The following is a 115343-nucleotide window of genomic DNA, read 5'->3' as shown; positions in this document are numbered from 1 at the left end:
TCACGCCGATCCCGCTCCAACGGCTGGCCTATCGGATGGCGGAGGCGAGCGGGCTCGATCCGAACAGCCGGCAGCACCTCAAGGCGGACGAGACGCGCTTCACGGTCAGCCGCATGCTGACCCGGCGATCGCTGATCGGCACGGGGCAATAGGGAAGGCCATGCCGAAGGTCGTCCTCTACGGCTATCTGTCCATCGACGGCATCGTCGCCCCGGGCGTTCGTTCCGATGCCGTCGCCGGCGGCGCCGCGCTCTACGGGGCGCTCGGTGCCAGGATGGCCGGCGCGGAGGCCGCGATCGTCGCGTGCCGGGGCGAGGACTATCCGGCCGCGTGGATCGCCGCCCTGGCCGGCCTCGGCATCGATGTCTCATGGATCCGGCCGGCCGCCGGCCCGACCCGGCGCGCCCGCATCCGGCACGCCTCCGGCGGCGACCGGGCGTCGAGCCACTACGGCGAGGCCTTGTGGTGGGAACGCACGGCCGCCTTGCGTCCGCCCGTCGTGGGGCCGGCCGCCGACATCGCCGTGCTGTGCCCGATGCCGCCGGTGCATGCGGCCGCAATCCTGGCCGGGCTCGACTGCCCGGCGGTCGCCGACACCAGCGAAGCCTTCGCGGCGGCCGGGCCGGCCGAATGGCCGGCCGGCGGGCTCGAGCTTCTGCCCCGCCTCCGCCTCTTCGCGCCGAGCCGCGAGGAGACCGCGCTCCTGCTGCCGGATGTGGCGGACGACGCGGCCGTGGTCGCGCTGGCGTCGCGCGGCTGCGACATCGTCCAGAAGCGCGGCAGCGCCGGGCTCGCCTATTGCCGGGCCGGCGACACGCGCGTGGTCACCGTCGCACCGCCGCCCGCAACCGTGCTCGACCCGACCGGGGCCGGCGACGCGACCGTCGGAGCCCTCGCCGCGCGCATCGCGGCGGGCGACACGCTCGATGCGGCCTGCCGCGTCGCCGTGCGCGTCGGGGCCGCGGCGGTCGCCGGCATCGGTCCCTCCGCTCTGGGGCTCGCCACGCCCCCCTTCCCTTCACCCGCTACAACCCATTGAGCCCGACAATGCCGCACATCGTCATGGAGTCGATCATCAAGAGCTACGGCGACGTGCGCGTGCTCGACGGATGCTCGCTGTCCGTCGAGAAGGGCCAGGTGATGACCCTGCTCGGACCGTCCGGCTGCGGCAAGACGACCTTGCTCAGAACGCTGGCGGGCTTCGTCGAGCCCGATGCCGGCCGTGTCCTGGTCGGCGGCATCGACATCACCGCCCTGCCCCCGAACCGGCGCAGCGTCGGCTACGTGTTCCAGAACTACGCCCTGTTTCCGCATCTGACCGTGGCCGAGAACGTCGCCTACGGGCTCAAGGTCCGCCGCAGGCCGGGACCCGAAATCAAGGACCGCGTCGCGCGGGCGCTCGACATCGTCTCGCTCGGTCCGCTCGGCGACCGCTATCCGGCCCAATTGTCCGGCGGGCAGCAGCAGCGGGTCGCCATCGCCCGCGTGCTCGTGCTGGAGCCGGACGTGCTGCTCCTCGACGAGCCCTTCAATGCGCTCGACGCCAAGCTCCGGCTGTCGATGCAGACCGAACTGCGCAAGCTGATCGAGCGGCTCGGCATCACCTCGATCTTCGTGACCCACGACCAGAGCGAGGCGATGATGCTGTCCGATCAGGTCGCGGTCATGCGTGCGGGCACCTTCGAGCAGGTCGCGCCGCCGCTCGCGATCTACGACCGCCCCGCCAACCCCTTCGTCGCGACCTTCATCGGCCGCGCCAACATCCTTCCGGTCGGATTGCGCGCCGGGGCCGTGGTCGACTTTCCGGCGGTGGTCGCCGAACGGCCCGACGGCCCGGCGGACCTGATCGTGCGGCCCGAGAATCTGACGCTCGCAGCAGGCAGGATCGACCCGGGCACCGGACAATCCGGACCACCCGGCACGGTTCTGTTCGCCATCGCCCAGGGTCCGACGATCGAATACGAAGTCGATGCCGGCTTCCCCGAGCCGTTGCGCGTCACGGTCAACCGTCGCTCCGGCGAAGTCCCGCTCGCGGCGGGAAGTCCGGTCTCGATCGGCGTCATCGATCCGGCCGCCTGCCGGGTCATCGAGCGGGGGACCCCATGACCGCCGCCGCGATCTCGCCCGGCCGGCGCCCCGGCCGCCTCGTCCGACGCATGCTGCACGGCGGCGGCTTCTGGCCCGCCCTGCCGGCGGTGCTGTTCCTGATCGTCTTCCTGGTCCTGCCCATGCTGACGCTGCTCGCCTTCGGCTTCGTCACCATCGACCGGGGCCGGATCGTGGGCGACAGCTTCACGCTCCAGCCCCTGTGGGCGGCTCTCAACGACACCCTGGTCTGGCGCCTGACATGGCGAAGCTTCTATGTGGCCGTGATCTCGACGGTCATGACGCTGCTGCTCGCCTATCCGGTGGCCTATCTCTACAGCCAGACCAAGGGCATCTGGCGCACCCTGATGCTGGTCGCGGTCATCTCCCCGCTCCTGACCAGCGCGCTCGTCCGCGCCTATGCCTGGCTGGTGATCCTCGGCGGCCGGCGGGGCATCGTGAACCACACGCTGATCCAGCTCGGGGTCATCGACGAGCCCCTGCGCATTCTCAACACCGACTATGCGGTGATCATCGGCATGACCCAGATCCACCTGCCGTTCATGATCCTGCCGCTGCTCGCCGTGCTGGCCGAGCGCGACCGGCGCCTGGAAGAGGCGTCGTTCAATCTCGGCGCCAGCCGGGCCGAGACCTTCTTCAAGGTGGTGGTGCCGATGAGCGTCCCGGCGATCTTCGCGGGCCTTGCCCTGGTGTTTGCGATCTCCTACACGAACTTCATCGTGCCTCAGCTTCTCGGCGGCGGAAACTACGCCACGCTCGCCGTGCAGGTCTACGAACAGACCGTCGTGGTGCTGGACTGGACGCGCGGCGCCGTGCTGGCCGCGATCCTGCTGTCGAGCTCCTTCGCGTTCGTCTTCCTGATCGTCTGGGTCGGCAGCCGCATCAATCGGTGGAGCGAGGCGCGCGCATGAAAGCCATGACCTGGTCCGACCGCCTGTGGACGGCGCTGTTCGTCCTGCTAGCCGGCTTCGCGTTGCTGCTCCTGGTCGCGCCCAGCCTGGTCGTGATCGCCATATCGTTCGAGCCGCGCGCCTACATCTCGTTTCCGCCGTCGGGCTTCAGCCTGAAATGGTATCAGTCGCTCCTGCAGAACCGGCAGCTGACCGACTCGATCTGGGTCAGCCTGACGATCTCGGTCTATGTCGCGCTGATCGGCCTGGTGCTCGGCGTGCCGGCGGCCTTCGCGGCGGTGCGGGGCACGTTCCCCGGAAAAGCCTCCCTCAACGCGTTCCTGCTGTCGCCCCAGATGATGCCCGGCATGGTCATCGGCATCGCTAGCCTGTTTTTCGGCGCCTATTTCGCCTTCCGCGCCTCGAACGCCATGCTGGTCGCCGCGCTGTCCGTCTTCTGCCTGCCTTTCGTCATCCGCATCACCATGGCGCGGCTCGCCGGGCTCGATCCGCGGCTCGACGAGGCTTCGGCCAATCTCGGCGCCGGCAAGCTCGAAACCTTCGCGCGCGTGACCTTGCCCCAGCTCGGTCCGGCACTGCTCGCCGCGGGGGCGTTCACCTTCATCGAAGCCTTCGACAACGTCACGGTCGCGCTGTTCACGTCGGACGTGCGCGGTCGTCCGCTGCCGGTGGAACTCTACTATCTGGTCCAGAACGACTCGACGCCGGCCATCGCGGCGATTTCGGCGATCGAGATCGGCCTGTCCTTCCTGGTGATGCTGGTCGTCGCCCGGACCGTCGGCCTCGAGCGGCTGGGCCGCTGACCTTCCGCAACATGCAAGAGTGACCATGACCGAACCGACCACGGACTGGACGCAACGACTGGCCCGATTGCGGGCCGAACCGTCCACCGACGCCCCCCGCGACCCGGCCCGGCTGGCCCGCGTCGGCCGGACGCGCACCGAGATGCTGGCGCAGGGCGCGGCCATCGCCGAGACCCTGGCGGGTGCCGGCCCCGATTTCGAGCGGGTCCGCAGCGCATTGCGCGGCCGCCCCGAGCGGATCGTCGTGGTCGGCTGCGGCGATTCCTGGTTCGTCGGCCTGGCCGCCGCGCCGATCCTGGAGCGCGCCCTCGGCGTGCCCTGCTTCGCGGTCGAGGCCTTCGAGCACGCCGCCTTCGCGGGCGCCGCGATCAACCGGGGGGCTTTGGTGATCGGGCTGACCTCCGGCGGCAACACGCCGGCGGTGATCAACGCCCTGGCCCGGGCCAAGGCCGAAGGCGCGATCGCGGTCGGCATGTCCAACACCCCGGGCAGCCCTGCGATGACCGGCTTCGACGCCGGCCTCCTCGTGCAGGCGTCGCGAAAGGGATGGCCGACCCAGTCGTCGATGGCCTCGATCGCGCTCCTCGCCGGGCTCGCGGCGCATCTCGCCGCAGCGTTCCCGCCCGCCCCGGGCGTCGCGACGACCGATGACCTCGCGACCGCGCTCGCGGCGCTCCCGGCCTCCATCGACGCCCTCGTCGCGCGGATCGACGATCCGGTCGCCCGGGTTGCGTCCGCCCTCGCCGATGCTCCGATGACGATCTTCACGGGCGCCGGCCCGGATTTCGCGGCCGCCTCCTTCGGGGCCGCGAAGCTCCGCGAACTGACCCCGGCGCACGCTTTCGCCCTGCCGTTGGAGGAGATGCACCACTACCGCCTGCCGAAGCGGGGCGACCGGCTGGTGATCGTCGCGACCGCGCCGGAAGCGCGCGAACGGGCCCTCGACACGGCCCTCGTCGCCCAGGCCGAGGGCGCCACCAGCTTCGCGATCCTGCGGGAACCGGACGCGGAGATCGTCGAACGGGTCGCCCATCACCTCGTCGTTCCCGAGGCGGCGGGCCCGCTCGCCGCCATCATGGCCACCGTGCCCCTGCACGCGCTGGCCTTTCATGCGGCGATGGCCCGCGCGGAGCTCGGGCTCGGCGGGCCCTGGTCGTGACACCCCGCCTCTTCACCACCGGCGGCGTGATCATCGACAATGTCGTGTCGCACAACGGCGCGCTGGTCCGCGGCCAGATCGGCGGGAATGCGGTCTATTCCGCCGCCGGCGCCCGTCTCTGGCTGGACCCGGTCGGCATCTGCGCGCGCATTCCGGAGAACTATCCGCGCCCGATGCTGGCGGCGCTCGCGGCCGGCGGCCTCGCCCCCCTGGCGCTGAGCGTCGATCCGGTCGCGGTCGACCTGGAGGAATGGTTCTTCTACCGGACCGACGGCGAGCGGCGCGATCATCTCCACGCGACCGCAGCCACCGCAGACGCCTGCGGCATGGTCGGCGAGCGGGTATCGCCGGCCGCGGCGGCGGCCTTCGAACGGAGGCTGTCCGACCATCCCCCGCAAGGCCGCGACTTCGCCGGCTATCGCCGCGCCCATCCGGTCGAGCCGGCCCATGTGCCGGAGGCCGTCTGGGCGGCCGGCGCCATCCATCTGGCCCCCAACCGTCCCTACGCCACGCTCGCCCTGGCGCGGGCGGCGCGGGCGCGCGGCCTGATCGTGACCTGCGATCCCGGCTCGCACGCGGCCGCCATGGACGCCGCCTATCTCGACCAGCTCCTGCCGCTGGTCGATGCCTTCCTGCCGAGCCGGCGCGAACTGGCCATGCTGGCCCCCGATCGCCCCCCGGAGGCCGCGCTTCTCGCCCTGGCCGGGCGGGTGCGCGGCGCGGTCGGCGTCAAGCTCGCCGGCGAAGGGTCTCTGATCGCGCTGCGCGGTTCGGACCGGTGCGAGGCGATCGGCGCCCTGACGGTGCCGGTGGTCGATCCGACCGGTGCGGGAGATGCCTATTGCGGCGGCTTCCTGAGCGGCCTGCTGCTCGGCGAGCCGCCCTTGATTGCCGCCAGAAGGGCCACCGTTTCGGCCGCCTTCGCGGTCGAGACCAGGGGCCCGCTGCCGCTCCTGGCGGTCACGCGCGCGCAGGCGGAGGCGAGGCTCAGCACCTTCAGCGCCCCACACCCAATCCGGAACCAACCATGACCCCGAACCGTCTTGCCTTCGACCACACGGTCATTGCCGCCCTGCATCTCCCCGATCCGGTCGTCCAGCCGGGCCTGTCGATGGCCTATCTCGAAGACTACGTGCTGACCAACGCCGCCGTGTTCGCGAAAGCCGGCATTCCGGCCGTCAAGCTGCAGGACCAGACGCGCGCGGCCGGCCCCGCCAGCCTCGCGACCGTCGCGCGCACCGCCGCCCTCGGCCGTCTCATCCGCCGGGAATACCCCGATCTCGCCCTCGGCATCATCGTGCAGGCGCACGATGCGGAAAGCCCGATCGCCATTGCGGAGGCCTGCGGCGCCGGCTTCGTGCGTCTCAAGGTCTATGTCGGGGCGGTCATGTCGTCCGAGGGCCAGAAGTCGGCCTTGTGCGTCGCCGCCCGGGCCTATCGTCAGGCGGCCGGCGCCGACGGGGTCGCCATCCTGGCCGACATCCACGACCGGACCTCGCTGCCGATCGGCGGCGTCTCGCAGCCGCAGGCCGCCAAATGGGCCGTCGACATGGGGGCGGACGGGCTCGTCATCACCGGCACCGATTTCGACGACAGCCTTGCCCGGATCCGGGCGCTGCGGACCGCCGGCATCAAGGCTCCGGTGCTCGTCGGCGGTGGCGTCGATGCCGGCAACATCGGACGCGCCCTGGCCGAGGCGGCCGGCGTCGTCGTGTCGACCTCGATCATGCGCCGGGATGCCGGACCGAACGACCCGCTGAAGTGGGACCTCGACCAGTGCCGCCGCCTGATGGAGGCCGCCAAGGGCTGATCGCGGCCCCGAAGGTGCCAGAGCCGGCCCGAGCGCGCGGCCTGATTTCGTGGGAAGCTCGCCCGGCGGGGCGGGCTACTGGGACGCCGTCTTCGCGTCGGGGGGCGCCGCCGCTCATGCCGAAAGCCATCGCGCCACGTCTTCCGGCTTGGGCAGGCCGCCGGCATGGACCACCGTGCCGTCCACGACGATGCCGGGGGTCGCGGCGATGCCGAAGCCCGCGATCGCGGCATAGTCGGTGACCTTCTCGACCGTAACGGCGACACCGAGCCGGGCGGCCTGATCGCGCACCATGTCTTCCGTCGCCTTGCAGCGGGCACAGCCCGGGCCGAGCACTTTCACGTCCTTCATGGCGATCTCCGTCTGCCTTAGCGGAACAGGGCGTTGAACAGGAAGCCGACGCCGAGGATGCCGGTGCCGACGACCGCGATGAACACCGCGATCAGCTTGCCGGTTAGGACCTTGCGCAGGATGATCATTTCGGGAAGCGACAGCGCGATCACCGCCATCATGAAGGCGAGAACGGTGCCGAGCGCGGCGCCCTTGCCGAGCAATGCCTCCACGACCGGGATGATCCCGGCGGCGTTGGAATATATCGGAACGCCCAGCAGCACGGCGGCCGGGACCGACCACCAACTGTCCCTGCCCATGATGGCGCCGAGCAGTTCGCTCGGCACATAGCCGTGAATGACCGCTCCGGCTGCGATGCCGGCGACGATCCAGATCCAGACCTTGCCGACGATCTCGCGGACGGCGTCGCGCCCGGCGCGGAGGCGGTCGACCACCGAAAGCTGCTCCTGCGGGATCGAGACGGCGGCCGCGCGCACGTTGCGGACCCATTCCTCGAGCCATCCTTCCAGATGGAGCCGGCCGATCACCCAGCCGGACACGATCGCCAGGGTGAGGCCGAAGGCGAGATAGGTCAGCGCGACCTGCCAGCCGAGCAGCGCGAACAGAAGCCCGAGCGCGACCTCGTTGACCATCGGGGCGGCGATCAGGAACGAGAAGGTGACGCCGAGAGGCACGCCGGCCGAGACGAAGCCGACGAACAGCGGCACGGCCGAACAGGAGCAGAAGGGCGTGAACACGCCGAGGACGGCGGCCGCCACATTGCCGAACCCTTCGGCTCGTCCGGCCAGCAGCGCCCGCGTCCGCTCCGGCGAGAAGAAGCTGCGCACAACCCCCATGCCGAACACGACCAGGGTCAGCAGCATCAGGACCTTGGGGGTGTCGTAGATGAAGAAGGTGACGGACTTGCCGAGATGGCTCTCGGCCTCGACCGGCAGATGCGCAACGGCCCATTCCGAGAACGGGACCAACTGCCGGTAGACCAGGAACCAGGCGAGCACGAACCCCGCCGTGCCGCCGAGCCAGACGGCGGGCGCCGCGCGCAGATCGGTTCGCGCACCCGGATCGGACCCCGTGCCTTGAAGGGCGTTCATGCGGCCTGCCTCGCCTCCCCGGAGGTCCAGACGGCGGCCTCCACGGTCGCCGCCCTCCGCGCCGGCCTCACGCCGAGGCGCGTGGGCGCCGCGAGCGCCGACCGCACCGAAACGAAAGCCGACAGGCGCGAAGGTCGGATCGCCCCCGAACATGCGCAAGAACGCATGAGCACGTAGCCCGTCCGCAGCCGGGGGCGCCGGCACACCCCGGCGCCGGCCGTCGCGGGTCCCCTGCCCCGGTTTCCGACCGCATTGCCACTGCCGCGCCGCCCGCCGCGCGGCTCGCGCCGGCGCGCTTGACACCCAGGCGTAAATTCGCAAGAATTCGGAAATTAATTTCCGATTATCGGAAAATAGGTGTCGCGAATGCACGAGTTCGACTTCGTGGTCGTCGGGGGCGGTTCGGCCGGATGCGTGGTCGCGGCCCGTCTCAGCGAGGATGCGAGCGTCGACACCTGCCTTCTGGAGGCCGGCCCGTCCGACTGGAATCCGCTCTACCGGGTGCCGATGCTGGCCGGGCGGCTCTACCGGGCGCGCCCGAACAACTGGTTCTACGAAACCGAGCCGCAGCCGCATCTCGACGGCCGGCGCATCTTCTGGCCGCGTGGGCGCATGCTGGGCGGCTCGTTCATCTTCAACGGCATGGTCTATATCCGCGGCAGCGCGGCCGATTTCGACGGCTGGGCGCAGCGGGGCAATCCCGGCTGGAGCCATGCCGACGTGCTGCCCGCCTTCCGCAAGTCGGAGGGCTTCGCCGGCCCGGCCGACCGGCATCACGGCACCGACGGCCCGCTGCCCGTCACCCCCGCGAGCCGCGCCTATGGCCTGTTCGACCGCTTCGTCGAGGCCGGCGTCGCGGCCGGCCACCCGCTCAACCGGGACTTCAACGGCGACCGCCAGGCCGGGGTCGGCTTCTATCATTTCAACATCCTGAACGGCCGCCGGCAGACCACCGCCACGACCTTCCTGGCGCCGGCCCGGCGGCGTCGAAACCTGACCGTCCGGCCGTCGGTCCGTGCCCTGCGCCTCGTCGTCGAGGGTGGACGGATCGCCGGCGTCGAGGTGCTTTCGGGCGGCCGCACCACGATCGTGCGCGCGCGCCGCGAGGTGATCCTGTGCGCCGGCGCCGTCAACACGCCGCAACTCCTGCTGTTGTCGGGGATCGGCCCGGCCGGACATCTGGCCTCGGTCGGCATCCGGACGCTGCACGACCTGCCGGGCGTCGGCGAAAACCTGCACGATCATCTCGACGTCGCTCCGGCCTTCGCCTGCCTGCAGCCGGTTTCGATGGTCGACAACCTGCGGCTCGACCGCTTCGCCCTGAACCTCCTGCGCTTCGCCGCCACCGGCACCGGGCCGGCCGGCGCCAGCCCGATCCAGGCGGGTGGCTTCTTCGCCTCGCGCGACGGCCTGGAGGCGCCGGACTTGCAGGCCTTCCTGCTGCCGATCGCGGCGACCAACGCCGCCCTCTGGATGCCGCTGCCCGGACGCCGGCGACCGACCGACACCTTCTCGATCCGGATCGGACCGATCCGGCCGCAGAGCCGCGGCCATCTGCGCCTGCGCAGCGCCGACCCGCTCGCCGCGCCGCTGATCCAGCCGAACTATCTGGCCGCGGAGGCCGACCTGACCGCGACCGTGGCGGGGGTGCGGCTGGTCCGCGACCTCGTCGCGGGTCCGGCCTTCGACGGCATCCGCGGGCCGGAACTGGCCCCGACGGCCGCGGCCCGGAGCGACGCCGAGATCGCCGCTTGGGTCCGGGCCACCGCATCGAGCGTCTATCACCCGGTCGGCACCGCCCGGATGGGACCGGATCCGATGGCCGTAGTCGATGCGCGGCTGAAGCTGCGCGGCCTCGACGGACTGCGCATCGCCGATGCCTCGGTGATGCCCGACATCGTCAGCGGCAACACCAACGCGGCCACGATCATGATCGGCGAACGCGCAGCCGCCTTCGCGCTCGCCGACGCGCGGACTTGAACCGGGATGCGCGCCATGCTCAGATATTTCGGAAATAATTTCTGGATATCGGAAATGAACGAGACATCCCCCCCGCGCCGCTCCGTCGGTCGTCCGCGCAAATCGGGCGACGCCGCCGTGCCCGATCGAGACCTCAGCCAGACGGTCCGCAAGGCCGTGTCGGTGCTGCAGGCCGTCTCCGCCGGCGAGGGCGGATCGACGCTGACCGACATCGCGCGCGCCCTCGACGTGTCGACGACCGTCTGCCACCGCCTGCTCGCCACGCTCGATCACGAGCAACTGGTCGAGCGCGAGCCGTCGACCGGCCGCTATCGGCTCGGCATGCGCTTCGTCGAGCTGGCCCGGCGGGCGCAGCGCCAGCATCCGATCAGCCTGTCGACCATCAACCTGATGCACCAGCTGTCGCAGGAGACCGACGACGTCATCCTGCTCATGGTCGAAAACCGCGGCGAGGCGCTGTGCGTCGACCGGGTCGAGGGCCGCGCGCCGGTGATCGTGGCCGGCTCGCAGATCGGCTCGCGCCTGCCGCTGCATTGCGGCGGCGCGCCGTTCGCGATCCTCGCCTTCTCGGACGACGCCTTCATCGACGAGGTGCTCAGCCGGCCGCTGACCAAGGCGACGCCGCGCACCACCATCGATCCGACCGCGATCCGCCAGAGAATCGCCGACACGCGCGCCCGCGGCTTCTCGATCGGCGACGAAGACCTGTTCGAATATGTGGTGGCGGTCGGCGCGCCGATCTTCGGTGCCGGCGGCCACATGCTCGGCGCCATCAGCGTGGGCGGCATCAAGCCGCGCTACGACGCGACCCGCGTCCTGGAGATCGGAGCCCGACTGCGTGACGCCGCGGCGGCACTGTCGGCCTCGCTCCGCGAAAAATCGTCTTTGGAGGGAGTTGGATGATGCGCAGATTGAGGATGCTGCTGGCTGCCTGCGCGGTGACCGCCGCGACCGCTTCGCCGAGTTTCGCCGACAAGGCGAGCAACAGCCTGAGATGGGCGAGCGTCTCGTCGATCACGGCGGTCGATCCCTACTACAACGCCCATCGCGAGGCGATGATCATCAACGGCCAGCTGATCTGGGACACGCTGATCTACCGCGATCCGGTCTCCGGCGAGTTCAAACCCCTGCTGGCCAAGTCCTGGAAATGGCTCGACGACGTGACGCTGCAGCTGTCGCTGCGCGACGACGTGAAGTTCCATGACGGCCGGGCCTTCAGCGCCGACGACGTCGTCTATACCATCAACTATGTCGTTGCCCCCGAGAACAAGATCAACGTTCCGAGCAACGTCAACTGGATGAAGAGCGCCGAGAAGATCGACGACCACACGGTCAAGATCCATCTGAAGGCGCCGTTCCCGCCGGCGCTGGAATATCTGGCCAGCCTGATCGCCATCCTGCCGAAGGACTTCTTCGGGCCGGGCGGCGTGGCGGGCGCGGGCGGCAAGGTCGTCGGCACCGGCCCCTACCGGCTGGTCAAGTTCACGCCCGGCACGTCGATCGAGGTCGAACTCACCGGCCAATACTTCAAGGACAGCCCGAAGGGGCAGTCGACCATCAAGTCGATCGTCTACCGGATGATCCCCGACCAGTCGACCCAGATGGCCGAACTGCTCAGCGGCGGGCTGGACTGGATCTGGTACGTGCCGCCGGATCAGGCCGGCCGCCTCGCCGCCACCGGGACTGCCAAGGTGGTGCCGGCCGAGACCATGCGGATCAGCTATCTCGCCTACAACACCCGCGAGATGGCCAAGCCGAACCCGCTGCGCGATCCGCGCGTCCGCCAGGCCTTGGCCCATGCGATCGACCGGGCAAAGCTGGTCGAATATGTCATCAGCGCCGGCTCCAGCGTCGTCAAGGCGCCCTGCTACCGGACCCAGTTCGGCTGCCGGCAGGATGTGGCGCAGTACGACTACGATCCGGCCAAGGCCAAGAAGCTGCTCGCCGAGGCCGGCGTCGCGCCGGGCACGACCCTCGAACTGGTCGCCTACCGCAATCGCGAATGGACCGAGTCGCTCGCCGGCTATCTCGATGCCGTCGGCATCAAGACCAACATCACCTTCCTGCAATATGCCGCCGCCCGCGAACGCGTGGTCAACAACACCGCGCATCTGTTCCTGGGCGACTGGGGCTCCTATTCGATCAACGACGTGTCGGCGATCCTGAACAACTTCTTCACGCTCGGCCCCGACGACATGGCGCAGGACAAGGACGTCTCCGGCTGGCTGAAGGCCGGTGCCGCCACCGTCGACACGGCCGTGCGCAAGACCAATTACGACCAGGCGGTCGCACGCATCGCCGAGCAGCTCTACTGGTTCCCGCTCTGGGTCCATCCGGTGGTCTACGCCCACGCCAAGGATCTCGAATTCCAGAGCTTCCCCGACGAAAACCCGCGCTTCTTCCTGTCGCGCTGGAAGTAACCGCCGAGGATCCGGCCGATGCTGTCCTATGCGTTGCGACGTCTGATCATCGGCGTCCTGGTGATGTTCGTCGTCTCGGGCATCACCTTCACGCTGACCAATGCGGCGATCGACCCGGCCCGGGCGATCGCCGGCGAGGGCGCGACGTCCGACGATGTCGAGGCGATCCGCAAGTCCTACGGCTTCGACCGTCCGCTGGCGGCGCGCTACGTCGCCTGGCTGGGTCAGGCGCTGCAGGGCGATCTCGGCTCGTCCTACCGGCAGCGCCGCCCCGTGGTCGACGTGATCATGGAGCGGCTGCCGGTGACGCTGAAGCTCGGCGGACTGGCGCTCGCCTTCGCGCTGGTCCTCTCGATCCCGCTCGCCATCGCGGCGGCGCTGCGGCCGAATTCCTGGATCGACCGGATCGCGCTCCTGTTCGCGCTGTTCGGCCAGGCGATGCCGACCTTCTGGTTCGCACTGCTCGGCATCGTCGTGTTCAGCGTCAACCTGCGCTGGCTGCCGGCATCCGGCTCGGGGACGACGGCGCATTTCATCCTGCCCGCGATCGCGCTCGGCTACTACGCCGCGCCGACGCTGATGCGACTGATGCGCGCCGGCATGATCGACGTGCTCGCTTCCGACTATATCCGCACCGCCCGCGCCAAGGGCCTGTCGGAGGCGCGCGTCGTCCTGAAGCACGCCCTGCGCAACGCGGTCCTGCCGGTGGTCTCGGTCGCGGCGGTCCAGTTCGGCTTCATGCTCGGCGGCTCGGTGGTCATCGAGACCATCTTCGCCATGCAGGGCGTCGGCTACCTGGCCTGGGAATCCATCTCGCTGTCCGACCTGCCCGTGACCCAGGCGATCGTGCTGATGATCTCGCTCATCTACATCGTGCTCACCCTGTCGGCGGACCTGCTCAACGCCTGGCTCGACCCCCGCATCCGGATCGGCTGACATGACCGCCACCATCACCGGCCCCACCGACGCCGTCGCCGCACGCCGATGGCGCCTGCCCGCCGCCCTGCGCCACGGCAGCCTCGTCATCGGCGGGACGATCCTGCTCCTGATCGTCGCCGCCGCCCTGTTCGCGCCGCTGATCACCTGGCACGACCCCTATGCGCAGAACATCGTCGCGCGGCGGGTGCCGCCGATCTGGTACGGCTGGTTCTGGGACCATCCCAAGGCGACCTGGACGCATCCGCTCGGCACCGACAAGCTCGGCCGGGATTATTGGACCCGCCTCGTCTACGGCGCCCGCATCTCGCTTCTGATCGGAACGGCGACGACGATCATGTCCGGGCTGATCGGCACCACGCTCGGCATGGCCGCCGGCTATTTCGGCCGCAAGGTCGATCTCGTCGTGTCGTTCCTGGTCACCACGCGGCTGGCCATGCCGGTCGTCCTGGTCGCACTCGCGGTCGTCGCCAAGCAGGGCAGTTCGCTCGTGGTCGTGATCCTGGTGCTCGGCTCCCTGCTGTGGGACCGCTTCGCCGTGGTGATGCGCTCGGTGACCCAGCAGGCCCGCTCGCGCGACTACGTCACCGCGGCCCAGGCGCTCGGCTGCTCGACGCCGCGCATCCTGATCGGCGAGATCCTGCCCAACGTCGCCAACCCGCTGATCGTCATCGCGACGGTGGAGATGGCCAACGCGATCCTGTTCGAGGCGGCGCTCTCCTTCCTCGGCCTCGGCGTGCAGCCGCCGCTGCCGAGCTGGGGGCTGATGCTGGCCGAGGCCAAGGAGGACATCTTCTTCTCGCCCTGGATGATCACCATTCCGGGCCTCGGCCTGTTCGCGCTGATCCTGGCCATCAACCTGGTCGGCGACGGCCTGCGCGACGCCTCGGTCTCCAGGGGGCGGGCATGACGGCGCTGCTCGAGGTCGACGATCTGCATGTCCGCATCCCGACGCCGGCCGGCGAACTGCATGCCGTGCGCGGCATCTCGCTCTCCGTCCGCCGCGGCGAGACGCTGTGCATCGTGGGCGAGTCCGGTTGCGGCAAGTCGCTGACATCGCTGGCGATCATGGGCCTTCTGCCGCGCGAGGCGCGACGCAGCGCGGCCCGGCTCGCCTTCGACGGCGTCGACCTGGCGGGCGGTTCGCGGCGCGCGATCGCGGGCCTGCGCGGCAACCGCATGGCGATGATCTTCCAGGACCCGATGACCAGCCTGAACCCGGCCTTCACCATCGGCGACCAACTGGTCGAGACGATGCTGGCCCATCGCAAGGTCGGGCGGGCGGCGGCCGTCGATCGCGCCGTCCATCTCCTGGAGCGCGTCGGCATCGCGGCCGCCGCGGCCCGGCTCGGCCAGTATCCGCACCAGCTGTCCGGCGGCCTGCGCCAGCGCGTCATGATCGCCATGGCGCTGATGTGCGGCCCGGACCTGATCATCGCCGACGAACCGACCACCGCGCTCGATGTCACCATCCAGGCCCAGATCCTGCGCCTGCTGCGCGACCTGCAGGCCGAACTCGGCATCGCCATCCTGCTGATCACCCACGATCTCGGCGTCGTCGCCCGGGTCGCCGACCGGATCGGCGTCATGTATGCCGGCGAGATGGTCGAGGAAGGCGCGGTCGGCGCGGTCTTCGAACGGCCGTCGCATCCCTATACGCGCGCGCTGCTCGGCTGCATCCCGATCCCCGGTCGGACGCCGCGGCGCAGTCCGCTCGGCGCGATTCCCGGCATCGTGCCGAGCCTCGTCGGCACGATCCAAGGCTGTGCCTTCGCTGGCCGCTGCACGCATGCCCACGAGGCCTGCGCCGGTACCATCCCGGTCCGCACCCTCGGCGCCGGCCACCGCTCCCGATGCACGCTCGCGCCGGACACTTTCGAAGCCGCCGCCCGGACGGCAAGCCTGGGGGCGATCGGACGATGAGCGGCGAACCTCCCGTGCTCGAGGCGCGCGGCGTCTCGCATGCCTTCTCGGTCGGCGGCGGCCTGTTCCGCCCGGCCAAGGCGCTGAAGGCGGTCGACGGCATCGACCTGACCCTGCGCAAGGGCGAGATCCTCGGTCTGGTCGGCGAGTCCGGCTGCGGCAAGACCACCTTCGCCCGCATCCTGCTCGGGCTGCAGCAGCCGTCGGCGGGCGAGATCCTGGTCAATGGCGTGCCCGTCGGCAGCCTGTCGGTCGCCGAGCGCGCCCGCCGCATCCAGCCGGTGTTCCAGGACCCCTATTCGTCGCTCAATCCGCAGAAGGCGATCGGCGCGATCATCGGCCAGCCGCTGCGGGTGCACCGGCTCGCCGACCGGGCCGGCACAAGGCGCGCGGTGGCCGAGATGATGGACCTGGTCGGGCTGCCGGCCCGGCTCGCCGAGGCGCGGCCGAGCCAGCTCTCCGGCGGCCAGCGCCAGAGGGTCGCGATCGCACGCGCGCTGATCATGCGCCCGCCGATCGTGATCTGCGACGAGCCGACCTCGGCGCTCGACGTCTCGGTGCAGTCGCAGATCCTGAACCTGCTCCTGTCGCTGCAGAGCGAGTTGGGGCTGACCTATCTGCTGATCAGCCACAACATGGCGGTGGTCGAGCATGTCGCCAACCGGGTGGCGGTGATGTATCTCGGCCGCATCGTCGAGGAGGCGGAGACCAGTCGTCTGTTCGCGGCCCCCGGACATCCCTATACGCGCGCCCTGATGGCCTCCGTGCTGACCCCGGAGCCGGGCCGCGGCATCCCCGACATGCATCTAGGCGGCGGCTTTCCGGACCCGACCGAACGCCCGGCCGGCTGCGGCTTCCATCCGCGCTGCGAAATGCGCCTGCCGCGCTGCGCGTCGGTCGTCCCGCCCTTCCACCAGGTCGACGGCGACCGCGTCGCCTGCCACCTGCACGACCCCATCTCGACAGACTGACAGCATCGGAGGAAATCGTGTCCTACTCCAACGGGATGATCTGCGCCCCGCAGCCCGAGGCCGTGGAGGCCGGCGCCGACGTGATGCGCGCCGGCGGCAATGCGGTCGACGGCGCGATCGCCTGCGCGCTGGTGCAGACCGTGGTCGACCCTCTCATGTGCGGCATCGCCGGCTTCGGCAGCCTGGGCATCTTCATGCCGGAGCGGGGCTTCCACGGTTATATCGACTTCCACTCGCCGGCGCCCGGCGCGGCGCGGCCCGACATGTGGGCCGACCTGATCGAGGGCGAGGCGCGCGACGGCTACGGCTTCATCCTCAAGGGCAACGTCAACGACATCGGCTACCAGTCGATCTGCGTGCCCGGCACGCTCGCCGCGCTCTACGAGGCGCAGCGCGAATTCGGACGCCTCCCCTGGTCGGAGGTCGTGCAGCCGGCCATCCATTGGGCCGAAGGTGGATGGACCGTCCGGCGCCACGTCCACGGCTTCTGGTCCGATCCCGGCCAAATGGGCCGCGTCCCCAATCCCCGCCGCATCTCCGAGACGCCGGCGGCCCGCGCGCTCTACTGCCGCGCCGACGGAACCCCGAAGGCGGTCGGCGAGCGGGTCGTCAACCGCGACTATGCGACCGTGCTGCACCTGATCGCCCGCGACGGCGCCGACGTCTTCTACCGCGGCGAGATCGCCGACCGCATCGACGAGGACATGCGCGCCCATGGCGGGCTCCTGTCGAAGAGCGATCTCGACGGCTTCCGGCCGGTCCGCGCCGCGCCGCTTTGGGGCGCCTATCGCGGTCTGCGGCTGGCCACCAACGCGCCGCCCGGCGGCGGCATCATGCTGGTCGAGATGCTCAACGTGCTGGAGCATTTCGACCTCGCCGCGATGGGGCACAATTCGACCGAATATCTGCGCGTGGTCGCCGAGGCCATGAAGCACGCCACCGTCGACAAGGACCGCCATGTCGGCGACCCGGCCTTCGTCGATATCCCGGTGGAACGCCTGACCGGCGCGGCCCACGCCGCCGCGGCGGCCGCCCGCATCCGCGCCGGCGAGAAGACCGCGGTGCCGCGCTTCAATGCCGGCACGCCGACCAAGGACACCACCCACATCTCGGTGGTCGACCGCGACGGCACCTGCGTGACCATGACCCACTCGCTCGGCATGCCGTCCGGCGTGGTCACCGAGGGTCTCGGCTTCCTCTATAACGGCTGCATGGGCGTGTTCGATCCGCGGCCGGGCCATGCCGGCTCGATCGCGCCCGGCAAGGCGCGGTTCAGCTCGATCTGCCCCTCGATCCTGTTCCGCGGCGACGATCCGGCGCTGGTCGTCGGCGCCCCGGGGGCGACCCAGATCGCCATGGGCGTGCTGCAGGCGATCCTCAACGTGGTCGATTTCGACATGACCATGACCGAGGCCGTCTCGGCGCCGCGCTTCTCCGCGACCAGCAACGCGATCGACGTGTCGAACCGCATCCCCTACGCGGTCGAACGCGACCTGACGGCGCTCGGCTACGACGTCATCCGCAACCCCTTCCCGTTCGGCTTTGCGGCCGTCCACGGCATCCGCATCGATGACGGCCATCTCGATGGCGGCGCCGATCCCGGCCATGACGGGGTCGCGATGCGCATCTGACCGACGAACCGTCCGGCTCTCCCGGCTCAGCCGAGATGCGCCGCGGCACCCACCAGGCGGCCCGGCGGGCCGTCCGGGGCGTCCGAGCCGTCCGGGGCGAAGCCCGGTCACGGACTTTTGTATCGTCCGATACAAAACGAACCGACACTATCGCGTCCGACGGCGGGCGCGGTGCTTCGCCGCGATCTGCGCCGGAGCGTCCCGTGTCCCGCCCTCGAAGCTTCGACGAGACCGATGTCCTGGAGGCGGCGATCGACTGCTTCTGGGCACGCGGTCTCGAGGCGACGTCGGTGCGCGACCTCGCCGGCCGCATGGGGATCAACGGACCGAGCCTCTACAACGCCTTCGGCGACAAGCGCTCGCTGTTCATGCGGGCACTGGAGCACTATGCCGTCCGCTCGATGCGCGAGCGGATCGGCCGGATGGAGCGGCTGCCGGACCCGAAAGCCGCGATCGCCGCCTTCTTCGGCGAATTGATTTCCGCCTCGCTGGCCGACCCGGACCGGCGCGGCTGCCTGATCGTCAACACCGCGCTCGAAGTCGCGCCGCACGATCCTGAAATCGCGATCCTGATCGCCGCCTATCTCGACGAAATCGAAGCCTTCTTCCGCCGCGCGCTGGTCCGGGCCGCCGCCGGCGGCGACCTTGCGCCGTCCGTCGAGCCGACCGACATGGCCCGGCTTCTGCTCGGTCTGGTCATCGCGGTGCGCGTGATGGCGCGGACCGTCTCGGACCGAAGCCGTCTCGACGGCATGGTACGTCCGATCCTTGCCTTGATCCAGGCGCGGCCCGACATCCGCACGCCGGCCTGATGTCCTCAAACGGGTGAAACCATGATCGATCTCTACTATTGGACCACGCCGAACGGCCACAAGATCACGATGTTCCTCGAAGAGACCGGCCTGCCCTACCGCATCGTGCCGGTGAATATAGCCGCCGGCGCGCAGTTCGAGGCGGCCTTCCTCGAGATCGCACCGAACAACCGCATTCCGGCGATCGTCGACGACGAACCGGCCGAGGCCGGCGCCCCGGTCGCGATGTTCGAATCCGGCGCGATCCTGCTCTATCTCGCCGAGAAGACCGGGCAGTTCATCCCGGCCGACCTGCGCGGCCGGCTCGAGGTGCGCCAATGGCTGTTCTGGCAGATGGCGGGCCTCGGTCCGATGGCCGGCCAGAACCACCACTTCAAGATCTACGCGCCCGAGCCGATCCCCTATGCGATCGATCGCTACGTCAAGGAGACCAACCGGCTCTACGGCGTCCTGAACCGGCGGCTCGCCGACCGCGCCTTCGTCGCCGGAGACTACTCGATCGCCGACATGGCCTGCTATCCCTGGATCGTGCCGCACGAACGGCAGGGCCAGAATCTCGACGACTTCCCCCATCTCCGCCGCTGGTTCGGCGAGATCGCGGCGCGGCCCGCGACGATCCGCGCCTACGAACTGGCGAAGAGCATCAACACGCAGCCGGCCACGACCGACGCCGCCAAGAAGGTCCTGTTCGGCCAGACCGCCGCATCCGTAGCGCCGCGCTGATGCCGGCCGGCGCCTCCCCAACCGCCCGCCGCCTCGGTCGGGCCCGGCGATGACGCAGGGCCCGACCGGATCGCCCCGCATGCCGGGCCTCGGTCTGGGGCATGCCTGCGGCCTCGTCATGGCCGTCGGCGCGTCGCTGGCCTTCGCCACGGCGCGCGCCGGCATTCTCGGCGGGCTGGCGCCGGACGATCTGATCTTCGCCCGCTTTCTCGTCGCCGGTCTGGTCATGCTGCCGTTCCTGCTGCACTGGGGCCTGCCGGATCTCGCCGGCATCGGCTGGCGCCGGGGCTGCATCCTGGCGCTGACCGGGGGACCGCTCTTCGCGATCCTGCAGACCGGCGGCTATGCCTTTGCGCCCCTGGCGCATGGCGCGGTGATCGCGCCCTCGACGGTGACGATCGTCAGCACGATCGCCGCCGGCCTGTTCCTCGGCGAGCGGCTGACCCGCGCCCATCTGTCGGGCGCCGCGCTGGTGCTCGCCGGCATCCTGCTGATCGGCTGGCACGGCATCGCCGCCGACAACGGCATGCCGGCATCCTGGATCGGCGATCTCATGTTCGGCGCGTCGAGCCTGCTCTGGGCGACGTTCACGCTCCTGCTCAGGGCGTGGCGGGTCGAGGCGGCCCGCGCGACGGCGGTGGTCAGCGTGATGTCCTGCGTGCTGGCGAGCCCGATCTATCTTGCCGTGCGCGGCATCGACCATCTGGCCGCCCTGCCGGTCGGACCGATCGTCGTGCAGGGCCTGACCCAGGGGCTGATCCAGGGCGTGATCACCATCATGGCCTACAGCAAGGCGGTCGCGCTGCTCGGCGTCAGCCGTGCCGTCCTGTTCCCGGCGATCGTTCCCGCGGTCTCGGTCGTGATCGGGATTCCGCTCGTCGGCGAGATCCCCGACGCGGTTCAGATCGCCGGCATCCTGACCGTCAGCGTCGGATTGCTCACCGCGGTCGGCGTCCTGGGTCTGCCGGCGACGCCGCCGCGCGCGGCCACCGGCGGCCCGCCGCCCCTGTCGCCTCCCGCATCGCTTCACAACCCGGCCCCAAAGCCGGCCGGTCCTTCAGAGGAAACGCCATGATCAAGTTCTACTTCAACGGCTCGCCCAACCCGACCAAGGTCGCCCTGTTTCTGGAAGAGACCGGCCTCGCCTACGAGGCGCATGCGGTCGACACCCGCATGGGCCAGCAGTTCGAGCCCGCCTTTCTGGCGATCAATCCGAACGGCAAGGTCCCGGCCATCGTGGACGGCGACGCCATCGTCTTCGACAGCAATGCCATCCTGCTCTATCTGGCCGAGAAGACCGGACAATTCCTGCCGGCCGAGGGTCCGGTGCTGCGCGCCGAACTGCTGTCCTGGCTGATGTTCGTGGCGACCGGCGTCGGCCCCTTCTCGGGCCAGGCCGTGCATTTCAAGCATTTCGCGCCCGAGCCGGTTCCCTATGCCCACGAGCGCTACCAGTTCGAGGCGCGCCGGCACTTCACCGTCCTCGACGGGCGCCTCGCCGATCGGCGCTACATGGTCGGGGATGCCTACAGCATCGTCGACATGGATGTCTGGGGCTGGGCCCGGATGGTCCCCTTCATCCTCGGCGAGGACGCCTGGGCGAGCCTGCCCCATCTCAAGCGCCTGCACGACGAGATCGACGCGCGACCGGCAGCCGGCCGGGCCAAGGCGCTGAAGGACCGCTTCGCGTTCAAGCAGACGATGGATGCCGAAGCCCGGGGCCACATGTTCAAGCATCTGAAGCCGGCTGCGTGACCGCCGCCCCCTGAAAGGAAGGCGGCGCAGCATCCGATCGTCCGCCGCAAAACGAAACGGGGCGCTCGAAGGCGCCCCGCTCAATCCGTTACGGGATCATCCGATCCCGAGGCCCTGGATCAGGGCTTGACCTTGACCACGACGGCCGGCTTCTTGACGACGACGACCGGACGCGGCTTGACGACCACGACCGGAGCCGGGGCGACGACGATCGGACGCGGCTTCACGACGACCGGCGCGACGCAGGTATAGCCGTTGAAGGTCCAGCCGACGGCGCAGGCCGGCTCCCAGGCCGGACGGACGACGTAGCCGGCGCGCGGCGCCTTGACGCAATGCTTGCCGTTGGCGTTGCAGTACCAGGCCACGGTCTCGGCGCGCGGAGCGCTCTCAGCACCGGCGATCTTGGCGATCGGCAGAGCGGAAGCGGGCGCAGCCGCGAACACGGCACCGAAAGCGAGGCCGGCAGCGATAACCAGAGACTTCATAATTCCCCCTCCTTGGAAAGGATCCGAGTACCCCCTCCATCTGGGTTTACCGGATAGCCCAACGGAGTCAACGCTCCAAAGGGGCGAAAAGCGGACAGGGTTGACGGCCGTGACGTTCCGGCATCGGCCGGCCACACCGTGCAGCCCGGCCCCGCAATTCTGATAGATTGACGGTTGTGTTGCCGGTCCGACATGTTTCGGTTGTAGCTTTGAGATCTCTCATTTGAGGTCTCTCATTGGAGTGAAGGCGCGTTCATGTCCTTATCCGTTCGCAGACTGTCTGCTGCCGCCATGTCGATCGTGTTCGGCCTGTCGGCGTTTCCGGCCGGACCCGCTTTGGGCGTGGAGGCCAGGTCCGGTCAGGAGACCGCGGTACACGCCTTCTATGTCGTCCACAGCGACTGCTCCGGCGGCGGCGGCCAGAGGGTCGCAATCCGGACGCCGCCGGCCCACGGCTCCGCACGCGTTGCGCTGGTCGCCTATCGAATTTCCGAAGGCAGGCGCTGCGCCGGCAACACCGTCAAGGCGGCCGTTCTCTACTACCGTCCGAATGCCGGGTTCCGCGGCACCGACACGATCGTGATCGAGACGATCTACGCGCGCTTCCCGACCCAGCCCGTCAGCGATGTCTACGCTTCCGAAACGATTTCGGTATCCGTCCGCTGATCGCCACACGCCACCGCGCCGGTGTCAATCCGCAGGCTGATCGCCGCCCCACGTCCCTTCGAAAGGCCCTCGCATGCCAACGCCGAACATCCTTGCATCCCTGACTTTTGCCGCAGCGATCCTGCTGCCCTGCACGGCCATGGGCATCGAGGTCCGCTCCGGACAGGACACCGCCGTGAAGGCCTATTACGTCGTCCGCAGCGACTGCACCGGCGCCGGCGCTCACCAGGTCTCCATCAGGACCCCGCCGGCCAATGGCACTGCGCGTCTCGCCCGGATCACCTGGACCATCGAAAAGGGCGACGCCTGCGCCGGCGAGAAGACCAAGGCGACGGTGCTCTACTACCGCTCGCGGCCGGGTTTCCGTGGCACCGATACGATCACCGTCCAGACCATCCATCAGCTCTATATGGAGGACCCGGTCAGCGACGTGACCAGCACCTACACGGTCACAATCGAGGTGAAGTAGGCGGACGTTGAATCGGACGCCGGACGCAGGGATGCGAACCGCGTGCCAGCGGGGTTCGCAAAACCAAAAATAACCCCTCGGAATCAGAGGGAAATGGTGGGCGGTGAGGGGATCGAACCCCCGACCAACGGCGTGTAAAACCGTCGCTCTACCGCTGAGCTAACCGCCCGACCCCGGCCCGTCGGCCGGATTGCGGCGCAAGCAATAGCCTCGCGTCGTGGTTCGGCGCAAGCGGCACGGCATTGGCCGCACCAATCATCCCGGTACATCGACACCTGGCCGGCGGCCGGGCGGTCCGCGGCGGGCATGCGATGCCGAATGGTACGCCGTGCCGGCCCGTCGGGCCGCTGGCATCGCGGGCGGGGTGCGGATAGAACGGTCGGCGCCCTTGATGCCAAGCCGAACCGGAGAAGACGGACGTGCAACCGACCCGCGACCACCTCGACTGGCCCTTTTTCGCCCAAGGCCATCGCGACATCGTCGCGGCACTCGACAAGTGGATCACGGCCGGCGGCCTGAAGGGCATCGACCATTCCGACACCGACCTCGCCTGCCTGAACATCGTCAAGCGGCTCGGCGAAGTCGGCATGCTGCGCGCCTGCGTGCCGGCCGCCTATGGCGGATTGACCGACACGATCGATTCGCGCCTCGTCTGCCTGACCCGCGAAACGCTGGCCTATTGGGACGGGCTCGCCGATTTCGCCTTCGCCATGCAGGGTCTCGGCACCGGCGCGATCAGCCTCTCCGCCTCCGACGAGATCAAGGCGGCCATCCTGCCGCGCATCGCGCGCGGCGAATCGATCGCCGCCTTCGCGTTGACCGAACCGGAGGCGGGCTCCGACGTGGCCGCGATCGCCTCGACCGCGCGGCTCGACGGCGACAGCTATGTGCTCGACGGCGAGAAGACCTGGATTTCCAACGGCGGCATCGCCGACATCTACACCGTCTTCGTGCGCACCGGCGAGGCGCCCGGCACGCGCGGCCTGTCCTGCTTCCTGGTCCTGCCGAGCGATCCGGGCTTCGTCGTCGCCGAGCGCCTGCAGACGATCGCGCCGCATCCGCTCGCCCGGCTGCGCTTCGAGAATTGCCGCATCCCGGCCAGCCGCCTGATCGGCAAGCCCGGCGAGGGCTTCAAGCTCGCCATGCGCACGCTCGACATCTTCCGCGCCTCCGTCGCCGCCGCCGCGCTCGGTTTCGCCCGGCGCGCGCTCGACGAGGCCGTCGCCCATGCCCGCGCCCGCAAGATGTTCGGCCAGTCGCTCGCCGATTTCCAGCTGACCCAGGCCAAGCTCGGCGACATGGCCGCGCAGATCGATGCCGCCGCGCTGCTGACCTACCGGGCGGCCTGGATGCGCGATGTCCAGGGCAAGCCGACCACCCGCGCCGCCGCCATGGCCAAGATGACCGCGACGGAATCCGCCCAATGGGTGATCGACCAGGCCGTGCAGATGTTCGGCGGGCGCGGCGTGCGGACCGGCGAGATCGTCGAGAGCCTCTATCGCGAGATCCGCGCGCTGCGCATCTACGAAGGCGCCACCGAAGTGCAGAAGCTGATCATCGCGCGCGAACTCCTGAAGGACGCCGAGGCCGAATCCCGGCTGGCGGAAGCGGCGCCGGTGACCGACGCGGTGCACTGACGGCTTGGCCATGGCCGCCGTGCCGCGCCATTGTCGATAAAAAACAATCCGCTCGGACCAATCCGGGCGGCTGCGGTCTGCGTAATCCGGACGTGCCTTCTCCAATGGGACCCGTCCACCGCTCATGCCGACCTCCGAAGCCCCTGCCCTCGTCTGGTTCCGGGACGATCTGCGCGTCGCCGACAACCCGGCGCTGACCCGGGCTGCGGCGAGCGGCCGGCCGATGGTCGCGCTCTATGTGCTCGACGAGGTCTCGCCCGGCATCCGCGCGCCCGGCGGTGCCCGGCGCTGGTGGCTGCATCAGAGCCTGACGGCGCTCGCCGCCGATCTGGCGCGTCTCGGCATCGCGCTGGTTCTCAGGCGCGGGGCGGCCGGCGCCATCGTCCCGGCGCTGGCGACCGCGCTCGGCGCCGGTCTCGTCACCTGGAACCGCCGATACCGGGCGGCCGAAATCGAGGTCGATCGGGCCGTCAAGGCGGAGCTCGCCGCCAAGGGCCACGCGCCGGAGAGCTTCCAGGCGCATCTGCTCCACGAGCCCTGGTCGGTCCGCAGCAAGGTCGACGAACCGTTCCGGGTCTTCACACCGTTCTGGCGCAGCGCCTGCGCGGGTGCCGAACCCCGCGCGCCCCTGCCCGCCCCCGCACGGGTGCGCGGGCTCCAAACGGTGCCCGCGTCAGACCGGCTTGAGGATTGGGCGCTCACGCCGACGCGGCCCGACTGGTCGGGCGGGATCGCCGCGGCCTGGACGCCGGGCGAAGCCGGCGCGGCGGCGCGGCTGAAAACCTTCCTCGACGACGAATTCGCCGGCTATGCCGAGCGCCGCGACCGGCCGGATCTGCCGTCGACCTCGCGCCTGTCACCGCATCTCGCCTTCGGGGAGATCTCGCCCTTCCAGATCCGGCGGGCGGCCTGCCATGCGGTCGAGAGCGGCCGGTCGGCGGCGAGCCGGCGCGACCTGGACAAGTTCCTGGCCGAACTCGGCTGGCGCGAATTCTCCTATCACCTGCTCGGCCAGTTCCCGGACATGGAACGGCGGAACATCCAGCCGCGCTTCGACGCCTTCCCGTGGCAGCCGGACCCGGAACTCCTCGCCGCCTGGCAGCGCGGGCGGACCGGCATCCCGATGGTCGATGCCGGCATGCGCCAGCTCTGGCAAACGGGGTGGATGCACAACCGGGTGCGCATGATCTGCGGCTCCTTCCTGGTCAAGCACCTGCTGCAGGACTGGCGTGCCGGCGAAGCCTGGTTCCACGACACGCTGGTCGATGCCGACGCGGCCAGCAATCCGGCCAGCTGGCAGTGGGTCGCCGGGTCGGGTGCCGATGCCGCGCCCTATTTCCGCGTCTTCAACCCGGTCCTGCAGGGCGAGAAGTTCGATCCCGACGGCGCCTATGTGCGCCGCTTCGTGCCCGAACTCGCCGGCCTGCCCTCCGCCTACCTGCACGCCCCCTGGACGGCGCCCGCCGCCCTGCTCGCCGCCGCCGGGATCCGCCTCGGCTCGACCTATCCGCGACCTGTGGTCGACGTGGCGGCCGGCCGGGACCGGGCGCTCGCCGCCTTCGACCAGCTTAAGTCCAGCCAGACCGCCGCCTGATCCGCCCGCCATTCGTCCTGCCTGCCGTCCATAGGGAAATTTCATGCGTATTGCCGTGATCGGAACCGGAATTTCGGGCAATGCCGCCGCCTGGGCGCTGTCAGCGGATCACGAGCTCGTCGTCTACGAGAAGGAGCCACGCCTCGGCGGCCATGCCCATACGGTCGATATCGACTATCTGGGCCGTCCGATCGCGGTCGATACCGGCTTCATCGTCTATAACGAGCTCAACTATCCGAACATGACCGCCCTGTTCGCGCATCTCGGCGTGCGCACGCAGGCGAGCGACATGAGCTTCGCGGTCTCGGTCGACGGCGGGCGGCGGGAATGGAAGGGCGGCGAACCGCTGCTGTCCGGTCTCTTCGCCATGAAGCGGCAGATCTTCTCGCCCGCGCATCTCTGGATGCTGCGCGAGATCATGCGCTTCAACAAGCTCGCCCTCGCCGACCGCCATGCCGGCCGGCTGACCGACAGGACGCTCGGCACGTGGCTGTCCGAGCGCGGCTTTCGCGGCCGCTTCGTGTCCGACTACATCGTGCCGATGGGCGCCGCGATCTGGTCGACGCCGCTCGACCGGATGCTGCAGTTCCCGGCGCAATCCTTCGTCTCCTTCTTCGCCAACCATCGCCTCGTCCATATGGACCGGCCTGTCTGGCGCACGGTGTCGGGCGGCAGCCGGACCTATGTCGAGGTGCTGACCGCGCCGTTCCGCAACCGCATCCGCACCGGCACCGGCGTGCACCGGGTCGAGCGGCGCGACGGCGCCCATTGGGTCACCGACAGCACCGGCACGACGGAGCGCTTCGACCGGGTGATCATCGCCGCCCATACCGACGAGACGCTGGCCATGCTGGCCGATGCCACGCCGGCCGAACGCGAAATCCTCGGTGCGATCCGGTACCGGCCGAACGAGGCGGTGCTGCATCGCGACCCGAGCCTGATGCCGAAGCGGCGCAGCGCCTGGGCGTCCTGGAACGTGCTGACCTATCCGTCCCAGCCGGAAACGCAGGCGGATGTCTGCGTGACCTACTGGATGAACGCCCTGCAGGGCCTCCCCGACAGCGCGCCGCTCTTCGTCACCCTCAATCCGCCGCGCGAGCCCGATCCAAACCTCGTTTTCCGCCGCTTCACCTACGACCATCCGCAATACGACCAAGCGGCGATCGCCGCGCAGAAGCGGCTCGGCGAGATCCAGGGCCGCCACGGCACCTGGTTCTGCGGCGCCTGGGCGGGCTACGGCTTCCATGAGGACGGGCTGGTGTCCGGTCTCGCCGCGGCCGAGGCCCTCGGCGGGACCGTGCCCTGGCGGGTCGCGGCGGCTGCGCCCCTGGACCGGGCCGCATGAGCCTCGGCACCGCCACGACGGTCGCCGGCAACGGTCCGCCGCCGGACGCCGCCCTGTCGCTCTGCGACGGCGCCGTGATGCATGCGCGGTTCCGGCCGAAGCCGCACCGCTTCCATTACCGGATCGTCTCGCTGCTGATCGACATCGACCGGCTCGACGAAGCCGGCCGGGCCTCGCCCCTGTTCTCGGTCGACCGGTTCAACCTCTACGCCTTCCGGCGCGCCGACCACGGTCCGGCCGACGGCTCCGACCTGCGCGCCTGGGTCGAGCGGGAACTCGCCCGCGCCGGTCTCGCCGAGCCGCCGGCACGCATCCTGCTGCATTGCGGGCCGCGGGTGCTCGGCTTCGGCTTCGATCCGATCTCGGTCTGGTTCTGCTACGACGCCGGCGGCACCCTGACCGCGCTCGTCTACCAGGTCCGCAACACCTTCGGCGACCGGCACAGCTATGTGGCGCCGGTGGCGCCCGGCGAGGCCGGACCGGACGGCATCCGGCAGGAGCGGGCCAAGCTGTTCCATGTCTCGCCGTTCATGGATCTGGCGATGCGCTACCGCTTCCGTATCCTGCCGCCGGGCCGCGGCCTGCGCATCCGCATCCTGGAGGTCGACCGCGACGGACCGATGCTCGCCGCGAGCCACGTCGCGCGATTGCAGCCCTTGACGTCGGCAGGCATCGCGCGATCATTCCTGCGGGTCCCTTGGGTGTCGCTGAAGGTCGTCGGAGCGATCCACTACGAGGCGCTGCGGCTCTGGCTGAAGGGCATGCCCTTCTTCGGCCGGCCGGAACCGCCCCACCCCGTCAGCCATCGCGACGGCGTCGCCCTCCGCAAGACCCAGGGCAACGAAGAGACGGGCGCGGCGCCGATCGCCGGTCCAGCCGGATCGTGACCGCGCCCCCGCTGGACGGGGGGCTGGGAGCCGAACATGACCGAGACCATCCGCGAGATGCGCGATATCGACGCCGCCAATTTCGATCGCGAGACCGTCGGCCTGCCGCGCCTGGCGCGCAACGGGCTGCGCGCCGCACTGCATATCGAGTTCGGCTGTCTGTCGGTGCTGACGCCCGAGGGCCTGGCCCTGCGCTTTCGGGGCCGGCAACCCGGCCCGGACGCAACCGTCGCGTTCAACAATTGGAACGTCATCGCCCGGGCACTGCGCTCCGGCGACCTCGGCATCCACGAGAGCTACGTGCTCGGCGACTGGTCGAGCCCCGACGTGACCGCGTTTCTCGAACTGTTCTGCGTGAACCACCAGATCCTGGACGAGAAGCTGACCGCCAGCCCGCTCGTCCGGCTCTATCTGAAGTTCCAGCACTGGCTGAACAACAACACCCGGGCCGGCTCGCGGCGCAACATCGCCGCCCATTACGATCTCGGCAACCGCTTCTACGAGTTGTGGCTCGATCCTTCGATGACCTATTCGTCCGCGGTGTTCGACGAGCACACGACCGACCTGACCGCCGCACAGACCGAGAAGTACCGTTCGCTGGCCCGCCTCGCCCGGATCGAGCCCGGTCAGAGCGTGCTGGAGATCGGGTGCGGCTGGGGCGGGTTCGCCGAGTTCGCCGCCCGCGAGATCGGCTGCAAGGTGACCGGCCTGACCATCAGCCGCGAGCAGTTCGATTTCGCCTCGCAGCGGATCCAGCAGGCCGGGCTCGGCGACAAGGTCGAGATCCGGCTGCAGGACTACCGCGACGTCGACGGGCGCTTCGATCGGATCGCCTCGATCGAAATGTTCGAGGCGGTCGGCGAGCGCTTCTGGCCGACCTATTTCGACCGCCTGCGGCAGACCCTGAAGCCCGGCGGGGTCGCCGGCCTGCAGGTGATCACCATTCAGGACCGCTTCTTCGAGAGCTACCGTCGCAATCCCGACTTCATCCAGAAATACATTTTCCCGGGCGGCATGCTGCCGACGCCGGAGATCATGACTGAGCTCGGTCGCAAGGTCGGTCTCGTGTTGACATCCGAGAAGGCTTTCGGGCAGGACTACGCACGAACCCTCGCCGAATGGCGTCGGCGCTTCTGGGACGCATGGCCCCGGATCGTGCCGCTCGGCTTCGATGAGAGGTTCAAACGCTTGTGGGAATACTATTTCCACTATTGTGAAGCGGGCTTCCGCTCCGGCAACATAGACGTGCGCCAACTCGTCTATACGAGAAGCGCCTGAGGTCACCCCGCCTGATGACACGATCCACGTCCGTTCCGGGGCAGTCTCCGGCCCAAAGCCGAGAGTTGAGCCTCGCGCGCCTGATAGCCTTCGCGCTCCCGGCCCTGCCGGTGGCGGCCTTCCAGCTCCCCTTCGTCATCATCGTCCCGAACTTCTATGCCGAGACCCTCGGTCTCAGCCTGGCGACGGTCGGCATCCTCAATTTCGCCGTCCGGGCGATCGATGCGATCCTCGATCCGTTCATCGGCTATGGCGCGGACCACATCCGGCCGCGCTGGGGCCGCCGCCGGACATGGTTCGCGGTCGCCGCGGTGCCGATGACCCTCGGCGCGCTGATGGTCTTCAATCCGTTCCCGGCGATCGACGTTTCGAACACCTGGTTCTGGGCGGGCTGGTTCTTCCTGTGGAGCGCGATGCTCTCGGTCGGCTACACCGCGCTGTCGCTCTCGCACCAGTCCTGGGCGGCGGAGCTGTCGCCGTCCTATTACGGCCGCAACCGCATGTTCGCGGCCCGCGAGGTGATGATCGTCGTCGGGACGCTGATCGCGACCGGGTTGCCCTTCGTGCTGTCGAAACTCGGCTATCACGGCGACCGGCCGGTTCTGGTCGCCCTGTCGATCCTGGTCGGGGTGGCGACGCCGCTGTTCGTCTTCCTGACCGTGACGACGGTGCCGGAGCCGCGCGAGGCGACCAACCATCCGCTGAACTTCATCGGCGGACTGAAGGGCATGGCCGCCAACAAGCCGTTCCGGCGGCTGCTCGGCGCCTTCGCCCTGTCCTACATGGCCAACGGCATGGCCGCGGCCTTGCTGATCTATTTCGTGCGCGACTATGTCCGCGGCGACGAACAGACCCAGCGCTTGTTTCTGCTGCTCTACTTCCTGTTCGGCGTGCTTTCGACCCCGCTCTGGCTGTGGGTCGCGCGGCGCACCTCCAAGCACCGCGCCTGGTGCATCGCCATGATGGTCGCCTGCGCGGTGATCGTCTTCTCGCCCTTCGTCGGCCATCACCAGATCGGCGATGCCAGCATCTGGGCCTTCGGCATCATCGTATCGATCGCCGGCTCGGCGGTCGGCGCGGACCTGATGCTGCCGCCGTCGATGCAGGCCGACGTGATCGACGTCGATACGGCGCGCTCCGGCGAGCAGCATACCGGCTTCTATTTCGCCATCTGGGCGCTGGCGACCAAGCTGGCGCTGGCCGTCGCGCTGGGGCTCAGTCTGGTGGTGCTCGGCTATTTCGCCGGGTTCAAGGTCGATCGGCACGACCGCATCGATACCCAGACCCAGTTGCATCAGATCCAGACCGTCGGCGCGCCCGAGGCACCCACCACCCTGCCGCGCGTTCCCGCGGACCCGAACGCCACGCCGGCGCAGAATCACAAGGTCGCCCGCAAGGCGGCGCCGATCGAACAGACGCCCTTCGCCCTCTGGACGCTGGCCATCCTGTACGCCTGGGTGCCGGTGGCGCTGAAAATGCTGTCGGTGCTGCTGATCTGGAACTTCCCGATCGGCGCCAACGAGCAGGCCCGCCTGCGCGAGGAGATCGAAGCGCATATGCGGGAGCGGCAGTCGGGCACGACCGGCTGAGACCGGCCCACGTTTGTGTCTGTCGGACAAAATGCGGCCCGCCTCGGCGGGCCGTTTCGCGTCCGGGCATCGCCGATCTGGGCATCGCTGGTCTGGGCATCGCCGGTCTGGGGATCCCTGACGGACGGCCGCGGCTATCCGCGGGTCAAGCGGCGCACCAGCGGGAAATAGACGCCGTAGGGCAGCATCCGGCCGAATTTCAGCCACCAGGTGAAGCGGCGCGGAAAGGTGATCTCGAAGGCGTCGCGTTCGAGCCCGTCGGCGATCCGGCGCGCGGCGGTCGCGGCCGGGACGATGAACGGCATCGGGAAGGCATTGCGGTCGGTCGCCTCGGTCTCGACGAAGCCCGGCGAGACCAGTTGGACGCGGATGCCGATCGGATCGAGATCGAATTTCAGGCTCTCGGCCAGATTGATCAGCGCCGCCTTGGTCGCCCCGTAGGCGGCGGAGGTCGGCAGGCCCGCATAGCCGGCCACCGAGGACACGATGGCGAGCCGCCCGGCCCCGCGCGCCCGCATGGCTTCGATGGCCGGCAGGACGGTGTTGACGGTGCCTTGCAGATTGACGGCGATCGTTCGGGCATAGGCGTCCGGGTCGGGACGGTCGACGCTGACCGGGAGGTAGATGCCGGCATTGGCGACGACCAGCCCGATCGGGCCATGGGCCGCCTCGACGGCCGGGAACAACGCGCGCATCGCGGCCGCATCGGTCACGTCGGCCGCAGCCGCGCGGATCACGCCCGGCAGGGCTTCGGCCTCGGCCGAAAGGGATTGGAGGAGATCGAGGCGGCGCGCGGTCGCCACCACGGCGCGACCGCGCCCGGCCAGTTCGAGCGCAAGCGCGCGGCCGATGCCCGAACTGGCGCCGGTGATCAGGGCGACGCCCTCCGGCCGGTCATGCGCAGCCATGGTCATGCGTTCCCTTCCCGGATGACGCCCGCCGGCCCGACCGGATGATGGAGCCGGATCCATCCGTCGCCCGACGCGGGCGCCGACGCCGGACGGACCGCCGGCAGAGGCGGTCAGCGCATGAAGGGCGCGAAGAAGCGTCCGATCGGGCCGGTCAGGCGCAGCGGCGCGTCGGTGACGGCGAAGCACAGGCAGTCGGTGCCCGGCTCCGCGATCGGCCGGTGGTCGACCTCGTCGTCGGCGATCGCGATCTCGCCGCGCCCGTAGCGGCCCTCGCCGTCCGAGAAGGCGCCGTCGAGCACCAGGGTCAGTTCCAGACCCTCATGGGTGTGCGCCGGGATCGGCTTGCCGCCCCGGATCCAGTACAGGGTGGCTTCGCAGCCGTCGGTCTCGCCGAGACGGCATTCGCGCACGCCCGGCAGCAGCGTCCGCCAGCGCAGATCGGGCAGGTCCCGACCGAGGAAGCGGGCTAGCGCATCGGGCAGGCGCGGATCGTGCCGCGACGGCGGCGCGCGCGGCGGCTCGTCGGCCGTCAGGGCGAAGATGCGGGCGAGACGCTCGTCGCGATGCCGGATCGGGATCGGCTCGATGGTCTCGAGCTCGGCCCCGGCCATCGCCTCGAGCTGACGCACGAACGGGCGGTTGCGCTCGCTGATCTCCAGGTGCGACGCCACGAGCACGCGTGCAGGCTCCGGAAGGCCGCCGGCAACATAGCCGGCCAGCAAAGTATCGAGGGCATCCGTGCTGGTCATACCGCGGTATCCGATCCGTCCGATGAAGTCCTGGCCGTTCAACCAGACTACGCATCCGGCGCCGATCGGATCACAGCGATCGATCGAATTCCGCACCGGATCGCAACGATCCTCAAACTCGGCAACAATCAAAGCCGAGTTCGCAGCCGCACACTAGATGGCGGGATGGAAACGAACCGGCACCATTGCTGACCGGCCCGGTGGGTCATTTCCATCCGGAGCCTTCCGGCGCAACCGGGTGCCTTGATAATGAAGTTCGGCGCGACAATAAAGTCGGCAGAGCCGGTCCGTCCGGCGTCCGGCGCGGCGCGCCCACCATCGAGGCCTCCCTTGAGCAAGATCGACCCCATGACGAAAGGCCTTCTCGGCGCGATCGGCAACACGCCGCTGATCCGCCTCGAACGGGTCTCCGCCCTGACCGGTTGCACCATCCTCGGCAAGGCCGAGTTCATGAATCCCGGTCAGTCGGTCAAGGATCGCGCCGCGCTGTTCATCATCGAGGACGCGATGGCGCGGGGCGCGCTGGCACCGGGCGGCGTGATCGTCGAGGGCACCGCCGGCAATACCGGCATCGGCCTGTCCCTGGTCGGCAATGCGCTCGGGTTCCGGACCGTGATCGTCATTCCGGAGACGCAGAGCCAGGAAAAGAAGGACATGCTTCGGCTGTGCGGGGCGCAGCTGATCGAGGTCCCGGCCGTTCCCTACAAGAACCCGAACAACTACGTGAAGGTGTCCGGCCGCCTCGCCGAGCAGTTGGCCCGCAGCGAGCCGAACGGCGCGATCTGGGCGAACCAGTTCGACAACACCGCCAATCGCGACGGCCATGCCCGCACGACCGCGCGCGAAATCTGGCAGCAGACCGGCGGCCGGATCGACGGCTTCGTCGCCGCCGTCGGCACCGGGGGTACGCTCGCCGGCACCGCGGCCGGCCTGCGCGAGGCCTCGCAGACCGTGAAGATCGCGCTCGCCGACCCGCACGGCGCCGCGCTCTACGACTACTACACTGCGGGCGTCTTGAAGGCCGACGGCTCGTCGATCACCGAGGGCATCGGCCAGGGACGCATCACCGCCAACCTGGACGGATTCCGGCCCGACTTCGCCTATCGCATTTCGGACGAGGAGGCCTTGCCGATCGTGTTCGACCTGCTCGAACATGAGGGCCTGTGCCTCGGCGGATCGTCCGGCATCAACGTCGCCGGCGCGGTGCGGCTGGCCCGCGAACTGGGGCCCGGCCATACGATCGTGACGATCCTGTGCGACTACGGCACGCGCTACCAGTCCAAGCTGTTCAACCCGGACTTCCTGCGCTCGAAGGCCCTGCCGGTCCCGGCCTGGCTGGAACGGACCGTTGCGATCGATGTCCCGTTCGAGCCTGTCTGAGCCGCAATCTCCCGCTGCCGGACCGCGCTGCGCTGGCCCGGCGCGGACCGCCCCCGCCCGTTGACCACCGCCCCGTTGACCATCGCCCGTTGATCCGACCTGACGCCGCCGGAGCGAAACCGTCATGTTCGACCGTATCGAGCGCATCCTGCTGCTGATCCTGACCCTGGCGGTCCTCGGCTTCGTCGGCGAGCCCTATGTGGCCCGCCTGCTCTATTCCTCCGGCGCGCCCCGGTCGGTGACGCCGCCGGCGGGTCTCGGCGCCGGCGAGACCGCCGTCATCGAGCTCTTCCGCCAGACCTCCCCGTCGGTGGTTCACGTCTTCGCGGAGGCTTCGGCGCGCTTCAACCGGCAACAGGGCGGTCAATCCTCCGGGACCGGCTTCGTCTGGGATGCGGCCGGCCATGTCGTGACCAACAATCATGTCGTCGCCAATGCCGGCCGGATCCGCGTCCGGATGGCGACCGGCGAGATCGTCGACGCGGAGGTGGTCGGCCTCGCGCCCGACAACGACCTGGCCGTCCTGGCGCTCGGGCGGATCAACAAGCCGGCGCCACCGATCGCGATCGGCAGTTCGGCCCAACTGGCGGTCGGCCAGAGCGTCTATGCGATCGGCAATCCCTTCGGCCTCGAACAGACGCTGACCACCGGCATCGTCAGCGCCGTGCAGCGTCAGCTGCCGACCGACGGCGGCGGCGAACTGGCCGATGTCATCCAGACCGACGCGGCCATCAATCCCGGCAATTCCGGCGGCCCGCTGCTCGATTCCTCGGGCCGGCTGATCGGCGTCAACACCGCCATCTTCTCACCGTCGGGGGCCTCGGCCGGGATCGGCTTCGCGATTCCCGTCGACACGGTCAACCGGGTCGTGCCGCAGCTGATCGCCAACGGCCGGGTCCCGACGCCGGGCATCGGCATCGTGGTCGGCGACGAGGCGGTCGCCGCCCGGCTCGGCATCGACGGCCTGGTGGTCGTCCGCACCCAGCCCGGTTCGCCCGCCGAGCGCGCCGGCCTGCGCGGCATCGACGAGGCGACCGGATCGCTCGGCGACATCATCGTCGGCGCCGAGGGCAAGGCCGTCACGCGCCTTGCCGAACTGAAGAAAATCATGGCCGCGGTCGGCATCGGCGGACAGATGACCCTCGTCGTCGAACGCAATGGCCGCACATTCGAAGTGAAGCTGCTCATTCGAGATGTCGGCGCCGGCCGCGGGTAGATTTGTCGCCGCCAGCGCAACCATATGTTTTGCGACCCTTGCGGGTGCCGCTGCTGTTCAACCGCCTTCGCGGAACTGCCTATACGAATTTCGAATGCGACCGCAGACTCCATAGCATCTCGCCTGCCACGGCCGGACGGGATCATCATTTGATATTTCTGTCCAAAGCGATTTTACGCAACGTTAATCACATTTTTCTTAGAGTTAAGCCTCGCACCAAGACGCTTCTCATCGTCGGCGTGACACGAACATAGGACGGCGACGATCCGAACCCAGTCGACGTGAGCCAGGGATAGGCCTTTTCAGGTCGGGCCTTGCGCGTCCCGCGGTCTCCGAAGGGACTGCCAGCCCGGCGCTCGGGGCACCCCGATCGACGCCAAGGGCTGGACCTGCACAGCCGACGTATCACCGCCCAAGTCTGAAACGCCCCAAAATCAAAAGACGGCAAACGAGGTCGCCATGAATAACTTGCGCATATCCATGAAGATCGCACTGACCTTTGCGGTCTTGATCGTGGTCTCGGTCGCCGCAAACATTTATATCTTTATGAATGAGCGAACCGTCGAAAAGGCCGTTGACTGGAACCAGCATACCTATGCTGTCCTGCAGCAGGCAGATGCCGTCGGGGCGGCGATTGTCGACCAGGAGACCGGCTTCCGGGGCTTTCTGATCACCAACAATCCCGGCAATCTCGATCCGTACAAGGCCGGGATCGCCAGCTTCAAGACGGCCTTCGACAAGATCAAGGCGCTGACCTCGGACAATCCCGCGCAGCAGCGCCGGCTCGACGAAGTGATGGCGGCCGCGGAGACCTGGCGCCGGGACGTGGCGGAAAAGGGCATCCAGTGGATGGCCAGCGAAGCGACGCGGGAACAGGCGCGCGAACTGGAGCGCAGCGGTGCCGGCAAGCGCTCGATGGACGGCATTCGCGTTCTGCTGAAGGACATCAAGGCCGGTGAAGAAGCGCTGCTCGCGGCGCGCTCTAAGACGCTCGACGATTCGCTTGGCGAAATCGGCCTGGCGATCGTGGTCAGCGGCATCCTGATGGCCGTCGTCGCCGTCCTCGGCATCATGATGTTGGCGAGCATCATCGCCAAGCCGATCACGATCATCACCCAGCGCATGCACGCCATCGCCGACGGAAATCTTGCGACGGAAGTTCCCTATCAGGATCGCAAGGATGAAGTCGGCATGATCGCGGGCACCTTGCAGAGTTTCCGCGACAGCCTCGTGGCCGCCGAGAAGGCGCGCCGCGATCAGGCCGCGCGCGAAGCCGCGGACCGGACCCTCACCGAGCGCCGCGCCCGACTGGCCGAGAATTTCGTCGACCGGATGCAGTCTCTCGCCAACAGCTTCACCCAGTCGTCGGGCCAGGTTTCGGACGCCGCCAAGAACCTTTCGGCGACGGCGGAAGAGACCTCGCGCCAGGCGCAGTCGGTCGCCGCCGCCGCCGAAGAGGCGTCCGCCAACGTGCAGACGGTCGCCGCGTCGACCGAAGAACTCTCCGCCTCGATCCGGGAGATCGCCGGCCAGGTCACCCGGTCGAGCGAGGTCGCCAATGTCGCCGCCTCGGAAGCCGGACATACCGAAAACGACGTGAAGGCGCTGGCCGAGGCGGCCGCGAAGATCGGCGAGGTCGTCGACCTGATCAACAACATCGCCGGCCAGACCAACCTGCTCGCCCTCAACGCCACGATCGAAGCGGCGCGCGCCGGCGAAGCCGGCCGCGGCTTCGCGGTGGTGGCGTCGGAGGTCAAGCAGCTTGCCTCCCAGACCGCCAAGGCAACCGAAGAGATCGGCTCCAAGATCAACGAGATCCAGCAGGCCACCAACCGGACGGTCGGCTCGATCAACCGGATCGTCGGAACCATCTCGCAGATTCAGAGCATCTCCTCGATGATCGCGACGGCGATCGAGGAACAGGGTGCCGCCACCGGCGAAATCTCCTCCAACACGCAACAGGCCGCCCGTGGCACCGAGGACGTGACCAACAACATCACCGGCGTCGGCCGCGCCGCCGAAATGACCGGCGCCGCCTCGACCCAGTTGATGGGCCTTTCCGGCAGTCTGTCGGTCCAGGCGAAGGACCTGCAGAAGGAAGTGAGCCAGTTCGTCGATCAGCTCAAGGCCGCCTGACGCCTGCCGAACCGAGCCGCCATGCGCGACCCCGGGCTCCACAGCCCGGGGTCGTTTGCTTTCGATCGAAACCGAGCCGGGGACACGGCCAATCCGGCGCGGCGGGGCGACCGGGCCGTCCGCCGCCTCACCGAGAGGAAGCCGTGCAAGCCGCATCAGCGACGATCACATCGCTACGTCTTCCGGTCGAAATTCCGTTGCGAATGCATATTCGAATACGAATACAATATAACCGAGTCTCGTTCATAACATCGGATTTTCGCCTTCCACTCCGAGAAGACTACTTATTGCAATCAGTACATCGAATATTTAACAATTATTAACCATAGAATCCTCAAAATGGGCGCGACGTTCAAACCAGTCGGGGGATCCGATGTCTTTCAAAGATCTGACGCTCGCCACCAAGATCACCGCGCTATTGATGTTGCTGGCTTTGACTTCTATGGGCGGCATTCTGTATGCAGCCCATTCGATGAGGTCGATCGACGAGAGCTACTCGCGTCTTCTGACAGCCGAATCCAATGCGACCGTCTATGTTGCCCGCGCCAATCGGAACATTTCGGATCTGATCGCGTCGCTCTACGGCAATGCTGCCGCCACGACTGACGCGATGAACCAGCAGATGGCGGGGAACCGCCGCAAGGCGTTCGAGCTGTTCGAAGACAATCTCGGCAAGGCGCGCACGTCGCTCCCCTCGAAGGCGGCCGATCTCGACGCGCTGTCCAGCGGGATTCGCGCGGTCATGAACGGCGTCTGCGGTGATGTCGCGCGGATGTCGCAATCCACCGACCCGACGGAGAACCAGAAGGCCTTGGGCAAGATGGTTTCCGATTGCGAACCGCAGATGCGGGACGTGCAGGGGCGGCTGGTCAAGTTCAACGATGTCCTGATCGCCGCCGTCGACAAGATCAGCGACGACAACTCGGCCATGACCAGCTCGGTCTCGATGATGACGCTGCTGGGCATGGTCCTGGCCACCGTCCTCGTGGTCGGCCTTGCCATCATGATCGTGCGCGCCAGCGTGTCCACGCCGATCGCCCGCCTGCTGCAGACCATGACGACGATCGGCAAGGGCGATTATTCCGTGACGATCGAGAACACCGAGCGTCGCGACGAGGTCGGGCAGCTGGCCCGCGGCCTGGATGCCTTCAAGGCGGCCCTCGCCGAGGCCGAACGGCAACGCCGGGCGCAGGAGGCTGCCGCCGCAGCCGAGCAGGAGCGCATCCGCAAGCGCGGCACGCTCGCCGAACAGTTCGTCGCCCGCATGGAGGCGATCGCGACCGCCTTTGCCAAGTCCTCGGGTGAGGTTTCCGACGCCGCCCGCAATCTCTCGGCGACCGCCGAGGAGACCAGCCGTCAGGCCCAGGCCGTGTCCGGCGCCGCCGAGGAGGCCTCCACCAACGTCCAGACCGTGGCCGCCTCGACCGAGGAAATGTCGACCTCGATCCGCGAGATCGCCGGCCAGGTCGCCAAGTCCAACTCCGTCGCCAAGGTGGCCGCCGACGAGGCCGCCCGCACGGAGATGGATGTGAAGGCCCTGTCGCAGGCCGCCGACAAGATCGGCGAGGTCGTCGATCTGATCAACAACATCGCCGGCCAGACCAACCTCCTCGCCCTCAACGCCACCATCGAGGCGGCGCGGGCCGGCGAGGCCGGCCGCGGCTTCGCGGTGGTCGCCTCCGAGGTCAAGCAATTGGCGGCCCAGACCGCCAAGGCGACCGAGGAGATCGGCGGCAAGATCGGCGAAATCCAGCTCGCCACCAACCGCACCGTCGGCGCGATCGAGAAGATCGTCGGCACGGTCGCGGACATCCAGGCCATCTCGTCGGCCATCGCCTCGGCGATCGAGCAGCAGAGCGCCGCGACCGGCGAGATCTCGTCCAACACCCAGCTCGCTGCCCGCGGCACCGAGCAGGTGACCGAGAACATCACCGGCGTCGGCCGCGCCGCCGAGATGACCGGCGCCGCCTCCAACCAGCTGATGGGCCTCTCCGGCACCCTGTCGGGCCAGGCCAAGGACCTGCAGAAGGAGGTCAATCTCTTCGTCGAGCAGCTCAAGGCCGCCTGACCCCGCCGTCCCTGCCCTATCCGAACGGCCCCCGGCTCGTCACCGCGGGGCCGTTTCGCATTCGCACGCCCCCCGCGGCCGCCGCGACGCCCGCCCCGCGCGGACCTTCCCCGTCAGGTCCGGCATCGCCCGACAATCGGCTTGTCGCCCAGCGCCCCGGCGGGCATCGGACAGGGCGTCCGGCCTGTGGCAGATTGCGACGGCCCACAGCGCCAGGACCTCGGGAGCTCTTGAGTCTTCCGCCGCCGGAGTGCCGCCGTCCATGCGATTCCTTCTGAAGCTCGTTGCCTGGCTGGTCGGGCTCGCCGCCCTGGCCGGCCTCGCCTTCCTGGCCTTCGCCAGCTTCGTGCTGCGCGACCTGTTCAAGGGCTGGGAGCCGGCACCGACCGCCTGGAGCGACGAAGCCGAGGTGCCTGCGGCCTTCGCAGGTCCGGTCCCGGCCGCCTTCGGTACCCCCGTCGCGCCGAAATGCCCGGCCGGCGGCTTCCGCCCGGTGCGCGGGCCGAACCCGACCGGCGCCCTGTTCCTGACCGTGTTCATGCCCTGGTACGGCATCCCGGCCCTGTTCTCGCGCGACGAACTCCTGAACGCGCCGCGCGGCACGATCACGATCCGCGCCATCGATCCCCGCGACGGCGCGGTCGCCGGGACCGCCCAGGTCGCCGCCATCCGGGACCCGGAAGACCGGTTCCTGGAGCAGGTGCCGTCCGGCACGCCGATGACCCTCCCGGCCGGCGCCTATCGCTTCCGCGTCGCGCTCGGCACGCAGCCGATGCGGTGGGGCGAGGCCGCCGCCACCGTCACCGAGGGCGGCAAGGCCGAGGTGACGATCCCCCTCGACCGGATCGCGCCGGCGATCGAGCCGATCCCGGTCGACGGCGCGCCCCCGGCCGCCAGCCGCATCCGGCTCGCCTGGTCGAACCCGGCGGCACCCGACGGCCTCGCCGTGATGGCCCGCGTCGGCGCCCGCGGCGGCGATCCGCGCAAGGCCGAGGCGCTCGGCGTCCGGCGCGAGGTGCATCTGGAGGCGAGTGCCCGGCCCGGGCGCCATATCGCATCCTATCTCTCCTGCGCGCCGATCCTGCGGGTGGCGCGCTGGGTGGTCGAGGTCGGCCCGAGCGACGCCCGGATCGGCCTGCCGGAGCGCATCCGCGGCGGCGATTCGCTGAAGCTTCCGGTCACCGGCAGCTTCGCCCGTTCGGCGACCTGGGGGGTGCGCGAGGCCGAGGGCGACCGCCGCAACGTCGCCTCCGGCTTCGTCGATGCCGGCAAGACGATCGATTTCGTCGCGCCGCTCTCCGGCGGACGGTTCAGGCTGGAGATCGACGGCGACGACGGCCCCCTGGCCGAGGCGACCCTGGAGGTCGCCCCGACCGCCGTCCGGGTGATCGGGCCGGCATCGGCGCGCTTCCGCGAGCCGGTCGAACTCGGCTGGGCGAGCGAGGTGCCGGCGGCGCTGCAGCTCGAGTTACGCCCCTTCGAACCCGCCGGCTGGCCCGGCTTCCGGCCGACCGACACGGTGACGAAGCCCGGTCCGACCCGCGCGCTGTGGCGCCTGCCGCCGGGGCGCAGCCAGTTGCGGCTGGTCCATGTCGGCCAGGCCGACCTGCCGGTCGCCGAACTTGTGATCGAGGTGACGGACGGTCCCGCATTCGTCGCTCCCCCGCGCACGGTGCGCCCGGGAGCCTGGCTCGATCTCACCGTCTCGTTGCCGGCCGCAGACGGCGACCGGATCGCGATCGTGCGACGCGGTTACACCACCCTGTCGGATGTCGCGGTGGCGACGCTTGCGGCCCGTGCCCGAACCGCCCGCCTGCAGGCACCGGACGAACCCGGCGACTATGATCTCGTCTATGTGCCGGTCGAAGCGATCATCAAGAATTCCGATCCGGCCATGCCGATCCGGCACGGGTTCACGGTCTCCCCCGCATCGCCCTGACAGCCTGCTGTTTCCTTCAATGACAGGTCTGATATGAAGGATCCGCGAGGCGCAGGCGACCGATGTCCCCCAACGACGGGGCCGGACGCGCCGGGCGAAGGGGAGGAATGGGCATGGCTGGGCATGCGGACGGACCCGCGCGGGGCGAGCGGGGCGGTCTCAATCAGAGTATCCTGGGGGGGCTCCTGCTGATCGCGCTGGCGGCCTTTGCCTGGTGGGCGGTCTCGTCGCTGAACGCCGGCACCATGCGGGCGATGGGACCCGCCATGATGCCGAAGATGCTGGCGGGTCTGCTGGGCCTCTGCGGCGTGCTGCTCGTCGCCTTCGGCATCGTCAAGCCGGATGCCCGGGTCGAGGGGCTGCATCTGCGCCCGGCGATCATGATCCCGCTCGGCCTGGTGGTCTTCGCCCTGACGATCCGCCCGTTCGATCTCGGCTTCATGGTGACGCCCGGGCTCGGCATCGCGATCGCCGGTCCGCTCGCCATGCTGATCGGCGGCCACGCGAGCCCGCAGGCGCGCCTCGGCGAACTGGTCCCGCTCTCCCTCTTCCTGACCGCCTTCTGCATCATCCTGTTCGGCGATCTGCTCAATCTGGCGATCCCGGTCTATCCGCTGGCCTTGCAGGACCGGATCCCGGCCGGCTGGTCGCATCACGGCATCCTGCGCCTGATCGCCGCCGTCTATGTCGCGGTCGGTGCCCTGACCGCCATCCCGGCTTTCGCCGCGGCCCGCCGGGAGCGCGCCCATGACTGATTTCCTCGCCAATCTGGCGCTCGGCTTCGGCGTTGCGCTGACGCTGCAGAATATCCTGCTCTGCTTCATCGGCTGCCTGGTCGGCACCCTGATCGGCGTGCTGCCGGGCGTCGGCCCGATCGCCACGATCGCGATGCTGCTGCCGATCACCTTCAACATCGATCCCGTCGGCGCGCTGATCATGCTCGCCGGCATCTATTACGGCGCCCAGTATGGCGGCTCGACCACCGCCATCCTGGTCAACATCCCCGGCGAGGCGACCTCGGTGGTCACCGCCATCGACGGCCATATGATGGCCCGCAACGGCCGGGCCGGCATCGCGCTCGGCGTCGCCGCGATCGGCTCCTTCTTCGCCGGCACGGTCGCGACCCTGCTGATCGCCGCGCTCGGCGCGCCGCTGAGCCGGCTCGCGCTCCTGTTCACGGCACCCGAATATTTCTCGCTGATGGTGATGGGGCTCGTCTTCGCGGTCGTGCTGGCGCGCGGCTCGATCCTGAAGGCGATCTCGATGATCGTGCTCGGCGTGCTGCTCTCGACCATCGGCAACGACCTGGAGACCGGCGAGGAGCGGATGACCTTCGGGCTCGCCTTCCTGGCCGAGGGCATCGATTTCGCGGTCCTGGCGATGGGCCTGTTCGGCATCGCCGAGATCCTGCGCAGCCTGGAGGAGAGCGAATCCCGCGACGTGGTGCGCCGGCCGATCGGCCGGCTGCTGCCGAGCCTCCAGGACCTCAAGGAATGCGTCAATCCGGTGCTGCGCGGCACGGCGATCGGCGCGGTCCTCGGCATCCTGCCCGGCAACGGCGCCGTGCTCGGTCCCTTCGCCTCCTATGCGGTGGAGAAGAAGATCGCGCGCGATCCGAGCCGCTTCGGCCGCGGCGCCATCGAGGGCGTCGCCGGTCCGGAGAGCGCCAACAATGCCGGCGCGCAGACCTCGTTCATCCCGCTCCTGACGCTTGGCATTCCGCCCAACGCCGTGATGGCGCTGATGGTCGGCGCGATGACCATCAAGGGCATCATTCCCGGCCCGCAGGTGATGACCAAGAATCCGAACCTCTTCTGGGGCATGATCGCCTCGATGTGGGTCGGCAACCTGATGCTGCTGATCATCAACCTGCCGCTGGTCGGCCTCTGGGTGCGCCTGCTGAAGGTGCCCTACCGGCTGCTGTTCCCGTCGATCCTGATCTTCTGCGGCATCGGCATCTATTCGATCGGGTCGCAGCCGATCGACGTGATGCTGATCGCCCTGTTCGGGCTGATCGGCTACGGCTTCATCAAGGTCGGCTTCGAACCCGCGCCGCTGCTGCTCGGCTTCGTGCTCGGCAAGCTGATGGAGGAGAACCTCCGGCGCGCGCTGTCGCTGTCGCGGGGCGACCCGATGATCTTCTTCGAACGCCCGATCAGCGCCGTCCTGCTGGTGATCGCCTTCGCGGCCCTCGCCGTCGCCCTGCTTCCGTCGATCCGCCGGGAGCGCGACGAGGTCTTCACCGAGTGATGGCTTCGCCTTCACGCTTCAAACCAAAAATGGGAGGTATCCGCATGAAATCCTTGATTCTTGCCGCCGCAGCCGTGGTCGGCTTCGGCACTGCCGCCCTGGCCCAGGACAACTATCCGGTCCGCCAGGTGACCATGATCGTGCCCTTCGCGGCGGGCGGCCCGACCGACGTGGTGGCGCGCATCGTCGGCGACCACATGTCGAAGACGCTCGGCCAGCAGATCGTGGTCGAGAACGTCGCCGGCGCCGGCGGCACCACCGGCATCACCCGCGGCGCCCAGGCGGCACCGGACGGCTACACGATCATGATGGGCCATATGGGCACCCATGGTGCCGCGCCGGCCCTCTATGCGAACCTCAAATACGACCCGGCCAAGGACTTCGCCCCGATCGGGCTGGCCGCCGGCACGCCGATCCTGATCGTCGCCAAGAAGGACTTCCCGGCGCCGGATCTGAAGGGCTTCATCGCCTATGTGAAGGCCAACGAGGCCAAGATCAACATGGCCCATGCGGGCGTCGGCTCGGTCTCGCACTCGACCGGCGTGCTGCTCAACGCCCAGCTCGGCATCAAGCCGGCCATGATCGCCTATCGCGGCACCGGCCCGGCGCTGAACGACCTGATGGCCAACTCGGTCGACTACATGGCCGACCAGATCGTCAACGTCGCCCCCCAGATCGCCGCTGGCACCATCAAAGCCTATGCGATCGCCACCCCGGAGCGCTCCCCGGCCCTGCCGAACGTGCCGACCACCAAGGAAGCCGGCCTGCCCGACTATCAGGTCTCGGCCTGGAACGCGGTCTTCGCCCCGAAGGGCACGCCCGCCCCGATCGTCGCCAAGCTGTCGGCGGCGCTCGACAAGGCGCTTGACGACGAGAACACCCGCAAGCGCCTGCTCGAACTCGGCGGCGTCATCCCCGACAAGGCCGGCCGCACCCCCGCGGCCCTGCAGACGCTGGTCGAAAGCGAAGTCGCCCGCTGGAACCCGATCCTGAAGGGCATGGGCGAGAAGTGACGACAATCCGGTCGGGAGCGGCGGTCCGTCGTTCCCGACCGACACTCGGCGGCAACGCCGATCCGGATCGCCGCGCGGCGGCATGACCGGAAACAGACCCGCCGCATCCGGTTCGCGTCCATCCGGTCCGAGACCGACCGCCGCCGGCCCGGAGCCATCGCGGTGTCAACACCCGCAAAGCCGGGTCCATCGAATTCCAGGCATCAGAGAAAGCGCAGCCGGGCATCAGCCCGAACGCCGCCGGCCGGCCCAGGTGTCCGACCCAGGCGCCCCGCATAGGCGAATCCAGGTTTGAGCTGCTGTCAGACCAACCGGCTTTGGGTCTTGGCGGCGGCGACGAAGGCCTTGAAGAGCGGGTGCGGCTCGAAGGGGCGGCTTTTCAGCTCGGGATGGTACTGCACGCCGACGAACCAGGGGTGGTCGACCAGTTCGACGGTCTCCGGCAGCACGCCGTCAGGCGACATGCCGGCGAAGCGCATGCCGTTCGCTTCCAGGCGATCGCGATAGGCGATGTTGACCTCGTAGCGATGGCGATGGCGCTCGGAGATCTCGGTCGCGCCGTAACAGGCCGCGATCTTGGAGCCGGGGGCGAGCTTCGCCGTGTAGGCGCCGAGCCGCATGGTGCCGCCGAGATCGCCGCCCTCGGCGCGCCGCTCCAGCTCGTTGCCGCGCGCCCATTCGGTCAGAAGGCCGACGACCGGCTCGTCGCAGGGGCCGAACTCGCTCGAATTGGCACCTTCGACGCCGGCCAGGCTGCGCGCCGCCTCGATCACCGCCATCTGCATGCCGAAGCAGATGCCGAAATACGGGATGCCGCGCCGGCGGGCATAGCCGGCTGCCGCGATCTTGCCTTCGGTGCCGCGCTTGCCGAAGCCGCCCGGCACCAGGATGCCGTGGACATGCTCCAGGAACGGCGCCGGATCCTCCTTCTCGAAGATCTCCGATTCGATCCAGTCGATGTCGACCTTGACCCGGTTGGCGATGCCGCCATGGGTCAGCGCCTCGATCAGCGACTTATAGGCATCCTTCAGCCCGGTATACTTGCCGACCACCGCGATGGTGACGCGGCCTTCCGGGTTGTGGATGCGCTGGGAGATGTCCTGCCAGCGCTCCAGATTCGGCTTCGGCGCGCCGGTGATGCCGAAGGCGGCCAGCACCTCGTCGTCGAAGCCCTCGCGGTGATAGGCGATCGGCACGTCGTAGATCGAGGCCACGTCGAGCGCCTGGATCACGGCGGAGGGCCGGACGTTGCAGAACAGCGAGAGCTTCTTGCGCTCCGATTCGGGGATCTCGCGATCGGCCCGGACGAGCAGGATGTCCGGCTGGATGCCGATCGAGCGCAGTTCCTTGACCGAATGCTGGGTCGGCTTGGTCTTCAGCTCGCCCGCGCTCGGGATGTAGGGCATCAGCGTCAGGTGGATATAGACGGCATGGCCGCGCGGCAGATCGTTGCCGAGCTGGCGGATCGCCTCGAAGAAGGGCAGGCCCTCGATGTCGCCGACGGTGCCGCCGATCTCGACCAGCACGAAATCGTAGCCGTCATTGCCGGTGACGACGAATTCCTTGATCGCGTCGGTGACGTGCGGGATCACCTGCACGGTGCCGCCGAGATAGTCGCCGCGGCGCTCCTTGGTCAGGATGTCCTGATAGATGCGGCCGGTGGTGATGTTGTCCTGGCGGTTCGCCGGACGGCCGGTGAAGCGCTCGTAGTGACCGAGATCGAGATCGGTCTCGGCGCCGTCGTCGGTCACGAAGCATTCGCCGTGCTGGTACGGCGACATCGTGCCGGGGTCGACGTTGAGATAGGGGTCCAGCTTGCGCAGGCGGACCTTGTAGCCGCGCGCCTGGAGACAGGCTCCGAGAGCCGCTGAAGCGAGGCCCTTGCCCAGGGAAGAAACCACGCCGCCGGTGATGAAGACGTACCGCGCCATGGGCCTCGACCTAACCACGTGCGGACCGATTCGCGAAGAGGCGCCGCAACGTTCAAAACAAAAACATGGAGGGCGCCGGTCAGCCCTCCGGGGCCCGGCCGCGCCATCCGACGATTGAGTCACCGTCCGGAAAGTCCCGTCCGGCCGGACATCGGCCCGGCGCGGGGGGAACCGGCCGGGACGCCGCCGGCGATCCGGTCCGGCGTCCGCGACCCGTAGTGCCGCTACTGCGGGTTGGCCGGAGCCGCCGGACCACGCTGCTGCTGCTGTTGCATCAGCTGATCCAGAACGCCGCCCTGACCTGCCCCCGGAGCGGGAGCCGGCGTGGCGCCGGGGGTCGCCGGAGCACCGGCCGCGGCCGGCGCCTTGTCGAGGATCGAAGACGGCCGCTCGCCGCGATGGCTGGAGGCCAGCACGCCGAGGAGCAGCGAGGTCGCGAAGAAGCCGGCGGCGAGGAAGCCGGTCGTGCGGGTGAGCACGTTGGCGGTGCCGCGCGACGACATGAAGCCGCCGCCGCCGCCGATGCCGAGCGCCCCGCCCTCGGACTTCTGGATCAGAACCGCGCCGACCAGCGCGATCACGATCATCAGATGAATGACGATGATGACGGTTTCCATCGAATCGTCCCGGTAGTCCCGTGGGCCGCTGGCGTCCAGGGGATGTGATTGCACGAACGCATGCCGAGCCGGACCGTGGTTCGATCCCGCTCGGCATCAGATAGGAAGCCGCCAGCGGCGGCGCAATTCGGATGCGTCATACACGATCGCGCGGCCGGTTGCCAACCCGCTCGATGCGGGCCGGACGGACGGCGCCCCACAAGGCGCCCGTTGCACCCCGCAAGGCGCCCGTCTCACCCCGCAAGGCGCGGACGCCGCGCTGCCGTCAGCGATAGGCGGCGGCGATTCCCAGGAAATCGGCGGCCTTCAGGCTGGCGCCGCCGACCAGCGCGCCGTTCACGTCCGGCACCGCCATCAATTCCGCCGCGTTGGACGGCTTGACCGAGCCGCCGTAGAGGATGCGGACATTGCTGCCCTCCGCACCGAGCAGGGCCACAAGGCGGCCGCGCAGGAAGCCATGCACCTCCGCCACGTCGGCCGGCGTCGGCGTCAGCCCCGTGCCGATCGCCCAGACCGGCTCGTAGGCGACCACCAGATTGCCCGCATGCGCCCCGTCCGGCAGCGAGCCGGCCAGCTGGCCGCCGACCACCTCCAGCGTCCGACCGGCCTCGCGCTCGGCGCGGGTCTCGCCGATGCAGACGATCGCGGTCAAGCCGGCGCGCAGGGCCGCCTCGGCCTTGGCCTTCACGACGGCGTCGGTCTCGCCATGGTCGGAGCGGCGTTCGGAATGGCCGACGATCACGGCCGTGCCGCCGGCATCGGCGATCATCTCCGCGGCGATGTCGCCGGTATGGGCGCCGGAGGCGGCGGCATGGCAATCCTGCCCGCCGACCGCGATCCCGGTCCCCGTCGCGCGCGCCGCCAGGGCCGCCAGGAGGGTCGCGGGCGGACAGACCATCAGGTCGATCCGTCCGGCCAGCGCGGCGTCGAAGCCGGCGGCCATCCGGTCGATCTCGGCCAGCGCGGCCGTGAGCCCGTTCATCTTCCAGTTCCCGGCGACCAGCGGCTTCATACCCATTTCCTCCACGCGTCTTCTGGTGCCGCCGGCTTACCAGACCGCCCCGACGGCCGGAAGGCCGCCGAAAGGCGTGCCGGCCCGATCGACCGCCGCCCGAGGCCGCCGGCGAGGCCCCGGCGCCCGCCGAATCCATGCGCGATCGGCGCGCCTTGCCCTTGTCGGGCGGTCTCCCTATGATCCGCGCCGCTCGCGGGGGTCCCCGCTCGTCAGACCAGGAACCGGTCCCAGTCCATGCTCGACTCCATGCGCCGCGGCGCCTCCACGTGGATCGCCAAGCTTCTGCTGGCGCTTCTCATCGTCAGCTTCGGCATTTTCTGGGGCGTCTCGGACGTGTTCCGCGGCTTCGGCGGCAATACCGTCGCCACCGTCGGCAGTCAGAAGGTGACCACCACGGCCTTCGACCAGGCCTATCGGCGCGAGCTCGATACGATCGGCCGGCGCCGCGGCAAGCCGATGACCCGCGACGAGGCGAACCGGGCCGGCCTGCCGGCCCTGCTGATCAGCCAGATGGTGACCGATGCGGCGATCCTGGATGCCGCCCGCCGGCTCGGCGTCGGCGTGTCCGACATCGAACTGGTGCGCCAGATCCAGGCCGACCCGACCTTCCAGGCCGGCGGTCAGTTTTCGCGCGGCCGGTTCAGCCAGATCCTGCAGAGCAACGGCTGGTCGGAGGATCAGTATATCGCCCTCGCCCGCGACAGCGCCATCCGCAGCCAGTTGATCGAGGCCGTCGCCGGCCCGATGCCGGCGCCGAAGATGCTGCTGGAGGCCGCCAACGCCTACCGCAACGAGGAGCGGGTCGTCTCCTATCTGCAGTTGACCCCGACCATCGTCGGAGACATCGCGGATCCGGCGCCGGACGTGCTGAAGAGCTATTTCGAGGAGCGCAAGGTCCAGTTCCGGGCGCCCGAATACCGCAAGGTGGTGGCGCTTGCCATCGACCCAGAGACCATCGCCCGGCCCGGCGACGTGACCGACGACGACGCCAAGGCCGCCTACCAGCGCAACCTCAGCCGCTTCGGCGATCCGGAAAAGCGGCGCGTGCAGCAGATCGCCTTCGACAAGCCGGAAGAGGCCGAGGCGGCAGCCGCGCTGCTCAAATCCGGCAAGAGCTTCGACGACCTGCTCGCCGAGCGCGCCATCAAGGCCGAGGATGCCGATCTGGGCCTCCTGAGCAAGGCCGGCTTCCTCGATCCGGCGGTCGGCGAAGCGGCCTTCGGGCTGGCCAAGGACGGCGACGTGACCGGCGTGGTCAAGGGCCGCTTCCGTACCGTGATGCTGCGTCTGATGGAGATCAAGCCGGCCGGCCAGAAGCCGTTCGAGGAGGTCAAGGCCCAGCTCAAGTCCGAGGTCGCGCGCGAGCGGGCCGTCAACGAGATCATGTCCCGGCACGACCAGATCGAAGATGCCCGCGCCGGCGGCGCGCATCTCGACGAGGTCGCCAAGCGCTTCGATCTGAAGTCGGTTTCCGTCGAGTTCGACCGCACCGGCCGCGCGCCGGACGGATCCTCGCCGACCGGGCTGCCCGAGGCGGCCAAGCTCATTCCGGCCGCGTTCGAAAGCGATGTCGGCGTCGAGAACGACACCATCCCGCACGGCGCCAACGGCTTCGTCTGGTTCGAAGTGACCGCCATCACGCCCGCGCGCGACCGTCCCCTCGAGGAGGTGACCGCCGAGGCGACCGCGCGCTGGAAGGCCGACCAGTTGCGCGCGCGGCTCGCCGCCAAGGCGGTGGAACTGACCGCGCGCATCGAGAAGGGTGAGCCGATCGGGGAGGTCGCCAAGTCGGCTGGGCTCGAGGTCAAGACCTCGCCGGCCCTGAAGCGCGGCGAACCCGCGGAAGGCCTCGGTGCCGGCGTCGTGTCGGCCGCCTTCTCGGGGCCTGAGGGCACCGCCACGACGGCCCTCGGCGAGGACGGCAGCCGCTTCGTGATCCGCGTCAAGGAAGTCAACGAGGCGGTCTTCTTCGGCGACACCGACACCAGCCGCGCGCTCGACAAGCAGATCGCCACCGACATCCAGAACACGTTGCAGGAGCAGTATATTCGCCAGCTGCGCAACGATGTCGGCTTCTCGGTCAACCAGCAAGTGCTGTCCCGCCTGGTCGGCAACAGCCCGAACCCGTGACGGATCGGCTCCATGCGCATCGAACCGGGTGAAGAACGCGTCGTCGAAGCCTATGCGGCCGGTCGGCCGACCGTGGTCTGGACGACGCTGGTCGCCGATCTCGAAACGCCGGTCTCCGCCTATCTGAAGCTCTGCGGCGCGCGCGACCACTGCTTCCTGCTCGAATCGGTCGAAGGCGGCGCCGTGCGCGGCCGCTACTCGATGATCGGGCTCGACCCGGATCTGGTCTTCCGCGCGGTCGGCGAGGCCGGCGCGGTCAACCGCCGCTTCGCCTCCGACCGCGATGCTTTCGAGCCGGTGCCGGGCCGCTCGCTCGATGCCCTGCGCGCGCTCATTCACGAGAGCGAGTTTCCGCTGCCGAAGGGCCTGCCGCCGATGGCCGCCGGCATGTTCGGCTATCTCGGCTACGACATGGTCCGCCAGATGGAGGACCTCGCCCAACCGAATCCCGATCCCGTCGGCATTCCGGACGCAATCCTGGTCCGCCCGCGCACCATCCTGGTGTTCGACGCGATCAAGGACGAGATCACCGTCGTCACCCAGGTCCGCCCGGAGGCCGGTCTTTCGGCCGCGCAGGCGCATGCGCGCGCCGTCGAGCGGCTGACCGACGTGATCGACACGCTCGACCGGCCGATCGACAAGGCCGCCTATCAGCTCGGCGATGTGGCCCTCGACGTGCCGATGGTCTCGAACACCTCCGAGGCCGACTATCTCGGCATGGTCGCCAAGGCGAAGGACTATATCCGCGCCGGCGACATCTTTCAGGTCGTGCTGTCGCAGCGCTTCTCGGCGCCCTTCGCGCTGCCGCCCTTCGCGCTCTACCGGGCCCTGCGCCGCGTCAATCCGGCGCCGTTCCTGTATTTCCTCGATTTCGGCAGCTTCGCGGTGGCCGGGTCGTCGCCCGAGATCCTGGTGCGGGTGCGCGACGGCGACGTGACCATCCGCCCGATCGCCGGCACGCGGCCGCGCGGGCGCACGCCCGAGGAGGACAAGGCGCTCGGTGCGGAACTGCTCGCCGATCCGAAGGAACTCAGCGAGCACCTGATGCTGCTCGACCTCGGGCGCAACGATGTCGGCCGGGTCGCGGAGATCGGCAGCGTCAAGGTGACCGACCGCTTCTTCCTGGAATATTATAGCCACGTCATGCACATCGTCTCGAACGTGACCGGTCGGCTCGACCCGTCCAACGACGTGCTCGACGCGCTCGCCGCCGGCTTCCCGGCCGGCACGGTCTCCGGCGCCCCGAAGGTGCGCGCCATGGAGATCATCGACGAACTGGAGAAGGAGAAGCGCGGGCTCTATGCCGGCTGCGTCGGCTACTTCTCGGCCGACGGCGCGATGGATACCTGCATCTGCCTGCGCACGGCGGTGGTCAAGGACGGCGTCATGTACGCACAGGCCGGCGCCGGGATCGTCGCCGATTCGGTTCCGACCTCCGAGAACCAGGAATGCGTCAACAAGGCCAAGGCCCTGTTCCGGGCCGCCGAGGAGGCCGTCCGCTTCGCCAGCAGCGCCGGCCGCGGCCAATAGAGCCCGCGCGGTCGTTCGAGCCGGCGCGGTCGTTCGAGCCGGCGCGGTGGGTGGAGTCTACGTCTGGTGGCCGGGGATCCGGCCTCGGACGGCGACGACTTGGCGGCGGACGGCGGTCGACCGAAGACGGAACGGACGACGGGTGGCCTCGCCATCACGGCAGCCGGGCTCAGGCGGCGTGGCGGCAGGCCGCTCGCGGTCGCCCTCCCCCGCTCATGCCAACGGCCCGGGATGCCGACGCATCGGGCCGTTGAAGTAACGCGAATTTCTCATATGCGTCGGAGACATGAGAAATCCGCGGATCGGATACCGACGATCATTCCGTGACCGTCGGTATCAGTTGCCGTTCTTGGCGATCCAATCCTGCGCCAGCTGCACCGCCTGCCGCCGTTCCGGTTCGCTCGCGACCGAGAAGGCCTGCTCCTGGGCGTCGCGGATCCACTCGTCGGTTCCCGACTGGGCGCGGGCCCGGGCGATGGTCAGCCACATCAGCCCCTGCACCGAGCGGCGCGGCATGTCGATGTCGCCGGAAAACAGCATCTGGCCGAGCATCGCCATGGCGCCGGGATGGCCCTTGCGGGCGGCGAGCTTCAGCCAGCGGGCCGCCTGCTTCGGATCGCGATCCGGACCGGCGGCGTCGAGATAGAGACGGCCGAGATTGTACTGGGCATCGGCATCGCCGAAGAACGACGCCGCATAGGTGAAGATCTCGCGCGCCTTGCCGACATCCGGCTTGATCGACGAATCCTCGATCCCGGTCATGTAGTAGGAGCCGAGCGCCACGAAGGCACTGGCCACGAAGGGCGCCGCCGGCGATCCCGGCATGTCCTCGGCGTGGCTGTTGGCGATCTGGCTGAAGATCTGGAACGCCTTCAGGTCGTTCGGCGGCACGCCCTCGCCGTTGCGATAGATGCGGCCGAGAAGGTAGAGCGCACCCGGATGGCCGCGCTCGCCGGCCCGCTGCAGTTCCGAGACCGCCGCCGCCTTCTTGCCCTGGTAATAGAGCCGGCGCCCCGCGTTGAAGGCTTCGTCCGGCGAGGTCTCCGGCGGGCGCGCGGTGGTGCTCGGGTCGAGCGCCGCCGCGCCCGAGACAGGCGAGAGAACGCCGCCGGCCAGAACGACCGCCGACAGGCTCGCTATGCGAAGAAACTCACACGTCCGCATAACAGATCGCTTCACCCTTTCCGCCGGGAAACGTCGCCGCCCCGTGTCGCGCCGCCCCAAGTCGCGCCGTATCGTCCGGCCGAACCGAAACCCGGCCCGCGTCGGACCCCATTCCGCGTCCCGCGGTCGTCATTCCGTCCAGCACCGGCAGGCCCTGGGCCGTGCCGGCAGCCTGCCCGATCCTGCCGCGTCCGCCGGCATGCCGGCGTTCGACCGGCAAGCCGGAGCGAGACCGGTCCGAAACCGCCGCCAGCCCTGCCGCATCGAAGCGCGATCTCCGGCCCGCATCGCACGCGAACCCTCTCCGCGCGGCCGCAAGGACCGCGTTCATCGAAGCAGGGATGCCTGCAAGGCCGGACATGACGCCCGATCGCGGGAGCGGCCGATCGGCGGGGCGAACAACGTCCTCTAGTTCATTGGCCGGACCATGACCGAGGTTTTCGGCAAGAGTACGGCCGGTCCCGGCCACGCATTCGCCATGAAGAAGGCCGGTCCGGGACTCGGCGGCACCGCCCGGGACGGCACCGACGACTTCCGACAACTCGATCAAGACTCCGGCCACGACTCCGACCACGACTCCGGCGTTCCCCGGCATTGCGCCGGGCGCCCGGCCGGACGGTCGAAATCCAAGAGTTCGGATCGATTCGCACTCCCGCACCGTCCGAAACCGGAGATGATCCCGTTCGGCCATGATGCGACGGCTTCGCAACCCCGCCCTGCCGGCGCCCGCCCGGCCGGCCTGCGGTGAATTCACGCCCATCCGATCCCCCTCGGCACGGCCGCTCTGCGACGCCTCGTGCCAACCGGTCTTCCGCCTGCCGCGCCCCGGCCGTCCCGCGCCGCCGATCCGCCTCCCCGTCGCATCCGCCTCGTTTCGAGCCGGGTGGACGGCGGGGAAGACCTTCGGGCAGCACCGGCCACCGGAGAAAACGCCCGCACCATGCGGAATTTCCATCCGGCACGCTCGTGGCGCTTTGTGTCCGAATAGCGGCATTTGCAGGCGTCGACACTAGCCGGCAAGTCATTGAAAAACGGTGTTGCAGGCCAGTCACAAAGACGGCGGCGGCACCCTGTCCACCGAGCCGGGAGGGCAATCGCGACGCCGCTGCCTGCGGACGTTGCGAAGCGGTACTTTCATGCCGTAGCAGATTTTATTGCGAATGAGTTGCAAATGCATTAGCCTCGTTTCCCATCGCATCATGCCGAACCTCGCCACCCCGCGACGGCCGACATCCGGAAGAGAGAGACAGCATGGCCTGGAGAGAAGAGCGCGGAACGCCGTCGCTGATCGAGGTGCATGGCACCATCGCGGTCCCGGACACGGGGTCGAACCTCCGGCGGGCCGTCGCCTTCGTCGGACCCGGCTATCTGGTCGCGGTCGGCTACATGGACCCCGGCAACTGGGCGACATCGATCGCCGGCGGATCGAAGTTCGGCTATGCGCTGCTGACGGTGGCGCTGCTCTCCAACATCATGGCGATCGTGCTGCAGTCGCTCTGCGCGCGCCTCGCCGTCGGCACCGGACGCGATCTTGCGCAGGCCTGCCGCGACGCCTATCCGCGCTGGGTATCCGGGCCGCTGTGGCTGCTCGCCGAATTGGCCATCTGCGCCACCGACCTGGCCGAGGTGATCGGCACCGCGATCGGCCTCAATCTGCTGTTCGGCATCCCGCTCGAAATCGGCGTGGTGCTGACGGCCCTCGACGTGTTCCTGATCCTCTATCTGCAGGTGCTCGGCTTCCGCTGGGTGGAAGCCTTCATCATCGCCCTGCTCGGGATCATCGCGGTCTGCTTTGCGATCCAGATCGCCATGGTGCAGCCCAATCTCGGCGACATCATCCGCGGCTTCGCGCCGACGACGCGCATCGTGACCGATCCGGACATGCTCTATCTGGCGCTCGGCATCATCGGCGCGACCGTGATGCCGCACAATCTCTATCTCCATTCGGGCATCGTCGGCACGCGCAAGTTCGGCGACGATCTGGCCGAGAAGCGGCAAGCGCTGCGCTACATCACGCTCGATTCCACCGTCGCGCTGATGTTCGCGCTGACCATCAACGCATCGATCCTGATCCTGGCCGCGGGCTCGTTCCACGCCACGGGCCGCCAGGAGGTGGCCGAGCTCGGCGACGCGCATTCGCTGCTGGCGCCGCTCCTCGGCAGCGCCATGGCGCCGACGCTGTTCGCCATCGCGCTCCTCTGCTGCGGCCTCAACTCGACCGTCACCGCGACGCTGGCCGGCCAGATCGTGATGGAAGGCTTCCTGCGCATCCGGTTGCCGCAATGGCTGCGCCGCTTCGTCACACGATCGCTCGCCATCGTGCCGGCGGCCGGCGTCACGATCGCCTATGGCGAGGCCGGGACGGGCAAGCTCCTGATCCTCAGTCAGGTCATCCTCAGCCTGCAGCTCCCCTTCGCGGTCGTCCCGCTGGTGATGTTCACCGCCGACCGGTCCAAGATGGGCGCCCTGGTCGCGCCCCGGTGGCTGTCGGTCGCCGCCGGGGTGATTGCCGCCGTGATCATCGCCCTGAACATCAAGCTGATCATCGACTTCGTCTTCGGCTGACTTGGCCTGCGGGCTTGGTGATATTCTCGCCCGAAGAGATTCGGGGAAGGATCGGCGCCCGTGGCGGCCCTGCTGCAGGACCCTTTGAAGCAGATCGAGGCCGAGCGGGCCTATGCGACGACGAGCGTCTTCACGCTCGCCGCATGGGGCTTCGTGGCCGTGATGGCCGTGCTGACGGGGTTCGCCGCCTGGCAATATGCGCCGCAACGCCCGGCCACGGCCGGCCGCCTGGACGGGCTCGAGAATACCGGCACGATCGGCACGCCGGTCAATCCGCTGGCCCATGCGCGCGTAAGGCCGAATGCGGGCGGCATCGCCGATCCGATCGCGCTGGCCGGCGAGGTCGAGCTGCTTCGCCAGGAGGTGCTCGATCTGCGCCGCCTGGTCGGCAGGGCCGACCAGAAGTTCGATCTTCTCAGCCAGCGCGTCACCCTGCTGGAAGACCAGGCGACCATCCTGACCGCCGGCCTGACCAGTGTCGCGCGCCGGCCGGTCCCCGACGCCGCCAGGGCGCCGGAGGGCGTCAGAGCGCCGGAGGGCGGTGCCGCCGCGCCGGCATCGTCCGACATCCGGCCCGATCCGTCCAAGCCGGCCGCGCCTGGGCGCCTTCCGGCTTCGGACCCGGGCCTGACGCGCGTCGATCCTCGCCCCGGCGACATCAAGCCGGGCGAATTCCGCCCGTCGGCGCCGGCCGGGCCCGCCACCGCGACCCTGCCCGCCGGCGGCGGCCTGCCGGCGGCGGGCAATGGCGCCGCGACCGCCGCGCCCGCGCCGGTGTCGGCCCTGCCGCCGGCGCCGCAGGGCCAGGGCGGCACGCCGCAAGCGGGTCTGCCGGCGCCGGCCGCTCCCGCCGCGCCGGGTCGGATCACCGCCAATCCCTCCATCGCGATCGGCGTCCGATCCGATCAGGCGCCCGATCCCGGCGGCCGCGCGCCGGAGACCACCGGCACCGTCCCGACGGTCGCACCCGGACGCGGCGACTACGGCGTCGATCTCGGCGGGTACCGGTCGCTGGTTCAGTTGCGCAAGGCCTGGCTCGACATCGACGCCCGCCTGCCGAAGCTGACCAAGGGCTACCATCCGCTGGCGCAGGCGCGTGAGACCGGCGACGGGATCGAGGTGCGGCTGGTCGGCGGCCCCTTCCCATCCCCGGCGGAGGCGCTCAAATATTGCATCGCCGCCAAGGGCGCCGGGCTCGCCTGCACGCCGGCCAGCTATGTCGGCCAGCCGCCGGGCAAGTAACCCTATCCGCTCGTCGCGGCCCGCGCCGCCGGCCCACAACCCGGCCGTTCCCGGAGCGCGCGGGACCCAGGGTGGCGGCCCGAACGCGGCTCTGCGAAACCCTCCTGCAACCCGGTCGGCCGTCCCTGCCACCGGCGCGGCATGGCTGACCTCCGTCAATCTGCAAGAGGAAGCAGCCTTGCATGTTCTGGACGAAGACCCCGGGCTGCCGTTATGATGGCACCGCATCGTCGCGCGTTGGTTCGCCTGACCGTTCCCTTGCCTGCGATGCCGGTGGTTCGACAACAATCACGACCAGCAATCATCATAACATAAGGTCGAAACAACAATGGCAGACCGCGCACAAAACCTTCAGGACACGTTCCTCAATTACGTTCGCAAGAACAAGACCCCGGTCACGATCTTTTTGGTGAACGGCGTCAAGCTCCAGGGAGTCGTCACCTGGTTCGACAACTTCTGCGTTCTCCTGCGCCGGGATGGGCATTCGCAGCTCGTCTACAAGCACGCCATCTCGACGGTGATGCCGGGCGCGCCGCTGCAACTTTTCGAACCTGACGAAGCCAGCGGACGGGTGAACGATTGACGCGCAAGCGCGCCGGCGGCGGTAGCGGTAGCGGCCCCGGCGACGACGCCAACCGGACGGGGATCGGGCCGCAGGCCGGCCAAGCCCCCGTCCCGCCTGACGAAACCGCCTTCGATAGCGACACCTCCGACATCGACCCGATCGAATCGACCGGCCGCCGCAGCACGGGGCGCGCTCCGCAATCGCGGCTGGCCGAAGCGGTGCGCGCGATCGTGGTCGTGCCGGTCCGCACCGATATCCGCGAGCGGGCCGAACCGTCCGAGACCGGCGAGACACCCCGCCCGCAGCGCTCCGTGGCGGCGCGCCGGGAGGAGGCCGTCGGCCTGGCGGCGGCGATCGACCTCGACGTGGTCGAAGGCCTGGTCGTGCGGCTTTCCCAGCCGCGGCCGGCGACGCTGATCGGCCAGGGCAAGGTCGACGAGATCAAGGCCTCGGTCGAGGCCAACGGCGTCGGCCTGGTGATCGTCGACCACCCGCTCTCGCCGATCCAGCAGCGCAATCTGGAAAAGGCCTGGAACGCCAAGGTGCTCGACCGCACCGGCCTGATCCTGGAAATCTTCGGCGAGCGGGCCCGCACGCGCGAGGGCCGGTTGCAGGTCGAGCTGGCGCATCTGAACTACCAGAAGAGCCGTCTGGTGCGCTCCTGGACCCATCTGGAGCGCCAGCGCGGCGGCTTCGGCTTCCTCGGCGGCCCCGGCGAGACCCAGATCGAGGCCGACCGGCGCGTCATCACCGAGCGCATCGCCAAGCTGGAGAAGGAACTCGAAGGCGTCACCCGCACGCGCGCGCTGCATCGCAAGACGCGCAAGAAGGTGCCGCATCCGGTCGTCGCCCTGGTCGGCTACACCAATGCCGGCAAGTCGACCCTGTTCAACCGGCTGACCGATGCCGGCGTCTTCGCCAAGGATCTGCTCTTCGCCACGCTCGACCCGACCTTGCGCCGGGTCCGCCTGCCCCATGGCGGCGAGATGATCCTGTCCGACACGGTCGGTTTCGTCTCCGACCTGCCGACCCATCTGGTCGCCGCCTTCCGGGCGACGCTCGAGGAGGTGATCGAGGCCGACCTGATCCTGCATGTGCGCGACATCGCCCATGAAGACACGCTCGCCCAGGCGCGTGATGTCGAGGACGTGCTGCGCCAGCTCGGCGTCGACCCGCGCGACCCGCAACGCATGATCGAGGTCCTGAACAAGATCGACCTGCTCGACCCCGAGTACCGCGAGAAGCTGGTCGCCGAAGGCCAGCGCGCTCAGGCCGACGGTCTCGTCACCATCCCGGCGTCGGCGGCCACCGGCGAAGGCCTCGACCGGCTGCTCGGCCTGATCGAGGAACGGCTCAACCGCGACCGCTCCAGCTTCCGGCTCAGCCTGCCGCCGACCGAAGGCGAACTGATCGCCTGGCTGCACCGCTCGACGGAGGTGCTCGCCCGCACGGACGGCGCCGAGGCGGTCACCCTCCAGGTCCGCGTGCCCGACAAGGCGCTCGACCTGTTCCGGTCGCGCGCCGGCCGCTTCATCACCGGGGCGGGCGCGAAGGCGTGAACGGCCCGGGGGCGGCCGGCCGGTCGGCCCTCCCCGGCCCTGGCGCCGCAACCGGACGGGCGCCGCAACCCGCCGGGCGCCTCAGCCGCGCCCGCGATAGGACGCGACGCCCTGGTCGGGAATCCAGACCGCCTTGGGGGGCTCGCCGCTCTGCCAGAAGACATCGATCGGGATGCCGCCGCGCGGATACCAGTAGCCGCCGATGCGCAGCCAATGCGGATCGAGCAGGTCGGCGAGACGCCGGCCGATCGCTACCGTGCAGTCCTCGTGGAAGGCGCCGTGATTGCGGAAGCTGGTCATGTAGAGCTTCAGGCTCTTGGATTCGACCAGCCAGTCCTTCGGCACGTAGTCGATCACCAGATGGGCGAAATCCGGCTGTCCGGTGACCGGGCAGAGCGAGGTGAATTCCGGCACCGTGAAGCGGGCGAGATAGAGCGTGTCGGCCTGCGGGTTCGGCACCCGGTCGAGCCGGGCCTCGTCGGGGCTCTTCGGGTAGATGGTCTCGTGGCCGAGCTGCAGCGAGGAGGCATCGAAGGCGGTCATGGGTGTATCCGGGTCGGTCGGAATGTCAGGTCTGGCGAGATAGGCCCGCCACCGGCCGGCCGTCAAATCGCCGGGTCGGGAAAAGCCCGAATCCCGTCCCCGCGCGCCTTCATCGCAGCCGCGGGTCTTGCCCTTGGCGGTGCGATCGCTAAAACGGCGGCCGAGGCCGAACCGGAGAGAGCCCGCCATGACCGCGATCATCGACATCGTCGCCCGCCAGATCCTCGACAGCCGCGGCAACCCGACGGTGGAAGTGGATGTCCGCCTCGAGGACGGCTCGCTCGGCCGCGCGGCGGTCCCCTCCGGCGCCTCGACCGGCGCCCATGAGGCGGTCGAACTGCGCGACGGCGAGAAGTCCGTCTATCTCGGCAAGGGCGTGATCCGCGCCGTCAACGCGGTCAACACCGAGATCGCCGACGCCATCGGCGGCATGGACGCCGAGAACCAGGTCGAGATCGACGAGATCATGATCGCGCTCGACGGCACGCCGAACAAGAAGCGGCTCGGCGCCAACGCCATCCTGGGCGTCTCGCTGGCCGTCGCCAAGGCTGCCGCCGCGGCCGCCGGTCTGCCGCTCTACCGCTATGTCGGCGGCCCGAACGCCCGCCTTCTGCCGGTGCCGATGATGAACATCGTCAATGGCGGCGTGCATGCCGACAACCCGATCGACTTCCAGGAATTCATGATCATGCCGGCCGGCGCGCCGAGCTTCTCGGAAGGCCTGCGCATGGGCGCGGAGATCTTCCACACGCTCAAGAAGGCGCTGAAGGATGCCGGCCTGAACACCAATGTCGGCGACGAGGGCGGCTTCGCCCCGAACCTCGCCTCGGCCACCGCCGCGCTCGACTTCTGCATGATGGCCATCGAGAAGGCCGGCTATCGCGCCGGCGAGGACGTCTATCTGGCGCTCGACTGCGCCTCGACCGAGTTCTTCAAGAACGGCGCCTATCACTACGAGGGCGAAGGCGTGGTCCGCTCGCCCGAGGAGCAGGCCGCCTATCTGGCCAAGCTCGCCGCCGACTACCCGATCATCTCGATCGAGGACGGCATGGCCGAGGACGACTGGCATGGCTGGAAGCTCGTCACCGACCGGATCGGCGCCAAGGTCCAGCTGGTCGGCGACGACCTGTTCGTGACCAACTCCGTCCGCCTGCGCGAGGGCATCAAGAAGGGCGTCGCCAACTCGATCCTGGTCAAGGTCAACCAGATCGGCTCGCTGACCGAGACGCTCGACGCGGTCGAGACCGCCCACAAGGCGCACTATACCGCCGTCATGTCGCATCGCTCCGGCGAGACCGAGGACGCGACCATCGCGGATCTCGCGGTCGCGACCAATTGCGGGCAGATCAAGACCGGCTCGCTCGCCCGTTCCGACCGGCTGGCCAAGTACAACCAGCTCCTGCGCATCGAGGAGCATCTCGGCAGCGCCGCCCGCTATGCCGGCCGCTCCGTCCTGAAGGGCTGACGCCGTCCGTCGCGACCAGGGTCCGGCAGCAGGCCGGACCCGCCGTTCGTTCCCGGGTCGGCCCGCGGCCCGCGCGCCGGCGCCGTCCGGGGCCGTCGGGCCCCGGGCGTCGCCGCCGGTCGACCGGGGCCGTCCGCCCGATCCTGAACCGTCGGCGATCGATCGTCTTGAAGCTGTCCTTCGCGTCGGATCGCCCCGATCCGCACCGGACGGGACCCGGCAGCAGGGATTCCAGACATGCGCATCGCCCATCCGGGATCGGCCGGCATTCTGACCGACGGCGAGCTCAAGCAGATCGCGAGCGGGATGGCCTGGCTGGAATGGGTGCTCGGGCGCAAGAAGGAGCGCGCCCTCTATCTGCGCGAACGGCTCGATCTCGACCGCATCCTGATCGGCTATATCGATGACGAGCCGGCCTCGATCCTGACCTATCGGATGGACGGACGCGGCCCGGTCCGCTTCGACCGGGCGGGCCTGGTCGCCCTGAACGGATGGTTCGCCGGCTCGCTGCGCTACGCCGCCGTGATGGCGATCGCCAGCCTGCGGCGCAGCGACGAACTCTATGTGGAGAGCTTCCGCACCCGTCCGTCGCATCGCGGCGCGGGGCTGGGCTCGGCCCTGATCGCCATGGCGGAGACGGAAGCCCGTGCCGCCGGCAAGCGGATCATCCGGCTGCATGTCGACCACGAAAACGAGGTCGGCCTGCACTTCTACCATCAGCGGGGCTACCGCATCACGCGGACCTTCAGCCTGCCGCTGGTCGGCCGCTACTTCAATCACGGCAAGGTCCACACGATGGTCAAGACGCTGGACTGACGGCCAGCGCCCTGCCGATCTCGCCGCCGCCGGCATGCCGCGCCGCAAGCCCGCCCGGTCCCAGGCGCCGCAGCCTCAGGCGCCGCAGCCTCAGACGCCGATGACTTGGGCTCGCGGTCTCGGGGCCCCAAGCCTCGGGTCCCCAAGCCTCGGGTCCCCAAGCCTCGGGCGTCGTCGTCTCAGCCGACCGGCACGGCTTCCGCGTGATCGTGGAAGCGGGCGCGCAGCGTCGCGGCGATCGAGCCGGGCTTGCCGTTGCCGACGGTCGCTTCGTCGATCCGGACCACCGGCATGACCAGTTGCGTCGCCGCGGTCACGAAGGCCTCGCGGGCGCGCTTGGCCTCCTCCACCGTGAAAGCCCGTTCCTCGACCCGGAGCCCCTCGGCCGCCGCGGTCTCCATCACGACCGCCCGGGTGATGCCGCGCAGGATGCCGCGGTCGGCCGGCCGCGTGACCAGGACGCCGTCGCCGGTGACGATCCAGGCATTGGTCGACGCGCCTTCCGTGACGAAGCCGTCCGCATCGACGAACCAGGCTTCGCGCGCGCCGGCCTCGCGGGCCGCCTGCTTGGCGAGCACGTTCGGCAGGAGGCCGACCGTCTTGATGTCGACCCGGTCCCAACGGTTCTCGGGCACCGTGATGACCGCGATGCCGTCTTCCGCCACGGCCGCCCCGATGGCCGGATCGAGCGGCTTGACGGTCACCACCAGGGCCGGGCGCACGGGCCGGGTCGGGAAGGCATGGTCGCGCGGGGCGACGCCGCGGGTGACCTGCAGATAGACGTAGCCGTTGCGGACCCGGTTGCGCCGGATCACCTGACGCAGCACCATGCCGAGCGCCGCACGGCCCATCGGCATGGCGATGCGCAGTTCGCCGAGCGAATATTCCAGCCGGGCCAGATGGCGGGTCTCGTCGATCAGGTCGCCCTTGCGGATCTCGCAGACCTCATAGACGCCGTCGGCGAACTGGTAGCCGCGGTCCTCGACATTGACCGAGGCGTCGGTCATCGGGAGATAGCGGCCGTTGACATAGGCGATGCGGGCCATGGGGGCTCCGAAGGATCAGTTGACGCCGAGCGACTTCAGCTTGCGATGCAGCGCCGAGCGCTCCATGCCGACGAATTCAGCGGTGCGCGAGATGTTGCCGCCGAAGCGGTTGATCTGTGCGACCAGATATTCCCGCTCGAAGATCTCGCGGGCATCCCGGAGCGGCAGCGACATCAGATGTTCGCCGCCGGTCGAATTGGGCAGGGCCGGCAGCATGGCGCCGATCTCGGAGGGCAGCAGGTCGGCGGTGATCACCGCATCGGCATCGCCGCGGGTCAGGATCATCAGCCGTTCGACGTTGTTGCGCAACTGGCGGATATTGCCGGGCCAGTCATGGGCCTGCAGCACCGCCATGGCGTCCTCGCCGATCTTGCGGCTTGGCAGCCCGCTGGTGCGCGAGATCGCCTCCATGAAATGGTGCACCAGGCTCGGGATGTCGTCGCGCCGTTCGGCCAGCGCCGGCACGCGCAGCGGCACCACGGCGAGGCGATGGAACAGATCCTCGCGGAAATGCCCCTCCTGGATCTCGCGCGGCAGATCGCGCCCGGTCGACGAGATGATGCGCACGTCGACCTGGACCTTGGTGGCGCCGCCGACCCGGGTGAAGGACTGCTCGACCAGGACCCGCAGGATCTTGTTCTGCGTCTCGCGCGGCATGTCGGCGACTTCGTCGAGATAGAGCGTCCCGCCATGCGCCTCCTCGAGCGCACCGACCTTGCGCGGGCGCCCCTCGATCGGCTCGGTGCCGAAGAGCTCTGTCTCCATGTTCTCCGGCGTGATCGCCGCCGCATTGAGAACCACGAAGGGGCCGTTGACGCGCAGCGAATTGCGGTGCAGCAGCCGGGCGACCAGTTCCTTGCCGGCCCCCGACGGGCCGGAGATCATGATCCGGCTGTTGGTCGGCGCGACGCGCTCGATCTGCTGGCGCAGCTGGTTCATGATCGTCGACGATCCGACCAGATCCTCCGTCTCGCCGGAGCGTTCGCGCAGTTCCTTCACCTCGCGCCTGAGCTTCGAGGCTTCCAGCGCCCGCTCGGCGATCAGGACCAGCCGATCGGCCTTGAACGGCTTCTCGATATAGTCGTAGGCGCCGCGCTTGATCGCCGAGACGGCGGTCTCGATGTTGCCGTGGCCGGAGATGACCACGACCGGCAGGTCCGGATGCTGCTCCTTGATGATGTCGAGCAGCGCCAGCCCGTCCAGCTTCGAGCCCATCAGCCAGATGTCGAGAAAGATCAGCGACGGACGTCGCTTCTCGATGGCCGCGAGGCATTCGTCGCTGTTTCCGGCCGTCCGCGTGCCGTGCCCCTCATCCTCCAGGATGCCGGCCACCAGTTCGCGGATGTCGTTTTCGTCGTCGACGATCAGGATGTCAGATGCCATGAGCCCGTTCTTCTGCTTGTCGTCCCCTCGGATGCCTCACGCGATCGGCGCGGATGCCGACCTGGCGGCTCCCGCTCCCTCGCGGCCGGCTTCCACGGACACCCCCTGCGCGCCCGCCTCCGCCGCCGGCAGGATCAGGCGCATCATGGCGCCCTGCCCGCCGGTCGCCACGGCGGGCGCATCGAGCAGCTCGATGCGTCCGCCATGCTCTTCCAGGATCTTTCTGACAATCGCGAGACCGAGGCCGGTCCCCTTCTCGCGCGTCGTGACATAGGGTTCGAGCAACCGGTGCCGGTTCTCCTGCGGGAAGCCGATGCCGTTGTCGATCACGTCGATCACGATCTCGCCATCCACGACGCGCGCCGCCACCTCGACGCAGCCCTTGGCGCTGCCCGGCGCGCTGCGATCGACCGCCGCGATCGCCTCGGTGGCGTTCTTGACCAGGTTGGTGAACACCTGATTCATCAGGCGCATGTCGAACTTGCCGGCCAGCGGCGTATCCGGCAGGCGCGAGACGAAGTCGATCTCCGGATTGCCGACGCTCTGCAGGAAGACGGCCTCGCGCAGCGGTTCGCGCAGATCGCCCGCCTCCTTCTGCGGCTTCGGCATGCGCGCGAAGGAGGAAAACTCGTTGACCATCCGCTCGATGTCGCCGACCTGCCGGATGATGGTGTCGACGCACTGATCGAACACCTGCCGGTCGTCCTCGATCCGCTTGGCGTAGCGTCGGCGGATGCGTTCGGCCGAAAGCTGGATCGGCGTCAGCGGGTTCTTGATCTCATGGGCGATGCGGCGCGCCACATCGGCCCAGGCCGACGAGCGCTGCGCGGTGACCAGATCGGTGATGTCGTCGAGCGTCACCACCAGCCCGCCGCCGGCGGCCGTGGTCTCGGTCGTGAAGCGCACATTGATGGTCCGCTCCTGGCCGGCCCGGCGCAGCGTCACCTGGGTCTGACGGGCGCGATGCGAAGGCTCGGCGCTCATCTCCGCCGTCGCGGCGGCCAGTTCCGGAACCGCCTCGTCGACCGACTTGCCGAGCAGGTTGGCCTCGGCCGTGTCGAGCAGCGCCAGCGCCGACCGGTTGGCGAGCGTGATGCGCCGCTCCGCATCGAGGCCGATGACGCCGGCCGTCACGCCGGCCAGCATGGCCTCGGTGAAGCGGCGGCGGCGGTCGATCTGGTCCTTGGCGGCGATCAGTTCCGAGCGCTGGGTGCGCAGTTCCGCCGTCATGGTGTTGAAGGTCTCGCCGAGATGGGCCAGGTCGCCCTCCTTCGGGCGCACCGGCACCTGGATGGCGAGGTTGCCCTTGGAGACGTAGTCGGCGGCCAGGATCAGGCGCCGGATCGGGGCGACGAGGCGGTTGGCGAAGCCGATGCCGGCCCAGATGGCGGCGAGCAGCAGGATCAGGGCCACGCCGACGAAGATCAGCGCAAAGGCCAGCTGCACGCCGTAGCGGCTGGATTCGAGCTTGCCGTAGTCGCCGGCCGCGGCCTGCGCCAGACGCACCTGATCGAGCACGCGGCCGTCGAGCGGCCGGGTCGCGTAGAGGTAGAGCCCTTCGAACTCCTTCAGCTTCATGACCGCGCCGACCTGGTTCGACTGGCCGGGAGCGATCACGACGGGCTCGTCGTTCTCCGCCTGCCGGAAGGCTTCCGGCGGCGGCATCAGCGGGCTGTCCCAGGCCTCGTCGAGCTTGGCCGAGGTGACCACCGTGCCGTCGGCCCGCAGAATGAACGCCGCCGGGATCTGGCGCAGGCTGCACTGGTTCTCGAAGAACTGATCGAAGCGGGTCGGCTCGTCGTCGTAGAGCGGCTTGGCCTGATCGATCTCGGCCGCCATCGCGATGGCGTCGCCGCGCAGCACGCGGGCATGTTCCTGAAGATAGGCGGCCCCGACCTTGGCTGCGTTCTGGACGATGGTCCGGGTCCGGGTCTCGAACCAGCGGTCGAGCCCCTGGTCGAGGGTGACGGAGGCGAGCACGGCGATGATCACCGCCGGCGCGGCCGCGATGACCGAGAAATGGGTCAGGATGCGCCAATGCAGCCGGGCGGCGGCGCGGCCATCCTTCCAGGCGATGTAGAGGCCGACCAGCTCCCAGCCGATCAGCCCGGTCAGCGCCAAGAGCAGCACGGCGTTGACCACCATGGCGATCTTGAGCACCTGGTCGGACGGCGTGATCGGCGTGATGCCGGTCAGGATGGCGAAGGAAACCAGCACCGACAGCAGCGACAGGATGACCAGGATGAGCCCGATCATGCGGACGAACTTGCCGTATTCGCCGATCGGCGCGGCGACATGCTTCGGCAGGGTCAGAATCGGTTCGGCCGTGCTGTCCGTCATCGTCCGCTGGATCGTCCCGCTGGATCGTCCGCCCGCCGGCCGGCGAATCCGACCGCCTCCCGCGGGACCGCCCCGAGGACGGTGATCCATACCTCAGCCTCAATTGTTGCCGAAATGCGGCAGTGTGACCGAGAGTCCACAGGACGGAAGGTCGCGCCGGCCCTGTTCGGGGCGGACGCCACCGTCGCCGTCACCGCGCCCGAACGAACCCGGACGCATCGGCCAAGGCCTTGGCGCCGAAGGCGATGAAGATCACGCCGGTCAGGCGCACGATCCAGACCCGAAAGCGCGCGAACAGCCGGCGCACCGGCGGCAGGCCGGTCCAGCCGATCGAAATCGCACTGCCGATCACGAAGCCGGCCGAGACCGCCGCCAGCAGCGCCGCGGCATGGCCGAACGTCATGGTTCCGGCCTGGGACTGGACCGCGAGCGCGCCGAACATGGCGAGCGAGAACGGATAGGCCTTGGGGTTGGTCAGGCCGAACAGGATGCCGGTGCGCAGCGGGGCATCGGCGCCGACCGGCGGCGCCTCGGCATCGGATTTCGTCGTCAGGGCGCGCCAGCCGAGCACGATCAGATAGAGCCCGCAGGCGACCCCGAGCGCCTGGAACAGACCCGGCCCGATCCGGCTGGCCCCGACCAGCGCCGCCAGCGCGAGCACCGCCCAGGTCACGTCGCCGACCGCATGCCCGACGAGGAAGCGCACCGCCCGCCCCCGCCCATGCGCCGCCGTCAGCCCGAGAACCGCCAGGGTCGCCGGTCCGGGCGTGACGACATAGACGATGCCGGCCGCGATGGCCTGAGCGGCAAGAAGCGGATCCATGGCGGGCCTCTCTTCGACGGACTGTGATTGCCGACAACATTCTAGCCGCCGCGCCGCCGCAGCCCAACGCAGACCAGCCCTGCACCCCCGGACCGGCCGGTCACGCGCCGGCCGTGGAGACATCGCCCCCGGCCCGCGCCGCCCCGAAACCCGCGGCACCGGCGGTCATCGAGGGGCGAACTCGGACACCGGCTCGGGTGCCGGCATCGAGAGCGGCCGCGCCATCCCGATCGGCGGGCGGCGCCGTCCGTCGGACGGCGACTGTTCAATCCTGCCGAACGATCCGTCGAATTGTCTTTCCGGCGGGAACACCGATATTGGCCGCAACAGTTCCGATCGTTCCAAGTCCCAGGAGGACGCCATGGACCTCGCTCTCGGTGGAATCCATCATCTGACCGCCATCACGTCGAATGCCTCCGGCAATCTCGACTTCTACACCCGCGTGCTCGGCCTGCGCCTGGTCAAGAAGACCGTCAACCAGGACGACACCAGCGCCTATCATCTGTTCTACGGCGACGGCGATGCCACGCCGGGATCCGACATCACCTTCTTCGACTGGCCGACCGCGCCGGCGCGGCGCGGCACGAATTCGATCGTGCGGACCGGCTTCCGCGTCGCCGCCGGCAGTCTCGGCTGGTGGCGCGAGCGGCTCGTCGCCGAGGGCCGCGCGGTCTCCGAGATCGCCGAGCGGCGCGGCCGGCTGTCGCTCGCCTTCGAGGATCGCGAGGGGCAGCGGCTGGAACTGGTCGCCGACGATCGCGACGAGACCCATCCCTGGTCGAAGAGCCCGGTTCCGGCCGAGCACCAGATCCGCGGCCTCGCCCGGATCACGCTGAGCGTGCCGAAGCTCGACCCGACCGACGCCGTGCTGACCACGCTGATGAACATGCGCCGCGAGGCCGAATACCAGGATGCCGAGTTCCCCGGCGGGCCGGTCGTCGCCTATGCGATGGGTCCGGGCGGGGCCGCGGCGGAGCTGCATGTCGCCGTGCAGCCGGACCTGCCCCCGGCCCGCGAGGGCGCCGGCGGGGTCCATCACGTCGCCTTCCGGACGCCCGACTACGAGACCCTGCGCGCCTGGACCGAACGCCTGCGCGGCTTCCGGGTGCCGTCGAGCGGCGAGGTCGAGCGCTTCTACTTCCGCTCGCTCTATTTCCGCGAGCCGAACGGCATCCTGTTCGAGATCGCCACCGACATTCCCGGCTTCGCCGCCGACGAACCGATGGAGACCCTCGGCGAGGCCCTGTCGCTGCCGCCCTTCCTGGAACCGCGCCGCGCCGCGATCGAACGCAACCTGAAGCCGCTGTGAGGGACGCCATGACCCTGCTTCTCGATCATCCTCCCGCCGGGCCGCATGCCCGGGCCCGGATCGCCACCGCCGGCGCCCCGCTCGCCGCGGCGGCGGCCGTCGTCATCCTGATCCATGGCCGCGGCAGCGATGCCGACGACATGCTCGGCCTCGCCCGGCATCTCGGGCGCGCCGATCTCGCCGTCCTCGCCCCCGAAGCCGTCGGCAACACCTGGTATCCGGGCCGCTTCCTGGAGCCCGTCGCCCGCAACGAGCCCTGGCTCGGCTCGGCCCTGGCGCTGGTCGACGGGCTGGTCGGCGCGGCCGCCGCGGCCGGCCATCCGGCGAAGCGCATCCTGGTCGGCGGCTTCTCGCAGGGCGCCTGCCTGGCGCTCGAATATGCCTGGCGTCATCCGGGCCGGATCGGCGCCGCGGTCGGCCTGTCCGGCGGCCTGATCGGCCCGCTCGGCAGCCATGCCGCAACGCCCGGCAGCTTCGACGGCCTGCCGGTGTTCCTGGGCTGCAACGAGGCCGATCCGCATATTCCGCTCGACCATGTCGGCGAGACGGCCGCGCTCTTCCGCCAGGCCGGCGCGGTGGTGGACGAACGGATCTATCCCGGCTTCGGCCATGCCGTGAACCGGGATGAACTGACGGCACTCGCCGACATCGTCGAGGCCCTCGTCAAGGCGTGATGGCGGCAAGCCGGCCAAACGCGATCGGCCGGTCCGGGAGCCTTGAAGCCCGGACCGGCCGACCGGGGTCAACCTGTCATTTCAGGGCGCCGGCGATCGCCGCGCAGAGTTCCGTCCGCGTGCCCTCGGGCAGGGCCGCGAACAGCGCCGCCTCCTCGGCGATGGCCGCATCCAGCGCCGCCTTCGTTTTGTGGATGCGGCCGGCCTTCTGCAGCAGCAGGCGGCGCAGCGGCGCCGAAAGGTCGATCTTGCAGCCCTGAACGGTGGCCAGCGTGCTGACCGCCGAATCGGCGTCCTTCTTCTGGGCGGCCGCGTCGCCGCCCGCATCCGATCCGAGCACTCCGGCCAGGACGACCAGTGCCGATGCCGTCAATCCCGCCATGCCGGTCTCCCTCCGAAGTGCCTGCCGATCGTTCCCGGTAGCCTGTTACGCAGCCAAGGACAATCCGGACAAGCCGGCATGCGGGCGGTGCGCGCAAATCGGACCGCGACAAATGGTCAGGCCCGCCGCATCCTGAACGGGACGCGGCGGGCCCAACATGGTCAAGGCCGTGCGATTACAGCGCGATGCCGGCCAGCGGGGCGACCTCGTGGGCGCCGCGCCAGATCATGTCGACGGCGACATAGAGGATGACGGCAAGGCCGACATAGGCGATCCAGCGGTGCTTCTGCAGCAGGCGGGCAATGAAGCTCGCCGCGATGCCCATCAGCGCGATCGACAGGCCAAGGCCGAAGATCAGCACCCAGGGATGTTCGCGCGCCGCACCGGCGACCGCCAGGACGTTGTCGAGCGACATGGAGATGTCGGCGACGACGATCTGCCAGGCGGCCTGGGCGAAGGTCTTGCGCGGCGCGCCGCTGTCGCCGGTCGCCGTGCCGTCCAGCGCCGCCTCGGCCTCGACCTCCTCGGCATGGGAGGTGCGCAGTTCGCGCCACATCTTCCAGCACACCCAGAGCAGCAGGATGCCGCCGGCGAGCAGAAGGCCGACGATCTGCAGCAGCTGCGTGGTCAGGCCGGCGAAGATGATGCGCAGCACGGTCGCCGCGCCGATGCCGATCAGGATCGCCTTGTTGCGCTGGTCCTTGGGCAGCCCGGCGGCCGCCAGGCCGATGACGATCGCGTTGTCGCCGGCCAATACGAGGTCGATCATGATCACTTGCAGCAGGGCCGTGAGCACGTCGGCCGAAAAGATTTCGGTCATGGTCCATCCTCTTCGTTGAACCGCAAAGAGCGGCCGGAGGTCGGACGAACGACAAAGGGCACTGACCATCCGACACGCCGTCGGGACGACCGCGCCAATCGCGCGCGGCCGGTCCGCTCGAGCCCGGATCGGTCAGTGTCCTTCGGCGATGCACGGCAGCCGGGCCACTCGACGGGATGTCCAGTCCGACATCGCGGTTCGCGAACGAACCGCCAGAGGGGCCCGGCCTGGTTCCCCCGCACATAGGCGAGGCGGTGGACGAGGGCAAGGGCTTCCTTACAATTCGGTCATGTTGTGGCCGACATGCCATGCTGCAGCGCACGCGGGGTCGGCGCTAAGGTTAAGACGCCGTTGCCGTCGACAGGCGGGGCGGTTTCCCGGATGGTCGCCAGCGGGGCCGGCATGCGGCCGCAGGACGCCGGATCCGGGCATGAACCCATCGAGCAGCGAGACCGCCGGGTCCCCCCGGGGCGGAGGAAGGGCGGCTGGGATCGCCACCGAGCCCGGCAGCATTGGCATCGGTGCCGGCCGCTTGGCCCGGGCTGCCCTGCCGCCACGCCTGCCGGGACTGGACCTGCTGCGCGTCGTCGCCGTCCTGGCGGTGATCGCCTTCCATTGGCTGTTTCGCGGTCCGGTCACCGGGGTGAGCGGACCGGTCCGCTTTCCCGGCCTCGAGGCGGTTGCGGTCTATGGCTATTTCGGGGTCGACCTGTTCTTCACCCTGTCGGGCTTCGTCATCGCCTGGTCGGCCGAGGGGCGCGACGCGATCGGCTTTGCCCGTGCCCGCCTGCTGCGGCTGTGGCCGGCCTTCGCGGTTTCGGTCAGCCTGACGGCCGCGGTGCTGGCCTGGGCCGCCGATCCGGCCTTGCCGGTCACGGCCGCGCAATGGCTCGCCAACCTGACCTTCCTGCCGCATCTGTTCGGCCAGCGTTTCGTCGATTCGGCCTATTGGTCGATCGTCGTCGAACTCGTCTTCTACGGCTGGGTCTTTCTGGCGCTGGCGACCGGACTGTGGCGGCGCCACCCGGCCCTGCTCGGCTGGAGTTGGCTCGCCCTCTCGGCGATCAACCTGAAGCTCGGCAATGTCGCCTTCGACCGGCTGGTGCTGGCCAGCTTCGCCGGCGAATTCCTGGCCGGCATCCTCCTTTACCGGCTGCGGGTCGACGGCCCGAGCGTGGGGCGTCTGGCCATGCTGGCCGCCGCCATGGCCGTGCAGGTCGCCCACGGCATGGTCAATGCGGCCGATCTCACCACCCAGTATGGCGTGGTGCCGGATCTCCGCGTCGTCGCGCTGCTCCATCTGGCCGTCTTTGCCCTGGTCGCCCTGGCCGTGCCGCTCAGCACCGGTCCGGCGGCGGCGCGCCTGGCCCGGACGGCCGGGCTGATGACCTATCCGGCCTATCTGCTGCATCAGAATATCGGCGCGGTCGCGCTCGCCCGGCTCACCGCGGCCGGGATCGATCCGATCGCCGCCCTGGCGGTGGCGGGCGCCGCCCTCCTCGCCGCGTCCTGGCTGATCGCGGCCTTCATCGAGCCGGCCGGACGGCGGCTGCTGGCGGCCCTGGCCGATCCGCTGATCGCCCGGCTGCCGGGCCGACGAACCGGCCGGGCCTCCGCCGGAACGACAGTCTAGGCCCGCCCCAGCCGCCACGCGCCGACCGATACGCAGATCCCCTCACGGGAACGTGACCGGGGGGCGGCTCGATTGTTGGCGCGCAAACGGTTGCGCCGGGCATCGGGCTCGGCTATCAGCCGCGCCTTCCGATGGTCAGGGGGCCCGGCGCCAGCAGGCGCCGGTTGAACATCGGAGTTGGATTATGATCGGAAACTGGTTCCTGCGCTGCGCCGTGCTGTTCGCGCTTGCCGGCATGGGGCTCGGCATCCGGATGGGCATCGTGCACGATTTCACGCTGTCGCCCGTCCACGCCCACGTCAACCTGGTCGGCTTCACGACCCTGTTCCTGGCCGGCCTGTTCTATCGCGCCATGCCGCACGCGGCCGGCTGGCTGGCCGGCCTGCATTTCACCCTCGCGCTGCCCGGCGCCCTGGCGCTCTCCATCGGCATCGCCGGCAGCGTGACCGGCCAGGACTGGGGCGTGGCCGTGGCCATCGCCGGTTCGCTCCTGACGGTCGCCGCGATGCTGATCTTCGCCATCGCCGTGTTCCGGGCGACCGGTTCGAGCCGCGCCGAGAGCCTGGACGCGGTCGAGCCGGGCTACGCCGGCCGCTGAACGCACCGACGAATGTCGCCCCGGTCCCCTGCCGGCCGGGGCGGCGCTCGTCGAATGCCCTCGGCCGCGCGATGCCCGGAGGCATCCTCCGGCGGCGGAGGAAGCGGCGCCCGCCGCCCTCACCGCCCGCCGTGCGGCACCCCTTGCAGCCATGCGGCCCCCCCGGGCACGGACGGGCTTGCCGCGAACATTCAGGGAACATACGCTTCCGGTCCGCTTTCGCCCGTGCGACAATCGCCGGCGATTCGTGATAGACCGCGCCGACGACATCATCGACCGAAAGCCCGAATGGCCAAGCCGCAGGATCTTTTCGCCAAGCTGCCCGAAGCCGACAGGTCCGGGGCCGACAGGTCCGAGGCCGAGCGGCCCGCACCGGCGCCCCCGCCGCCGAAGCCGGTGCGGTCGGTGCCGACCCGCAGCACCATGCCGGGCGAGGCGGACTATAACGCGTCGCATATCGAGGTTCTCGAAGGGCTGGAGCCGGTCCGGCGCCGGCCGGGCATGTATATCGGCGGCACGGACGAGAAGGCGCTGCATCACCTCTTCGCCGAGGTGATCGACAATTCGATGGACGAGGCCGTCGCCGGCCATGCCAGCTTCATCGAGGTGCGGCTCGAAGCCGACGGCACGCTCTCGGTGGCCGACAACGGCCGCGGCATCCCGGTCGACCCGCATCCGAAATATCCGGGCAAGTCGGCGCTCGAAGTCATCATGACCATGCTGCATTCGGGCGGCAAGTTCGACGGCAAGGCCTACGAGACCTCCGGCGGCCTGCACGGCGTCGGCGTCTCGGTGGTCAACGCGCTGTCCGAATGGCTCGAAGTGGAGATCGCCAAGAACCGGCGGCTCTACCGGCAGCGCTTCTCGCGCGGGCATCCGACGACCGCGCTGGAGGAGCTCGGCGAGGTCATGAACCGACGCGGCACGACGGTGCGGTTCCGGCCCGATCCGCAGATCTTCGGCGAGGGCGCGCGCTTCGATCCGGCCCGGCTGTTCCGCATGGCCCGGTCGAAGGCCTATCTGTTCGGCGGCGTCGAGATCCGCTGGTCCTGCGCGCCCGAACTGGTCCAGGGCCAGGATACGCCGGACAAGGCGGTGTTCCATTTCCCCGGCGGCCTCAAGGACTTCCTGGCCGAACGCCTGAAGGACGAGCGGCTCGTCACCGACGACGTCTTCGCCGGCAAGACCGCCAAGACCTCCGGTCACGGCGCGGTCGAATGGGCGGTGGCGTGGTTCGCCGGCGACGGCTTCGTCTCCTCCTACTGCAACACCGTGCCGACGCCGGAAGGCGGCACGCACGAGCAGGGCCTGCGCGTCGCGCTGCTGCGCGGCCTGCGCGCCTATGCGGATCTGGTCGGCAACAAGCGCGCCGCCATCCTGACCACCGACGACGTGATGACGACCGCCGGTGCGATGCTGTCGGTCTTCATCCGCGAGCCGGAATTCGTCGGCCAGACCAAGGACAAGCTCGCCACCGCCGAGGCGACCCGGATCGTCGACACGGCGATCAAGGACGCCTTCGACCACTGGCTCGGCGGCTCCAAGGTGCAGGCCGACCGGTTGCTGGAATGGTCGATCGAGCGCGCCGACGAGCGGCTGCGCCGGCGCCAGGAGAAGGAGGTCCTGCGCAAGACCCCGATCCGCAAGCTGCGCCTGCCCGGCAAGCTGGCCGATTGTTCCGATACCGCCGCGCAGGGCTCGGAACTGTTCATCGTCGAGGGCGATTCGGCCGGCGGCTCCGCCAAGCAGGCGCGCGACCGGCGCAGCCAGGCCGTGCTGCCGCTGCGCGGCAAGATCCTCAACGTCGCCAACGCCACCCGCGACAAGCTCGGTGCCAACCAGCAATTGGCCGATCTGGTCCAGGCGCTCGGCTGCGGCGTCGGCAAGGCCTGGCGGCAGGAGGATCTGCGCTACGACAAGATCATCGTGATGACCGACGCCGATGTCGACGGCGCCCATATCGCATCGCTGCTGATCACCTTCTTCTATCGCGAGATGCCGGACCTGATCCGCAAGGGCCATCTGTTCCTGGCCGTGCCGCCGCTCTACCGGCTGACGCACGGCTCCAAGACCATCTATGCCCGCGACGACGCCCACAAGGACGAGCTCCTGGCGACGGTCTACCGCAACAAGAAGCCGGAGGTCGGCCGCTTCAAGGGTCTCGGCGAGATGATGCCGTTCCAGCTCAAGGAGACCACCATGGACCCGAAGTCCCGCACGCTGCTGCGCGTGCAGGTGATCGAGGGCCAGGAGGACGCGACGCGGGATTCGGTCGAGCGGCTGATGGGCAACAAGCCGGAAGCCCGCTTCGCCTTCATCACCGAGCGCGCCGCCTTCGCAAGCGACATCGACCTCGACATCTGACGACCGATCGGCCGGAAGTCGGGCAAAGCTGGGCGGCAGCCGGCCGGGCGCCGGCGATGTCGAAAGCCCCAGGTCCGGACACGTTGGAGGGCGCGCCCGCCGGGCGCCGTCAGAGCGTCAGCAGATGGTTGTCCCACATCCAGCGGCCGGCATCGCTGCCGCCGAGCCGGGCGAGATCGCCGGTCTCCGCCCGGGCGAGGCGCAGGCCCGAGGCACCGCCCGAGAGCATGAACAGGCCCGAGGCCGGCGCGGCGGCGAGGCCGCAGGCGTCGGTCAGGCGGCTCATGCCGAGGAAGCGCCGGCCGGGCACGTCCCAGTAGCCGACCGCGCCGCCCTTGGGGCTCGCGGCGGCCAGGATGGTGCCGGAGGCATCGAAGGCGACCGAGCCGATATAGTTCTCGAACAGCATGTTGGCGTCTTCGGGCACGGGCAGCAGCTCAAGCCGCCCGGCGCGGGTCACGACGCCGACCAGTTCCGGCGCCGCCTCGGCGTCGCCCGCATACTGACAGCCGAAGCCGACCGTGCCGTCGGGGGCGACCGCGATGTGGCGCAGGCTCGACAGCCGGAAGGCCTCCGGCAGTTCGAAGGCGTCGGCCAGACGGCCGTCGCGCCGCAGCAGCGCCAGATTGGGCCGCATGGCGTCGAGATTGAGCATGTCGCGGCCGGTCTCCGGATGGGTGCGGATGCCGCCATTGGCCACCGCCACCAGTTCCCCGCCGGGCATCAGCGTCATGTCGTGCGGGCCGACGCCGCAGCTCGGCACCTCGCCGAGGCGGCGGAAGCCGTCGGCCACGTCATAGAGACCGACCAGGCCGTCGCCGCCCCGCGTGTCGTTCTCGGTCGCCATCAGCAGCCGGCCGTCGGGCGAAAAGACGCCGTGGCCGTAGAAGTGCCGCTCCGGCGCGGCCAGGATGGTGGTCAGCACGCGGCCGCTGGCGCGCTCGATCACGGCCGCCCAGGTGCCCGGCCTGCGGGCGAAGGCGACGACCAGGCGGCCGTCCGGCGAGACGGCCACGTCATGGCCGCGCGCCGGCAGGTCGGAGGCGACGAGTTGTCGTCCGTCCGGGTCGAACAGGGCGAGCCGCCCGCCGCCATCGGCATCGAAAAGGCATCCGGCGAAAAGCGTCGGCGCCCCGACCGACCCGGCCCCGCGCGGCAGCAGGCTCGCTCCAACGGCGGCGCCGAGCGACAGGATCAGGCTGCGCCGATCGATCGGCATCGGCTCAGTCTCCGTCGAGCGAGGTGAAGCCGACGGTCAGGCCGAGCGCGGCCGGCACCGCCTCGACGGCCGTCTCATAGGCCGAATCGACCGCCGAACGCAGCAGGACCACGCGCGACCGGGTCTTCGGGTCGGCGGCGAGCGGGCCGATCTCGCCGGGCTCGGTCGCGGCGATGGAGCGCGCCGAGGCGACGGTGGCGAGCACGCTGTCGGCCTCCGCCCAGTCGGGATCGATCAGGAGACGGGTCAGCGCGTCGAGGGCGTCGAGCGCCAGCACGATGGTGCGCGTGGAGCGCTGCGAGCGCGCCATCTCGGCCGTGGCCGGCTTGGCCTGCTCGAGCGACTTGCCGGCCGGCTGGTCGATCTTCACTTCGATGATCGCCCGGTACTCGGTCAGAAGATCGGTCAGGATGCGGGTGGTCGCCTCCCGGCCCGGCTCACTGGCTCCGGTCTCGGCCGCGATCGCCTTCGGATCACGCCCCCAGCCGTCGCGCAGTTCGCCCGCCGTCGCGGCAATCGCCGTGGCGATCGCGCTGCCGACCGCGCAGCGCCGCTGCCCCGCCGGCCCCGGCGCGGCGAGCGCCTTCGTGGCATCCGGCTCGAACAGCACCCGCTCCATCGCGTTCAGGCCCTGCACGGCGACGCTGGTCTTGGCGAAAGCGGCCGGTTCCAGGTCGGCCGGATTGGTGCCGGCATAGAGCTGGGCGAGGCCGCGACCGATGGCATTGCGCCGCTCCGGCCAATGCACCAGCCGCTCGTATCGGTTGGCCTGCGCAGCCGGACCCGACCGCAGCACCTCGATCGCCACCCAGGCGTCGGCCGTGCGGGCGAAGGCGGCCTTCAGCCCCTCGATCTCGGACGGCTTGCGCGCCGATGCGCAGAAGGCCGTCCAGACCTTGGCCTCGGTATCGGCGGCCTCGGCGAAGGCTGTGGTGCGCGGCTTGGCGAACTTCTCGACCACGGAGGCGAAGATTGCGTCGAAATCGGGCTTGCCGCGCGGCTCGGCCCGGACGGAAGCGGCGGCAGACAGGCTCGCCAGCAGGGCGGCGGCCGCAAACAGGGCGCGGGAGACGGGTCGCATGAGGCCTCACAAGCGTCTGAGATAGGCGATGAGCCGGTCGCGGTCGGCGGGCCGCAGGGACCGGAAGCGGTCGCGGGCGCCCGCCCCCTCCCCGCCATGCCAGGCGACCGCTTCGGCGATCGAGCGCGCCCGGCCATCATGCAGCAATCCGCGCGCTTCCGCCGCCCCGAGCCCGATCAGGGGTGCCGTGCGCCAGTCGCGCGGCCGCGCGGCGCCGTCACCGACACCGTCGTCGAGGCCGGGCCCCATGTCGTGCAGCAGGAGGTCGGTCAGCGCGGGGGCATCCGGCGACGGCAGGTCGGCGCGATGGCAGGTCGCGCAGCCGGTGGCGGCGAACAGAGCCGCGCCGCGGGCGTCCGCAGGGGCCGGCGGCGCGGTGACGGCGATCAGGTAGGTGGCCAGCCGGGCGACGATCGCGTCGTCCATCTCGACGCCGCCCTCCGAGGCGTTCGACCCGTGCGGCGCCAGGCGGCAGGCCGTCTCGGACGCGGTGCAATCGCCCCAGGGCTCGGGATGGCGCCGGGTCGAAAGCCCCATGTCGATCGAGAAGGCGTCGGCCACCTGATCGGCCATGGTCGGCGCCGTCGCCTTCCAGCCGAAGCGGCCGAGGCGCCCGTCGGCCGTCCGGTGCGGCCGCCCGGCGACGCCCTGCCCGGCCCGCGCCTGCTCGTCGGCAAAGCCGAGAATGGCCGCGTCGGTCAGGGCCGCGAGACGGCCAAGCCCGGCAAGGGCCGGCGCGGCGCGGATCGATCCGGAGCGCGTGCCGCCATCCGGCCAGACCAGCCGCGGCCGCAGACTGTCGGGCGGGCCGCCCGCCCCATCGGCACGCGCGTCCACCCACGCAATCCGTGGCCGCGGCTCGGGCTCGACGCCGGCGACGGCGGCGAGCTGGATCTGCCGGCCGAAGGCGGGATCGGCCCGGCCGTCCGCATCGCCGAGCCGAACCGCCAGGCCGCGGTCGAGCGCATCCGGGCGGCGCGCCGCGATCCGGCCAAGTCCCTCGTGGCAGGCGAGACAGGAGCGGGCGTTGAACAGCGGGCCGAGCCCGTCGGCCGCCTTGGTCGAGGATTGGCCCGGCACCCAGGCGCGCCGGAACAGGCGCTCGCCGATCGCCGCATCGAGGGCTGTCTCAGCGCCAGCTGATGCGGGATGGCCCGTCCGCGCATCTGTGCCGGAGGTCGCGGCGTCGCTTGCGCTCGCGGTGCTGCCAGCCAACACAACTTCAGCCGCCAGCGCGGCGCCAGCGGCCAGCGCCCCACAGGCCGCCGCAAGTCCGATCAGGGCCATCCGCGCGCGGCGCATCACACCACCCTCAGATAGCCCATCATGCCGGTCTCCAGATGTTCCAGGATATGGCAATGGAACATCCAGTCGCCGGCCGTCGCCACGAAGGCAATCTCGACCCGCTCCTTCGGCGACAGCAGCACGGTGTCGGCCGCATAGGCCGGCATGCGCGCCCGTTCGGACGAGGACACCACGCGAAAGACATGGCCGTGCAGGTGGATCGGATGCGGATGCGGGGTGGCGTTGACGAGTTCGAAGCGATAGGTGCGCCCGGCCGTCAAGACGCCGAGCGGCGGCGGCAGGCGACGGTCGGCGGCATTCGGCCAGGACAGCTTGTTGATCGCCCAATAGGTGCGCTCCGAGACGCAGAGCGAATCCATCAGGAGCCGCTGCGCCGGATCCGAGCCGGCCGCGTCGGCGAAGCTCGCGACCGAGTCGGATGCCGCCATGAAGGTCCAGCTCAGCGTCTCGGCATGGGCCAGGTCGGGCTCGGGAAAGACCGGCCGATAGAGAATGTCGGCGTCGAGTGCCCCGCGCCGGCGCGGCTTGCCGGTCGCCGCAAGCGCCGCGACGGTCCAGGGCTCGGCCGACTGATAGTCGACGATCTTCGCGACCGCTCCCGGCTTCGGCGTCCGGACCAGGAGATCGAGGCGCATGGCGGGCCCCATCCGCCACGTCTCCTGGCCCGAACGGTCGAGCGGGATGGGACGGACGGCATGGCCGTCCACGGCCACGATCGCCGCCGCCGCCCCCTCGATGCCAATTTCCATGACGCGGCTTGAATCGAGGTTCAGCAGCCGAACGCGCAGATCGGCCGCGGCCGGCACCTCGGCCGCGAAGGCGCGCTGGTCGTTGGTCGAGCGCCGGGTCCCGAAGGTGCCGCCCCGGCTGGCCCCCTGCGGGGTCGAGAATTCGAGCCAGCGCCCGTCGGGTCCGAGCCGCCAATCCTTGACGGCCAGGATCAGTTCGCCGTCCGGCTTCACCCGCTCGTCGCCCTCCACCACCATGATGCCGGCGAGGCCACGCCCGACCTGGCCGCTCTCGTTGCAATGCGGATGGAAGAAGAAGGTGCCGGGATCGGGCGGCGCGAAGTCGTAGGTGAAGCGCTCGCCCGTCTGGATCGGCGGCTGGGTCAGATATTGCACGCCGTCCATCGCGTTCGGGATGCGCAGGCCGTGCCAGTGCACCGATACATGCTCGGGCAACCGGTTGTGCACCTCGGCCCGGATCCGGTCGCCGCGGCTGACCCGGACGACCGGAAAGGGCTTGTCGGCGTAGCTCCAGATGCGGACCGGCGCGTCGCCGGGACCGAACAGGGCCATCTCCCGTTCGGCCGCCTCGAAGGTGATCTCGTGCAACCGGCCCGGCCCCGGCTCCGGAGCGGACCGCCACGGTGTCGCAGCGGCCGCATCGGTGGTCAGCAGATCGCCGGCACGCTCGCCGCCGGCCATCAACCCGGCACCACCCGCCGCGAGCGCGCCGCGAAGTAAGGTTCTGCGTGAGATGCCGGGCATAACCATTGGCCTATGCTTCACTTCTTGGAGACAGCCCCTGGATCGGACAGGCTCTTGGAGTCGTTCAGCTTGAGGTCGATGCCGAGATCGGCGACGACCGCCTCGAGGGCGTGCGTCTGGGCGACCAGACCGTCGACCGCATCCAGGATCAGCTTGTTGCCCGCCTCGTTGCCGCTGGCCAGCATCTGATCATAGGCCATGCCGCCGGTCTCAGCCTTGGTGCGGATCGCATCGAGGCGTTCGAGCGTGGTCTTCATGGCGGCGTCGAGACGGGCGGCCTTCTCGGGCGACTTGGCGGCGGCGAAGGCGGCGAAGCCCGGCCCCTCGACGACCGAGCCGTCCCGGCGCTCGTAGCGGCCGGTATAGACCGACATCATGCCGATCTGGTCGTGATAGTGCGAGTTGTGCGTGTTGTCGGAGAAGCAATCATGCTCTTCTTCCGGGTCGTGCAGCAGGACGCCGAGCTTCATCCGCTCGCCGGCCAGTTCGCCGTAGGAGAGCGAACCGATGCCGGTGACGAGGGCGCCGAGACCGCCGGCTTTGCGCGCCGCGAGCGCCTTGCGGGCGGCGCCGTTCGGCTTCCAGGCGGCCGCCATCTCGGCGAGATCGTCGACGAGCAGGTCGGTCACGGTCGACAGATAGGCGCGCCGGCGGTCGCAATGATCATGCGTGCAGCCTTTCAGCGCATAGTCGGTGGCCGGGCGGTTGCCGGCGCCCGGGCCGGTGCCGTTGAGGTCCTGGCCCCAGAGCAGGAATTCGACCGCGTGCCAGCCGGTCGCCACGTTGGCTTCGACGCCGCCGGCCTCCTGCAGCTTCTCCGACAGCAGCTTCTTGGTGATCTTGCGCACATCCACCTTGTTCTTGCCGATCCGGATCGACGTGGAGCCGATCACGTTGGCGCGGAACAGCGGGTTCTCGTCCGAGCTCTCGCCGTAGACGGAGGTATCGACATAGTCGATCAGCCCCTCGTCGAGCGGCCAGGCATTCACCTTGCCCTCCCAGTCGTCGACGATCTTGTTGCCGAAGCGGAAGGTTTCGGTGTGCTGGTACCAGGGTCGCGCGTCCTTCCAGGCCTGCCGGGCCGCGGCGAGCTTGGCCTCGGTCGGGTCGGCCAGGAAGGCATCGACGGCCGCCTTGACGGACTTGCCGGCCAGGAACGCATCCTCGAACGCGGCCTGGCCGATCTGCGCATAGGTGCCGATCACGGCGTCGGCCTCGGGTGCGGGACCGGCCAGGGCCGGGGCGGCCGCCGGACCGGCGACCAGAAATGCGGCAAGCGCAAGCGATGGAATGCGGACCATGGACGGGACCCCCTCTCGATCTGGTGACGCCTTTCCTGCAACGGCCGTGCCGAATGCCGTCCGGCGATCCAATTCCCCTCCAAGACACCAGTTCACGGCGCTTGTTGGCTGAATGTCAGGCTATGCAGGCGATGGATGGGCGTGTAGTGAAACCAACATCGGGCGTATAGACCCCACACTTGTCGCCTTCAATACAAATTACTCCTGATCCGTGACTATAGAAATATTCCAAACAGGCCGAAACAGACTTTGAGAATTTGAAGACTTCCAAACTGTCCGGGTCGCCGTCGACAAAAGCCGATCGGCGCATCCGGTCATCGTGCTGCCGCAAGGCAATGTTGCCCTGCGTCTCCGGGGTGTCGACCATCGAGGGAAACGGGATGATTGCGAAGAGAACGACGCTGGCGTTCGGACTGGTCCTGGCGGGCCTCATGCCGGTGCGGGCGGAGCCGGGCAGCGCGGAGGAAGCGACCCGCCTGACGCAGCTCTTCGAGAGCTATGTCGGTGCCAATGCGGCCGGTGCCCCGCCGAAGGTGGCCGTCGCCGCCGAAGCCGACGGGTACCGCGTCACCGTCAATCTGGAGCAGATCGCCGCCCCGCTTGCCGTTCACGGCCTGAAGGTCGAGCCCGCGCCGTTCAGCATTCGCATCGCCCGCACGCCCGACGGCCTCTGGCGCCTGTTCGATGCGACCTTCCCGACCTTCGACGCGACCTTGGCCGACAGTCGGTCGCGCTGGTCCTTCACCAAACCGAGTGGGGAAAGCCTGTTCGATCCGGCTCTGGGCGCGGTGACCCGCTCGACCGTGACCATCGGAAGGATCGATTCCGAAAGCCAGGACAAGGACGGCCAGTCGCGCGCCAGCTACAGCGACTATGAGGCCGTGTCGACCGCTGTGGCGGCCGGCCCGGATGCGGTGACGCTGCAGGGCCGCGACCGTTTCCGCGACCTCAGCCAGACCATGCGCTTGGCATGGCCGTCGGAACTCGGCGGCGGCTCGACCATCGAACTCGGCGTCACCGTCGCCAGCCAGCGCAGCGAGGCGACGATCGAGGCCCTGAAGGTCAAGCCTCTGCTCGGCATCTGGCGCCTGCTGGTCGCCAAGGGCGTCACCCCGGAAGCACTGACCGCCGCGAAGGACGACTTGCGCAAGGCCGTGACCGAGAGCCTGCCGGTCTTCCAGCGCATCGGCGGCAACAGCCAGTTCGAGGGCGTCGCCGTCCAGTTCCCGAGCGGCTCGGCTTCGATGTCGAAGCTCCAGTTCGGCATCGACCTCAACGGCCTGGTCAAGCCGGCCGGCGGCGGCATGACGCTGCAGGCGACCGACCTGATGGTCAAGTCGACCGTGATCCCGACCTGGGTCGAACCGCTGATCCCCGGCATGATCGATATCGGCTTCAACACCGGCGGCTTCGACTTCGACGGTGCCGCCCGCGCGCTGATCGATCTGGTCGATCCCGCGACGGCCGGCGACGATCAGGATCTGATCCCGTCGATCCTGGCCGAGAAGATCATGCCGGACGGACGCTTCACGGTGACGCTGACGCCCGGACGCCTGCGCTCCAGCCTCTACGAGGTGGCCTGGGACGGGGGCCTCGAAGTCGCCGCCGAGCGCGTCGACGGCACCATCACGGTGCGCGCGATCGGGCTCGACAAGACGATCGCCGCCCTCGGCGCGGCCAAGGGCGACAAGATCGCCGCCGGCGCCCTGGTCGGCCTCTACGGCGCGCAGGCGCTGGCCGCCCCCGACACCGACGGCGCGCTGAAATGGGTCGTCCGGTTCAAGCCGGACGGGTCGATCCTGGTCAACGACAATGTCGTCCAGAAGCCGACCGAGGAGGCCGTGCCGGAGGAGAAGGACGATGACGCGGACGGCGACGGCCAGGACGGCAAGGCCGCCAAGCCCTGACCGCGAAGGCATCCGATGCGGCCTGCCGGACGGGATTCCGCCCGGCCGGCCGTCACCGGGAGCCGCCGCGGCGACCGGGCCCTCGCCGGCCACGAGGCCGTGATCGACAGGGCGTGGACTGCCTGCGCTTTCGACTCCCCGTTGCAGCGGGGCGCGACTAGTCTCTGAGAGTTCCGATGGGAGAGTCGCCCGTGCCGAGAATGCCGTCCCGCCAAGCTCTTGCCGTCGTGCCGCTGATCGCCGGCGCGATCCTCGCCGCCCCGCCGCTGGCCGGCCGGGCCCGCGCGGAGACCGCCACCGCCGAGGAGGCGGCCCGGCTGACCGCGCTCGCCAACCAGACGATGCCGCCGCCGGCGCCCGGCGAGGCGCCCGACACGACCTTCGAGCCGGCGGGCGACCACTATCGGATGACGGTCCGAACGCAGCGCCTGCTGAAGCCGCTCGAAATTCTCGGCCTCAAGCTCGATCTCGGCACCCTCTCCTGGAAGCAGGTCCGGCAGGCCGACGGCACATGGCGCGCCGACGCCATGGAACGGCCGCCGTCGACGTCCAGCGGTTTCGGCGTGACGAGCCGGACGCAATTCGAAGGCACCGAGGAGAGCCTCTATCTCAGCGCCGACCTGCAGCGCCTCATCCGCAGCACCTTCACGGCCACCCGGGCGAGGGTCGAGCAGAAGCGCGCACTGGTCGACGCCACCGAGACGTCGCGGGATATCCGTTTCGAGCAGACCACGGACGTGGCCGCCGACGGCAGCCTGACCTACCGCCTGTCCAACCGCCGCAGCGACATCCAGGGCAAGGCCAGCGTCATGCCCGGCGCCGCCCCCTCGGCGGACGCCATCGACTATCGGGCCGCCCGGGAGACGACCGACGTGACGGTCGAGGGCCTCGCGTCCGGGCCGCTCACGGCGCTGTGGTCCTACCTTGTCGCCCACCCGACCCGGGCCGAACTGGCCGCCCCGGATTCCGCCCTGCTCGACCGCCTCGAAGCCGCCCTGCCGGTCTTCCGCCGGATCAGCGTGGTCTCGTCGATGGATGGTTTCGCGCTGGAGCCCCCGGGCCTGTCGATCGGCGCGGACACGGGCACCATCCGTGTCGCGGCATCCGGCCCCGTCGCCGGGGCGGATGCGGAGTTCGGTCTCGATCTGTCCGGCCTCTCGGTCAAAGGTCCGATCCCGCTCGCCGGGCTGATCCCGCAGAGCCTGAGCCTCGGGCTCAAGGTCGCCGGGCTCGATCTCGACTTCGCCGCCCGCTACGCGATCCAGTCGCTCGACATCGCCAGCGATCCGCCGCTCGGCCCGGACGCCCTGACGGCGATTCGCGCGTCCCTCGCCGAGGCCGATGTCACGATCACGCTGTCCCCCGGCCATGTCCGGGGTCCCGGCTACGATATCGCGTGGGAGGGCACGCTGACGATGGAGCGCGGCGTGCCGGTCGGCAAGGCGACGGTCACCGCCGCGGGGCTCGACCGGATTCTTGCCGGCCTCTCCGCGCCCGGCGCCCCGCCCGGTACCGCCATGGTGCTGACCGGCCTCTATGCCGCGCAGGCGCTCGCCGACAAGGACGCGGACGGCCGCAGCCGCTGGGTGATCGAGCGCAAACGCGAGCACCGCGTGCTGGTCAACGGGCGCGTGCCGGGCTTCTGGCGCCGCTGATCGGACCCGTCCGCTTCCGTCCAAATCCGCACTACCCTTCGCAGACGCGGTCCTATAGGGTGCGCCGCGAAAGGCAGCAGAGGAATTCCGACATGGCTCACGCCGTCGTCCCGCATTTCGCCAACGATGCCGGCCATGCCCGCATCCGCATCGGCGTCCGTGAATTCATGTGCGTCGGCGCGCGGCCGCCCTTCGATCATCCGCATGTCTTCATCGACATGGGCGACGACGACGAGCATGTCTGCCCCTACTGCTCCACGCTCTATGTCTACGACCACAGCCTGAAGGCGACCGAGACCGAGCCGGCCGGCTGCCTGTTCGTGGACAAGGCCGCGGCCTGATCGGCCCTTCCGGACATCTCTCATGGCTGCTCAGCGCCGTCTTGTCGTCGTCGGCGCCGGCATCGGCGGTCTGACGGCCGCCCTCGCCCTGGCGCGGCGCGGCCACCGCGTCACCGTGCTCGAACGCAGCGCGGTGCTGGCCGAGGTCGGCGCAGGCCTGCAGATCTCACCGAACGCATCGCGCATCCTGGTCGAACTCGGCCTCAAGTCCCGGCTCGAGGCGCAAGCCGTCACGCCGGACAGCCTGCGCATCCATTCCACCCGCGCCGGCGGCGAGATCGCCAGGATGCCGCTCGGGCCCCCGATCGCGGCCCGCTTCGGCGCGCCCTACTGGGTCGTCCATCGCGCCGACCTGCAGAATGCGCTGGCCGCGGAGGTCGCCGCCCTGCCGTCGGTCTCCATCCGCCTCGGCATCGCGGTCAAGCGCATCGAGGCCGAACCCGGCCGGGTCGTGGTCGCGATCGAGCAGGACGGCCGGCCCGACGCCATCGAGGCCGACGGCGTGGTCGGCGCCGACGGCGTCTGGTCGATGATCCGCACCGGTACGCTCGGTGCCCCGCCGGCCCGCTATACCGGCCGGATGGCCCTGCGCGCCACCATCCCGATCGACGAGACCCCGCCGGACTATCGCAACGCCGTCGGGCTCTGGATGGCGCCGCGCGCCCATCTGGTGCACTACCCGATCGCCGGGGGGCGGCTGCTCAACCTGGTCGCCGTGACGGAAGCCGCCTGGGAGGACGACAACTGGTCGGTGCCGGTCGAGCGCGAGGCGGTGGTGCGCCGTTTCGATCCGGTCTCCGGCACCCGCTGGCCCGACATCGCCCGCGCGCTGATCCTCGCCCCGCAGCATTGGACCGGCTGGGCGCTGGCCGGCATCCGCCCGGATTTCGACTGGACGTCCGGTCCCGTCACCCTGCTCGGCGACGCCGCCCATGCCACCCTGCCCTTTGCCGCCCAGGGCGCCTGCATGGCGATCGAGGATGCCGCCGTGCTCGCTCGCTGCCTCGACCGGCACGCCGAAGTCGCCGATGGCTTCGCCGCCTACGAGAAGGCGCGCAAGCGGCGCACCACCGCGATCTGGGACCAGGCGGTCTCGAACGGCCGCATCTACCATATGGGCGACGCGCTCGCCCTCTTCCGCGATACCGGCATCGGGCTCGCCGGGCGCCGGCTGATCGACCGGCAGGCCTGGATCTACGGCTGGAAGCCCGACTGAGCCCGGAAGGCCCGATCTGGTGCGTGAAGGCCGGCGACGCGGGCTTCGCCGGCCCGATCGGCGCCCGCCCTCTTGAGCCTGGGCGGGCCATGCGCTACGGGAAGCCATCTGCCGAACATTCGAGGTCCCGATGGCCGCTCCCGACGGCGCTGCACAGCCCGCTTCCGAAGGCCGGGACGACGAGATCGTCACCGCCGCCGTGCTGATCATCGGCGACGAGATCCTCAGCGGCCGGACCAAGGACAAGAATATCGGCTTCATCGCCGACTATCTGACCGCGATCGGCATCGACCTGCGCGAGGCGCGCATCGTCCCCGACGTTGAGGCCGAGATCGTCGACGCGGTGCGCGCCTTGAGCCGCCGCTACACCTATGTCTTCACCTGCGGCGGCATCGGGCCGACCCACGACGACATCACCGCCGACGCGATCGCGGCCGCCTTCGGGGTCGAGATCGGCCACGATCCGCGCGCGGTGGCGATCCTGGAGGCCTATTTCGCCGAGCGCGGCATCGAGTCCAACGAGGCCCGCCTGCGCATGGCGCGCATCCCGGCCGGCGCCGATCTGATCGAGAACCGCGTCTCGCGCGCGCCGGGCTTCCGGATCGGCAACGTCCATGTGATGGCCGGCGTGCCGTCGATCATGCAGGCCATGATGGACGCCGTCGCGCCGACCCTGAAGACCGGCCGCAAGATGCTGTCCGAGACGGTGCCGACCACCCTGCCGGAAGGCACGGTCGCGACCGCGCTCGGCCGCATCCAGGCCGCCCATCCCGACACGATCATCGGCAGCTACCCCTATTTCGACGGCACCCGCCACGCCACCAACCTGGTGATCCGCGCGCGCGACGCCGCGCTGCTCGCCACCGTCGCCGACGAGGTGCGCGCCATGGTCGCCGCCCTGACGCCGGCCACCTGACGATCCCCTTCGCCCGACCGCCCTTCCGAGGACCTTCGATGTCGCAGCCCCAGCCCAAGGCGTTCCCGGTCTCCTGGGACCAGTTCCATCGTGATGCCCGCGCCCTCGCCTGGAGACTGTCCGGCCAGGGCCAGTGGCAGGCGATCGTGGCGATCACGCGCGGCGGGCTGGTGCCGGCTGCGATCGTGGCGCGCGAGCTCGACATCCGCCTGATCGAGACGGTCGGCGTGGCCTCCTATCACGACTACAAGAACCAGTCCGAACTGCGCGTCCTGAAGGATGTCTCGCCGAGCCTGATCGCGCTCGCCGGCGGCGACGGCGCCGGTATCCTGATCGTCGACGACCTGGTCGACACCGGCAAGACCGCCCGGGTGGTGCGCGAGATGATGCCGAAGGCGCATTTCGCCACCGTCTACGCCAAGCCGATGGGCCGCCCTCTGGTCGACACCTTCGTGACCGAGGTTTCGCAGGACACCTGGATCTATTTCCCCTGGGACATGGGCCTCAGCTTCCAGCCGCCGATCGCCGGCGCCGCCGCGGGCTGACCTCCCGGTTCCACGACAGGGCCGTGCGCCGCGCGGCCGCAACGAGGAGTATCAGACATGGCACGTCACGACGAACTCGGCTTCGAAACCGAACAGGAAATGGAAGCCTGGGAGGCGGAACAGGACGAACACGCCGAGGAGATCAAGAACATCGTCCTCGACTATGTCGAGGAGAACGAGGTTCCCGACCAGACGGCCGTCTTCACGCTGCTCCAGATCGCCGTCTCGCTGCAGATGTCGTCCTACATGATGGAGACCGAGAAGCCGTCGGTGGCCGGCCTGAAGCTGGAACTCGACCGGTTCGGCGGCGACATCGCCGACCTGATCCGCGATTCCAAGAAGGGCGCCGCGGAATTCATCGAAAGCTATCGCAGCGTCATGGGCGAGGGCGAGGAGGGCTGACGCCCGCCGAGCCTCCCGCCCCCATCGTCGCCCGAAGGGCATGCCCGAGGCGTCGGCCATCCGACCGCGGCCCGAGCCCGCAAGGCATCGGGCCGCGTCGCAAGCCGGCGCGGCGACCCGTTTCGGGGCGCCCCCGAACCGGCCGTCAGCGGATCTGTTCGCGCACCAGGTTCGAGACCACTTCGTCGAAGCCGTCCTTGGCGCCGCCGCCCTTCTTGCGCTCGGTCTCCAGATGGGCGTCGCGCTGCCGGACGAGGTCCTGCAGCTGCGCCTGCAGGCGCTCGCGCTCGGCCGCCTTCGCCTCGACGACCTTGCGACGCTCCGGTGCGGCGACCGCCCGCAGGTCGGCCGGCAGATCCTCCGTCTTCACCGTCTCGATCTCGACGCGCTTGGCCTGCAGGTCGGCGACCAGGTCGCCCTCCCCGGTGACCACCTTGCGGTCGGCCGACTTCACGCCGCGCGAGGCGTAGCTCGCCATGTCGGACGCCGCCGAGGGCGCCGCGGCCCGGTTCAGTTCGAGCTTGCCCTTGACCTCGGACTGACGCGCGGGCGCGCCATAGGGGATCACGGTGGCGTTCAACTGGATCTGGATCTGGTAGATCTGCTGATCGTAGGGCGTCTCGATCACCGCCACGCCGCCCGATTGCGGGATCGGGATATAGCGGCCGTGGCCGAGCTGCGCGATGGTCCGCCAGACGATCGCCGTGTCCCGGGCGTTGCCGGCCTGGACGGCGTTGACCAGGATATGCTCGCGCTCGGCGATCTTGAGCGTGTCGGTGAACGGAATGTCCTGCGCATAGTCCATGTGCGGGGGCGCATCGCCGACCAGGAACACGATCCGGCGGCTCTCGCCCGTCTCGCTCCAGCCCATCTTGGTGACCGCGACATGGAGCGCCTCGTTGACCGATTCCGGCCAGTCGCCGCCACCGCCGGCCTGGAACTGGATCAGCTGGCCGTAGACGGCGTGGATGTCGTTCGACAGCTCGGTCTTCGTCGTGACATAGACATCGCCGCGATCGCGGTAGCCGACGAGGCCGATGCGCAGATCGGCATTCGGGTTGGTCTTGCGGATCTCGTCCGCGATGGCCCAGATCTTCTTCTTCGCCCCCTCGATCAGCCCCGACATGGAGCCGGTGGTATCGAGCACGAAGACGACCTCGATCCGCGACGGCCCGGTCAGCACCAAGCCGGGCGGCTCCTGGCCCGGCACCGTCTCGGCGATCCCCGCCGCCCCGGCACGGCCCGACGCAAGCGCGGCCACGAGCGCGCCGGCCAGGCCGGTCGCCATGATGAACCTGTTCATGCGATCTCTCCCTCTGGCCCCTCCCGGAGCCGTCGACTGGACCCCCGACCAACCCGACACGGTCGAGCCTGAGCCCCGATCGCGAGTTCCGTTCGGCCGCATGACGTCGGAAATCCGGCGGATGCCGCACGGATTGTGGCGGCGGCGCGCGCCGGCTGCGGGGCAAGGCAGGACCGGGACAAGGGACCCGAAAGCGAAGGCCACCGGGAAGCACCGGACGTCGGTACGTCGAACCGCAACCGCGCCGCTTGCCATCCGCTCCCGGGACGGCTACCCAAGACCGTCCTGCGGACGTGGCGAAACCGGTAGACGCACGAGACTTAAAATCTTGCGCCCACAAGGCGTGCGGGTTCGAGTCCCGCCGTCCGCACCACGAACCTCGCCTCACCTCGCCGCACCGCCGCGCGGGCGAAGGACGATACGGCGGTCGGCTTTCTCAGCGGCGGCTTCGGTGGCGCTCGGAGCCTGACGCGCCCTATGAGCCGTCAACGCAGTGGCATCGGCCTCGAGGGTGTGGTCCAGTTGAGGCCTGATTTCACAGAGGACCTTCGATGATCTCCGGCATCTTCGGCCTGTCGGCCTTTCTGGCGGGGCTGGTGGTCTGGGTCCTGCAGGGCTGGATCGCCGGGTTGATGGCGTTTCTCGGGCTGCAGTTCGGGGTGCCGGTGCTGGCGGCCCTGCTCTACTGGACGCCGGATCCGGACCCGGCGGTCGCCAATGCGCGCTTTGCGGCGCGGCTCGGGCAGGTCCGGACGGTCGCCTTCTGGGGCACGATCGGCGTCGCGATTGTGGCGGCGCTCGCTTTCGGCTAGAGCAAGGTCGGATCAGAGCAACCCGCTCTGATCGGAAAAAGCTTGCGCAGACAAAAACATGCAGAGGATCATCCGATCCCTTCAGATCGAATGATCCTCCAGAGCCTGTCCCGGTCAGATCGAAACGATCTGACCGAAAAGGAGGGGCTCAAGCCATTGGCTCTGGAGCATTTCCTTATCGATTGGATGTTTCCATCCAATCGGGAAATGCTCTCGGCGGGACCCCGGCGGAGGCGACAGGGTGGCGGCGCGGATGGAGGGCGGCACGGCGAAAGGGGGCGCGGATTCGCTCAACCAGCGCATCCGTGCCGACATCGAGGCGAAGATCCTGACCGGCGCATGGGGCCCGGGGCACCGGATTCCGTTCGAGCACGAGTTGATGGCCGAGTATGGCTGCGCGCGCATGACCGTCAGCAAGGTGCTGTCCGCGCTCGCCGAGGCCGGGCTGATCGAACGACGGCGGCGGGCCGGCTCCTTCGTGCGCCGGCCGAGCGCGCAATCGGCCGTGCTGGAGATCCCCGACATCAAGGCCGAGGTCACCGCCCGCGGCGAGGCCTACGCCTATCGCTGCGTCGCCGAGAAGCGCCGGCGCGCCACCCGCGAGGATCGCGCCGCGATCCCGGTTCCGGCCGGCACCGAACTGCTGCTGCTGACCTGCCTGCATCTGGCCGACGGCACGCCCTATGCCTGCGAGGAGCGGATCATCGCCCTCGACAACGTCCCGGACGCGCGCGACGTCGATTTCACGGCCGAGCCGCCGGGGACCTGGCTCCTGCACCACGTCGCCTGGCACGAGGCGGAACATCACATCTCGGCGGCAGGCGCCGACCAGCGCATCGCCGACCTGCTCGATCTGCCCGTCGGCACCGCCTGCCTGGTGCTGGAACGCACCACCTGGCGGTCCGGCGCCGCACTGACCGCGGTCCGCGTCTGGTATCCGGGCGACCGGCAGCGGCTCGTCGCCCGGTTCACGCCGGCCGGTCCGGGGCGGTAGCGGCCGATCGTCCGACGGCAAAGGTGCCCGAAGCGCGCGCGGAGGGCGGTGAAGGCCCGTCTAGGCGTCGCCCGTTTCGGCGTCGGATCGGCACCGTCCGGGTCGCGCGCCGAGGACAGGGCCGTCCGCCCGGGGATCGGCACGGCGTCCGGCCGAAAACGCGGCCTCAGGCGCCGAACAGCACCGCATGCATGATCCGGTCCGGCATCAGCGTGAACAGGCCGGCGATCACCAGTGCGCCCACGAACAGACCCCGCATGGTCTTGCGATGACGCTCGATCGCACCGTGCCGCGCCGCATGGATCGCCACCACCAGCATCAGCAGCACCCAGACGGACAGGATATGGATCGGGCTCCAGGCGCCCCAGAGCCGGATCTCATGGATGAGGAAGGACGACAGCGCGACCACCGCCATCCCGAGCACCCACAGCCAGCCGAGCGCGCGATGCAGCGGCGTCCCCTTCGGCGCGGCGAACTGCACGAGCCCGACCACAAAGGCCGCGAGCGCCAGGACGGCATGGATCTGGATGGCAGGCGAGGCCGCAAATAGCGGTGCGAAGGACGGATTCATCGTATGGGCTCCGAATGTCGGTACCGTTCAGTACCAACATTCCGGAAGCGCCGCAAGTGCCCCAACGGAATTTCCGTCCGGTCCGACGGCGACCTGCCCAGACGTCGTCGGACCATGCTTTCGTCGGACCGGGCCTTCGTCGGACCGGGTCTTCGTCAGAACGGGATTTCGTCGTCCATGTCGTTGGCGACCGGCTGCGGCCGGCTGCCACCACCGCCGCCGCGCGGTCCGGAAGACCCGCCGCCGAAGCCGCCCGAGGCCTGGCCGCGTTCGAAGCTGCGTCCGCCGCCCCCGCCGCCGCTGCGCGCCGGCGGCGCGCCGAAATCGTCGCCGCCCCCGCCGAAATCCTCCCCGCCCTGCCCGCCGGCCGGCCGGTCGAGCAGAACCATGGTGGAGTTGAAGTTCTGCAGCACGACCTCGGTCGAGTAGCGCTTCTGGCCCTGCTGGTCCTCCCAGGAGCGCGTCTGCAGCTGGCCTTCCAGATAGACCTTGGAGCCCTTGCGCAGATACTGCTCGGCGGTCTTGGCCAGCGGTTCGCTGAAGATCACCACCCGATGCCATTCCGTCTTGTCGCGGCGCTCGCCGGACTGCCGGTCGCGCCAGGACTCCGACGTCGCCACGCTCAAATTCACGATCGGCCGGCCGTCCTGCGTCCGCCGCACCTCGGGATCGGCACCCAAATTGCCGACCAGGATCACCTTGTTGACGCTTCCGGCCATCTCGATCTCCGAATAGTGTTGCCGGCCCCACCGTGCCGGCCGTCTCCCCCCGGCCGAAGCCGGCACCGGACGCCGCTTCGGCGGCATCGCATCCGCGCCGGCTCCAACGGGCCCACGGACCCGCCACCTTACGCTGCCATCCGCAGCCTCGCGACCGCGGCCGCCGACTGCGACGCGCTTCACGCCATCTTATCCACCGTTGGCGGCCGCCCGGCCCCTCCCGTCGGCCCCGCCCCATGTGGCAGGCCTTGCAATCGTTCCCGTTCCGTTCTAGACAAGTCCCAATCCCTTCGCAAGCCCTCCCGTGTCGAATCGGCGATTGTGACCGCCGGTTCCCGCCGATAGGGTGGCGTCGCGCCCGGGGCATGTCCGACCCAGGCCGACGCCCGGCCGCGGGGCCGGATCGGTCCGGCGCATCGTCACGGATCGGCGTGCGGAGCGGTCCGGATGCGACCGGGCCGGCCTCGGATGCTGACCTCATCCCGCGTGGGTGACGGACATCCGCCGTCGCGCGCGAACCGTAGACGATCGGCGTCGCGAGGCGTCGTCCCATCCCGCCCGTGCGTCCGATCCGGACCGGAAACGATCGATGACCGAGAAAAGCCGCCCCGCCGCCAATCCGACCAAGATGCTCTCGATCCGGGGGGCGCGCGAGCACAATCTCAAGAATGTCGACCTGGATCTGCCGCGCGACTCGCTGATCGTGATGACCGGCCTCAGCGGCTCGGGCAAGTCGTCGCTCGCCTTCGACACCATCTATGCCGAAGGCCAGCGCCGCTATGTCGAGAGCCTTTCGGCCTATGCGCGCCAGTTCCTGGAGATGATGCAGAAGCCGGATGTCGACCAGATCGACGGTTTGTCGCCGGCCATATCGATCGAGCAGAAGACGACCTCGCGCAACCCGCGCTCGACGGTCGGCACGGTCACCGAGATCTACGACTACATGCGGCTCCTGTTCGCGCGCGTCGGCATTCCCTATTCGCCCGCGACCGGCCTGCCGATCGAGAGCCAGACGGTCAGCCAGATGGTCGACCGCACGCTGGCCCTGCCGGAGGGAACGCGCCTCTTCCTGCTCGCGCCGATGATCCGCGGCCGCAAGGGCGAATACCGCAAGGAATTGCTCGACCTGCAGAAGAAGGGCTTTCAGCGCGTCAAGATCGACGGCACCTTCCACGAGATTTCGGAAGCGCCGGCACTCGACAAGAAGCTGAAGCACGACCTCGACGTGGTCGTCGACCGCATCGTGGTCCGCCCCGACATGGCGACGCGGCTGGCCGACAGCTTCGAGACCGCCCTGAAGCTCGCCGACGGCATCGCGGTCGCGGAATTCGCCGACGAGAAGGAGCCGAACGGCGATCCGCGCCGGCTGATCTTCTCGGAGAAGTTCGCCTGCCCGGTCTCCGGCTTCACCATTTCGGAGATCGAGCCGCGGCTGTTCTCGTTCAACAACCCGTTCGGCGCCTGCCCGACCTGCTCGGGACTCGGCTCGGAACAGAAGATCGACCCGGCGCTGATCGTGCCGGACGAATCCGAGACCCTGCGCAAGGGCGCCATCGCGCCCTGGGCGCGTTCGACCTCGCCCTTCACGACCCAGACCCTGGAGGCGCTCGGCCGGCACTACGGCTTCAAGCTGGATGTCCCCTGGCGCGACCTGCCGGAGCGTGCCCGTTCCGCGATCCTCTACGGAACCGGCAGCGAGGAGGTGCTGTTCTCCTATGACGACGGCCTGCGCAGCTACAACACGTCGAAGACCTTCGAGGGCGTGATCCCGAACCTGGAACGGCGCTGGCGGGAGACCGAGTCCGACTGGTCGCGCGAGGAGATCGAGCGCTTCTTCGCGGCGACGCCCTGCCAGGCCTGCAACGGTTACCGCCTGAAACCGGAGGCGCTGGCGGTCAAGATCGCCGGCCGGCATATCGGCGAGGTCTCGGACCTGTCGATCCGCGGCGCCGGCCAGTGGTTCGAATGCCTGCCGGCGGATCTGACCGACAAGCAGAACGAGATCGCCGGTCGCATTCTCAAGGAAATCCGGGAGCGGCTGAAGTTCCTGAACGATGTCGGGCTCGACTACCTGACCCTGGCGCGCAATTCCGGCACGCTGTCGGGCGGCGAGAGCCAGCGCATCCGGCTCGCCTCGCAGATCGGCTCGGGCCTGACGGGCGTGCTCTACGTGCTCGACGAGCCGTCGATCGGCCTGCACCAGCGCGACAATGCGCGGCTCCTCGACACGCTGAAGCACCTGCGCGACATCGGCAATACGGTGATCGTGGTCGAGCATGACGAGGACGCGATCCTGGCGGCCGACTATGTCGTCGATGTCGGCCCGGGCGCCGGCATCCATGGCGGCCGGATCATCGCCGAGGGCACGCCGACGGAGATCCTGGCCGATCCGGCCTCGCTGACGGGACAGTATCTGTCCGGCGCGCGCGAGATCCCGATCCCGGCGCGGCGGCGCAAAATCGACAAGGCGCGCCGGCTGCGCGTGGTCGGGGCGCGTGGCAACAACCTGAAATCGGTCACGGCCGATGTTCCGCTCGGCACGCTGACCTGCGTCACCGGCGTATCCGGCGGCGGCAAGTCGACCCTGCTGATCGACACCCTGTTCCGGGCCGTGGCGCGCAAGCTCAACGGCTCCAAGGAGAATCCGGCCCCGCACGATCGTGTCGAGGGGCTGGAATTCCTCGACAAGGTGATCGACATCGACCAGTCGCCGATCGGCCGGACGCCGCGCTCCAACCCGGCGACCTATACGGGCGCCTTCACGCCGATCCGCGAATGGTTCGCCGGCCTCCCCGAGGCCAAGGCGCGCGGCTACGGGCCGGGCCGCTTCTCTTTCAACGTCAAGGGCGGCCGCTGCGAGGCCTGCCAGGGCGACGGCGTCATCAAGATCGAGATGCACTTCCTGCCGGATGTCTACGTGACCTGCGATGTCTGCAAGGGCAAGCGCTACAATCGCGAGACGCTGGACGTGCAGTTCAAGAGCAAGTCGATCGCCGACGTGCTCGACATGACGGTCGACGAGGCCGTCGGCTTCTTCCAGGCCGTTCCGGCGATCCGCGAGAAGCTGGAGACGCTGTCGCGCGTCGGCCTCGGCTATATCCATGTCGGCCAGCAGGCGACGACGCTGTCGGGCGGCGAGGCGCAGCGCGTCAAGCTGTCCAAGGAACTGTCGCGCCGCTCGACCGGCAAGACGCTCTACATCCTCGACGAGCCGACCACCGGCCTGCATTTCCACGATGTCGCCAAGCTCCTGGAAGTGCTGCACGAACTGGTCGACCAGGGCAACACGGTCGCGGTCATCGAGCACAATCTGGAGGTGATCAAGACGGCCGACTGGATCCTCGATCTCGGCCCGGAGGGCGGCGACGGCGGCGGCGAGATCGTCGCCGTGGGCCGCCCCGAGGATGTCGTCAAGGAGCCGCGCAGCCATACCGGCCGCTTCCTCGCGGAACTTCTGGAACGGCGGCCGCGCCGACGGCCGGCGGCCGCGGAATGACCCGGGCACGGGGCCGGTTCGGGTCCCGCGCCCGACATGGCCCCGTCTGACAGGCGCCCGCCCGATAGTCGGGCGTTCAACGGGCGGGTGTTCAACGTGCGGGCGTTCAACGGGCGCCGGCTCGAGATTCGAGCGACGCCGCGGACGGATGGGGCCGCCCCAACGGCTGGCCGCAGGAACGAGCGCCTTTGCGGGCAGGCCGGCCGTCATGGGACACCGTACCGGCGCCGCCGCACATGATCGGACGGGCCGGCCCGGGCCCAGGCATGACGAAACGTCATGGTGCGATGCCGATTGTGCATCGCAATATCGACACCTCACCTGCGACTGCGGAAAGCGGCCGGTTTCCCGTCGAGGGCGCAGGGAATCGTGCTGCGTTGCACAATTCGCATGTCGGACATGCGGCCGCCCCTCTGGCTTGGGACAGGGATCATGTCCTATATGTTGTCCATAGACGACGCCGTGAGGCCTGACCCGCTCTTCAAGCTTTCCTGATGTTCAGGACAGTGCATTGGAGATGACGATCGGTCGGCCGCGCAGGCAGCACCGGCACCGAGCTGTTTCCTCCCAGACTCGCTCGCCCCGGTCCCCTGCGTGAGCGTCGCCACTGCGGACGGCCTGTCCTCCCCTGGCCGTCCTACCGACGGGGCTTCTCCTCCCACCCCGGTCGGATATTCGAACGCCCGCCGGTTCTCCTCCCACCGGCGGGCGTTTCGATTCCAGCCCCTCCGCACGCCCTGCCCTTCCGCACGCCGACGATCGACCGACGCGCTGTCCGCCGGCGGTGGTCACGTCGCCCTCTCGCCCCATCCCGCGCGCTCCAGGCGACCGGGCCTCGCCGGAGGGATGCCCGGCCGAGGCGCCGCCATCCCGGCGATTCCGCTTGGCGAGGGTACCGGCGAGGTGATTGCCGTCGACGGGCAAATGTCGGACGGGCGTGCCCAACCCGATCGGCCCGATGCGCGGAGCCGGCTTCAGAATTTCAGCGCCAATCCGACCGACATCGTGTCGGAGGTCGACGACAGCGTGTTCTTGATGCCGTGCGTTCGGAAGTTCACGTAAGGCATCGCCGTGAAGGACGTGGAATCCAGGTCCGTCCGCCGATACTCGACACGGGCGATCAGGTTCGGCAGGAGCTGATACTCGGTGCCGATACCCGCGGTCCAACCGTGCAGGCGCTTGCTCGACGTGTGGCTGAGCGGCGAGAAGTCGGGATTGCAGACGCGCGGATCGATCACGCAGGTGCTCGATTCGCGGAACATCTGGGTCGCATAGCCGGCCGTCGCGTAGACCAGAAGGCGCGGCATGACGACATAGCCGGCGCGCAGACGCAGACTGGAGTCGTTGCCGCTGATCACCCGCGAGCGCGTGTGGAAGTTCTGGTAGGGGGCCTTGAACGGCTGCAGACCCGGCATCGCATGCGCGGTCTTCGAACTGCCGCGCCCGAGCTCTGCCTCGATGCCGGCCAGGATCACTGGCGTGATCATGTAATTGTAGCCGACAAAGAACGACATCCGATCCGGGCGCGCGTCGAAAGAGGTCGCGCTGGTATCGATCGAATACGGATAGGTGGCCCCCCATGCCGGCACGACATGGCCGTTGGTCTTCCATGATGTCGATGTCGCACTCTGGCCGCCGGTCGCGCCGAAATAGAGACCGCCCCACCCCGGAAAGGCCGGCTCTTCAGCTTTTGCGGTCGAAATTGCGCACATGGCCGCGATCACGCCAGCGGCAATGCTCAGATGCTTCATGGAATGCCCCACCCCCGATGTGGTCACGCGCTACCATATCACCATGCGTGAGGGCAGAAAGCGAAGTCTTGGAACGATTCCGAAGCGTATCCGACATGCAACACTCTTGATGTCTGAATATCATATTCCGACCTATCAATATGTTCCCAAATGCACCCGCCCCTGTCGGCAATATCCCGATCGGCACGGCCCAGGAGCGGTTCCGCCAAGTCCGCAGAAAGCGTGGATTTTCGAGACCGGGGCGCCTCCCTCGCTCCAACGAAGGCTTGCATCGCCGATGCACCGCAGCGATCTGAATTGACGGCGGCTCGAGCATTGGCAGTCTTCCGCCAGCCGGGCCGCGACGGGCGCCGAGCCACGAGAACCGCTGCGCCACGCCCCACCGTCTGCCGCCCGGTCTCGCTTGCTGCCGGCCAGCAGGGCTTCGGCGCGAGGTCGCGCGGCGGATGACAGTGCAGCCCCATCGAATCGGCGGGGCAAAGCCCGATCACGACGAGCCGCCGTGATCGAAGAACACTGGCGCGAGCGAAGGCTCCGGAGCGTGGCTCGATCCGCTCAGGCCGGGCACCGCGCTAGTGGTCAAAGAGTGAGTGGTTTGGATTCACGAGACGGATGGGGACCATCTGTCTCGATCAAACCACTAGTGTTTCGAATCCCATTCAGACTTCAGCATGATGTCGTTCGGGTCGCCGGAATCGCGCATCCAGGAATCGACCACCCATTCCTCGCCGCCGATCTCTCGATAGACCGCCGTGGCATGGGCATAGATGAAGCCGCCGCGCGAATCCGGGCGCACCACCGTGTGGTATCGCAACAGGCCGTGCTGCTGGGCATAGATCAGGATGGTGGTCGAGTTGGTCGCCTCGTCCAGGCAGTCGGTCTGGCCGGGCTGGTTGGCCTGATCGGGTTCGGAGCCGCGGATGTCGGGCGGACCACCCAGTTCCGGCGCGGCCCGCTTCTCCCAGTACTGGACCAGGTGGTCGATGGCGTCGCGCTCCTCCGCCGCCGAGCCGCGCCGGGAGGCGAAGATATTGGCGATCGCCTTCTCGTCCGCATCACTCAGCGCGATGATGGTGCGCAGACGGCATTCGAAGCCGTGGCAATAGACCAGCCGGTTGCCACGCGGCATGCCGACATTGCCGCGCTCGACGAACCAGTTGACCAGATCTCGCGACGGCTCGAACGGCACCGGTGCCGGGATCGGCGTCAGCGCGGCAGTGGCGCCGGTGGCGGACTTCTTCGGCTTGGCCGTGGCGGCCTTGGGCTTGGCGGCCGACGGCAGGGCGCCGGTCACGTCGCTGCCCGGCTTGCCCTGAAGGTCGCCGCCCTGGCTCGCCCGGGCCTTCGCGGTCGCCGGCGTGCCGGCATCGGCCGCGCCCTCGGTGCCGGCTGCGACGGCGGCCGCCGGCGCGGCGAGCGCCAGAGCGGCGAGGAGCAGAAGGGTGTTGGATCGACCCATGCGTTGCACCTCCGGGTAAGAGTCGGCGCACCATATAGCGGATTGAGCAGGCCGCGAAGTCTCGCCCCACCGCTAGCCACAACCTGTTGCCGGCTCGACACCGCATCGTGAACTGGCTGTCACTTTGACCCGGCCGGGCCGGAATGCTACCGGGTCGTTCCATGACCCAGTCCCCTCCCGTCCATATCGTCGGCGGCGGCCTCGCCGGCTCCGAAGCCGCCTGGCAGATCGCCAAGGCCGGCGTGCCCGTGATCCTCCACGAGATGCGCCCGGTGCGCGCGACCGAGGCGCACCAGACCGACGGCCTGGCCGAACTGGTCTGCTCCAACTCCTTCCGCTCGGACGATCGCGAGACCAATGCGGTCGGCCTGCTGCACGAGGAGATGCGCCGCGCCGGCTCGCTGATCATGGCGTCGGGCGATGCCCACCAGGTGCCGGCCGGCGGCGCGCTGGCGGTCGACCGCGACAACTTCTCGGCCGCCGTCACCGCCGCCCTGGAGGCCCATCCGCTGGTCACCATCCGGCGCGAGGAGGTCGACGGCCTGCCGCCCGAGGACTGGGGCGCCACCATCCTGGCGACCGGCCCGCTCACCGCGCCCGGCCTGGCGGCGGCGATCGGCGGGCTGACCGGGGAGACCGAACTCGCCTTCTTCGACGCGATCGCGCCGATCGTCCATTTCGACTCGATCGACATGGGCATCGCCTGGAAGCAGTCGCGCTACGACAAGGCCGGCCCGGGCGGCACCGGCGCGGACTACATCAACTGCCCGATGAACCGCGACGAGTACGAAGCCTTCATCGACGCCCTGCTCGCGGGCGAGAAGACGTCCTTCAAGGACTGGGAGAAGACGCCCTATTTCGACGGCTGCCTGCCGATCGAGGTGATGGCCGAGCGCGGCCGCGAGACGCTCCGCTTCGGCCCGATGAAGCCGGTCGGCCTGACCGATCCGCGCCATCCGGACGTGAAGCCGCATGCCATCGTGCAACTGCGCCAGGACAATGCCTTCGGCACGCTGTGGAACATGGTCGGCTTTCAGACCAAGCTGAAGCATGGCGAGCAGGCGCGCGTGTTCCGCATGATCCCGGGGCTCGGCCAAGCCGAGTTCGCCCGGCTCGGCGGGCTGCACCGCAACACCTATCTGAACTCGCCGAAGCTGCTCGACGCGACCCTGCGCCTCAAGGTGCGCCCGCAGCTGCGCTTCGCCGGCCAGATCACCGGCTGCGAGGGCTATGTCGAATCCGCCGCCGTCGGGCTGCTGGCCGGCCGCTTCGCCGCGGCGGAAGCCCTCGGCCGCGCCCCCGCCCCGCCCCCGGTCACGACCGCGCTCGGCGCCCTGCTCGGCCACATCACCGGCGGCCATCTCGCAGTCGAGGGCGAGGAGGCCGGCACGCCGCGCTCGTTCCAGCCGATGAACGTGAATTTCGGCCTGTTCCCGCCGATCGAGGCGCCGACCACCAAGGACGGCAAGCGCCTGCGCGGCAACGAGAAGACGGTCGAGAAGAAGCGCGCCATGAGCCGCCGGGCCCTGACCGACCTCGATCTCTGGCTGAGCGGAACGGCCGTGCAGGCCGCCGAATAGACGCCCTGACCCGGCCTCGGCTGTGGGTGGCGTCACCGTCCGCAGCCGAGCACGATGCCGCCTGCGGCGCCCGCGGGCGGCGGCACTCCGGCGGCACCGATCCGAAATCCGCCCGGCGGCGCCCTCACCCGCATCGGGCTCGGACGCCGCCGGGTTGCCGATCGATCAGGGGATCAGCACGACCGCGCCGGTGGTCTTGCGGCCTTCGAGGTCGCGATGGGCGTCGGCCGCCTTCTCGAGCGGATAGCGGGCCGAGATCTCGATCGGCACCGTCCCATCGGCGACGCGCGCGACCAGATCGCCGGCGGTCGCCTCCAGGTCGGCGCGCTTGGCGATGTAGGTGAAGAGCGTCGGCCGGGTCGCGAAGAGCGAGCCCTTCTGCGACAGGATCTGCGTCGAGAAGGGCGGCACCGGTCCGGAGGCGTTGCCGAAGGTGACCCACATGCCAAGCGGCTTCAGGCAGTCGAGCGAGGCCGGGAAAGTGTCCTTGCCGATCGAATCATAGACCACGTCGACGCCGGCCCCGTTGGTCAACTCCTTGACGCGCGCCACGAAATCCTCGGAGCGGTAGTCGATGACGTGATCGTAGCCGCGCGACTTGGCGAGCGCGCATTTGTCCGGGCCGCCGGCCGTGCCGATGATGGTCGCGCCGAGCGCCTTGGCCCAGGCGCCGGCGATCAGGCCGACGCCGCCGGCCGCGGCATGGAACAGGATGGTGGTGCCCGGGCCGACCTTGAAGGTGCGGTTGAGCAGATACTGCACCGTCATGCCCTTCAGCATCATCGCCGCGCCGGTCTCGAAGGAGATCGCCTCGGGCAGGATGATCAGCCGGTCGGCCGGCACGTTGCGCTCGGCCGCGTAGGAGCCGGGCGAGGCCACATAGGCGACCCGGTCGCCCGGCTTGACCAGCGTGACGCCGGGGCCGACCGCCTCGACCACGCCGGCGCCCTCGCTGCCCGGAATGAACGGCAGGCCGGTCGGCGACGGATAGAGGCCGGAGCGGAAGTAGCAGTCGATGAAGTTGACGCCGATCGCCGCATGGCGGACGCGCGCCTCGCCGGCGCCGGGCGGCGGCAGCTCGACATCCGCCAGCACCAGCATCTCCGGACCGCCGGTTTCCCGCACCTGGATCGCCTTGACCATCGCTTCCCCTCCACCTCGTCGCCCGCTTCGGGGCTCGTTCGGAAAGTTTGAACCATTGTCCGCCCCGAGCGCTTCGGCAAGGGCTCATGGAAGCCGAATTCGGGACCGAGCCATGCTGCCGCGGCGAAGGTCGCGAACCCGCCGATGCGAGACGGGCCCCTCACCCCGCTCCGTCAGACCTTCATGCCGAGCCGGCGCGCCTTTTCCATGCGCGGCGGCGGATCGACGAAGGCGCCCGGTTCGTTGACCCGGCGCTCGATGAGCCGCTGCACGACCTCGGCGATCGCGACCTTGCGGCCGGCCTTGTTGTAGAAGCTGCCCTTGACCTGGGTCGTGGTGGCCAGCGCGCGGATGAACTGCAGCCGCAATTCCTCGTCGGGCGCCTCGGCCTCGGTCCAGAACTGGTCGAGCGAGCCCTGGAAGGTCAGGCCGGGAATGTCGAACACGGCGACACCGAGCACGATCAGCGGGCAGCCGGCGCGGATCGCGTAGAGACCGACCGTGGAATTGACCACGATGGTCCCGCGTGCGGTCTCGACCAGCCGGTTGAGATTGCCGCCGTCGATCAGGCGCACGCGCGGGCGGACATTGTGGCGCCGGGCCGCCGCCATCACGACCTTGTTCCAGCGCTCGATGCCGTTGTCGAGCGGATGGACCTTGAACACCAGCACCGTGTTGGGCGGCGCGGAGCGGGCGAAGGAGGCGACCGTCTGGTCGATCGCCTCGTGCAATCGCTTGTAGGGGCTGTTGTCGCGGATCTGGTAGTCGCTCTGCAGCTGCAGCGCGAAGATGTAGAAGGGCCGCGGTCCGAGGATGACTTCGCGCATGACGCGCTTGGCATATTTGCGCTGCCAGCGCTCGCGGATCAGGCGCAGCAGCGTGCTGAGATAGTCCTTGAGCGGATTATAATATTTGTCGGCAAAGTAGCGCGGAAAGAAGATCCAGGAGAAGAACAGCGCGACGAGATTGTAGATGACCTCGGCGGTGGCTTCCTGGGTGAAGGTGTAGGGATATTTGATCACCAGATCCGGGTCCGGCGCGGCGGCCGCGATGGCGCGGATCGTTTCCGGATCGTTTGGGAAATGCGAGTAGGTCGACATGCCGTTGCGCTCGACCGTGATCCAGTCGGGGCGCAGATAGCCGAACTCGACCGCGGTCACATAGAGCCCGCGCGCCTTGGCGATCTCCTGGGCGACGACATGATAGGGCAGCCGGTCGGCATAGTAGAGGATGTCGGTGACGCCCTCGCGCTCGATCAGCTGTTCGAGCCAGCCGCGCCAGTTCTTGAAGCTGCCGCGATAGTTGTAGGCGCCGGATTTCAGCCAGTAGAGCCAGTCGCCGGCCGAGAGATTGACGCGGACCGTCTTCTGCCCGGCCGCTTCGAGCCCGTTCGCCAGTTCGTACCAGAACCGCGAGGGTGGCCCTTGCAGGAACAGAAAGACGCGGCGTTCGGACATCGACCGGCTGCACTCCGCCCTGGAACCGATCCGACACCGCGCCCGGATCGGTCGGGCGAGCCTGTATAGCGACCCCATCCGGGCCGGTCAATTTGGCCGCCTTGCGGGGTTTCCGAGCCTGACGGGACGGTCATCGGGGCCGGCCGAAATGGCCGATCCAGTGGCGCCAGTAGGCTTCCGCGACCACGCTCGCCCGGACGAGCCGCCGGTTGCGCACGGCCGACGGCACGGCGATCCGCCCGGCGCGGACATCCTCGATCCGGGCGATCACGTCCTCGACCTCGCAGGGCAGCCGCGAGACCGGGTCGACATAGGCCGGATACAGGATCAGCACGGCCGCGACGAGTTCATCGAGCGAGAGCTTCCGGCCACGCCGCGCGACCGGCGCGCGGTCGTCGGTCAAGCCCCAGCCGGCATAGAAGGGGATGCCCCAGGTGACGACCGGCTTCGCCCGGATCAGCGCCTCGAAGCCGGCCAGCGAGGTCAGCACATGCACCTCGTCGGCCGCCTCGATGGCGGCGATGGCGTCGCCCTCGCGTAAGGCGAGGTCGGCATGGGCGCGGATCGCGCGCTCCGGCAGCCAGCCGGCCCGGCTGCGGGTGACGAGATCGGGATGCTCCTTGTAGACCACGAAGGCATCCGGTCGGCCCTTCCGCACGGCGGCGAGCAGGGCGAGATTGCCGCCGACTGCGGCCGTGCCGAAGCGGATCGCCGCGTCGTCCGGCACCTGGCCGATCACCAGCACGACCGGCCGCCCGCGAGCCGGACCGGCGAGATCGAGTTTCGGGGCCGGCAGATTGTATTTGGTCACCCGGGTGGCGACGAGCCGCTCGCGCAAGGCCCGCGCCCGGTCCACCAGAGCCGGCGTGAAGTCCGTCTCCAGGCACAGCCGCTCCAAGCGCGAGGGGCGGTGGGCGTCGTAATAGAGGCCGAGATCGTCGAGGGCGAGCGAGGCCGGAATGGTCTGCTGCGTGCCGAGGCCGACCGAGCGGACGAAGCCGTCCTCGATGCGCGAGACCGGCACGCCGGCCGCGGCCGCCTCCGCCTCCAGCGCCCTGCCCCCGCGCGCGCCCCAGGCGACCAGCCGCGCGCCCTTGCGCGCCGCGACCGCGACCGCCCAGCGTCGGGTCTCGAAGACGACCTCGTTCGACCAGCCGGCCAGGAAGGTCGTCGCCGTGCGCGCCTTCTGGGCCGAGAAGCCGAACCCGACGACCGTCTCCCGCCGCGCCGCATAGCGCGCGCGGATCGCCGCCATCAGGGCGATGCCCTCGTCCGGCGCGACCGGCTGAAGCGTGAAAGGGTTCACGTAGCGGGCGCCGGGCCGCGCGGCGTGATCGGACGGCGACGCCGGAAAGGAAACCGTCCCGTCCGCAGCCAGTTCGCCGACAAGCAGGGCGAGCGGCGCGATGCCGAGACGCGGCGGGGCGACGGGATCGACGAACTCGCGCAGAACGCGGACCGGCAATCGCCAGCGGCGGGCATAGTCGCGCGCACGATCGAGATGCGGCCCCTGCTCCACCGTCACGACCGCATCGAGCCGGCCGGCATCGGCATCCGTCGGGCATCTCACCACGGCCCGCGCACCGACCAGCGCGGCGATCCATGGCGCCTGCGCCCAGGGCTCGGGCAGGAACAGGCCGGCCCGATCGAGATCCGGCCCGGGCGGCGGATCGCGCGGGGTCGTCATGGTGCGCCGGTACCGCCGGCGCGCTCGCGGGCGGTCTCGGCATCTGGCTCGATCTCGGCCGCGAAGCCGCCCATGAAGAAGTCGGCGACCCGCGCCGGCACCAGATTGGCGAACCAGATCGGCAGCACCAGGGGCCACGGGAAGGCGATCAGCGCCTTGCGGCGCGCGATGCCGCGGCGGATCAGCCCGGCCGCCTTGTCGGCCGAAATCTCGAACGGCTTCGGGCCGATATGGCGGCTCGACATCGGCGAGGTCACGAAACCGGGGCAGACAACCGTCACCTCGACGCTGCCCTTCAGCCATTGCCGCAGGGCATCGCCGTAGAAGCGCACCGCCGCCTTGCTGGCCGAATAGGACGGCAGGTCGGGATGGGCGTAGAGCCCGGCCAGCGAGGAGACCAGCACGATATGGCCGCGCCGGCGCGCGCGCATCCGCTCGACCAGGGCCGACACGGTCGCGATGGCACCCTTCAGATTGACGTCGACCAGCCGGAAGGCGCTTTCGGTCACTTCCGCGCTGCGACCGGCCTGCAGCCCGGTGACGACGCCGGCATTGGAGACCAGCAGGTCGACCGGATGGGCCTCGTCGAAGGCCTGCAGCCAGGCGGTCAGCGCGGCGGTCTCACGCACGTCGAACAGCCCTTCGACCACCTCCGCGCCGGCGGCCCGGGCGGCCGCGACCGTGTCGGCGAGGCGGGCGGCATCGCGGCCGGTCAGGCCGAGCACCCGGCCGGGCGCCGCATAGGCCCGCGCCAGCGCCGCGCCGATGCCCGACGAGGCACCGGTGATGACGATGGACCGGGGATCGGCGGAAGCACTCATGCGGTCCTCGCGCGTTCGGATTTCAATCGCTCGACCCGTTCGGGCAGGTCCGGCAGGCCGGCCTCGAGCCGCTCCACCGTACCGGCCACGGCCGCGGCCAGGCCCGCCTCGGTATAGTAGTCGCCGCGGATCTGGGTCTCGTGGACGAGCGCACGCACGAAGGCGCGGGCGAGGTCCGGATCGGGTCGCCCGGCTTCCTGCCAGAAGCGGTCGAGGCCAAACTCGTAGGTCAGGCCAGGGATGTCGAACACGGCCCCGCCGAGCGCGATGGTCGGCGCGCCGGCCTGGATCGCCGCGATGCCGACGGTCGAGTTGACCGTCACCACCCCGCGCGCGCCGGCGATCAGCCGGTCGAGATCGCCGCCGTCGATATAGTCGACCCGGTCCCCGACGCCGGACGCCGTCGCCGCCTCGGCAACGAGCCGCGCCCAGGGCGTGCGCCAATTGTCGAGCGGATGCGCCTTGATCACCAGACGGTCGCCGGCCGGCGCATGCGCCGCGAAGGAGGCGACCACCTCGCGCATCGCCGCCGGCATGTCGGCGAAACGCGAATGGGCCCGGATCTGGAAGTCACCGGAGAGTTGCAGCGGCAGCACCCACCAGGGCGCGGAGCCGCCGGCGAGCCGTTCGACCGTCGCGCGTGCCGCCGCGGCGGGCTTGGCCTGGCGCATGAGCTTCCAGGCCCAGAGCAGATATTCGACCACCGGATGGTCGATCGCGTAGCGCCGATAGCGCGGGTAGAACGGCGTTCCGGCCACTTCGGAAAGATGATAGGCGAGATCGTTCAGAGCGAACTTCAGGAACGGCGTGCGGAAGCGGACCGTGAAATCCGGCTCCGGCGCGGCCGCAGCCAGGGTCTGGACCAGCGCCGCCTCGCGCGGAAAATGCGACAGCGCCGAGAGGCCGTCGCGCTCCAGCGTGATCCAGTCCGGCCGGAAATAGCCCATCTCGAAGACCAGCACGCGGATGCCGCGCGCGCGCGCCTCGATGGCCGCCAGCCGGTGGTATTCCCGGCTCTCGCCATGCACGATCAGGTCGGTGATGCCGTGCCGGTCGAAGGCGGCCGCGACATGGACCTGCCAACCGGCGAGCCCGCCGCGATAGGCCTCGGCGGGGCGGCGCCAGAACAGCGCATCGCCGGCATGGAGCAGGATCTTGTGGGTCTTGTGCCCGCGCGCTTCAAGCGCGGCGGCAAGCCGGGCCTGGAACGGCGAACAGGGACCGAGCAGGAACAGAAAGCGCCGCCGCCCCGGCCCGCCGGCAGCGACGGGTCCCGGGCGGGACGGATCGGCGACGGGAGGTTCGGTCGACATGGCGCGGACCATAGGGCGGCGGCGGCGCCTTGTGAAGCGCCGCCGGCCGGCCGGTCATTTGCTGTTGAGCACCTGGATGTCGCGCGCCAGACCCGTGCCGCCGCGCACGGCCGCCGTGGTCTTGCCGACGATGTCGAGGAACTTGGCGAACTCGACCGCAGGCGCGGTCGCCACGTAGACGATATCCTTGTCGCGCAGCCACATCTGCCGGGCCAGGAACAGGCCCTTGGGCTCGAGCAGGTTCAGCCGGTAGACGACCGGGATCTTGCCCGGCCCCTTGGGCTGCCAGTCCGGCCGGATCGCCTTGACCAGATGCGGCTCTTCGAAGCGGAACACGAAGATGCCGCTGGCATCGGCCGCCAGCGTGTTGAGACCGCCGCCGCGCGCCACGGCTTCCGCCAGCGTGACCGTCTTGGTCTCGAACTTGATCTCGCTCGGGCGCGCCACCGAACCGAGGATGGTGTAGGTCTGCGGCGCGAAGGTGAGCAGGATCTCGTCGTCCGGCACGAGATAGACGTTGTTGTTCGGGACCAGGACGAGGTCCTCGAGCAGGATCGAGGCCGATTCGGCCTTTCGTTTCAGCGTGACGGTCGTCTCGTAGGTGGTGAAGCGCGAACCGCCGGCCAGCGCGACCATGTCGAGCAGCCGGGTACCGCCGACATTGAGCGGATACTTGCCCGGCTTCGCCACGTCGCCGACCACAACGGCCGCATTGGCCTGATTGCCGGTGACGCCGAGCATCACCTGCGGCTGGATCGCCTTGTCGGCCAGCGCATCCTGGATCGCCTGGCGCAGCGCTTCGCTCGACCGGCCCGCCGCACGCATCCGGCCGACATAGGGCACGAAGATGTTGCCGGTCTCGTCGATCTGGACCTGGAACTGGGTGCCGCGGGTCTGGGTGTTGGCGAACAGCCCGTTGTCGCCCGCCTCAAGGATGCGGATGTCGAGCGTATCGCCGATGCCGAGCGGCTGGCCGCGCGGGCCGGAGCGGATCGCGAAGCGGTCGGCGAAGGTGTGCGGTCGCCACGGGCCGACCGTGCGCACGACCGGTTCGTCCAGCTGCACGATCAGATAGCTGTCGATGGGAAGCGACGTCTCCACCTTCTCGCTGGAGATGGCCATCGCCGATGGCCCGTCCGACGGCAGGCTCGAACAGCCGGCAAGCCAAAGCGCGAGCACCGCGCTGCAGCCGATACGCAAGTTCGCTACTAATTTCATTGCCCCGTCTCCGCGGCATCCGCCGCTGATTCTCGACCGTCCGCTCCAGACCGATGTAGCCGGGCGACAGCAGTCCAACGCAACCACAGAAACATTCCGTGACCGTATGACGGATTCGACGCGATTTGCGAGCCGGATCGTGCCCACGGTCGGCCTTCGGACGACGATTCTCCCTTACTGCATGTGATCGCGGATGGACCCGAGCACCAGCGAGCAGACCGCCCACATGGCGAACAGAGCCAGGAAGCTCAGGAAACTGTAGCGCGCGCGTTCCGGATATTCGGAATCCTGTGCCGGCCGCGGCGAGACGACGATGGCGAGGTAGCGCTGGTTGCGCTCGGCATCCATGCGCGCCCGCTCCAGCGACGACAGGCTCTGCGTATAGGTCTGGGTCGCGAAGTCGCGCTCGGTGACCAGTTCCTCGTAGCGGGCGAGCTGCGAGGAAATGGCCGCGCCGGAGCGGTTCTTCAGGGCGATCTTGATCTTTTCGTCGTCGATCTGCTTCTCGAGCGCATCGACGCGGCTCTGCTGGACCCGGACGCGCGGCGCCGACGGCGACATCGTCTGGGTCAGCTGGTTCAGTTCCGCCTTCAGCCGGGTCAGTTCGCCCTCGAGCTGATTGATCGTCGTCGAGAAGCCCTGCGCTCCGGCATTCGGGTCGACCTGCCCCTCCTCGCTGCGGAACTTGGCGATGCCGGCCCGCGCCAGCCGGAGACGGGCTTCGGCGCGGGCGACCTCCGCCTCGGCATCGCGCACCACGTTGCGCCGCGCGCGCTCCGAAATGCGGTTCACCACCGATTCGGTCAGCGCCATCACATGGTCGCCCATGGTCTTCGCATCGGCAGAGCTGAAGGCCCGCACCTTCACCGAGATGATGCCCGTATACATGTCAAAGGCGACGAAGGTCATCCCCTTGACATACTCGGTCATCTTCTCGATCGAGATCTCGGGCTTCATCCGATACCACCAGTCGGCGGACGGCTGAGAATAGATCTTGTGCAGATCGAGCTGCTTGGACAGATCCTCGACGAATTCCCGCGAGCCGAGATACTCGACCACCACATAGGAATCGGAGATGTCGTTGACGGTCGCGCTGCCGAGCATGGTCGGCGCTGCCGCCGCCGCCGAGGTCGAGCTTTGCATGTTGCGCACGGTGAAGCGCATCTCGGTCGCGTATTGGTCGATCGCCCAGACATAGAGATAGACCGTCACCAGTACGGCAGGGATCAGCACCGCGACGGCGAAGGTCCAGAAGGTCAGGTTGAAGGCCGATTTCTTCTTCTTGCCGGCCTGCTTGGCAGCGACCGACTTCTTGATTTCGCCCAGACGCGAAATCAGCCGCGATTTCGACACTTCCGGCACCGGCAGGGCGCCCGGATAGGTGTCCTCCTCGGGGCGAAGCTCCTGCTCCTTCTTCTTCTTGTCCTTCTTGCGGAACTCGACCAGCCGGCCGGGTGCCTCTTCGCCCGCAGGCGGCGGAGGCGCATCGAACGGCGCGGGCGGCGGCGGAGCCGAGCGCCGACGCGTCTCCTCGATCGCGTCGATATCCTGAACGGGCTCGCCCAAGTCCAGCCCTTCGCGATTGGCGCGGCGGCGCCGCGCCTCCTGCCGGCGGGCTTCCATATCGTCGGGCGGGTTAATCAGATCGACCACCTAGGCACGCTCCTTGGCGAACAGCAGGCATTTGAACTCCGCGATCCCTTCTTCCAAGTCGTCGAAGAAGAAGATCTCGCCGTCCACCAGAATGGCTGCCATATCGCAATAGGCCCGAATCGTCGCGAAGCTGTGCGACACCATGATCAGGCCCGATCTTTCGCGCCTTTCGGCAAAGGCCAATTGACACTTCTCACGAAACCGATCGTCGCCGACGGCCGTGACTTCGTCGATCAGATAGCAGTCGAAGTCCATCGCCATGCACAGACCGAATGCGAGCTTCTGCTTCATGCCGCTCGAATAGGTCTGAATGGGCATCTCGAAATAATGACCGAGCTCGGAAAACTCCAGAACGTATTCGCAAACCCGGTCCGGATCCTCATGATAGATCCGCGCGACGAAAACGGCGTTCTCGCGGGCGGTCATGCTCTTCTCGAAGCCGCCGGCGAAACCGAGCGGCCAGGATACCTTGCCCCAGCGGCGGATGCGCCCCCGGGTCGGCTTCTCGGTACCGGCGATCAGGCGCAGCAAGGTCGACTTGCCGGCGCCGTTGCCGCCCATCAGGCCGATGGCGCGCCGGCCGGGAATGTCGAAATTGCCGCGGCGCATGATGACCTTGGCGCGGTTCCCCGCCCCATAGGTCTTCACGACATCGTCGAACGTGATGATCGGCCCGGATCTCGGCCGCACTGCGACATTCATCGGCTGGACCCACCCCCGCTGCGCCGGGCGAACTTAGCCCGCCCGCAACAACCCGTAAATGCTTCAGCTGCCCAACGCCGGGTCCGGACTTCCGCGTGCCGCGAAAGCCTGGACACCGAATTCCCGGGCCGCTGCGGCCGCGATTCGCCCTTCGGAAGCCCGGAGGGCCGCCCCTCACGAGACCGCCCATGGACTGCGAAGATCCTCGGCCTCAAGACGATAACCACCGGTTAACGCTGCTACCCGAACCAACGCTTGCGCTTGCGCCGCACCATGACGCGGGACCTTGCCCGAAATGTGTTCGACGGCGGGCACTCTGATTTCAAAACGTAAACGGGCCACATATCAGGCCGGTTTGTGATGGGCATGCCAGTGCCAGGCGATGTCGATGCGGCGCGGACACCAGACCGCGTCGTGGCTCTGCACATAGTCCAGGAACCGCGCCAGGGCCGCGGCGCGCCCGGGACGTCCGACCAGGCGGCAATGCAGCCCGACCGACATCATCTTCGGCGCCGTCTCGCCCTCGGCATAGAGAAGGTCGAAGCTGTCCTTCAGATAGGCGAAGAACTGGTCGCCCGAGTTGAAGCCCTGCGGGGTGGCGAAGCGCATGTCGTTCGCGTCGAGGGTATAGGGAATGACGAGATGGGGCCCCCGGCCGCCATCGACCCAATAGGGCAGATCGTCGGCGTAGGAGTCCGAATCGTAGAGGAAGCCGCCCTCCTCCATCACCAGCTTCTGGGTGTGGATCGACGAGCGTCCGGTATACCAGCCGAGCGGGCGCGACCCGGTGACTTCGGTGTGAATCCGGATCGCTTCCAGCATGTGGGCGCGCTCTTCGGCTTCCGTGAAGTCCTTGTAGTCGATCCACTTCAGCCCATGCGACGCGATCTCCCAATCGGCCTCGCGCATCGCCGCGACCACATCCGGATTGCGCATCAATGCATGCGCCACGCCGTAGACGGTGACCGGGATCCCGCGCGCCGTGAACAGGCGCCAGAGCCGCCAGAAGCCCGCGCGAGAGCCGTATTCGTAGATCGATTCCATATTCATGTGCCGCTTGCCGGGCCAGGCCGCGGCGCCGACGATTTCGGACAGAAAGGCCTCCGAAGCCGCGTCGCCATGGATCACGGCATTCTCGCCGCCCTCCTCGTAGTTGATCACGAACTGCACGGCGACGCGGGCGCCACCGGGCCATTTCGGATCCGGAGGCGTGCGGCCGTAACCGATCATGTCGCGAGGATAGGCGGGTGCGGTCATGCTGAATGTCTCCGATGGCATCCGAAGCTGGACCGAAGCCGCCGGGATTTCAAGGTCTTGCCGCGCCGCCGCCAAGACCGCGCGCGGCGGTCGCACGGGCCGGCGCGAACCGGCCGAGCACCGCGGGCGCGCCGCCGCGCGGACGCGACCCGGCTTTCGGGTCACGTCCGAGCGCCATGATCGCGGTGCCCATGGTCACGCTGCACATGGTCACCAGGAAGCCGAAGACCAGCAGCAGCACGGGGATCCAGGGCTCGTCGGAATTCAGGATCAACGTGCGCAGATGCGCCACGTCGGTCGCCAGCACCGCCCCGGCCAGGACCAGCGCGATCACCGCCCCGGCCACCCCATTCCAGGCGAGCAGGGACAGCAGCGGATCCGGCCGGTTGCGCCGCATCTCGGGCGGTTGAGACATTTCGGACATCGAACCCTCCGGCATCCAGGAACCCGTCCCGATCAGGCGTGTTGACTTCGCAGCGCGACTCTAGCCGCACCGTCGCGTCCGGTCGAGACGGGGAAAGTCCGAGCCCCGATCAGGTTCCTTATGGTCATGGCGCAAGTTGTGTCCATAATGATCCGGGGGTGATTCGCGGCGGGAGGTCTGGATGACCAGGGTCCAGCGTCACATGGCCACGACGAAACGGCGTGATGTCGAAGCAACCGGCAACGAGATCGACGGCAGAATTGCCGCGATGCGGTTGATCCTGAAAATGGCGCGCCCGGGCAGTCATGCCGAAGCCCTGCGGGCACTTCGCGAAGCCTTTCCGGATGCCTCGCTGGCCGAACGCGTGCAGGCGCTCGATCCCTGAGGCCGCCCCGAAATGCTGACGACGTGACCGGTGCCCGCCGGGGACCCGGCCGGTCGCTCCCGTGGCATCGACCGTTCCCAGCCCACCGGTTGATGCTCTTTATGGATTTGTTTCCTAAAACCTTTTTCGGCCGGAGCCGGTGACCCAGGACGGGCCTCGCTCCGCCGGCCGTCGATCTCCGGGGGCCTTTTCCTCGCACCCGGCCACGCTCGGGACCGCCCGGCCGACGGGGTCTTCTGACGCCCGATCGGTATCGAGTCGTGCCGGCGCCGCCTGCAAGTCCTCGGCGACTTTTCGGCCCGCATGTTCTCATGGGCTCAGCCGGGCACCGGGATCTCGCGTCGGCTCAACCACCTGACGGCCAGGCGTCACAGCAGCCAGGCTTCGAGTGCGGCGCGACAGGTGTCGCGATAGCGTGCGGTGCAGGCAAGGACGGCCTCGCGGTCGCGGGCGACCGCCTCGACGAGCTCCGGCTCCACGGCGTCGAGATCGCGGGCGGCATGCGGGACGCCCGTCTCGATCGCATAGGCTTCCGCCTTCTTGCGATCGCAGACCGGAAGGACGGGCGCACCCGCCAGGCCGGCCAGGATCAGCCCGTGCAACCGATTGGTGACCACGACCCGGGCCACCTTGAACTCGGCCACCAGGTCCTGCCAGGTCATCGGCGCCATCCATTCGATGCCATGGCGTGCGGCGATCTCCGCATAGACCGCCCCGTCCTCGCGCTCGCATGTGGTCACGAGGCAGATCGGCCGCCCTTCGAACCGCCGGACGGCCGCTTCGAGCGTCGTCCTCAACTTCGACGGCGTTCCCGTCGCGGCGATCAGAATGCGCTCCGGATCGCGGCCGGACATGGGGGCGACGGCCGCCGCCACCGGCGCCAGCCAATGCACGCAATCCGGGACAAGGCGGGCTTCGATGTCGAGCGAGCGAAGCACCTCCAGGGAGATCACATCGCGCGCGGTCAAGGGCAGGTCGAGACCACCCAGGCCGCGCCGCAGCAGGGCGGGCGTCAGGAAGTCCGGCGTTGCCGGATTGATCGAAAACGGGAACGTGCGGATCGGTTTCACGAACGGTTTCAGGGCCGTCACCGTGGCCAGCATGTCGAGACCGACAAAGCCGTTCCACTGGTCCCCGTTCTCGCAATAGATCGCCGCGGCCCCGGATACATGCGGAACGATCCGCAGCGCCCGGAATTGCATCAGGCGAAAATAGAGGGCGCGCGCCAGTGCCGGAAAGCCCCTCCGTACCAGCCACCGCCAAAAGGGCGGCCGCTGCTCGCGGATCGGCATGTCGACCAGGTCGAACGAGCGGCCCAGCGCCGCCGTAAAGGCAGACATCCGCCTTTCGTCTCTCGGAAGATAGCGGGCAGGAACGACAAGCAAACGGCAATTCGAATGGCGAATGGACAGCATCTCAAGCATAGAATGCAGAATTGCAAAATCGCCAATATTCCCCTTCAAATTGACAAAGAGTATGGCGACTTTACATTGCGGCATGACACTCACACGTGACGTTCATGAAATCGTTTTCAACTTTCAGAATCCCATTTTTTGAATTCTCTACACTTGTTTACATTCCTTGGCAAGACACAATAAAAAGGCCGTGATTTCCTCAAACTCCAAGAAATTTGCCTAAAATGAGCCCTGACGCTTCCATTCGAAAGGCTATCTTAGGCATCGGCATGGCAAATGCATGAGAAAATGGTT

At 69.1% G+C, this 115343-nt stretch carries 100 protein-coding genes and 2 tRNA genes (1 of these 102 cut by a window edge); 63 read left to right on the top strand and 39 right to left on the bottom strand.

What is annotated here, in order from left to right; translation table 11 throughout:
* The 8 genes in view from ABB55_RS25470 to ABB55_RS25435 are tightly spaced (at most 25 nt apart) and all read left to right on the top strand, a layout consistent with a single transcriptional unit that may run on beyond the window.
* Window positions 1-152 carry the final stretch of an SIS domain-containing protein gene (locus ABB55_RS25470; protein ID WP_054361334.1) on the top strand. It extends 913 nt beyond the left edge of the window, so 152 of the gene's 1065 nt are visible here — the last part of the coding sequence; its start codon lies beyond the left edge, outside the window; the stop codon is at window positions 150-152.
* An 8-nt stretch (window positions 153-160) separates the two neighbouring features.
* Window positions 161-1039, top strand: coding sequence for a carbohydrate kinase family protein (locus tag ABB55_RS25465; protein ID WP_054361333.1), 879 nt, complete (start codon window positions 161-163; stop codon window positions 1037-1039).
* Window positions 1040-1047: 8 nt separating this feature from the next.
* Window positions 1048-2106: an ABC transporter ATP-binding protein gene (locus ABB55_RS25460; protein WP_054361332.1), complete on the top strand. Its 1059-nt coding sequence runs from the start codon at window positions 1048-1050 to the stop codon at window positions 2104-2106.
* Window positions 2103-3017 carry an ABC transporter permease gene (locus tag ABB55_RS25455; protein ID WP_054361331.1) on the top strand — a complete coding sequence of 305 codons (915 nt, stop codon included), beginning with the start codon at window positions 2103-2105 and terminating at the stop codon, window positions 3015-3017. Before ABB55_RS25460 ends, ABB55_RS25455 begins: the two co-directional genes overlap by 4 nt.
* Window positions 3014-3820, top strand: a complete 807-nt coding sequence (locus tag ABB55_RS25450; protein WP_054361330.1) for an ABC transporter permease — start codon at window positions 3014-3016, stop codon at window positions 3818-3820. Before ABB55_RS25455 ends, ABB55_RS25450 begins: the two co-directional genes overlap by 4 nt.
* Before the next feature lie 25 nt (window positions 3821-3845).
* Window positions 3846-4979, top strand: a complete 1134-nt coding sequence (locus ABB55_RS25445) for an SIS domain-containing protein (protein WP_152982186.1) — start codon at window positions 3846-3848, stop codon at window positions 4977-4979.
* Window positions 4976-6010: a carbohydrate kinase family protein gene (locus tag ABB55_RS25440; protein ID WP_054361328.1), complete on the top strand. Its 1035-nt coding sequence runs from the start codon at window positions 4976-4978 to the stop codon at window positions 6008-6010. Before ABB55_RS25445 ends, ABB55_RS25440 begins: the two co-directional genes overlap by 4 nt.
* A complete protein-coding gene (locus ABB55_RS25435; protein ID WP_054361327.1) occupies window positions 6007-6789 on the top strand; it encodes a BtpA/SgcQ family protein in 783 nt (260 codons plus the stop codon). The genes ABB55_RS25440 and ABB55_RS25435 overlap by 4 nt, the downstream gene beginning before the upstream one ends.
* Before the next feature lie 114 nt (window positions 6790-6903).
* On the opposite strand, the gene ABB55_RS25430 is transcribed toward ABB55_RS25435, so the two are convergent.
* Together ABB55_RS25430 and ABB55_RS25425 are read right to left on the bottom strand one after the other, a co-directional pair.
* Window positions 6904-7140 carry a thioredoxin family protein gene (locus ABB55_RS25430; protein WP_054361326.1) on the bottom strand — a complete coding sequence of 79 codons (237 nt, stop codon included), beginning with the start codon at window positions 7138-7140 and terminating at the stop codon, window positions 6904-6906.
* Window positions 7141-7157: 17 nt separating this feature from the next.
* Window positions 7158-8231 (bottom strand): permease, encoded by a 1074-nt coding sequence (locus ABB55_RS25425; protein ID WP_083463941.1) that lies wholly within the window; start codon window positions 8229-8231, stop codon window positions 7158-7160.
* 366 nt (window positions 8232-8597) lie between these two features.
* Between ABB55_RS25425 and ABB55_RS25415 the strand changes: the two genes are divergently transcribed.
* From ABB55_RS25415 to ABB55_RS25360, 12 genes are all read left to right on the top strand, one after another.
* Window positions 8598-10211 (top strand): GMC family oxidoreductase, encoded by a 1614-nt coding sequence (locus ABB55_RS25415; RefSeq protein WP_244472123.1) that lies wholly within the window; start codon window positions 8598-8600, stop codon window positions 10209-10211.
* Window positions 10212-10265: 54 nt separating this feature from the next.
* Window positions 10266-11114 carry an IclR family transcriptional regulator gene (locus ABB55_RS25410; RefSeq protein WP_054361323.1) on the top strand — a complete coding sequence of 283 codons (849 nt, stop codon included), beginning with the start codon at window positions 10266-10268 and terminating at the stop codon, window positions 11112-11114.
* Window positions 11111-12631, top strand: a complete 1521-nt coding sequence (locus ABB55_RS25405) for an ABC transporter substrate-binding protein (protein ID WP_083463939.1) — start codon at window positions 11111-11113, stop codon at window positions 12629-12631. The genes ABB55_RS25410 and ABB55_RS25405 overlap by 4 nt, the downstream gene beginning before the upstream one ends.
* An 18-nt stretch (window positions 12632-12649) precedes the next feature.
* On the top strand, window positions 12650-13567 hold the full coding sequence (locus tag ABB55_RS25400) for an ABC transporter permease (protein ID WP_054361321.1): 918 nt from the start codon (window positions 12650-12652) through the stop codon (window positions 13565-13567).
* 1 nt (window position 13568) lies between these two features.
* Window positions 13569-14477, top strand: coding sequence for an ABC transporter permease (locus ABB55_RS25395; RefSeq protein ID WP_054361320.1), 909 nt, complete (start codon window positions 13569-13571; stop codon window positions 14475-14477).
* Window positions 14474-15490: an ABC transporter ATP-binding protein gene (locus ABB55_RS25390; RefSeq protein WP_054361319.1), complete on the top strand. Its 1017-nt coding sequence runs from the start codon at window positions 14474-14476 to the stop codon at window positions 15488-15490. Before ABB55_RS25395 ends, ABB55_RS25390 begins: the two co-directional genes overlap by 4 nt.
* A complete protein-coding gene (locus ABB55_RS25385; protein ID WP_054361318.1) occupies window positions 15487-16461 on the top strand; it encodes an ABC transporter ATP-binding protein in 975 nt (324 codons plus the stop codon). The genes ABB55_RS25390 and ABB55_RS25385 overlap by 4 nt, the downstream gene beginning before the upstream one ends.
* Before the next feature lie 17 nt (window positions 16462-16478).
* Entirely contained in the window at window positions 16479-18092 is a 1614-nt protein-coding gene (locus ABB55_RS25380) for a gamma-glutamyltransferase family protein (protein WP_244472122.1), read from the top strand.
* Between the two features lie 203 nt (window positions 18093-18295).
* Window positions 18296-18904 carry a TetR/AcrR family transcriptional regulator gene (locus ABB55_RS25375; RefSeq protein WP_054361316.1) on the top strand — a complete coding sequence of 203 codons (609 nt, stop codon included), beginning with the start codon at window positions 18296-18298 and terminating at the stop codon, window positions 18902-18904.
* Between the two features lie 21 nt (window positions 18905-18925).
* Entirely contained in the window at window positions 18926-19627 is a 702-nt protein-coding gene (locus ABB55_RS25370; protein WP_054361315.1) for a glutathione S-transferase N-terminal domain-containing protein, read from the top strand.
* Window positions 19628-19706: 79 nt separating this feature from the next.
* On the top strand, window positions 19707-20702 hold the full coding sequence (locus ABB55_RS25365; protein ID WP_054361314.1) for a DMT family transporter: 996 nt from the start codon (window positions 19707-19709) through the stop codon (window positions 20700-20702).
* Window positions 20699-21382 (top strand): glutathione S-transferase family protein, encoded by a 684-nt coding sequence (locus tag ABB55_RS25360; protein ID WP_054361313.1) that lies wholly within the window; start codon window positions 20699-20701, stop codon window positions 21380-21382. Before ABB55_RS25365 ends, ABB55_RS25360 begins: the two co-directional genes overlap by 4 nt.
* Window positions 21383-21501: 119 nt before the next feature.
* Here the strand turns inward: ABB55_RS25360 and ABB55_RS25355 are convergent, their stop codons facing one another.
* The gene (locus tag ABB55_RS25355; RefSeq protein WP_054361312.1) at window positions 21502-21867 is read right to left on the bottom strand and encodes a hypothetical protein; all 366 of its coding nucleotides are present in this window, start codon (window positions 21865-21867) and stop codon (window positions 21502-21504) included.
* A 255-nt stretch (window positions 21868-22122) separates the two neighbouring features.
* Between ABB55_RS25355 and ABB55_RS25350 the strand changes: the two genes are divergently transcribed.
* On the top strand, window positions 22123-22533 hold the full coding sequence (locus ABB55_RS25350; protein WP_152982185.1) for a hypothetical protein: 411 nt from the start codon (window positions 22123-22125) through the stop codon (window positions 22531-22533).
* 73 nt (window positions 22534-22606) lie between these two features.
* Entirely contained in the window at window positions 22607-23002 is a 396-nt protein-coding gene (locus ABB55_RS25345) for a hypothetical protein (protein ID WP_054361310.1), read from the top strand.
* A 94-nt stretch (window positions 23003-23096) separates the two neighbouring features.
* Here ABB55_RS25345 and ABB55_RS25340 read toward each other — a convergent pair.
* A tRNA-Val gene (locus tag ABB55_RS25340) sits at window positions 23097-23171 on the bottom strand.
* A gap of 250 nt (window positions 23172-23421) precedes the next feature.
* On the opposite strand from ABB55_RS25340, the gene ABB55_RS25335 reads away from it, so the two are divergent.
* The 6 genes from ABB55_RS25335 (at window position 23422) to ABB55_RS25310 (ending at window position 31332) form a co-directional block, all read left to right on the top strand.
* Window positions 23422-24639, top strand: a complete 1218-nt coding sequence (locus tag ABB55_RS25335; RefSeq protein WP_054361309.1) for an acyl-CoA dehydrogenase family protein — start codon at window positions 23422-23424, stop codon at window positions 24637-24639.
* 124 nt (window positions 24640-24763) lie between these two features.
* Window positions 24764-26233 carry a cryptochrome/photolyase family protein gene (locus tag ABB55_RS25330; RefSeq protein WP_054361308.1) on the top strand — a complete coding sequence of 490 codons (1470 nt, stop codon included), beginning with the start codon at window positions 24764-24766 and terminating at the stop codon, window positions 26231-26233.
* Between the two features lie 43 nt (window positions 26234-26276).
* Complete coding sequence (locus ABB55_RS25325) at window positions 26277-27578, top strand: NAD(P)/FAD-dependent oxidoreductase (RefSeq protein ID WP_054361307.1); 1302 nt, start codon at window positions 26277-26279, stop codon at window positions 27576-27578.
* Window positions 27575-28465 (top strand): DUF1365 domain-containing protein, encoded by an 891-nt coding sequence (locus ABB55_RS25320; RefSeq protein ID WP_054361306.1) that lies wholly within the window; start codon window positions 27575-27577, stop codon window positions 28463-28465. Before ABB55_RS25325 ends, ABB55_RS25320 begins: the two co-directional genes overlap by 4 nt.
* A gap of 36 nt (window positions 28466-28501) precedes the next feature.
* Window positions 28502-29743 (top strand): SAM-dependent methyltransferase, encoded by a 1242-nt coding sequence (locus ABB55_RS25315; protein WP_054361305.1) that lies wholly within the window; start codon window positions 28502-28504, stop codon window positions 29741-29743.
* A 65-nt stretch (window positions 29744-29808) separates the two neighbouring features.
* Window positions 29809-31332: an MFS transporter gene (locus ABB55_RS25310; RefSeq protein ID WP_054361304.1), complete on the top strand. Its 1524-nt coding sequence runs from the start codon at window positions 29809-29811 to the stop codon at window positions 31330-31332.
* Between the two features lie 134 nt (window positions 31333-31466).
* On the opposite strand, the gene ABB55_RS25305 is transcribed toward ABB55_RS25310, so the two are convergent.
* Both ABB55_RS25305 and ABB55_RS25300 read right to left on the bottom strand, forming a co-directional pair.
* On the bottom strand, window positions 31467-32246 hold the full coding sequence (locus tag ABB55_RS25305; protein WP_338053658.1) for an SDR family NAD(P)-dependent oxidoreductase: 780 nt from the start codon (window positions 32244-32246) through the stop codon (window positions 31467-31469).
* A gap of 107 nt (window positions 32247-32353) precedes the next feature.
* Window positions 32354-32992, bottom strand: coding sequence for a ChrR family anti-sigma-E factor (locus ABB55_RS25300; RefSeq protein ID WP_054362292.1), 639 nt, complete (start codon window positions 32990-32992; stop codon window positions 32354-32356).
* 348 nt (window positions 32993-33340) lie between these two features.
* On the opposite strand from ABB55_RS25300, the gene ABB55_RS25295 reads away from it, so the two are divergent.
* The 8 genes from ABB55_RS25295 to ABB55_RS25260 all read left to right on the top strand — a co-directional run bounded on the left by ABB55_RS25295 (window position 33341) and on the right by ABB55_RS25260 (window position 44994).
* Window positions 33341-34372: a cysteine synthase A gene (locus ABB55_RS25295; RefSeq protein WP_054362291.1), complete on the top strand. Its 1032-nt coding sequence runs from the start codon at window positions 33341-33343 to the stop codon at window positions 34370-34372.
* 124 nt (window positions 34373-34496) lie between these two features.
* Window positions 34497-35588 carry a S1C family serine protease gene (locus ABB55_RS25290; protein WP_054361303.1) on the top strand — a complete coding sequence of 364 codons (1092 nt, stop codon included), beginning with the start codon at window positions 34497-34499 and terminating at the stop codon, window positions 35586-35588.
* A 459-nt stretch (window positions 35589-36047) separates the two neighbouring features.
* Complete coding sequence (locus ABB55_RS25285) at window positions 36048-37724, top strand: methyl-accepting chemotaxis protein (protein WP_083463936.1); 1677 nt, start codon at window positions 36048-36050, stop codon at window positions 37722-37724.
* A 373-nt stretch (window positions 37725-38097) separates the two neighbouring features.
* Window positions 38098-39792: a methyl-accepting chemotaxis protein gene (locus ABB55_RS25280; protein ID WP_083463935.1), complete on the top strand. Its 1695-nt coding sequence runs from the start codon at window positions 38098-38100 to the stop codon at window positions 39790-39792.
* A gap of 262 nt (window positions 39793-40054) precedes the next feature.
* Entirely contained in the window at window positions 40055-41731 is a 1677-nt protein-coding gene (locus tag ABB55_RS25275) for a hypothetical protein (RefSeq protein WP_054361300.1), read from the top strand.
* A 113-nt stretch (window positions 41732-41844) separates the two neighbouring features.
* The gene (locus ABB55_RS25270; protein ID WP_160321321.1) at window positions 41845-42486 is read left to right on the top strand and encodes a tripartite tricarboxylate transporter TctB family protein; all 642 of its coding nucleotides are present in this window, start codon (window positions 41845-41847) and stop codon (window positions 42484-42486) included.
* Entirely contained in the window at window positions 42479-43981 is a 1503-nt protein-coding gene (locus ABB55_RS25265) for a tripartite tricarboxylate transporter permease (RefSeq protein ID WP_054361298.1), read from the top strand. The genes ABB55_RS25270 and ABB55_RS25265 overlap by 8 nt, the downstream gene beginning before the upstream one ends.
* 44 nt (window positions 43982-44025) lie before the next feature.
* On the top strand, window positions 44026-44994 hold the full coding sequence (locus tag ABB55_RS25260; protein WP_152982184.1) for a tripartite tricarboxylate transporter substrate-binding protein: 969 nt from the start codon (window positions 44026-44028) through the stop codon (window positions 44992-44994).
* 302 nt (window positions 44995-45296) lie between these two features.
* Here the strand turns inward: ABB55_RS25260 and ABB55_RS25255 are convergent, their stop codons facing one another.
* The 3 genes from ABB55_RS25255 to tpiA all read right to left on the bottom strand — a co-directional run bounded on the left by ABB55_RS25255 (window position 45297) and on the right by tpiA (window position 48560).
* Window positions 45297-46925 carry a CTP synthase gene (locus tag ABB55_RS25255; protein WP_054361296.1) on the bottom strand — a complete coding sequence of 543 codons (1629 nt, stop codon included), beginning with the start codon at window positions 46923-46925 and terminating at the stop codon, window positions 45297-45299.
* Window positions 46926-47149: 224 nt separating this feature from the next.
* Window positions 47150-47542, bottom strand: a complete 393-nt coding sequence (gene secG / locus ABB55_RS25250) for a preprotein translocase subunit SecG (protein ID WP_054361295.1) — start codon at window positions 47540-47542, stop codon at window positions 47150-47152.
* A 265-nt stretch (window positions 47543-47807) separates the two neighbouring features.
* Window positions 47808-48560 carry a triose-phosphate isomerase gene (gene tpiA, locus ABB55_RS25245; RefSeq protein WP_054361294.1) on the bottom strand — a complete coding sequence of 251 codons (753 nt, stop codon included), beginning with the start codon at window positions 48558-48560 and terminating at the stop codon, window positions 47808-47810.
* Between the two features lie 231 nt (window positions 48561-48791).
* On the opposite strand from tpiA, the gene ABB55_RS25240 reads away from it, so the two are divergent.
* Complete coding sequence (locus ABB55_RS25240; RefSeq protein WP_054361293.1) at window positions 48792-50687, top strand: peptidylprolyl isomerase; 1896 nt, start codon at window positions 48792-48794, stop codon at window positions 50685-50687.
* Between the two features lie 12 nt (window positions 50688-50699).
* Window positions 50700-52217 carry an anthranilate synthase component I gene (trpE, locus tag ABB55_RS25235; protein ID WP_054361292.1) on the top strand — a complete coding sequence of 506 codons (1518 nt, stop codon included), beginning with the start codon at window positions 50700-50702 and terminating at the stop codon, window positions 52215-52217.
* Between the two features lie 336 nt (window positions 52218-52553).
* On the opposite strand, the gene ABB55_RS25230 is transcribed toward trpE, so the two are convergent.
* A complete protein-coding gene (locus ABB55_RS25230) occupies window positions 52554-53381 on the bottom strand; it encodes a tetratricopeptide repeat protein (RefSeq protein ID WP_054361291.1) in 828 nt (275 codons plus the stop codon).
* Between the two features lie 427 nt (window positions 53382-53808).
* Between ABB55_RS25230 and ABB55_RS25225 the strand changes: the two genes are divergently transcribed.
* From ABB55_RS25225 to hflX, 5 genes are all read left to right on the top strand, one after another.
* A complete protein-coding gene (locus ABB55_RS25225) occupies window positions 53809-54129 on the top strand; it encodes a hypothetical protein (protein ID WP_054361290.1) in 321 nt (106 codons plus the stop codon).
* Between the two features lie 503 nt (window positions 54130-54632).
* Window positions 54633-55946 carry an Nramp family divalent metal transporter gene (locus tag ABB55_RS25220; protein WP_054361289.1) on the top strand — a complete coding sequence of 438 codons (1314 nt, stop codon included), beginning with the start codon at window positions 54633-54635 and terminating at the stop codon, window positions 55944-55946.
* A 60-nt stretch (window positions 55947-56006) separates the two neighbouring features.
* Complete coding sequence (locus ABB55_RS25215) at window positions 56007-57188, top strand: SPOR domain-containing protein (protein ID WP_054361288.1); 1182 nt, start codon at window positions 56007-56009, stop codon at window positions 57186-57188.
* A 328-nt stretch (window positions 57189-57516) separates the two neighbouring features.
* Window positions 57517-57771 carry an RNA chaperone Hfq gene (gene hfq, locus ABB55_RS25210; RefSeq protein ID WP_054361287.1) on the top strand — a complete coding sequence of 85 codons (255 nt, stop codon included), beginning with the start codon at window positions 57517-57519 and terminating at the stop codon, window positions 57769-57771.
* Between the two features lie 140 nt (window positions 57772-57911).
* A complete protein-coding gene (gene hflX / locus ABB55_RS25205; RefSeq protein WP_152982293.1) occupies window positions 57912-59312 on the top strand; it encodes a GTPase HflX in 1401 nt (466 codons plus the stop codon).
* Between the two features lie 81 nt (window positions 59313-59393).
* Here hflX and queF read toward each other — a convergent pair whose 3' ends face one another.
* Window positions 59394-59855 carry a preQ(1) synthase gene (queF, locus tag ABB55_RS25200; protein WP_054361285.1) on the bottom strand — a complete coding sequence of 154 codons (462 nt, stop codon included), beginning with the start codon at window positions 59853-59855 and terminating at the stop codon, window positions 59394-59396.
* A gap of 187 nt (window positions 59856-60042) precedes the next feature.
* Between queF and eno the strand changes: the two genes are divergently transcribed.
* Together eno and ABB55_RS25190 are read left to right on the top strand one after the other, a co-directional pair.
* A complete protein-coding gene (gene eno / locus ABB55_RS25195; protein WP_054361284.1) occupies window positions 60043-61320 on the top strand; it encodes a phosphopyruvate hydratase in 1278 nt (425 codons plus the stop codon).
* Between the two features lie 237 nt (window positions 61321-61557).
* Window positions 61558-62136, top strand: a complete 579-nt coding sequence (locus ABB55_RS25190) for a GNAT family N-acetyltransferase (protein WP_054361283.1) — start codon at window positions 61558-61560, stop codon at window positions 62134-62136.
* Between the two features lie 179 nt (window positions 62137-62315).
* Here the strand turns inward: ABB55_RS25190 and ABB55_RS25185 are convergent, their stop codons facing one another.
* The 4 genes from ABB55_RS25185 to ABB55_RS25170 all read right to left on the bottom strand — a co-directional run bounded on the left by ABB55_RS25185 (window position 62316) and on the right by ABB55_RS25170 (window position 67728).
* Window positions 62316-63182, bottom strand: coding sequence for a D-amino-acid transaminase (locus ABB55_RS25185; RefSeq protein ID WP_054361282.1), 867 nt, complete (start codon window positions 63180-63182; stop codon window positions 62316-62318).
* Between the two features lie 15 nt (window positions 63183-63197).
* A complete protein-coding gene (gene ntrX, locus ABB55_RS25180) occupies window positions 63198-64565 on the bottom strand; it encodes a nitrogen assimilation response regulator NtrX (RefSeq protein ID WP_054361281.1) in 1368 nt (455 codons plus the stop codon).
* Between the two features lie 36 nt (window positions 64566-64601).
* A complete protein-coding gene (locus ABB55_RS25175) occupies window positions 64602-66905 on the bottom strand; it encodes a sensor histidine kinase NtrY-like (protein WP_200912072.1) in 2304 nt (767 codons plus the stop codon).
* Window positions 66906-67095: 190 nt separating this feature from the next.
* A complete protein-coding gene (locus tag ABB55_RS25170) occupies window positions 67096-67728 on the bottom strand; it encodes a LysE family translocator (protein WP_054361280.1) in 633 nt (210 codons plus the stop codon).
* Between the two features lie 361 nt (window positions 67729-68089).
* On the opposite strand from ABB55_RS25170, the gene ABB55_RS25165 reads away from it, so the two are divergent.
* Together ABB55_RS25165 and ABB55_RS25160 are read left to right on the top strand one after the other, a co-directional pair.
* The gene (locus ABB55_RS25165) at window positions 68090-69037 is read left to right on the top strand and encodes a ring-cleaving dioxygenase (protein ID WP_054361279.1); all 948 of its coding nucleotides are present in this window, start codon (window positions 68090-68092) and stop codon (window positions 69035-69037) included.
* An 8-nt stretch (window positions 69038-69045) separates the two neighbouring features.
* Window positions 69046-69711 carry an alpha/beta hydrolase gene (locus tag ABB55_RS25160; RefSeq protein ID WP_054361278.1) on the top strand — a complete coding sequence of 222 codons (666 nt, stop codon included), beginning with the start codon at window positions 69046-69048 and terminating at the stop codon, window positions 69709-69711.
* 76 nt (window positions 69712-69787) lie between these two features.
* Here ABB55_RS25160 and ABB55_RS25155 read toward each other — a convergent pair whose 3' ends face one another.
* The gene (locus ABB55_RS25155) at window positions 69788-70093 is read right to left on the bottom strand and encodes a hypothetical protein (protein WP_054361277.1); all 306 of its coding nucleotides are present in this window, start codon (window positions 70091-70093) and stop codon (window positions 69788-69790) included.
* 175 nt (window positions 70094-70268) lie between these two features.
* The gene (locus tag ABB55_RS25150; RefSeq protein WP_054361276.1) at window positions 70269-70913 is read right to left on the bottom strand and encodes a TerC family protein; all 645 of its coding nucleotides are present in this window, start codon (window positions 70911-70913) and stop codon (window positions 70269-70271) included.
* A gap of 532 nt (window positions 70914-71445) precedes the next feature.
* Between ABB55_RS25150 and ABB55_RS25145 the strand changes: the two genes are divergently transcribed.
* The 3 genes from ABB55_RS25145 (at window position 71446) to parE (ending at window position 75508) form a co-directional block, all read left to right on the top strand.
* On the top strand, window positions 71446-72546 hold the full coding sequence (locus tag ABB55_RS25145; RefSeq protein ID WP_054361275.1) for an acyltransferase family protein: 1101 nt from the start codon (window positions 71446-71448) through the stop codon (window positions 72544-72546).
* 184 nt (window positions 72547-72730) lie between these two features.
* Window positions 72731-73144, top strand: a complete 414-nt coding sequence (locus ABB55_RS25140; protein WP_054361274.1) for a hypothetical protein — start codon at window positions 72731-72733, stop codon at window positions 73142-73144.
* Window positions 73145-73432: 288 nt separating this feature from the next.
* The gene (gene parE / locus ABB55_RS25135) at window positions 73433-75508 is read left to right on the top strand and encodes a DNA topoisomerase IV subunit B (RefSeq protein ID WP_054361273.1); all 2076 of its coding nucleotides are present in this window, start codon (window positions 73433-73435) and stop codon (window positions 75506-75508) included.
* 109 nt (window positions 75509-75617) lie between these two features.
* Here parE and ABB55_RS25130 read toward each other — a convergent pair whose 3' ends face one another.
* From ABB55_RS25130 to ABB55_RS30730, 6 genes are all read right to left on the bottom strand, one after another.
* Complete coding sequence (locus ABB55_RS25130) at window positions 75618-76727, bottom strand: DUF1513 domain-containing protein (RefSeq protein ID WP_054361272.1); 1110 nt, start codon at window positions 76725-76727, stop codon at window positions 75618-75620.
* Window positions 76728-76731: 4 nt separating this feature from the next.
* Complete coding sequence (locus ABB55_RS25125) at window positions 76732-77808, bottom strand: imelysin family protein (protein WP_054361271.1); 1077 nt, start codon at window positions 77806-77808, stop codon at window positions 76732-76734.
* Window positions 77809-77814: 6 nt separating this feature from the next.
* Complete coding sequence (locus ABB55_RS25120; protein WP_244472121.1) at window positions 77815-79023, bottom strand: di-heme oxidoredictase family protein; 1209 nt, start codon at window positions 79021-79023, stop codon at window positions 77815-77817.
* 86 nt (window positions 79024-79109) lie between these two features.
* On the bottom strand, window positions 79110-80543 hold the full coding sequence (locus ABB55_RS25115; RefSeq protein WP_244472120.1) for a multicopper oxidase family protein: 1434 nt from the start codon (window positions 80541-80543) through the stop codon (window positions 79110-79112).
* 80 nt (window positions 80544-80623) lie between these two features.
* Window positions 80624-81907, bottom strand: coding sequence for an imelysin family protein (locus tag ABB55_RS25110; protein WP_054361268.1), 1284 nt, complete (start codon window positions 81905-81907; stop codon window positions 80624-80626).
* Window positions 81908-82022: 115 nt separating this feature from the next.
* Window positions 82023-82274 (bottom strand): hypothetical protein, encoded by a 252-nt coding sequence (locus tag ABB55_RS30730; protein ID WP_152982183.1) that lies wholly within the window; start codon window positions 82272-82274, stop codon window positions 82023-82025.
* A gap of 13 nt (window positions 82275-82287) precedes the next feature.
* Between ABB55_RS30730 and ABB55_RS25105 the strand changes: the two genes are divergently transcribed.
* The 7 genes from ABB55_RS25105 to ABB55_RS25075 all read left to right on the top strand — a co-directional run bounded on the left by ABB55_RS25105 (window position 82288) and on the right by ABB55_RS25075 (window position 88889).
* Window positions 82288-83814, top strand: coding sequence for a hypothetical protein (locus ABB55_RS25105; protein WP_054361267.1), 1527 nt, complete (start codon window positions 82288-82290; stop codon window positions 83812-83814).
* Window positions 83815-84005: 191 nt separating this feature from the next.
* Complete coding sequence (locus ABB55_RS25100; protein ID WP_152982182.1) at window positions 84006-85469, top strand: hypothetical protein; 1464 nt, start codon at window positions 84006-84008, stop codon at window positions 85467-85469.
* Window positions 85470-85561: 92 nt separating this feature from the next.
* On the top strand, window positions 85562-85810 hold the full coding sequence (locus tag ABB55_RS25095) for a zinc-finger domain-containing protein (RefSeq protein ID WP_054361265.1): 249 nt from the start codon (window positions 85562-85564) through the stop codon (window positions 85808-85810).
* A gap of 22 nt (window positions 85811-85832) precedes the next feature.
* Window positions 85833-87026 (top strand): FAD-dependent oxidoreductase, encoded by a 1194-nt coding sequence (locus ABB55_RS25090; RefSeq protein WP_054361264.1) that lies wholly within the window; start codon window positions 85833-85835, stop codon window positions 87024-87026.
* 130 nt (window positions 87027-87156) lie between these two features.
* Window positions 87157-87942 (top strand): competence/damage-inducible protein A, encoded by a 786-nt coding sequence (locus ABB55_RS25085; RefSeq protein ID WP_054361263.1) that lies wholly within the window; start codon window positions 87157-87159, stop codon window positions 87940-87942.
* A gap of 38 nt (window positions 87943-87980) precedes the next feature.
* On the top strand, window positions 87981-88487 hold the full coding sequence (gene gpt / locus ABB55_RS25080) for a xanthine phosphoribosyltransferase (RefSeq protein ID WP_054361262.1): 507 nt from the start codon (window positions 87981-87983) through the stop codon (window positions 88485-88487).
* Between the two features lie 57 nt (window positions 88488-88544).
* Window positions 88545-88889, top strand: a complete 345-nt coding sequence (locus ABB55_RS25075) for a hypothetical protein (RefSeq protein ID WP_054361261.1) — start codon at window positions 88545-88547, stop codon at window positions 88887-88889.
* A gap of 145 nt (window positions 88890-89034) precedes the next feature.
* On the opposite strand, the gene ABB55_RS25070 is transcribed toward ABB55_RS25075, so the two are convergent.
* Window positions 89035-90192 (bottom strand): vWA domain-containing protein, encoded by a 1158-nt coding sequence (locus ABB55_RS25070; RefSeq protein ID WP_054361260.1) that lies wholly within the window; start codon window positions 90190-90192, stop codon window positions 89035-89037.
* Between the two features lie 287 nt (window positions 90193-90479).
* Here ABB55_RS25070 and ABB55_RS25065 point away from each other — a divergent pair.
* The 3 genes from ABB55_RS25065 to hutC all read left to right on the top strand — a co-directional run bounded on the left by ABB55_RS25065 (window position 90480) and on the right by hutC (window position 91998).
* A tRNA-Leu gene (locus ABB55_RS25065) sits at window positions 90480-90565 on the top strand.
* Between the two features lie 178 nt (window positions 90566-90743).
* Window positions 90744-91004: a hypothetical protein gene (locus tag ABB55_RS25060; RefSeq protein WP_054361259.1), complete on the top strand. Its 261-nt coding sequence runs from the start codon at window positions 90744-90746 to the stop codon at window positions 91002-91004.
* Window positions 91005-91257: 253 nt separating this feature from the next.
* On the top strand, window positions 91258-91998 hold the full coding sequence (gene hutC / locus ABB55_RS25055; RefSeq protein ID WP_054361258.1) for a histidine utilization repressor: 741 nt from the start codon (window positions 91258-91260) through the stop codon (window positions 91996-91998).
* A 166-nt stretch (window positions 91999-92164) separates the two neighbouring features.
* Here the strand turns inward: hutC and ABB55_RS25050 are convergent, their stop codons facing one another.
* Both ABB55_RS25050 and ssb read right to left on the bottom strand, forming a co-directional pair.
* A complete protein-coding gene (locus ABB55_RS25050; RefSeq protein ID WP_054361257.1) occupies window positions 92165-92569 on the bottom strand; it encodes a DUF2306 domain-containing protein in 405 nt (134 codons plus the stop codon).
* 155 nt (window positions 92570-92724) lie between these two features.
* Entirely contained in the window at window positions 92725-93288 is a 564-nt protein-coding gene (ssb, locus tag ABB55_RS25045) for a single-stranded DNA-binding protein (protein WP_054361256.1), read from the bottom strand.
* A 589-nt stretch (window positions 93289-93877) separates the two neighbouring features.
* Here ssb and uvrA point away from each other — a divergent pair.
* Window positions 93878-96784, top strand: a complete 2907-nt coding sequence (gene uvrA / locus ABB55_RS25040; RefSeq protein WP_054361255.1) for an excinuclease ABC subunit UvrA — start codon at window positions 93878-93880, stop codon at window positions 96782-96784.
* A 974-nt stretch (window positions 96785-97758) separates the two neighbouring features.
* On the opposite strand, the gene ABB55_RS25035 is transcribed toward uvrA, so the two are convergent.
* Window positions 97759-98535 (bottom strand): outer membrane protein, encoded by a 777-nt coding sequence (locus ABB55_RS25035; protein ID WP_152982181.1) that lies wholly within the window; start codon window positions 98533-98535, stop codon window positions 97759-97761.
* A 640-nt stretch (window positions 98536-99175) separates the two neighbouring features.
* A complete protein-coding gene (locus ABB55_RS25030) occupies window positions 99176-99994 on the bottom strand; it encodes a hypothetical protein (RefSeq protein ID WP_054361253.1) in 819 nt (272 codons plus the stop codon).
* Between the two features lie 161 nt (window positions 99995-100155).
* Here ABB55_RS25030 and trmFO point away from each other — a divergent pair, with 161 nt between their 5' ends.
* Window positions 100156-101574, top strand: coding sequence for a methylenetetrahydrofolate--tRNA-(uracil(54)-C(5))-methyltransferase (FADH(2)-oxidizing) TrmFO (gene trmFO / locus ABB55_RS25025; RefSeq protein WP_054361252.1), 1419 nt, complete (start codon window positions 100156-100158; stop codon window positions 101572-101574).
* A gap of 165 nt (window positions 101575-101739) precedes the next feature.
* Here the strand turns inward: trmFO and ABB55_RS25020 are convergent, their stop codons facing one another.
* From ABB55_RS25020 to ABB55_RS24975, 10 genes are all read right to left on the bottom strand, one after another.
* Entirely contained in the window at window positions 101740-102717 is a 978-nt protein-coding gene (locus ABB55_RS25020) for a quinone oxidoreductase family protein (RefSeq protein ID WP_054361251.1), read from the bottom strand.
* 173 nt (window positions 102718-102890) lie between these two features.
* Window positions 102891-104174, bottom strand: coding sequence for a capsule biosynthesis protein (locus ABB55_RS25015; RefSeq protein ID WP_054361250.1), 1284 nt, complete (start codon window positions 104172-104174; stop codon window positions 102891-102893).
* Window positions 104175-104304: 130 nt separating this feature from the next.
* On the bottom strand, window positions 104305-105861 hold the full coding sequence (locus ABB55_RS25010) for a capsular polysaccharide export protein, LipB/KpsS family (protein WP_054361249.1): 1557 nt from the start codon (window positions 105859-105861) through the stop codon (window positions 104305-104307).
* Window positions 105858-106682 carry an SDR family NAD(P)-dependent oxidoreductase gene (locus tag ABB55_RS25005; protein WP_054361248.1) on the bottom strand — a complete coding sequence of 275 codons (825 nt, stop codon included), beginning with the start codon at window positions 106680-106682 and terminating at the stop codon, window positions 105858-105860. Before ABB55_RS25005 ends, ABB55_RS25010 begins: the two co-directional genes overlap by 4 nt.
* Window positions 106679-107995 carry a capsule biosynthesis protein gene (locus tag ABB55_RS25000; RefSeq protein ID WP_160321320.1) on the bottom strand — a complete coding sequence of 439 codons (1317 nt, stop codon included), beginning with the start codon at window positions 107993-107995 and terminating at the stop codon, window positions 106679-106681. Before ABB55_RS25000 ends, ABB55_RS25005 begins: the two co-directional genes overlap by 4 nt.
* Before the next feature lie 54 nt (window positions 107996-108049).
* Window positions 108050-109213 carry a polysaccharide biosynthesis/export family protein gene (locus ABB55_RS24995; RefSeq protein ID WP_083463930.1) on the bottom strand — a complete coding sequence of 388 codons (1164 nt, stop codon included), beginning with the start codon at window positions 109211-109213 and terminating at the stop codon, window positions 108050-108052.
* Between the two features lie 174 nt (window positions 109214-109387).
* The gene (locus tag ABB55_RS24990) at window positions 109388-110866 is read right to left on the bottom strand and encodes a KpsE/RkpR family capsule polysaccharide export protein (protein ID WP_054361245.1); all 1479 of its coding nucleotides are present in this window, start codon (window positions 110864-110866) and stop codon (window positions 109388-109390) included.
* Window positions 110867-111535 (bottom strand): ABC transporter ATP-binding protein, encoded by a 669-nt coding sequence (locus tag ABB55_RS24985; RefSeq protein ID WP_054362289.1) that lies wholly within the window; start codon window positions 111533-111535, stop codon window positions 110867-110869.
* A gap of 378 nt (window positions 111536-111913) precedes the next feature.
* Complete coding sequence (puuE, locus tag ABB55_RS24980; protein WP_054361244.1) at window positions 111914-112825, bottom strand: allantoinase PuuE; 912 nt, start codon at window positions 112823-112825, stop codon at window positions 111914-111916.
* Between the two features lie 49 nt (window positions 112826-112874).
* Window positions 112875-113249, bottom strand: a complete 375-nt coding sequence (locus ABB55_RS24975) for a hypothetical protein (RefSeq protein ID WP_200912071.1) — start codon at window positions 113247-113249, stop codon at window positions 112875-112877.
* A gap of 181 nt (window positions 113250-113430) precedes the next feature.
* Between ABB55_RS24975 and ABB55_RS24970 the strand changes: the two genes are divergently transcribed.
* Window positions 113431-113634, top strand: a complete 204-nt coding sequence (locus ABB55_RS24970) for a hypothetical protein (RefSeq protein ID WP_140940063.1) — start codon at window positions 113431-113433, stop codon at window positions 113632-113634.
* A 368-nt stretch (window positions 113635-114002) separates the two neighbouring features.
* Here the strand turns inward: ABB55_RS24970 and ABB55_RS24965 are convergent, their stop codons facing one another.
* Window positions 114003-115133: a polysaccharide pyruvyl transferase family protein gene (locus ABB55_RS24965; RefSeq protein ID WP_083463929.1), complete on the bottom strand. Its 1131-nt coding sequence runs from the start codon at window positions 115131-115133 to the stop codon at window positions 114003-114005.
* Window positions 115134-115343 lie beyond the last annotated feature (210 nt).

It is taken from the genome of Prosthecodimorpha hirschii (genome assembly GCF_001305515.1).
Classification (GTDB): domain Bacteria; phylum Pseudomonadota; class Alphaproteobacteria; order Rhizobiales; family Ancalomicrobiaceae; genus Prosthecodimorpha; species Prosthecodimorpha hirschii.
This window is presented reverse-complemented; position numbering and strand designations above follow the sequence as displayed.

Coding starts and splice junctions, on each gene's coding strand:
- ABB55_RS25465 (WP_054361333.1), top strand. CDS start 161: ATGCCGAAGGTCGTCCTCTACGGCTATCTGTCCATCGACGGCATCGTC.
- ABB55_RS25460 (WP_054361332.1), top strand. CDS start 1,048: ATGCCGCACATCGTCATGGAGTCGATCATCAAGAGCTACGGCGACGTG.
- ABB55_RS25455 (WP_054361331.1), top strand. CDS start 2,103: ATGACCGCCGCCGCGATCTCGCCCGGCCGGCGCCCCGGCCGCCTCGTC.
- ABB55_RS25450 (WP_054361330.1), top strand. CDS start 3,014: ATGAAAGCCATGACCTGGTCCGACCGCCTGTGGACGGCGCTGTTCGTC.
- ABB55_RS25445 (WP_152982186.1), top strand. CDS start 3,846: ATGACCGAACCGACCACGGACTGGACGCAACGACTGGCCCGATTGCGG.
- ABB55_RS25435 (WP_054361327.1), top strand. CDS start 6,007: ATGACCCCGAACCGTCTTGCCTTCGACCACACGGTCATTGCCGCCCTG.
- ABB55_RS25430 (WP_054361326.1), bottom strand. CDS start 7,140: ATGAAGGACGTGAAAGTGCTCGGCCCGGGCTGTGCCCGCTGCAAGGCG.
- ABB55_RS25425 (WP_083463941.1), bottom strand. CDS start 8,231: ATGAACGCCCTTCAAGGCACGGGGTCCGATCCGGGTGCGCGAACCGAT.
- ABB55_RS25415 (WP_244472123.1), top strand. CDS start 8,598: ATGCACGAGTTCGACTTCGTGGTCGTCGGGGGCGGTTCGGCCGGATGC.
- ABB55_RS25410 (WP_054361323.1), top strand. CDS start 10,266: ATGAACGAGACATCCCCCCCGCGCCGCTCCGTCGGTCGTCCGCGCAAA.
- ABB55_RS25405 (WP_083463939.1), top strand. CDS start 11,111: ATGATGCGCAGATTGAGGATGCTGCTGGCTGCCTGCGCGGTGACCGCC.
- ABB55_RS25400 (WP_054361321.1), top strand. CDS start 12,650: ATGCTGTCCTATGCGTTGCGACGTCTGATCATCGGCGTCCTGGTGATG.
- ABB55_RS25395 (WP_054361320.1), top strand. CDS start 13,569: ATGACCGCCACCATCACCGGCCCCACCGACGCCGTCGCCGCACGCCGA.
- ABB55_RS25390 (WP_054361319.1), top strand. CDS start 14,474: ATGACGGCGCTGCTCGAGGTCGACGATCTGCATGTCCGCATCCCGACG.
- ABB55_RS25385 (WP_054361318.1), top strand. CDS start 15,487: ATGAGCGGCGAACCTCCCGTGCTCGAGGCGCGCGGCGTCTCGCATGCC.
- ABB55_RS25370 (WP_054361315.1), top strand. CDS start 18,926: ATGATCGATCTCTACTATTGGACCACGCCGAACGGCCACAAGATCACG.
- ABB55_RS25365 (WP_054361314.1), top strand. CDS start 19,707: ATGCCGGGCCTCGGTCTGGGGCATGCCTGCGGCCTCGTCATGGCCGTC.
- ABB55_RS25360 (WP_054361313.1), top strand. CDS start 20,699: ATGATCAAGTTCTACTTCAACGGCTCGCCCAACCCGACCAAGGTCGCC.
- ABB55_RS25355 (WP_054361312.1), bottom strand. CDS start 21,867: ATGAAGTCTCTGGTTATCGCTGCCGGCCTCGCTTTCGGTGCCGTGTTC.
- ABB55_RS25350 (WP_152982185.1), top strand. CDS start 22,123: ATGTCCTTATCCGTTCGCAGACTGTCTGCTGCCGCCATGTCGATCGTG.
- ABB55_RS25345 (WP_054361310.1), top strand. CDS start 22,607: ATGCCAACGCCGAACATCCTTGCATCCCTGACTTTTGCCGCAGCGATC.
- ABB55_RS25330 (WP_054361308.1), top strand. CDS start 24,764: ATGCCGACCTCCGAAGCCCCTGCCCTCGTCTGGTTCCGGGACGATCTG.
- ABB55_RS25325 (WP_054361307.1), top strand. CDS start 26,277: ATGCGTATTGCCGTGATCGGAACCGGAATTTCGGGCAATGCCGCCGCC.
- ABB55_RS25320 (WP_054361306.1), top strand. CDS start 27,575: ATGAGCCTCGGCACCGCCACGACGGTCGCCGGCAACGGTCCGCCGCCG.
- ABB55_RS25315 (WP_054361305.1), top strand. CDS start 28,502: ATGACCGAGACCATCCGCGAGATGCGCGATATCGACGCCGCCAATTTC.
- ABB55_RS25305 (WP_338053658.1), bottom strand. CDS start 32,246: ATGACCATGGCTGCGCATGACCGGCCGGAGGGCGTCGCCCTGATCACC.
- ABB55_RS25300 (WP_054362292.1), bottom strand. CDS start 32,992: ATGACCAGCACGGATGCCCTCGATACTTTGCTGGCCGGCTATGTTGCC.
- ABB55_RS25295 (WP_054362291.1), top strand. CDS start 33,341: ATGACGAAAGGCCTTCTCGGCGCGATCGGCAACACGCCGCTGATCCGC.
- ABB55_RS25290 (WP_054361303.1), top strand. CDS start 34,497: ATGTTCGACCGTATCGAGCGCATCCTGCTGCTGATCCTGACCCTGGCG.
- ABB55_RS25285 (WP_083463936.1), top strand. CDS start 36,048: ATGAATAACTTGCGCATATCCATGAAGATCGCACTGACCTTTGCGGTC.
- ABB55_RS25280 (WP_083463935.1), top strand. CDS start 38,098: ATGTCTTTCAAAGATCTGACGCTCGCCACCAAGATCACCGCGCTATTG.
- ABB55_RS25275 (WP_054361300.1), top strand. CDS start 40,055: ATGCGATTCCTTCTGAAGCTCGTTGCCTGGCTGGTCGGGCTCGCCGCC.
- ABB55_RS25270 (WP_160321321.1), top strand. CDS start 41,845: ATGGCTGGGCATGCGGACGGACCCGCGCGGGGCGAGCGGGGCGGTCTC.
- ABB55_RS25265 (WP_054361298.1), top strand. CDS start 42,479: ATGACTGATTTCCTCGCCAATCTGGCGCTCGGCTTCGGCGTTGCGCTG.
- ABB55_RS25260 (WP_152982184.1), top strand. CDS start 44,026: ATGAAATCCTTGATTCTTGCCGCCGCAGCCGTGGTCGGCTTCGGCACT.
- ABB55_RS25255 (WP_054361296.1), bottom strand. CDS start 46,925: ATGGCGCGGTACGTCTTCATCACCGGCGGCGTGGTTTCTTCCCTGGGC.
- secG (WP_054361295.1), bottom strand. CDS start 47,542: ATGGAAACCGTCATCATCGTCATTCATCTGATGATCGTGATCGCGCTG.
- tpiA (WP_054361294.1), bottom strand. CDS start 48,560: ATGGGTATGAAGCCGCTGGTCGCCGGGAACTGGAAGATGAACGGGCTC.
- ABB55_RS25240 (WP_054361293.1), top strand. CDS start 48,792: ATGCTCGACTCCATGCGCCGCGGCGCCTCCACGTGGATCGCCAAGCTT.
- trpE (WP_054361292.1), top strand. CDS start 50,700: ATGCGCATCGAACCGGGTGAAGAACGCGTCGTCGAAGCCTATGCGGCC.
- ABB55_RS25230 (WP_054361291.1), bottom strand. CDS start 53,381: ATGCGGACGTGTGAGTTTCTTCGCATAGCGAGCCTGTCGGCGGTCGTT.
- ABB55_RS25225 (WP_054361290.1), top strand. CDS start 53,809: ATGACCGAGGTTTTCGGCAAGAGTACGGCCGGTCCCGGCCACGCATTC.
- ABB55_RS25220 (WP_054361289.1), top strand. CDS start 54,633: ATGGCCTGGAGAGAAGAGCGCGGAACGCCGTCGCTGATCGAGGTGCAT.
- hfq (WP_054361287.1), top strand. CDS start 57,517: ATGGCAGACCGCGCACAAAACCTTCAGGACACGTTCCTCAATTACGTT.
- queF (WP_054361285.1), bottom strand. CDS start 59,855: ATGACCGCCTTCGATGCCTCCTCGCTGCAGCTCGGCCACGAGACCATC.
- eno (WP_054361284.1), top strand. CDS start 60,043: ATGACCGCGATCATCGACATCGTCGCCCGCCAGATCCTCGACAGCCGC.
- ABB55_RS25190 (WP_054361283.1), top strand. CDS start 61,558: ATGCGCATCGCCCATCCGGGATCGGCCGGCATTCTGACCGACGGCGAG.
- ABB55_RS25185 (WP_054361282.1), bottom strand. CDS start 63,182: ATGGCCCGCATCGCCTATGTCAACGGCCGCTATCTCCCGATGACCGAC.
- ntrX (WP_054361281.1), bottom strand. CDS start 64,565: ATGGCATCTGACATCCTGATCGTCGACGACGAAAACGACATCCGCGAA.
- ABB55_RS25175 (WP_200912072.1), bottom strand. CDS start 66,905: ATGACGGACAGCACGGCCGAACCGATTCTGACCCTGCCGAAGCATGTC.
- ABB55_RS25170 (WP_054361280.1), bottom strand. CDS start 67,728: ATGGATCCGCTTCTTGCCGCTCAGGCCATCGCGGCCGGCATCGTCTAT.
- ABB55_RS25165 (WP_054361279.1), top strand. CDS start 68,090: ATGGACCTCGCTCTCGGTGGAATCCATCATCTGACCGCCATCACGTCG.
- ABB55_RS25160 (WP_054361278.1), top strand. CDS start 69,046: ATGACCCTGCTTCTCGATCATCCTCCCGCCGGGCCGCATGCCCGGGCC.
- ABB55_RS25155 (WP_054361277.1), bottom strand. CDS start 70,093: ATGGCGGGATTGACGGCATCGGCACTGGTCGTCCTGGCCGGAGTGCTC.
- ABB55_RS25150 (WP_054361276.1), bottom strand. CDS start 70,913: ATGACCGAAATCTTTTCGGCCGACGTGCTCACGGCCCTGCTGCAAGTG.
- ABB55_RS25140 (WP_054361274.1), top strand. CDS start 72,731: ATGATCGGAAACTGGTTCCTGCGCTGCGCCGTGCTGTTCGCGCTTGCC.
- parE (WP_054361273.1), top strand. CDS start 73,433: ATGGCCAAGCCGCAGGATCTTTTCGCCAAGCTGCCCGAAGCCGACAGG.
- ABB55_RS25130 (WP_054361272.1), bottom strand. CDS start 76,727: ATGCCGATCGATCGGCGCAGCCTGATCCTGTCGCTCGGCGCCGCCGTT.
- ABB55_RS25125 (WP_054361271.1), bottom strand. CDS start 77,808: ATGCGACCCGTCTCCCGCGCCCTGTTTGCGGCCGCCGCCCTGCTGGCG.
- ABB55_RS25115 (WP_244472120.1), bottom strand. CDS start 80,543: ATGGCCGGCGGCGAGCGTGCCGGCGATCTGCTGACCACCGATGCGGCC.
- ABB55_RS25110 (WP_054361268.1), bottom strand. CDS start 81,907: ATGGTCCGCATTCCATCGCTTGCGCTTGCCGCATTTCTGGTCGCCGGT.
- ABB55_RS30730 (WP_152982183.1), bottom strand. CDS start 82,274: ATGGTCGACACCCCGGAGACGCAGGGCAACATTGCCTTGCGGCAGCAC.
- ABB55_RS25105 (WP_054361267.1), top strand. CDS start 82,288: ATGATTGCGAAGAGAACGACGCTGGCGTTCGGACTGGTCCTGGCGGGC.
- ABB55_RS25095 (WP_054361265.1), top strand. CDS start 85,562: ATGGCTCACGCCGTCGTCCCGCATTTCGCCAACGATGCCGGCCATGCC.
- ABB55_RS25090 (WP_054361264.1), top strand. CDS start 85,833: ATGGCTGCTCAGCGCCGTCTTGTCGTCGTCGGCGCCGGCATCGGCGGT.
- ABB55_RS25085 (WP_054361263.1), top strand. CDS start 87,157: ATGGCCGCTCCCGACGGCGCTGCACAGCCCGCTTCCGAAGGCCGGGAC.
- gpt (WP_054361262.1), top strand. CDS start 87,981: ATGTCGCAGCCCCAGCCCAAGGCGTTCCCGGTCTCCTGGGACCAGTTC.
- ABB55_RS25075 (WP_054361261.1), top strand. CDS start 88,545: ATGGCACGTCACGACGAACTCGGCTTCGAAACCGAACAGGAAATGGAA.
- ABB55_RS25070 (WP_054361260.1), bottom strand. CDS start 90,192: ATGAACAGGTTCATCATGGCGACCGGCCTGGCCGGCGCGCTCGTGGCC.
- ABB55_RS25060 (WP_054361259.1), top strand. CDS start 90,744: ATGATCTCCGGCATCTTCGGCCTGTCGGCCTTTCTGGCGGGGCTGGTG.
- hutC (WP_054361258.1), top strand. CDS start 91,258: ATGGAGGGCGGCACGGCGAAAGGGGGCGCGGATTCGCTCAACCAGCGC.
- ABB55_RS25050 (WP_054361257.1), bottom strand. CDS start 92,569: ATGAATCCGTCCTTCGCACCGCTATTTGCGGCCTCGCCTGCCATCCAG.
- ssb (WP_054361256.1), bottom strand. CDS start 93,288: ATGGCCGGAAGCGTCAACAAGGTGATCCTGGTCGGCAATTTGGGTGCC.
- uvrA (WP_054361255.1), top strand. CDS start 93,878: ATGACCGAGAAAAGCCGCCCCGCCGCCAATCCGACCAAGATGCTCTCG.
- ABB55_RS25035 (WP_152982181.1), bottom strand. CDS start 98,535: ATGAAGCATCTGAGCATTGCCGCTGGCGTGATCGCGGCCATGTGCGCA.
- ABB55_RS25030 (WP_054361253.1), bottom strand. CDS start 99,994: ATGGGTCGATCCAACACCCTTCTGCTCCTCGCCGCTCTGGCGCTCGCC.
- trmFO (WP_054361252.1), top strand. CDS start 100,156: ATGACCCAGTCCCCTCCCGTCCATATCGTCGGCGGCGGCCTCGCCGGC.
- ABB55_RS25020 (WP_054361251.1), bottom strand. CDS start 102,717: ATGGTCAAGGCGATCCAGGTGCGGGAAACCGGCGGTCCGGAGATGCTG.
- ABB55_RS25015 (WP_054361250.1), bottom strand. CDS start 104,174: ATGTCCGAACGCCGCGTCTTTCTGTTCCTGCAAGGGCCACCCTCGCGG.
- ABB55_RS25010 (WP_054361249.1), bottom strand. CDS start 105,861: ATGACGACCCCGCGCGATCCGCCGCCCGGGCCGGATCTCGATCGGGCC.
- ABB55_RS25005 (WP_054361248.1), bottom strand. CDS start 106,682: ATGAGTGCTTCCGCCGATCCCCGGTCCATCGTCATCACCGGTGCCTCG.
- ABB55_RS25000 (WP_160321320.1), bottom strand. CDS start 107,995: ATGTCGACCGAACCTCCCGTCGCCGATCCGTCCCGCCCGGGACCCGTC.
- ABB55_RS24995 (WP_083463930.1), bottom strand. CDS start 109,213: ATGAAATTAGTAGCGAACTTGCGTATCGGCTGCAGCGCGGTGCTCGCG.
- puuE (WP_054361244.1), bottom strand. CDS start 112,825: ATGACCGCACCCGCCTATCCTCGCGACATGATCGGTTACGGCCGCACG.
- ABB55_RS24975 (WP_200912071.1), bottom strand. CDS start 113,249: ATGTCCGAAATGTCTCAACCGCCCGAGATGCGGCGCAACCGGCCGGAT.
- ABB55_RS24970 (WP_140940063.1), top strand. CDS start 113,431: ATGACCAGGGTCCAGCGTCACATGGCCACGACGAAACGGCGTGATGTC.
- ABB55_RS24965 (WP_083463929.1), bottom strand. CDS start 115,133: ATGCCGCAATGTAAAGTCGCCATACTCTTTGTCAATTTGAAGGGGAAT.